This window comes from Streptomyces sp. NPDC018045, assembly GCF_044327445.1.
In the GTDB taxonomy this organism is placed as follows: domain Bacteria; phylum Actinomycetota; class Actinomycetes; order Streptomycetales; family Streptomycetaceae; genus Streptomyces.
In genome coordinates, this window is record NZ_JBIRFL010000024.1 from 1 (window position 1) to 106235 (window position 106235).

The 106235-nt window shown below is 73.4% G+C and carries 106 protein-coding genes and 1 riboswitch; of the genes, 55 read left to right on the forward strand and 51 right to left on the reverse strand.

Annotation, left to right across the window (positions count from 1 at the left end; genetic code table 11):
• Window positions 1-291, forward strand: a 291-nt coding sequence (locus ACH4EB_RS31765; RefSeq protein ID WP_398351577.1) for a hypothetical protein, incomplete at its 5' end; no start/stop codon positions are given.
• Window positions 292-545: 254 nt separating this feature from the next.
• Here the strand turns inward: ACH4EB_RS31765 and ACH4EB_RS31770 are convergent.
• Window positions 546-1199, reverse strand: a complete 654-nt coding sequence (locus ACH4EB_RS31770; protein ID WP_030021402.1) for a DNA-3-methyladenine glycosylase — start codon at window positions 1197-1199, stop codon at window positions 546-548.
• A 184-nt stretch (window positions 1200-1383) separates the two neighbouring features.
• Here ACH4EB_RS31770 and ACH4EB_RS31775 point away from each other — a divergent pair, with 184 nt between their 5' ends.
• From ACH4EB_RS31775 to ACH4EB_RS31785, 3 genes are all read left to right on the forward strand, one after another.
• On the forward strand, window positions 1384-2166 hold the full coding sequence (locus ACH4EB_RS31775) for a sporulation protein (RefSeq protein ID WP_398351578.1): 783 nt from the start codon (window positions 1384-1386) through the stop codon (window positions 2164-2166).
• 79 nt (window positions 2167-2245) lie between these two features.
• A complete protein-coding gene (locus tag ACH4EB_RS31780; RefSeq protein ID WP_398351579.1) occupies window positions 2246-2785 on the forward strand; it encodes a YbhB/YbcL family Raf kinase inhibitor-like protein in 540 nt (179 codons plus the stop codon).
• A 459-nt stretch (window positions 2786-3244) separates the two neighbouring features.
• Window positions 3245-3748 (forward strand): HNH endonuclease, encoded by a 504-nt coding sequence (locus ACH4EB_RS31785; RefSeq protein WP_398351580.1) that lies wholly within the window; start codon window positions 3245-3247, stop codon window positions 3746-3748.
• 12 nt (window positions 3749-3760) lie between these two features.
• Here ACH4EB_RS31785 and ACH4EB_RS31790 read toward each other — a convergent pair whose 3' ends face one another.
• From ACH4EB_RS31790 to ACH4EB_RS31805, 4 genes are all read right to left on the reverse strand, one after another.
• Window positions 3761-4528, reverse strand: coding sequence for a sulfite exporter TauE/SafE family protein (locus tag ACH4EB_RS31790; RefSeq protein ID WP_398351581.1), 768 nt, complete (start codon window positions 4526-4528; stop codon window positions 3761-3763).
• Window positions 4529-4641: 113 nt separating this feature from the next.
• The gene (locus ACH4EB_RS31795; protein WP_398351582.1) at window positions 4642-5592 is read right to left on the reverse strand and encodes an SPFH domain-containing protein; all 951 of its coding nucleotides are present in this window, start codon (window positions 5590-5592) and stop codon (window positions 4642-4644) included.
• Window positions 5593-5731: 139 nt separating this feature from the next.
• Window positions 5732-6142 (reverse strand): NfeD family protein, encoded by a 411-nt coding sequence (locus ACH4EB_RS31800; RefSeq protein ID WP_398351723.1) that lies wholly within the window; start codon window positions 6140-6142, stop codon window positions 5732-5734.
• A 79-nt stretch (window positions 6143-6221) separates the two neighbouring features.
• A complete protein-coding gene (locus ACH4EB_RS31805) occupies window positions 6222-7013 on the reverse strand; it encodes an ABC transporter ATP-binding protein (protein ID WP_398351583.1) in 792 nt (263 codons plus the stop codon).
• A 107-nt stretch (window positions 7014-7120) separates the two neighbouring features.
• Here ACH4EB_RS31805 and ACH4EB_RS31810 point away from each other — a divergent pair, with 107 nt between their 5' ends.
• Entirely contained in the window at window positions 7121-7942 is an 822-nt protein-coding gene (locus ACH4EB_RS31810; protein WP_398351584.1) for a hypothetical protein, read from the forward strand.
• Between the two features lie 119 nt (window positions 7943-8061).
• On the opposite strand, the gene ACH4EB_RS31815 is transcribed toward ACH4EB_RS31810, so the two are convergent.
• The 4 genes from ACH4EB_RS31815 to ACH4EB_RS31830 form a co-directional block, all read right to left on the reverse strand.
• The gene (locus tag ACH4EB_RS31815; RefSeq protein ID WP_398351585.1) at window positions 8062-8307 is read right to left on the reverse strand and encodes a chaplin family protein; all 246 of its coding nucleotides are present in this window, start codon (window positions 8305-8307) and stop codon (window positions 8062-8064) included.
• Window positions 8308-8419: 112 nt separating this feature from the next.
• A complete protein-coding gene (locus tag ACH4EB_RS31820) occupies window positions 8420-8659 on the reverse strand; it encodes a chaplin (protein WP_398351586.1) in 240 nt (79 codons plus the stop codon).
• A 220-nt stretch (window positions 8660-8879) separates the two neighbouring features.
• A complete protein-coding gene (locus ACH4EB_RS31825; protein ID WP_398351724.1) occupies window positions 8880-9503 on the reverse strand; it encodes a response regulator in 624 nt (207 codons plus the stop codon).
• Window positions 9504-9588: 85 nt separating this feature from the next.
• Window positions 9589-10764: a GAF domain-containing sensor histidine kinase gene (locus ACH4EB_RS31830; RefSeq protein WP_398351588.1), complete on the reverse strand. Its 1176-nt coding sequence runs from the start codon at window positions 10762-10764 to the stop codon at window positions 9589-9591.
• A 339-nt stretch (window positions 10765-11103) separates the two neighbouring features.
• On the opposite strand from ACH4EB_RS31830, the gene ACH4EB_RS31835 reads away from it, so the two are divergent.
• From ACH4EB_RS31835 to ACH4EB_RS31850, 4 genes are all read left to right on the forward strand, one after another.
• Complete coding sequence (locus tag ACH4EB_RS31835) at window positions 11104-11790, forward strand: SDR family NAD(P)-dependent oxidoreductase (protein ID WP_398351589.1); 687 nt, start codon at window positions 11104-11106, stop codon at window positions 11788-11790.
• Window positions 11787-12905, forward strand: a complete 1119-nt coding sequence (locus ACH4EB_RS31840; protein ID WP_398351590.1) for an S-adenosylmethionine:tRNA ribosyltransferase-isomerase — start codon at window positions 11787-11789, stop codon at window positions 12903-12905. Before ACH4EB_RS31835 ends, ACH4EB_RS31840 begins: the two co-directional genes overlap by 4 nt.
• Before the next feature lie 16 nt (window positions 12906-12921).
• Complete coding sequence (locus ACH4EB_RS31845) at window positions 12922-13623, forward strand: nitroreductase family protein (RefSeq protein WP_398351591.1); 702 nt, start codon at window positions 12922-12924, stop codon at window positions 13621-13623.
• A gap of 364 nt (window positions 13624-13987) precedes the next feature.
• The gene (locus ACH4EB_RS31850; protein WP_398351592.1) at window positions 13988-14725 is read left to right on the forward strand and encodes a transglycosylase SLT domain-containing protein; all 738 of its coding nucleotides are present in this window, start codon (window positions 13988-13990) and stop codon (window positions 14723-14725) included.
• A gap of 92 nt (window positions 14726-14817) precedes the next feature.
• Here ACH4EB_RS31850 and ACH4EB_RS31855 read toward each other — a convergent pair whose 3' ends face one another.
• Complete coding sequence (locus tag ACH4EB_RS31855) at window positions 14818-17466, reverse strand: FHA domain-containing protein (protein ID WP_398351594.1); 2649 nt, start codon at window positions 17464-17466, stop codon at window positions 14818-14820.
• 227 nt (window positions 17467-17693) lie between these two features.
• Between ACH4EB_RS31855 and ACH4EB_RS31860 the strand changes: the two genes are divergently transcribed.
• Together ACH4EB_RS31860 and serB are read left to right on the forward strand one after the other, a co-directional pair.
• Window positions 17694-19541, forward strand: a complete 1848-nt coding sequence (locus tag ACH4EB_RS31860) for a streptophobe family protein (RefSeq protein ID WP_398351596.1) — start codon at window positions 17694-17696, stop codon at window positions 19539-19541.
• 68 nt (window positions 19542-19609) lie between these two features.
• On the forward strand, window positions 19610-20857 hold the full coding sequence (gene serB, locus ACH4EB_RS31865) for a phosphoserine phosphatase SerB (protein WP_398351597.1): 1248 nt from the start codon (window positions 19610-19612) through the stop codon (window positions 20855-20857).
• Window positions 20858-20934: 77 nt separating this feature from the next.
• Here serB and ACH4EB_RS31870 read toward each other — a convergent pair whose 3' ends face one another.
• The 4 genes from ACH4EB_RS31870 to ACH4EB_RS31885 all read right to left on the reverse strand — a co-directional run bounded on the left by ACH4EB_RS31870 (window position 20935) and on the right by ACH4EB_RS31885 (window position 23410).
• Entirely contained in the window at window positions 20935-21453 is a 519-nt protein-coding gene (locus tag ACH4EB_RS31870) for a SixA phosphatase family protein (RefSeq protein ID WP_398351598.1), read from the reverse strand.
• A 97-nt stretch (window positions 21454-21550) separates the two neighbouring features.
• Complete coding sequence (locus ACH4EB_RS31875) at window positions 21551-21760, reverse strand: hypothetical protein (RefSeq protein ID WP_398351599.1); 210 nt, start codon at window positions 21758-21760, stop codon at window positions 21551-21553.
• Window positions 21761-21972: 212 nt separating this feature from the next.
• Complete coding sequence (locus ACH4EB_RS31880) at window positions 21973-22089, reverse strand: SGM_5486 family transporter-associated protein (RefSeq protein WP_275126387.1); 117 nt, start codon at window positions 22087-22089, stop codon at window positions 21973-21975.
• 4 nt (window positions 22090-22093) lie between these two features.
• Window positions 22094-23410, reverse strand: coding sequence for a CynX/NimT family MFS transporter (locus ACH4EB_RS31885; RefSeq protein WP_398351602.1), 1317 nt, complete (start codon window positions 23408-23410; stop codon window positions 22094-22096).
• Window positions 23411-23542: 132 nt separating this feature from the next.
• Here ACH4EB_RS31885 and ACH4EB_RS31890 point away from each other — a divergent pair, with 132 nt between their 5' ends.
• On the forward strand, window positions 23543-24226 hold the full coding sequence (locus tag ACH4EB_RS31890; RefSeq protein WP_398351604.1) for a FadR/GntR family transcriptional regulator: 684 nt from the start codon (window positions 23543-23545) through the stop codon (window positions 24224-24226).
• 98 nt (window positions 24227-24324) lie between these two features.
• Here ACH4EB_RS31890 and fabI read toward each other — a convergent pair whose 3' ends face one another.
• Window positions 24325-25101 (reverse strand): enoyl-ACP reductase FabI, encoded by a 777-nt coding sequence (gene fabI, locus ACH4EB_RS31895; protein ID WP_398351605.1) that lies wholly within the window; start codon window positions 25099-25101, stop codon window positions 24325-24327.
• Between the two features lie 5 nt (window positions 25102-25106).
• Entirely contained in the window at window positions 25107-25811 is a 705-nt protein-coding gene (fabG, locus tag ACH4EB_RS31900; protein WP_030021377.1) for a 3-oxoacyl-[acyl-carrier-protein] reductase, read from the reverse strand.
• Window positions 25812-26018: 207 nt separating this feature from the next.
• Between fabG and ACH4EB_RS31905 the strand changes: the two genes are divergently transcribed.
• From ACH4EB_RS31905 to tyrS, 3 genes are all read left to right on the forward strand, one after another.
• The gene (locus ACH4EB_RS31905) at window positions 26019-27599 is read left to right on the forward strand and encodes a TldD/PmbA family protein (protein WP_398351606.1); all 1581 of its coding nucleotides are present in this window, start codon (window positions 26019-26021) and stop codon (window positions 27597-27599) included.
• Complete coding sequence (locus ACH4EB_RS31910) at window positions 27596-28999, forward strand: metallopeptidase TldD-related protein (protein ID WP_398351608.1); 1404 nt, start codon at window positions 27596-27598, stop codon at window positions 28997-28999. Before ACH4EB_RS31905 ends, ACH4EB_RS31910 begins: the two co-directional genes overlap by 4 nt.
• 186 nt (window positions 29000-29185) lie before the next feature.
• Window positions 29186-30589 carry a tyrosine--tRNA ligase gene (gene tyrS / locus ACH4EB_RS31915; RefSeq protein WP_398351609.1) on the forward strand — a complete coding sequence of 468 codons (1404 nt, stop codon included), beginning with the start codon at window positions 29186-29188 and terminating at the stop codon, window positions 30587-30589.
• A 99-nt stretch (window positions 30590-30688) separates the two neighbouring features.
• Here the strand turns inward: tyrS and ACH4EB_RS31920 are convergent, their stop codons facing one another.
• A complete protein-coding gene (locus tag ACH4EB_RS31920) occupies window positions 30689-30967 on the reverse strand; it encodes a GlsB/YeaQ/YmgE family stress response membrane protein (protein WP_398351611.1) in 279 nt (92 codons plus the stop codon).
• Between the two features lie 218 nt (window positions 30968-31185).
• On the opposite strand from ACH4EB_RS31920, the gene ACH4EB_RS31925 reads away from it, so the two are divergent.
• Window positions 31186-31560: a DUF3099 domain-containing protein gene (locus tag ACH4EB_RS31925; RefSeq protein WP_398351612.1), complete on the forward strand. Its 375-nt coding sequence runs from the start codon at window positions 31186-31188 to the stop codon at window positions 31558-31560.
• 280 nt (window positions 31561-31840) lie between these two features.
• Window positions 31841-32104 carry a hypothetical protein gene (locus tag ACH4EB_RS31930; protein WP_398351725.1) on the forward strand — a complete coding sequence of 88 codons (264 nt, stop codon included), beginning with the start codon at window positions 31841-31843 and terminating at the stop codon, window positions 32102-32104.
• 139 nt (window positions 32105-32243) lie between these two features.
• Here the strand turns inward: ACH4EB_RS31930 and moaA are convergent, their stop codons facing one another.
• The 3 genes from moaA to ACH4EB_RS31945 form a co-directional block, all read right to left on the reverse strand.
• On the reverse strand, window positions 32244-33233 hold the full coding sequence (gene moaA / locus ACH4EB_RS31935; protein WP_398351613.1) for a GTP 3',8-cyclase MoaA: 990 nt from the start codon (window positions 33231-33233) through the stop codon (window positions 32244-32246).
• 160 nt (window positions 33234-33393) lie between these two features.
• Window positions 33394-35058: a cation acetate symporter gene (locus ACH4EB_RS31940; RefSeq protein ID WP_398351615.1), complete on the reverse strand. Its 1665-nt coding sequence runs from the start codon at window positions 35056-35058 to the stop codon at window positions 33394-33396.
• Window positions 35055-35402 (reverse strand): DUF485 domain-containing protein, encoded by a 348-nt coding sequence (locus ACH4EB_RS31945; protein WP_398351617.1) that lies wholly within the window; start codon window positions 35400-35402, stop codon window positions 35055-35057. The genes ACH4EB_RS31940 and ACH4EB_RS31945 overlap by 4 nt, the downstream gene beginning before the upstream one ends.
• A gap of 181 nt (window positions 35403-35583) precedes the next feature.
• Between ACH4EB_RS31945 and ACH4EB_RS31950 the strand changes: the two genes are divergently transcribed.
• Window positions 35584-35769: a hypothetical protein gene (locus ACH4EB_RS31950; protein ID WP_398351619.1), complete on the forward strand. Its 186-nt coding sequence runs from the start codon at window positions 35584-35586 to the stop codon at window positions 35767-35769.
• 280 nt (window positions 35770-36049) lie between these two features.
• Complete coding sequence (locus tag ACH4EB_RS31955) at window positions 36050-37573, forward strand: S8 family peptidase (protein ID WP_398351621.1); 1524 nt, start codon at window positions 36050-36052, stop codon at window positions 37571-37573.
• Window positions 37574-37642: 69 nt separating this feature from the next.
• On the opposite strand, the gene ACH4EB_RS31960 is transcribed toward ACH4EB_RS31955, so the two are convergent.
• From ACH4EB_RS31960 to ACH4EB_RS31975, 4 genes are all read right to left on the reverse strand, one after another.
• Complete coding sequence (locus ACH4EB_RS31960) at window positions 37643-39190, reverse strand: TIGR03086 family metal-binding protein (protein ID WP_398351622.1); 1548 nt, start codon at window positions 39188-39190, stop codon at window positions 37643-37645.
• 62 nt (window positions 39191-39252) lie between these two features.
• Window positions 39253-40299: a zinc-dependent alcohol dehydrogenase family protein gene (locus ACH4EB_RS31965; protein ID WP_398351623.1), complete on the reverse strand. Its 1047-nt coding sequence runs from the start codon at window positions 40297-40299 to the stop codon at window positions 39253-39255.
• An 18-nt stretch (window positions 40300-40317) separates the two neighbouring features.
• On the reverse strand, window positions 40318-41025 hold the full coding sequence (locus ACH4EB_RS31970; RefSeq protein ID WP_398351626.1) for a lysoplasmalogenase: 708 nt from the start codon (window positions 41023-41025) through the stop codon (window positions 40318-40320).
• Window positions 41022-42095: a sterol desaturase family protein gene (locus ACH4EB_RS31975; protein ID WP_398351627.1), complete on the reverse strand. Its 1074-nt coding sequence runs from the start codon at window positions 42093-42095 to the stop codon at window positions 41022-41024. Before ACH4EB_RS31975 ends, ACH4EB_RS31970 begins: the two co-directional genes overlap by 4 nt.
• A 345-nt stretch (window positions 42096-42440) precedes the next feature.
• Between ACH4EB_RS31975 and ACH4EB_RS31980 the strand changes: the two genes are divergently transcribed.
• The 5 genes from ACH4EB_RS31980 (at window position 42441) to ACH4EB_RS32000 (ending at window position 47278) form a co-directional block, all read left to right on the forward strand.
• Complete coding sequence (locus ACH4EB_RS31980) at window positions 42441-43472, forward strand: DEDDh family exonuclease (protein ID WP_398351628.1); 1032 nt, start codon at window positions 42441-42443, stop codon at window positions 43470-43472.
• Between the two features lie 63 nt (window positions 43473-43535).
• The gene (locus tag ACH4EB_RS31985) at window positions 43536-43769 is read left to right on the forward strand and encodes a hypothetical protein (protein ID WP_398351630.1); all 234 of its coding nucleotides are present in this window, start codon (window positions 43536-43538) and stop codon (window positions 43767-43769) included.
• Between the two features lie 49 nt (window positions 43770-43818).
• Window positions 43819-44703 (forward strand): SURF1 family protein, encoded by an 885-nt coding sequence (locus ACH4EB_RS31990; protein ID WP_398351631.1) that lies wholly within the window; start codon window positions 43819-43821, stop codon window positions 44701-44703.
• A 29-nt stretch (window positions 44704-44732) separates the two neighbouring features.
• The gene (locus ACH4EB_RS31995; RefSeq protein ID WP_398351633.1) at window positions 44733-46517 is read left to right on the forward strand and encodes a glycoside hydrolase family 15 protein; all 1785 of its coding nucleotides are present in this window, start codon (window positions 44733-44735) and stop codon (window positions 46515-46517) included.
• Window positions 46518-46522: 5 nt separating this feature from the next.
• On the forward strand, window positions 46523-47278 hold the full coding sequence (locus ACH4EB_RS32000; RefSeq protein WP_398351635.1) for an SDR family oxidoreductase: 756 nt from the start codon (window positions 46523-46525) through the stop codon (window positions 47276-47278).
• Between the two features lie 42 nt (window positions 47279-47320).
• On the opposite strand, the gene amaP is transcribed toward ACH4EB_RS32000, so the two are convergent.
• The 5 genes from amaP to ACH4EB_RS32025 form a co-directional block, all read right to left on the reverse strand.
• Entirely contained in the window at window positions 47321-47926 is a 606-nt protein-coding gene (gene amaP, locus ACH4EB_RS32005; RefSeq protein WP_398351637.1) for an alkaline shock response membrane anchor protein AmaP, read from the reverse strand.
• Between the two features lie 8 nt (window positions 47927-47934).
• Complete coding sequence (locus ACH4EB_RS32010) at window positions 47935-48729, reverse strand: DUF6286 domain-containing protein (protein WP_398351638.1); 795 nt, start codon at window positions 48727-48729, stop codon at window positions 47935-47937.
• Window positions 48726-49130 carry a hypothetical protein gene (locus ACH4EB_RS32015; RefSeq protein WP_398351640.1) on the reverse strand — a complete coding sequence of 135 codons (405 nt, stop codon included), beginning with the start codon at window positions 49128-49130 and terminating at the stop codon, window positions 48726-48728. Before ACH4EB_RS32015 ends, ACH4EB_RS32010 begins: the two co-directional genes overlap by 4 nt.
• A 6-nt stretch (window positions 49131-49136) precedes the next feature.
• Window positions 49137-49334, reverse strand: a complete 198-nt coding sequence (locus tag ACH4EB_RS32020; protein WP_398351641.1) for a hypothetical protein — start codon at window positions 49332-49334, stop codon at window positions 49137-49139.
• An 83-nt stretch (window positions 49335-49417) separates the two neighbouring features.
• On the reverse strand, window positions 49418-49900 hold the full coding sequence (locus ACH4EB_RS32025) for an Asp23/Gls24 family envelope stress response protein (protein WP_398351642.1): 483 nt from the start codon (window positions 49898-49900) through the stop codon (window positions 49418-49420).
• Window positions 49901-50094: 194 nt separating this feature from the next.
• On the opposite strand from ACH4EB_RS32025, the gene ACH4EB_RS32030 reads away from it, so the two are divergent.
• Window positions 50095-50859 (forward strand): hypothetical protein, encoded by a 765-nt coding sequence (locus ACH4EB_RS32030; RefSeq protein WP_398351644.1) that lies wholly within the window; start codon window positions 50095-50097, stop codon window positions 50857-50859.
• 14 nt (window positions 50860-50873) lie between these two features.
• On the opposite strand, the gene ACH4EB_RS32035 is transcribed toward ACH4EB_RS32030, so the two are convergent.
• The 3 genes from ACH4EB_RS32035 to ACH4EB_RS32045 all read right to left on the reverse strand — a co-directional run bounded on the left by ACH4EB_RS32035 (window position 50874) and on the right by ACH4EB_RS32045 (window position 54000).
• Window positions 50874-51653, reverse strand: coding sequence for an enoyl-CoA hydratase/isomerase family protein (locus tag ACH4EB_RS32035; protein WP_398351646.1), 780 nt, complete (start codon window positions 51651-51653; stop codon window positions 50874-50876).
• 117 nt (window positions 51654-51770) lie between these two features.
• The gene (locus tag ACH4EB_RS32040) at window positions 51771-51992 is read right to left on the reverse strand and encodes a helix-turn-helix domain-containing protein (RefSeq protein WP_030021347.1); all 222 of its coding nucleotides are present in this window, start codon (window positions 51990-51992) and stop codon (window positions 51771-51773) included.
• 409 nt (window positions 51993-52401) lie between these two features.
• Complete coding sequence (locus ACH4EB_RS32045; protein ID WP_398351649.1) at window positions 52402-54000, reverse strand: ABC-F family ATP-binding cassette domain-containing protein; 1599 nt, start codon at window positions 53998-54000, stop codon at window positions 52402-52404.
• 499 nt (window positions 54001-54499) lie between these two features.
• Here ACH4EB_RS32045 and ACH4EB_RS32050 point away from each other — a divergent pair, with 499 nt between their 5' ends.
• On the forward strand, window positions 54500-54925 hold the full coding sequence (locus ACH4EB_RS32050; protein WP_398351651.1) for a VOC family protein: 426 nt from the start codon (window positions 54500-54502) through the stop codon (window positions 54923-54925).
• Between the two features lie 42 nt (window positions 54926-54967).
• On the opposite strand, the gene ACH4EB_RS32055 is transcribed toward ACH4EB_RS32050, so the two are convergent.
• The 3 genes from ACH4EB_RS32055 to ACH4EB_RS32065 all read right to left on the reverse strand — a co-directional run bounded on the left by ACH4EB_RS32055 (window position 54968) and on the right by ACH4EB_RS32065 (window position 59380).
• On the reverse strand, window positions 54968-56572 hold the full coding sequence (locus tag ACH4EB_RS32055) for a hypothetical protein (protein ID WP_398351653.1): 1605 nt from the start codon (window positions 56570-56572) through the stop codon (window positions 54968-54970).
• A 316-nt stretch (window positions 56573-56888) separates the two neighbouring features.
• Window positions 56889-58013 carry an alpha/beta hydrolase gene (locus ACH4EB_RS32060; RefSeq protein WP_398351654.1) on the reverse strand — a complete coding sequence of 375 codons (1125 nt, stop codon included), beginning with the start codon at window positions 58011-58013 and terminating at the stop codon, window positions 56889-56891.
• 713 nt (window positions 58014-58726) lie between these two features.
• Window positions 58727-59380 (reverse strand): class II aldolase/adducin family protein, encoded by a 654-nt coding sequence (locus tag ACH4EB_RS32065; protein ID WP_398351655.1) that lies wholly within the window; start codon window positions 59378-59380, stop codon window positions 58727-58729.
• A gap of 456 nt (window positions 59381-59836) precedes the next feature.
• On the opposite strand from ACH4EB_RS32065, the gene ACH4EB_RS32070 reads away from it, so the two are divergent.
• The 9 genes from ACH4EB_RS32070 (at window position 59837) to ACH4EB_RS32110 (ending at window position 70293) form a co-directional block, all read left to right on the forward strand.
• A complete protein-coding gene (locus ACH4EB_RS32070) occupies window positions 59837-60490 on the forward strand; it encodes a GH25 family lysozyme (protein WP_398351657.1) in 654 nt (217 codons plus the stop codon).
• Between the two features lie 212 nt (window positions 60491-60702).
• On the forward strand, window positions 60703-62043 hold the full coding sequence (locus ACH4EB_RS32075) for an inorganic phosphate transporter (protein ID WP_398351659.1): 1341 nt from the start codon (window positions 60703-60705) through the stop codon (window positions 62041-62043).
• Between the two features lie 64 nt (window positions 62044-62107).
• A complete protein-coding gene (locus ACH4EB_RS32080; RefSeq protein ID WP_398351661.1) occupies window positions 62108-62353 on the forward strand; it encodes a hypothetical protein in 246 nt (81 codons plus the stop codon).
• A gap of 199 nt (window positions 62354-62552) precedes the next feature.
• Window positions 62553-62703, forward strand: a riboswitch (cobalamin riboswitch).
• A 130-nt stretch (window positions 62704-62833) separates the two neighbouring features.
• Window positions 62834-63814 (forward strand): cobalamin biosynthesis protein, encoded by a 981-nt coding sequence (locus tag ACH4EB_RS32085; RefSeq protein WP_398351662.1) that lies wholly within the window; start codon window positions 62834-62836, stop codon window positions 63812-63814.
• A gap of 29 nt (window positions 63815-63843) precedes the next feature.
• Window positions 63844-65466 (forward strand): cobyric acid synthase, encoded by a 1623-nt coding sequence (locus tag ACH4EB_RS32090; RefSeq protein ID WP_398351663.1) that lies wholly within the window; start codon window positions 63844-63846, stop codon window positions 65464-65466.
• Window positions 65466-67589, forward strand: coding sequence for a putative cobaltochelatase (locus ACH4EB_RS32095; RefSeq protein ID WP_398351665.1), 2124 nt, complete (start codon window positions 65466-65468; stop codon window positions 67587-67589). Before ACH4EB_RS32090 ends, ACH4EB_RS32095 begins: the two co-directional genes overlap by 1 nt.
• Window positions 67589-68188: a cob(I)yrinic acid a,c-diamide adenosyltransferase gene (gene cobO, locus ACH4EB_RS32100; protein ID WP_398351667.1), complete on the forward strand. Its 600-nt coding sequence runs from the start codon at window positions 67589-67591 to the stop codon at window positions 68186-68188. Before ACH4EB_RS32095 ends, cobO begins: the two co-directional genes overlap by 1 nt.
• Before the next feature lie 55 nt (window positions 68189-68243).
• A complete protein-coding gene (locus tag ACH4EB_RS32105; protein ID WP_398351670.1) occupies window positions 68244-69653 on the forward strand; it encodes a cobyrinate a,c-diamide synthase in 1410 nt (469 codons plus the stop codon).
• Window positions 69646-70293 carry a VOC family protein gene (locus ACH4EB_RS32110; protein ID WP_398351671.1) on the forward strand — a complete coding sequence of 216 codons (648 nt, stop codon included), beginning with the start codon at window positions 69646-69648 and terminating at the stop codon, window positions 70291-70293. Before ACH4EB_RS32105 ends, ACH4EB_RS32110 begins: the two co-directional genes overlap by 8 nt.
• Before the next feature lie 38 nt (window positions 70294-70331).
• Here ACH4EB_RS32110 and ACH4EB_RS32115 read toward each other — a convergent pair whose 3' ends face one another.
• Window positions 70332-71057 carry a ZIP family metal transporter gene (locus ACH4EB_RS32115; RefSeq protein ID WP_398351673.1) on the reverse strand — a complete coding sequence of 242 codons (726 nt, stop codon included), beginning with the start codon at window positions 71055-71057 and terminating at the stop codon, window positions 70332-70334.
• A gap of 92 nt (window positions 71058-71149) precedes the next feature.
• Here ACH4EB_RS32115 and ACH4EB_RS32120 point away from each other — a divergent pair, with 92 nt between their 5' ends.
• From ACH4EB_RS32120 to ACH4EB_RS32130, 3 genes are all read left to right on the forward strand, one after another.
• Window positions 71150-71641, forward strand: coding sequence for a cobalamin biosynthesis protein (locus tag ACH4EB_RS32120; RefSeq protein WP_398351675.1), 492 nt, complete (start codon window positions 71150-71152; stop codon window positions 71639-71641).
• Window positions 71638-72741, forward strand: coding sequence for an Rv2231c family pyridoxal phosphate-dependent protein CobC (cobC, locus tag ACH4EB_RS32125; protein WP_398351677.1), 1104 nt, complete (start codon window positions 71638-71640; stop codon window positions 72739-72741). Before ACH4EB_RS32120 ends, cobC begins: the two co-directional genes overlap by 4 nt.
• Before the next feature lie 104 nt (window positions 72742-72845).
• Entirely contained in the window at window positions 72846-73844 is a 999-nt protein-coding gene (locus ACH4EB_RS32130) for a bile acid:sodium symporter family protein (RefSeq protein WP_398351679.1), read from the forward strand.
• Window positions 73845-73931: 87 nt separating this feature from the next.
• Here ACH4EB_RS32130 and ACH4EB_RS32135 read toward each other — a convergent pair whose 3' ends face one another.
• On the reverse strand, window positions 73932-75023 hold the full coding sequence (locus tag ACH4EB_RS32135; protein ID WP_398351681.1) for an amidohydrolase family protein: 1092 nt from the start codon (window positions 75021-75023) through the stop codon (window positions 73932-73934).
• A gap of 525 nt (window positions 75024-75548) precedes the next feature.
• Between ACH4EB_RS32135 and ectA the strand changes: the two genes are divergently transcribed.
• From ectA to thpD, 4 genes are all read left to right on the forward strand, one after another.
• Window positions 75549-76064 (forward strand): diaminobutyrate acetyltransferase, encoded by a 516-nt coding sequence (ectA, locus tag ACH4EB_RS32140; protein ID WP_398351683.1) that lies wholly within the window; start codon window positions 75549-75551, stop codon window positions 76062-76064.
• Between the two features lie 61 nt (window positions 76065-76125).
• On the forward strand, window positions 76126-77394 hold the full coding sequence (gene ectB / locus ACH4EB_RS32145; RefSeq protein WP_398351684.1) for a diaminobutyrate--2-oxoglutarate transaminase: 1269 nt from the start codon (window positions 76126-76128) through the stop codon (window positions 77392-77394).
• A 57-nt stretch (window positions 77395-77451) separates the two neighbouring features.
• Window positions 77452-77874: an ectoine synthase gene (locus tag ACH4EB_RS32150; RefSeq protein WP_398351685.1), complete on the forward strand. Its 423-nt coding sequence runs from the start codon at window positions 77452-77454 to the stop codon at window positions 77872-77874.
• 85 nt (window positions 77875-77959) lie between these two features.
• Window positions 77960-78859 (forward strand): ectoine hydroxylase, encoded by a 900-nt coding sequence (gene thpD, locus ACH4EB_RS32155; RefSeq protein WP_398351687.1) that lies wholly within the window; start codon window positions 77960-77962, stop codon window positions 78857-78859.
• A gap of 42 nt (window positions 78860-78901) precedes the next feature.
• On the opposite strand, the gene ACH4EB_RS32160 is transcribed toward thpD, so the two are convergent.
• Both ACH4EB_RS32160 and ACH4EB_RS32165 read right to left on the reverse strand, forming a co-directional pair.
• Window positions 78902-80131 carry a hypothetical protein gene (locus tag ACH4EB_RS32160; RefSeq protein ID WP_398351688.1) on the reverse strand — a complete coding sequence of 410 codons (1230 nt, stop codon included), beginning with the start codon at window positions 80129-80131 and terminating at the stop codon, window positions 78902-78904.
• A 177-nt stretch (window positions 80132-80308) separates the two neighbouring features.
• Window positions 80309-80887 (reverse strand): RNA polymerase sigma factor, encoded by a 579-nt coding sequence (locus ACH4EB_RS32165; RefSeq protein ID WP_398351689.1) that lies wholly within the window; start codon window positions 80885-80887, stop codon window positions 80309-80311.
• 155 nt (window positions 80888-81042) lie between these two features.
• Between ACH4EB_RS32165 and ACH4EB_RS32170 the strand changes: the two genes are divergently transcribed.
• Entirely contained in the window at window positions 81043-82353 is a 1311-nt protein-coding gene (locus ACH4EB_RS32170) for an alpha/beta fold hydrolase (protein WP_398351691.1), read from the forward strand.
• A gap of 128 nt (window positions 82354-82481) precedes the next feature.
• Here ACH4EB_RS32170 and ACH4EB_RS32175 read toward each other — a convergent pair whose 3' ends face one another.
• The 4 genes from ACH4EB_RS32175 to ACH4EB_RS32190 form a co-directional block, all read right to left on the reverse strand.
• Complete coding sequence (locus ACH4EB_RS32175; protein ID WP_398351692.1) at window positions 82482-83540, reverse strand: aminotransferase class V-fold PLP-dependent enzyme; 1059 nt, start codon at window positions 83538-83540, stop codon at window positions 82482-82484.
• 116 nt (window positions 83541-83656) lie between these two features.
• Complete coding sequence (locus ACH4EB_RS32180) at window positions 83657-84376, reverse strand: DsbA family oxidoreductase (protein ID WP_398351693.1); 720 nt, start codon at window positions 84374-84376, stop codon at window positions 83657-83659.
• 222 nt (window positions 84377-84598) lie between these two features.
• A complete protein-coding gene (locus tag ACH4EB_RS32185; RefSeq protein ID WP_398351694.1) occupies window positions 84599-84805 on the reverse strand; it encodes a DUF397 domain-containing protein in 207 nt (68 codons plus the stop codon).
• A complete protein-coding gene (locus ACH4EB_RS32190) occupies window positions 84805-85635 on the reverse strand; it encodes a helix-turn-helix domain-containing protein (protein WP_398351695.1) in 831 nt (276 codons plus the stop codon). Before ACH4EB_RS32190 ends, ACH4EB_RS32185 begins: the two co-directional genes overlap by 1 nt.
• A gap of 171 nt (window positions 85636-85806) precedes the next feature.
• Between ACH4EB_RS32190 and ACH4EB_RS32195 the strand changes: the two genes are divergently transcribed.
• Entirely contained in the window at window positions 85807-86187 is a 381-nt protein-coding gene (locus ACH4EB_RS32195) for a hypothetical protein (protein WP_398351696.1), read from the forward strand.
• A 132-nt stretch (window positions 86188-86319) separates the two neighbouring features.
• Window positions 86320-86973 carry a class I SAM-dependent methyltransferase gene (locus ACH4EB_RS32200; RefSeq protein WP_398351697.1) on the forward strand — a complete coding sequence of 218 codons (654 nt, stop codon included), beginning with the start codon at window positions 86320-86322 and terminating at the stop codon, window positions 86971-86973.
• Here the strand turns inward: ACH4EB_RS32200 and ACH4EB_RS32205 are convergent.
• Together ACH4EB_RS32205 and ACH4EB_RS32210 are read right to left on the reverse strand one after the other, a co-directional pair.
• Window positions 86951-87553 carry a GNAT family N-acetyltransferase gene (locus ACH4EB_RS32205; RefSeq protein WP_398351699.1) on the reverse strand — a complete coding sequence of 201 codons (603 nt, stop codon included), beginning with the start codon at window positions 87551-87553 and terminating at the stop codon, window positions 86951-86953. The genes ACH4EB_RS32200 and ACH4EB_RS32205 overlap by 23 nt on opposite strands.
• Before the next feature lie 11 nt (window positions 87554-87564).
• The gene (locus ACH4EB_RS32210) at window positions 87565-89226 is read right to left on the reverse strand and encodes an aldehyde dehydrogenase (NADP(+)) (protein ID WP_398351701.1); all 1662 of its coding nucleotides are present in this window, start codon (window positions 89224-89226) and stop codon (window positions 87565-87567) included.
• A gap of 127 nt (window positions 89227-89353) precedes the next feature.
• Here ACH4EB_RS32210 and ACH4EB_RS32215 point away from each other — a divergent pair, with 127 nt between their 5' ends.
• From ACH4EB_RS32215 to ACH4EB_RS32235, 5 genes are all read left to right on the forward strand, one after another.
• Window positions 89354-90124, forward strand: a complete 771-nt coding sequence (locus tag ACH4EB_RS32215) for an IclR family transcriptional regulator (RefSeq protein WP_398351703.1) — start codon at window positions 89354-89356, stop codon at window positions 90122-90124.
• An 80-nt stretch (window positions 90125-90204) separates the two neighbouring features.
• The gene (locus tag ACH4EB_RS32220) at window positions 90205-91443 is read left to right on the forward strand and encodes a sensor histidine kinase (protein ID WP_398351727.1); all 1239 of its coding nucleotides are present in this window, start codon (window positions 90205-90207) and stop codon (window positions 91441-91443) included.
• Window positions 91440-92150, forward strand: coding sequence for a response regulator (locus ACH4EB_RS32225; protein WP_398351705.1), 711 nt, complete (start codon window positions 91440-91442; stop codon window positions 92148-92150). Before ACH4EB_RS32220 ends, ACH4EB_RS32225 begins: the two co-directional genes overlap by 4 nt.
• A 327-nt stretch (window positions 92151-92477) precedes the next feature.
• Entirely contained in the window at window positions 92478-92984 is a 507-nt protein-coding gene (locus ACH4EB_RS32230; RefSeq protein ID WP_398351707.1) for a hypothetical protein, read from the forward strand.
• Between the two features lie 178 nt (window positions 92985-93162).
• Window positions 93163-93855 carry a class F sortase gene (locus ACH4EB_RS32235; protein WP_398351709.1) on the forward strand — a complete coding sequence of 231 codons (693 nt, stop codon included), beginning with the start codon at window positions 93163-93165 and terminating at the stop codon, window positions 93853-93855.
• A 59-nt stretch (window positions 93856-93914) separates the two neighbouring features.
• Here ACH4EB_RS32235 and ACH4EB_RS32240 read toward each other — a convergent pair whose 3' ends face one another.
• The 3 genes from ACH4EB_RS32240 to ACH4EB_RS32250 all read right to left on the reverse strand — a co-directional run bounded on the left by ACH4EB_RS32240 (window position 93915) and on the right by ACH4EB_RS32250 (window position 97376).
• Entirely contained in the window at window positions 93915-94823 is a 909-nt protein-coding gene (locus ACH4EB_RS32240; RefSeq protein WP_398351710.1) for a hypothetical protein, read from the reverse strand.
• A gap of 343 nt (window positions 94824-95166) precedes the next feature.
• Window positions 95167-96429, reverse strand: coding sequence for a hypothetical protein (locus ACH4EB_RS32245; protein ID WP_398351711.1), 1263 nt, complete (start codon window positions 96427-96429; stop codon window positions 95167-95169).
• Window positions 96429-97376 carry a 5-dehydro-4-deoxyglucarate dehydratase gene (locus ACH4EB_RS32250; protein ID WP_398351712.1) on the reverse strand — a complete coding sequence of 316 codons (948 nt, stop codon included), beginning with the start codon at window positions 97374-97376 and terminating at the stop codon, window positions 96429-96431. The genes ACH4EB_RS32245 and ACH4EB_RS32250 overlap by 1 nt, the downstream gene beginning before the upstream one ends.
• 478 nt (window positions 97377-97854) lie before the next feature.
• Here ACH4EB_RS32250 and ACH4EB_RS32255 point away from each other — a divergent pair, with 478 nt between their 5' ends.
• The 3 genes from ACH4EB_RS32255 (at window position 97855) to ACH4EB_RS32265 (ending at window position 100570) form a co-directional block, all read left to right on the forward strand.
• Window positions 97855-98664 carry an NAD-dependent epimerase/dehydratase family protein gene (locus tag ACH4EB_RS32255; RefSeq protein ID WP_398351714.1) on the forward strand — a complete coding sequence of 270 codons (810 nt, stop codon included), beginning with the start codon at window positions 97855-97857 and terminating at the stop codon, window positions 98662-98664.
• A gap of 135 nt (window positions 98665-98799) precedes the next feature.
• Window positions 98800-99072 (forward strand): GlsB/YeaQ/YmgE family stress response membrane protein, encoded by a 273-nt coding sequence (locus tag ACH4EB_RS32260; RefSeq protein WP_398351715.1) that lies wholly within the window; start codon window positions 98800-98802, stop codon window positions 99070-99072.
• A gap of 256 nt (window positions 99073-99328) precedes the next feature.
• Complete coding sequence (locus ACH4EB_RS32265; RefSeq protein WP_398351728.1) at window positions 99329-100570, forward strand: TerD family protein; 1242 nt, start codon at window positions 99329-99331, stop codon at window positions 100568-100570.
• Between the two features lie 154 nt (window positions 100571-100724).
• Here ACH4EB_RS32265 and ACH4EB_RS32270 read toward each other — a convergent pair whose 3' ends face one another.
• From ACH4EB_RS32270 to ACH4EB_RS32280, 3 genes are all read right to left on the reverse strand, one after another.
• Window positions 100725-101276 (reverse strand): DUF6879 family protein, encoded by a 552-nt coding sequence (locus ACH4EB_RS32270; RefSeq protein WP_398351716.1) that lies wholly within the window; start codon window positions 101274-101276, stop codon window positions 100725-100727.
• A gap of 53 nt (window positions 101277-101329) precedes the next feature.
• Window positions 101330-102349 (reverse strand): LLM class flavin-dependent oxidoreductase, encoded by a 1020-nt coding sequence (locus tag ACH4EB_RS32275; RefSeq protein ID WP_398351729.1) that lies wholly within the window; start codon window positions 102347-102349, stop codon window positions 101330-101332.
• A 163-nt stretch (window positions 102350-102512) separates the two neighbouring features.
• Complete coding sequence (locus ACH4EB_RS32280; RefSeq protein WP_398351718.1) at window positions 102513-104000, reverse strand: alkaline phosphatase PhoX; 1488 nt, start codon at window positions 103998-104000, stop codon at window positions 102513-102515.
• Window positions 104001-104472: 472 nt separating this feature from the next.
• Here ACH4EB_RS32280 and ACH4EB_RS32285 point away from each other — a divergent pair, with 472 nt between their 5' ends.
• Window positions 104473-105633 (forward strand): hypothetical protein, encoded by a 1161-nt coding sequence (locus ACH4EB_RS32285; protein ID WP_398351720.1) that lies wholly within the window; start codon window positions 104473-104475, stop codon window positions 105631-105633.
• Between the two features lie 23 nt (window positions 105634-105656).
• Window positions 105657-106097, forward strand: a complete 441-nt coding sequence (locus ACH4EB_RS32290) for a hypothetical protein (RefSeq protein ID WP_398351721.1) — start codon at window positions 105657-105659, stop codon at window positions 106095-106097.
• The last annotated feature ends 138 nt before the right edge of the window (window positions 106098-106235 follow it).

Here is a 106235-nt window from a genome sequence, read left to right on the forward strand (position 1 = left end):
TCTGGCGTTGACTTTTGGCACGCTGTTGAGTTCTCAAGGAACGGACGCTTCCTTTGCGCCTGTCTCACCAGGCTCTCCGGGCGCTTCCCTTCGGTCTTGCGTTTCCGACTCTATCAGATCCTCGCGGTCCTGATTTCCGCCGGTGCGTTTCGGCCTTTCGGCTTCTTCGCGGTTCCAACCTTACCAGACCCGTTCGGCGTTTCCGCCTTTTCCGTATCCGGTCCCTGCTGGAGCGGGGCGGCCTTCCGGCTTTCGCTTTCCGGCGCTGCCGACATTATCAGATCCGATTAGCGGTCCGTTACCGGACCGATTTCGTTTCCGATGCCCCGTCGGCGGGGCGTCACGCCTTTCGGCATGACCACTCCTGCGAATGAATTCCGGCGCGGTGCATCAACACGTCGAGGTGTCGAATTTCGGCAAGCGAAACGTGACCCCGCCGGGGTGATCATTCGTAGGTAGTGGGTTCGCGTCGCTCGGCGGCCCGCGCAGACAGCGCTGCCCGTGTCAAGCGGCTCGGGCCACGTTAGGCGGTCCGGAGGGCAGAGTCAAGCAGCCCTGCTCCGGCGCTTGCGCGGCACGTGCGCCCGGTACGGGCTGACGGTGGGATCGCCGTCGATCCAGAAGCGCCACGGGTGCGCGGCACCCTCGCCGCTGATGCCCGTACGCGGTCCGTTGAGCACTTCGGCGGCGTCCGCCGGGTGGCCGTGCAGGACGGTGAGCGGCTGATCCGGATCGGTGGAGCAGATGTCCGTACCGTCCAGGGAGCGGTCGATGTCGAGGGCGGTGGCGAGCCGGGCCGGGCCCTTGGCCAGTTCACGGGCGTTGCGTGCCTTCGGGCGGCGTTCGGCCGCCTGCTGTGTTCCGGTGAGCACTTCGCCGGCCCGCAGCAGGACACCGCTGGCGGTGTCCTCCTTGTTGCAGACCAGGTTGAGGCTGAACCACATGCCGTAGATGAAATACACGTACGCGTGGCCGGGCGGTCCGAACATCGAGGCGTTGCGCGCGGTGCGTCCCCGGTAGGCGTGGGAGCCCGGGTCCGAGGAGCCGTTGTAGGCCTCGACCTCGGTGATGCGCAGTTCGATCGGCCCCTGCGGGGTGCGGCGTACGAGGGTGCGGCCGAGCAGCTCAGGCGCGACGTCCAGGACGGGACGGTCGAAGAAATCCCGCGTGAGCGGTCGGCGGTCCGGTGCGACGATCATGCGGATCAAGGGTAACGGAGAGCGATCCGAAGCATCGGGTGCGCGACTGGCTCCCGGGGCGTTCCGTTGGGAAGGTGTCGCTCACGGAACCGGCCGGCGCCGCCCGGCGTGGGTAGCTGACGGACCGGGCCGCGATCACGGCGCATCACACGAGGCACAGGCGTCTGCCTGGGGAGGAACGAGCATGGGGTTCAAGAAGCTGCTGGCCAGCTTGGGGGCCGGCGGCGCGTCGGTGGAGACGGTGCTCTTCGAGGAGAACGTCGTACCGGGCGGGGTCGTGCAGGGCGAGGTGCGCATCCAGGGCGGGTCGGTCGCCCAGCGGATCGAGGGGCTGTCGGTGGGCCTCCAGGCGCGGGTGGAGGTGGAGAGCGGCGAGGAGGAGTACAAGCGGGACGTCGAGTTCACCGAGCTGCGGCTCGGCGGGGCCTTCGAGGTGCAGGCCGGCGCGGTGCACACGGTGCCCTTCGGGCTGGAGATCCCGTGGGAGACGCCGGTGACGACGTTCCTCGGGCAGCAGCTCCACGGGATGCACGTCGGGGTGAGCACGGAGCTGGCGATCGCCCGTGCGGTGGACTCCGGCGACCTCGACCCGGTCAACGTCCATCCGCTGCCCGCGCAGCAGGCCCTGCTGGACGCCTTCGGCCGCCTCGGGTTCCGGTTCAAGGGCGCGGACCTGGAGCAGGGGCACATCCGTGGCACCCGGCAGCGGCTGCCGTTCTACCAGGAGATCGAGTTCCACGCGCCGCAGCAGTACCGCGGTCTGAACCAGGTCGAGCTGTCCTTCGTGGCGGACGACCGGGAGATGGACGTGGTGCTGGAGATGGACAAGAAGCCGGGGCTCTTCAGCGAGGGAAGCGACACGTACCGCTCGTTCGTCATGCCGCTGGACGGCTATCAGGCGACCGACTGGGCGGGTTACCTCAACCAGTGGCTGGCCGAGGTCGGCGGCAAGCGGAACTGGCTCTGAGAGCCGGTGTCCCGGCCCCGGTCGGACAGGCTCTAACCTGGCCGGACAGGTGTCCATTCGCGACTCAGGAGGTGCCCAGGTGTCCGAGCTCAAGCGCCGGCCGCTCCCGCACGATTTCCATCCGCCGGTGGCCGGGTTCACCGTGGTGAGCGACGAGGTGACCGACGGCGGGACGCTCCCGTCGGCGCAGGTGCAGGCGGAGGGCAACACCTCGCCGCACCTGCGGTGGGAGGGGGCGCCGGAGGGGACCCGCAGTTACGCGGTCACCTGCTTCGACCCGGACGCGCCGACCGGCAGCGGTTTCTGGCACTGGACGGTGTTCGACATCCCCGCGTCGGTCACCGAGCTGCCCGCCGGTGCCGGCAGCGGCGACATGAAGGGGCTGCCGGCGGGCGCCGTCCACGTACGCAACGACGCGGGGTCGCGGGACTTCACGGGTGCGGCGCCGCCGCCCGGTGACGGGCCGCACCGCTACGTCTTCACCGTGTACGCGGTGGACCAGGACAAGCTGGGCCCGGACGCGGACGCGACGCCGGCCGTGGTCGGCTTCAACCTGCGGTTCCACGCGATCGGGCGGGCGCAACTGATCGGTGAGTACGAGGTGCCGGCCGAGAGCTGAGCAGCGGGCCGGTGTTCCGGCCCTGGCCGTTCCCGGCCGGGGTACGGATACCGGCCTTAAATCCGTTGCGCCCCGGCGCTTCCGCTCGCACAGTGGTGCATGGTCGGCCAACGGCTCAGTACGGCCGTCGGGCAGCCGGTACCGCAGCGGCGGGGGTGGCGGGGCGCAGGTGTGTCGCCGGCCGCCTGCCGGAGTCCGCACTCGTGTCGGACGACCGCGTCGGCTGCCGTACCGCTCCGGGGCCCCGGTGTACGCACGGGGGCGGGGCCCCGGAGCGCGCCGGCCGTTCCGCGCCGTGGCGGGCTTCCTTCCGCCCCTTTCGCACACCCGTACCTTCACCTCCCCGTCATCTCCCATCTCCCTTGTGACGTGCGGAAATTGCGTTGTCCAGGGGATCACTGGAGCTGCACAGTGGAGCCACTTCGCAGAGCGGCGAACGGGGACCGGGAGGTGGACGGGATGCGCGAGACACTGGTGCTCAACGCGAGCTTCGAGCCGCTGGCGACGGTGTCGCTGCGGCGCGCGGTGGTACTGGTCATGCAGGACAAGGCCGTGGTCGAGCAGGCGCATCCGGGGCTGCGGATCCGGGCGGCGGCGGTGGACGTACCGGTGCCGCGGGTGATCCGGCTGAGCCGGTACGTACGGGTGCCGTTCCGAAGACGGGCGGCGTGGTCGCGGCGGGGTGTGCTGGTGCGTGACCAGCACCGGTGCGCGTACTGCGGACGGCGGGCGACGACCGTGGACCACGTCGTGCCGCGATCGCGCGGCGGCGGGGACACCTGGCTGAACACGGTCGCGTCCTGCGCCGAGGACAATCACCGTAAGGCGGACCGGACGCCGGAGCAGGCGGGGATGCGGCTGCTGACCCGGCCGTTCGAGCCGACGCCCGCCGACGCGCTGGTGGCGACGCTGGCCGGCGCCGTACGGGAGGAGCTGCCGCAGTGGCTGGGGCTGCCCGCGTAGCGCTGCCGGGGGTCAGTCCAGCAGCAGTTGGGTGATCGCCGCGATGCCGACGGCGACGATCACGCCGCGCAGGACGGCCGGTGGCAGCCGGCGGCCTATTCTGGCGCCGATCAGGCCGCCGAGGGCCGAGCCGGTGGCGATGAGGACGACGGCGAGCCAGTCGAAGCGCGCGGCGAAGAGGAAGAAGATCGCGGCGACGCCGTTGACGAACAGGGACAGGACGTTCTTGACGGCGTTGAGACGTTGCAGGTCCTCGCTGAGCAGCAGGCCCATCAGGGAAAGGTAGATGACTCCTTGGGCGGCGCCGAAGTAGCCGCCGTAGATGCTCGCGAGGAACAGGCCGGTCAGCAGCAGGGCACCACCGTCCGGGCGGGCGGTGGTGCCGTTGCGTTCGCGGCGGGCGCGCAGCGCGGCGGCGAGGCGGGGCTGGACGACGACGAGGACGAGGGCCACGGCGATCAGGACGGGCACGATCGCGTCGAAGGCGTCGGAGGGCAGGGCCAGGAGCAGGGCCGCGCCGATCAGGCCGCCGGTCAGGGCGGCGACGGCGAAGCGCAGGACGCGGCGCCCCTGGCCGGCCAGTTCGCGACGGTAGCCGATGGCGCCGCTGAGGGAACCGGGTACCAGGCCCAGGGAGTTGGAGACGTTGGCGGTGACCGGGGGCAGGCCGGTGGCCAGCAGGACCGGGAAGGTGATCAGGGTCCCGGAGCCGACGACGACGTTGATCGCGCCGGCGGCGCCGCCCGCCGCGAAGACGGCGAGTGCTTCCCAGACGGTCATACGGGCTCCCTGGTGCATGATCGGTACGGGCCGTCCCGATCATGCACCAGGGCCCGCCCCCGGGGACAGCGCTTCGTGTGCGCTGCCGGGGACGGGCCCTGGTGGAGGCCGGGTCAGTCGATGGTCGGCTGCTCGCGGTGCGGTCCGGCCTTGGTCATGCCGGGGCCGCCGGCCGGCGCGCCGCCGCCCGCGGGGTTGAAGCTGTTGATGGCGCCGCCCAGGCCCTTGAGGGCGTCGCCGATCTCGCTGGGCACGATCCAGAGCTTGTTGGCGTCGCCTTCGGCGATCTTCGGCAGCATCTGGAGGTACTGGTAGGACAGCAGCTTCTGGTCCGGGTCGCCGGCGTGGATGGACTCGAAGACCACCCGGATCGCCTGCGCCTCGCCCTCGGCGCGCAGTGCGGCGGCCTTGGCCTCACCTTCGGCGCGCAGGATTGAGGACTGCTTCTCACCTTCGGCGGTGAGGATCTGGGACTGCCGGACACCTTCGGCCTGGAGGATCGCGGCGCGCTTGTCACGGTCGGCGCGCATCTGCTTCTCCATCGAGTCCTGGATGGAGGTCGGCGGCTCGATCGCTTTCAGTTCGACGCGGTTGACGCGGATGCCCCACTTGCCGGTGGCCTCGTCCAGGACGCCGCGCAGTGCCGCGTTGATCTCCTCGCGGGAGGTCAGGGTCCGCTCCAGGTCCATGCCACCGATGATGTTGCGCAGGGTCGTGACGGTGAGCTGCTCGATCGCCTGGATGTAGCTGGCGACCTCGTACGTCGCGGCGCGCGCGTCGGTGACCTGGTAGTAGATGACGGTGTCGATGTTCACGACCAGGTTGTCCTGGGTGATCACCGGCTGCGGCGGGAACGGCACGACCTGTTCGCGCAGGTCGATGCGGTTGCGGATGGAGTCGATGAACGGGACGACGATGTTCAGGCCCGCGTTCAGGGTGCGGGTGTAGCGGCCGAAGCGCTCGACGATGGCGGCGCTGGCCTGGGGGATGACCTGGATCGTTTTGATGAGTGCGATGAAAACGAGCACCACCAGGATGATCAGGACGATGATGATCGGTTGCACTGCGGCTCCCCGGTACCCCTCGGTTACTGGTTGCGGCGGCCTGGGCCGACCCTGTCTTGATCGAGTCTTTCAGAGCGACGGGCCGGCGCGCTGGCGGTTCGCCTCATCCGTGCGCTCGTACGACGACTGGCTTGAACGCTCACATGACGACCGCGGTGGCACCCTCGATCTCCACCACGTCCACCTTCTGGCCCGGCTCGTAGATCTGATCCGCGTCCAGCGCGCGGGCGGACCAGATCTCGCCGCCCAGCTTGACCCGGCCGCCGGCCGCGTCGACCCGCTCCAGGACCGTGGCGGAGCGGCCCTTGAGGGCGTCGATCCCCGAGGCCAGTTGCGGGCGTTGGGTCCGGTGACGGTTGGCGATGGGGCGGACCACCGCGATGAGGGCCACCGAGACGGCGGCGAAGACGATGAACTGCATGACCGTGCCCCCGCCGAGGCCCGCGGTGACGGCGCCGGCGACGGCACCGACCGCGAGCATCCCGAACTCGGGCATCGCGGTCACGACGAGCGGAATGCCCAGACCTACGGCGGCGATGAGCCACCACACCCATGAATCCACGCCTTCATGGTAGATCCGCCGGACGGCCCGGGACAGGGGCCGTCCGGTCAGGAAGGCGGCGGCGGGGTCAGGAAAGCGGCAGGCCCTGGGCGGTCCAGCGGTCGCCGTTGCGCTCGACGACCAGCGGCAGGCCGAAGCAGCGGGAGAGGTTGCCGGAGGTCAGCTCCAGGTCGAGCGGTCCGGCGGACAGGATCTTGCCCTGGCGGATCATCAGGACATGGGTGAAGCCCGGCGGGATCTCCTCGACGTGGTGCGTGACCATGATCATGGAGGGGGCGTACGGGTCGCGGGCGAGCCGGCCGAGGCGGCGTACGAGGTCCTCGCGGCCGCCGAGGTCGAGGCCGGCCGCGGGCTCGTCGAGGAGGAGCAGTTCGGGGTCGGTCATCATCGCGCGGGCGATGAGGGTGCGCTTGCGCTCGCCCTCGGAGAGCGTGCCGAACTTCCGGTCGAGGTAGTCGTTCATGCCGAGGCGGTCGAGGAAGGCGCGGGCGCGCTGCTCGTCGATGTCCTCGTACTGCTCGCGCCAGCCGGCGGTCATGCCGTACGCGGCGGTGAGCACGGTCTGCAGGACGGTCTGGCTGCGCGGCAGCTTGTCGGCGAGGGCGATGCCGGCCACGCCGATGCGCGGGCGCAGGTCGAAGACGTCGACCTTGCCGAGGGTCTCGCCGAGGATCGAGGCGGTCCCGGTGCTCGGGAAGAGGTAGCTGGAAGCGACGTTGAGGAGGGTGGTCTTGCCGGCGCCGTTGGGGCCGAGGATGACCCAGCGCTCCCCCTCCTTGACCGACCAGGAGACCTGGTCCACCAGAGCCCGTCCTTCGCGGACCACGGATACGTCCACCAGCTCCAGCACATCGCTCATGAGCGCGTTGTCTCCCATTGCATATCGGTCGTCTCGTGCGCCTGTGGGCGCATCCCCCCTGCAAACCTACGCCACTCGATGTCAGTGCCTGTCCTTAGGCTGGGGACATGCTCGATGAACCTCGTTCGGGACGGCTGGCCGCATGGGGAAATGCCCTGTTGGCCGGGCTTGTCTCACCTGATGAAGCCGCGCAGCGGATCGCGGACGACGACGCGGTGCACCGCGTGCGGGACCTGCCCGGGGAGCCGGGCCCGGCGGGGCTGACGCTCGCGCTGGGGCGGCTGCGGGCGCTGGGGGCCACGGGCCTGCGGGTGGCGCTGCCGGTGCCGGGGCATCCGCTGGGGCTGAGCGGTCCCGCGGAGTTCAATGCGCGGGCGATGGAGGCCGAGGAGGCGGTGCTGGCGTCCGGGGCGGGGCTCGGGCTCGTCCCGGAGGTGTGGGAGTCGGGCCCCGAGGGCGCCGCGCTCGCCCGCGAGGACGTGCATGTCGAGGTGGTCTGGCACTGCCTGCCGGTTCGGGAGGCGCCCCCGGCGGACGTGCCCTCGCTCGGCGAGGCGGAGCGGGAGCTGGCGGAGGCGCTGCGGGAGGCGACCGAGGTGCTCTCCCGGCTGGACGTGGCGGGTTCCGGGCCGGTCGCGCAGGCGGCGCTGGAGGCGTACCGCGCGCGGGCCGAGGCGGGGCGGCAGGTGCTGGCGCCCGGTTATCCGCCGCGGGCGGTGCGGGTGCTGGAGCTGGCGCAGCGGGTCGGCGCGCTCATCGGCATCGCGCGGGGCGCCGGCGGGGACGGTCGGGAGCACGGCGGTGCGGTGAGCGCGTCCGAGATGGCGGCGCGGGCCGAGGCGCTGCGTCCGGTGGAGCGTACGGCCCGGCGGGCGCAGGTGGCGGCGTACAACGCGTATGTGGAGGAGGTCGAGCGGCGACGGAGGTGAGGGGCTCGTCCCGGTGCGGGCCGGGCCGCCCGCAGGGGAAGGCCCCGGCCGGCCATGGCGTGGACGGACGGGGCCTGTTGGGGAGACGCGTGTACTGACGCGGTCCGGGGTGCCGTGGGTCAGTGGTTCACGGCGGCGTTGTGGTGGGCCGGGTTGAGGACGCCCACGACGTCGATGGTGTTGCCCGAGACGTTGACGGGCACGTTCACGGGCACCTGCACGAGGTTGCCCGAGAGGACGCCGGGGGACTTGGTGACCGCGCCGTTGGCGTGCGCGTGCCCCGTGGCGGACGCGGTGCCGGCAGCGGCGCCGGCGGCCAGGCCGGCGGTGGCCAGAACGAGAGCGGCCTTCTTGGCGGTGTTCATGGAAGTGTTCCTCACGTAGCGGCGCGGGGCCGTGGGGTGGTGGTCATCGGGTGCGCGGCTCGGGCGGCCCGTCGGGGGTGGGTGGCCGGGCCGGCCCGTCGCACGGCGGCGGTCAGGAGTTGTGGCTCTGGTTCCCGGAGGCCGGGTTCAGGGCGCCGATGACCGTGACGGTGTTGCCGGTGACGTTGACCGGGACGTGCACCGGGACCTGGAGCAGGTTGCCGGAGGCGACACCGGGGGAGTTCACGGCGTGGCCCTGCGCGACGCCCTGGGCGGAGGCGATACCGGCACCGGCGACGGCGAGCCCGCCCGTCGCGATCGTGACGGCCACGGCCCTCTTGATGTTCTTCACTTCTCTGACCTCTCCTGACGACGGCCGCGGTCGACTTCCGCGGCACGTCATGGAGAACGGCCGGACACCGGACGGGTTGCGCCGGACGGGTGACGTACACCCGACGGTATGAATCTAGGATCGGATGACGGCGAACCGGTCCCTGCCCTGATACCCGTGTCCTGACAGTCGGATCACCGCCGGTGTCCGGGGCCGGGGCCCCCGCCCGGCCCCACAGGCCTCAGGCCCCGATGCCGTGCCTGACGGCCCAGAGGGCGGCCTGGGTGCGGTCGGCCAGGTCCAGCTTCATGAGGATGTTGGACACGTGGGTCTTGACCGTCTTTTCGGAGAGCACCAGGGCGCGGGCGATCTCGCGGTTGGAGCGGCCGTCCGCTATCAGGGCGAGCACCTCGCGCTCCCGGTCGGTCAGGGAAGTGCCGCGCCCCTGGCCGTTGTTGCCCTCCTCCTGGGAGAGGAGGGCGCCGGCGACCTCGGGCTGGAGCAGGACGTGCCCGGCGTGTACGGAACGGATGGCGCCGGCCAGCGCGTCCGGGTCGACGTCCTTGTAGACGTAGCCCGCGGCGCCCGCGCGGAGCGCCGGGACGACGGTGCGCTGCTCGGTGAAGCTGGTGACCACCAGCACGCGGGCCGGGTTGTCCAGTTCGCGCAGCTTGCGGAGGGCTTCGATGCCGTCCATGCCCGGCATCTTGACGTCCATCAGGACGACGTCGGGGCGCAGTTGCTCGGCGGCGGCGATGCCCTCGGCGCCGTCGGACGCCTCCCCCACCACCTCGATGTCGTCCTGGACCTCCAGGAACGTGCGCAGCCCACGGCGGACGACCTGGTGGTCGTCGACCAGCAGCACCCTGATGGCCCGTCCGTCGCCCGCCGTCTCCCTCCGTCCGGAGCTCTCCCGGACGTCGTCCGGGGGGACGCTGCCTCTCTTCGTGTCACCCACCGGGTACCTCCATCTCGACAGCGGTGCCCTTGCCGGGCTCCGATTCCACGGTGAGCCGGCCGCCGACGCCGCTCGCCCGGTCACGCATCGACACCAGGCCCAGGTGACGGCCGGCCCTGCGGACCGCGCCGGTGTCGAAGCCGCGGCCGTCGTCGGCGACGCGCAGCAGGGCGCCCTGGCCGTGCCGTACGAGGGTCACCTCGACGCGGTCGGCGCCGGCGTGCCGCAGGGCGTTGTGCAGGGCCTCCTGGGCGACGCGCAGCAGGGCTTCCTCCTGGGCGGCGGGCAGCGCCCGTACGCCCCGGGCCTGGAAGGTGACGTGTGCGTGGTGGGCGCGGTCCAGGACCTGGGTCTGGGAGCGCAGGGTGGCGACGAGGCCGTCCTCGTCCAGGGCGGCGGGCCGCAACTCTACGACGGCGGCGCGCAGTTCGTCGGCAGCCTCCGCGGCGAGGGCGGCGACCTGCTGCAACTCGTCCTTGGCGCGCGCCGGGTCGCGGTCCACCAGGGCGGTGGCGGCCTGTGCGGTGAGCCGCAGCGAGAAGAGTTTCTGGGCGACGGCGTCGTGCAGTTCGTGGGCGAGGCGGGCGCGCTCCCCCGCGATGGTCAGTTCGCGGCTGCGCTCGTAGAGGCGGGCGTTGGTCAGGGCGATGGCGGCGTGCTGGGCGAGTATGCCGAGCAGCCGTTCGTCCTCGGCGGTGAAGCCGCAGCCGCCCGCGGGCTTGGGGCACTTCTTGTTGGCGAGGAAGAGCGCGCCGAGGATCTCGTCGCCGTCGGCGACCGGCAGGCCGATGAAGTCGGACATGTCCGGGTGGGCGGCGGGCCAGCCGCCGAAGCGGGGGTCGGCGCGGACGTCGGCGAGCCGTTCCGGGGTGGCGTTGTGCAGCATGGCGGCGAGGATGCCGTGCTGACGCGGCAGCGGGCCGATGGCCTTCCACTGCTCCTCGCTGACGCCGTCGACCACGAACTGGGCGAAGCCGCCGTGATCGTCGGGCACGCCGAGGGCGGCGTACTCGGCGTCGAGCAGTTCGCGGGCGGAGGCGACGATCGTCTTGAGCACGTCGCGCACCTCCAGGTGCCGGCTCATGGCGAGGATCGCGCTGCTCACGGCGGGGATGCCGGCGCCAGGCCCGTCTCCCGGCCCGTGTCCGTCTCCCGGTCCGTTGGTCATGGCTTCACGGTACCGGCGGGCCGGGCCGCCCGGATCGGACCACCGGCGGCCCTCTCTTAGGTCGGCGGGCCTAGGGCGAAGTGCCCTGGGTCCGCCCGCCCGCTGCCCGAGGCGGCCGGGGCCGACCGGTTCCTAGCGTGAGCGGCAAGGACACGCATCGAGGCGGAGAGGCGGTGGGGGCCATGCCGGTGGCGGTCATCACGGGGGCGTCGAAGGGGCTGGGGCGGGCGCTGGGCACGGCGCTGGCCGGGCGGGGCTGGGATCTGGTGGTGGACGCCAGGTCGGCCGGGCCGCTGGAGGAGGCGGCGCGGGGGCTGCGCCGGGCGGGGGGCACGGGTGGTGGCGCTGCCCGGGGATGTGACGGATGCCGCACACCGGGCGGAGCTGGTGGCCGCGGCGCGGGGGCTGGGCGGGCTGGACCTGCTGGTGAACAACGCGAGTGCGCTGGGTGCCGAGCCGCTGGTGCGGCTGGAGGAGCAGCCGCTCGACGGGCTGCGGGCGGCGCTGGAGGTCAACGCGGTGGCGCCGCTGGGGCTCGTACAGGAGGCGCTGCCGCTGTTGCGGGCGTCGTCGCTTTTCGGGAGGGGTTCGGCCTCTTCTCGTACGGGGGACAGCGACGACTCATCCCCTTATATAGGGACAGAACGCTCTGAGTCCGCCAGGCCGGCGGCGGGTGCCGGTTCCGGCCTGGCGGAGGCGCGCCCCGGTGCCGGCGGTGGCGCCGTGCTCAACATCAGCTCCGACGCGGCGGCCGAGGCGTACGCGACCTGGGGCGGTTACGGGGCGGCGAAGGCGGCGCTCGACCAGCTCTCGGCGGTGCTGGCGGTCGAGGAGCCGGGGCTGCGGGTGTGGTGGGTGGACCCGGGTGACATGCGGACGGATCTGTACGCGGCGGCCGTGCCGACCGACGACGACTCCGCGCGCCCGCTGCCCGAGACGGTCGTACCGGCGCTGCTGCGGCTGCTGGACGCCGCGGCGCCCGGCGGGCGGTACGCGGCGCCGGACCTGCTGGACGGTGCCCGGTGACCGCCGAGGTGCTGCGGGTGCCGCCGGAGCTGTCGGCGCGGGAGCCGGTCGAGCAGCGGGCGCCCGGCGGGGGCCGGGACGCGGTGCGGCTCCTGGTCAGCCGGGGTACGGCGGAGCCGGCGCACCACGCCTTCCGGGAGCTGCCGGGGCTGCTGTCGGCCGGGGACGTGCTGGTGGTGAACACCTCGCGCACCCTGCCGGCGGCGCTGGACGGCCGGACCGGGGACGGGCGGGGCCGCGGCGAGCCGGTGGTGGTGCACTTCTCGACGCGGGCGGACCGGCGCCATCCGCGGCCGGAGGCGGGGGCCGGGGACTGGGCGGTGGAGCTGCGGACGCCGGACGGCCGGGGCAGCACCCGGCAGCGGGCGGGCGGTCCGGCGGGCACGGTGGTGCGGCTGCCGGGCGGCGCGCGGCTGGTGCTGCGGGCGCCGGTGGACCCCGGGAGCGTACGGCTGTGGTGGGCGCGGGCGACGGGGGCGCCGGTGCTGGACGTCATGCGCCGCCACGGGCGGCCGATCCGGTACGGCTACACGGACCGGGACCAGCCGCTGTCCGCGTACCAGACGGTGTTCGCGGTGGGCTCGCCGGACGGCGGCGGCAGCGCGGAGATGCCGAGTGCGGCGCGGCCGTTCACCGCGTCGTCGGTGGCGCGGCTGGTGAGCAGGGGCGTGCAGATCGCACCGGTGACGCTGCACACGGGGGTGGCGTCGGCGGAGGCGTACGAGCCGCCGTACCCGGAGCGTTTCGTGGTGCCTCCGTCGACGGTGTGGCAGATCAACGCGGCGCGGGCGGGCGGCGGGCGGGTGGTGGCGGTGGGGACGACGGCCGTGCGGGCGCTGGAGAGCGCCGCCGGTGCGGACGGGCGGCTCCGGGCGGCGTCCGGGTGGACCGATCTGGTCGTCACTCCGGAGCGCGGGGTGCGGGCGGTGGACGGGCTGCTGACCGGGCTGCACGAGCCGGAGGCGTCGCACCTGCTGATGCTGGAGGCGGTCGGGCGGGCGGCCGCGGGCGGCGCGGCCTTCGGTGACGCGCTGTGCCGGGCGTACGCGGAGGCCGTACGGCACCGCTATCTGTGGCACGAGTTCGGCGATCTCCATCTCGTGCTGCCGTCCTGAGCACCAGACTCGGAGCATGTCGACACCAACGAGGAACTGGACACCGACCCACGGCGACCCCTACCGGCCGGTGCCGTACCGCCCCGAGCGGATGCCGGCCGGCGAATCGCTGGCCCGCGCCGCCGAGCTGCGCGAGCGGATGGACCGGCGGCGGACCGTCCGGCAGTTCTCCGCCGATCCGGTGCCGGAGCAGGTGGTGCGGGACGCCATCGCCTGCGCGGCCACTGCGCCCTCCGGCGCGCATCAGCAGCCGTGGACGTTCGTCCTGGTCAAGGATCCGGAGATACGGCGGCGCATCCGGGAGGCCGCGGAGGCGGAGGAACGTACCTCCTACGCGGGGCGGCTCGGCGAGGAGTGGCTGGCGGCGCTGCGGCCGCTGGGCACGGACGAGATCAAACCGCATCTGACCGACGCGCCCCATCTGATCGTCGTCTTCCAGCAGCGGTACTGGCTGGGCCCGGACGGCACCAAGCACAAGCACTACTACGTGGACGAGTCGGTGGGCATCGCGGTGGGGATGCTGCTGTCCGCGCTGCACCTGTCGGGCCTGGCGGCGCTGGTGCACACACCGAGCCCGATGCGCTTCCTCCAGGAGGTGCTGGGGCGGCCGGCGAACGAGAAGGCATTCGCCGTCATTCCGGTCGGCTACCCGGCGCAGGACTGTCGCGTACCGGATCTGGTCCGAAAGTCCCTGGACCAGGTGCTGGTGGAGATCTAATTCACTGACACACTGTGCGGGTGCAATCACACCGGGCAAGTAAACCTCTTGCCCGGTGTGACGCCGCGCATAGGACCTACGTCACTTACGAACGCCATTAGTGGCTTTATGGCATGCGTACGACTTCTGGATGATGCGGGGTATACCTGGGGTGGACCCGGCCGCGAGGGCGACGGGACCCGGTGGTGACGCGATATCCGCGCCCCGGGTTCCACTAAGCGGGATCGTAAATCGGCTCTTTGCCCGGTGAATTTTCGGCCGCTAACAATGACTCCCGTCGCTCGGCGCCGTGGACAGAACTCGGCGTTCACCGCCTTTCCCGGCCACAGCGGCGCACCCCCGTTGGAAGAGGTCCGATCCCCCCATGCCCAAGCACGCCATTCCCGGCTACGCCCGCCTGAACCGGACGCACAAGCTTTCGGCCGCCGGCGTCGCCGCAGCCGGTGCCGCCGCCCTGGTCTTCGCCGTCGTTCCGGGCTCGGCCGACGCCAAGCAGGGCCACGACCAGGCTGCCGTCCAGAACGTCAAGCCGGTCGCCTTCAGCGCGGTCGACAACGCGGCCAAGACCCAGCAGGACACCATCGGCAAGCAGGCGGACGCCTCCGCCCAGCAGGCCGAGAAGGACGCCGCCGAGGCCAAGAAGAAGGCCGAGGACGAGGCGAAGGCGAAGGAAGAGGCCGACGCCAAGGCCAAGGCCGACCAGGAGCGCAAGGGCCAGGAGGCCGCGAGCCGGTCCGCCGACCGCGCCGCCGCGCCCGCCCCCGAGCCGGCCAAGACGTACAGCAACGACCTGGACGGCTGGATCCGGGAGTCGCTGGACATCATGCAGAAGCAGGGCATCCCCGGCTCGTACGACGGCATCTACCGCAACATCATGCGGGAGTCGACCGGCAACCCGCAGGCCGTCAACGGCTACGACTCCAACGCGCAGCAGGGCACCCCGTCCAAGGGCCTGCTCCAGGTCATCGACCCGACCTTCCAGGCGTACCACGTCGACGGCACGTCCTGGGACATCTTCGACCCGGTCGCCAACATCACCGCCGCGTGCAAGTACGCCGCCGCGACCTACGGCTCGATGGACAACGTCAACTCGGCGTACTGAGCCGGACCGGCGCGCCGCACAGGTTCGCAGACCGTCGAGGGGCGGCTCCCGCACCGGGAGCCGCCCCTCGACGGTCGTCGTCGTGCCGTGCGCTACTTGCGCATGACCTCCGGCTCGTGGCGGCGCAGCAGCCGGGCCACCACGAAGGCGAGGGCCACACCGAGCGCGAGCAGGATGATCATGTCCATCGCGTAGACGCTCGCCCCGTGCTTCCACAGCGGGTCGGGGTTGCCCGCCTCCCACGGCAGCAGCGTGTTCATGTCGGCGGTCGCGCCCATCGCGGCCACCGCCCAGCGGGACGGCATCAGCCACGCCACCTGGGCGACGCCGACCGTGTCGAAGAGCTGGAAGAGCACGCCGGTGAAGACCACCTGCACGATGGCGAACATCACCAGCAGCGGCATGGTCTTCTCGGCGGTCTTGACCAGCGCCGAGATGATCAGGCCGAACATCATCGAGGTGAAGCCGAGCGCGATGACGGCGAGCCCCATCTCGACGGCCGGCAGGTGCGTGAAGAGCACGCCCTCGGTGGGCATCTTGCGCGGGGTGAAGCCGATCGCCGCGATGATCACGCCCTGGACGGCGGTGACCACACCGAGCACGAGCACCTTGGACATCAGGTACGCGGAGCGCGACAGGCCGGTGGCCCGTTCGCGCTCGTAGATGACCCGCTCCTTGATCAGCTCACGGACCGAGTTGGCGGCGCCCGAGAAGCACATGCCGACCGCGAGGATCAGCATGATCGTGCTGGCGTCCCGGTTGGGCCCCTTGGGCCCGTACCCCAGGCCGTGCTGGCTGGGGATGAGGATGGAGACCACGCCGAGCACCGCCGGCAGGATCAGCATCAGGCCGAGGAAGCCGCGGTCGGAGGCGAGCACGGAGACGTAGCGGCGCATCAGGGTCCAGAGCTGCGCGCCCCAGCTCTGGGACTTCTGCATCCGGGCCGAAGGCGCCTGCACCGACACCGACTGCGGGGCGACGGCGTCGATGTCCGCGGCGTACATCTGGTAGTGCGGGGAGCCGCGCCAGCGGCCCATCCAGTCGTAGTCGCGGTAGTTCTCGAAGGCGGAGAAGACGTCCGCCCAGGAGTCGTACTGGAAGAAGTTCAGCGCCTCCTCCGGCGGGCCGAAGTAGGCCACGCCGCCGCCCGGCGCCATCACCAGCAGCTTGTCGCACAGCGCCAGCTCGGCCACGGAGTGGGTGACCACCAGGACCGTACGGCCGTCGTCGGCCAGGCCGCGCAGCAGTTGCATGACGTCGCGGTCCATGCCGGGGTCGAGGCCGGAGGTCGGCTCGTCCAGGAAGATCAGGGACGGCTTGGTCAGCAGCTCCAGGGCGACCGAGACGCGCTTGCGCTGGCCGCCGGAGAGGGAGGTGACCTTCTTGTCCTTGTGGACGTCCAGCTTCAGCTCGCGCAGCACCTCGTCGATCCGCGCCGTGCGCTCGGCCTCGGCGGTGTCGCCGGGGAAGCGCAGCTTGGCCGCGTACTTCAGGGCCTTCTGGACGGTCAGCTCCTTGTGGAGGATGTCGTCCTGCGGGACCAGGCCGATGCGCTGGCGCAGCTCGGCGAACTGCTTGTAGAGGTTGCGGTTGTCGTAGAGCACGTCGCCCTGGTCGGCGGGCCGGTAGCCGGTCAGCGCCTTGAGCAGGGTGGACTTGCCGGAACCGGACGGTCCGATCACCGCCACCAGGGACTTCTCCGGGACACCGAAGGAGACGTCCTTGAGGATCTGCTTGCCGCCGTCGACGGTGACGGTCAGGTGGCGGGCCGAGAAGGAGACCTCGCCGGTGTCGACGAACTCCTCCAGCCGGTCGCCGACCAGCCGGAAGGTGGAGTGGCCGACGCCGACGATGTCGTTCGGGCCGACCGGCGCCCGGCCGGACCTGGGAACCGGCTGGCCGTTGATGTACGTGCCGTTGTGGCTGCCGAGGTCGTGGATCTCGAAGCGGCCGTCGGGCGTGGCCCGGAACTCGGCGTGGTGCCGGGAGACCTGGAGGTCGGAGACGACCAGCTCGTTCTCCAGCGCGCGGCCGATGCGCATGACGCGGCCCAGGTCGAGGCGGTGGAACGTGGTCGGGCTGCGGTCGCCGTGGACCGGCGGGGCGGCGGCGCGGGACGGGTCGGCGGGGGGCTGCTGGGCCGCGGCGGGCCGCTGTCCCACGGCGGGCCCGCCGTGGGGCGGCGGCTGCTGGGCGTACGGGGCCTGCGGCCGCTGGTTCCAGCCCTGCTGCGGCACCTGGTGGGCCGGTGCCTGGTGGGCGGGGGCCTGGTACGGCGGCTGGTGGGCGGGGGCCTGATGAGCGGGCGCCTGCGGGGCGGGGGCCTGACGGACCGGCGGCTGCTGGGCCTGCGGCGGTGCGGCCCAGCCCGGGCCGCCCTGGACCTGCGGCTGCGCCATCGCGGCCGGCGCGCCGTGCGCACCGGCGGCCGGCACGGCGCTGCCCGACAGGGTCAGCCGCGGGCCGTCGGTCGCGTTGCCGAGATGCACCGCGGAGCCGGGGCCGATCTCCAACTGGTGGATCCGCCGCCCCTGGACGTACGTGCCGTTGGTACTGCCCTGGTCTTCGATGAGCCAACCGCGCCCGCCCCAGCGCACGGTGGCGTGCCGCCAGGAGACCCTGGCGTCGTCCAGCACCACGTCACCCTGCGGATCCCTGCCCAGGCTGTAGGACCGGGACGGGTCGAGCGTCCAGGTCCGTCCGTTCAATTCGAGTACGAGTTCAGGCACTCCATGCCCCATTACATAGTCCCCCGAGTGACGCCCTGTATGGGAAGTCTAGGGATGGCGAACATCGTGAGGAACTATTTCAGGCGCGGTGCCCGGAGCCAAAAAGGGGCCTGACAAGGTCATGAGCCGCCCGCGTTGACGACGGCGAAAGGCCCACGGAGAGTGGTGAGCGCCCACGGATGCGTACGGATCATGGCATCTCGCGCGTTCGGGACGACCCGGCTCGGAAGGGGCTGTCGATGACCGCCGCGAGGACCGTACGGAACCCCTGGGGCGATGTGGCGCTGTCCGCCGTCGCCGCGGTGAGCTGGGCCTTCCTGGCGATGGCCGGGGTGGCCGCGCTGGGGCTGCATCTGCTCGGGGCCGACTCGGCGGCGTCGCTCGGGCCGCTGACGGCCGCGGCGGTGGTGCTGGCGGTGGGCGGCTCGGTGACGCCGTCGGGTGAGGTGAGCGCCTTCGGGCTGGAGGGGCAGGCGGCCCGATCCGCCGTCGACATCGCCCCGTTGGGCGTGAGTCTGGTGGGCGCCCTGGTGCTGGGGTGGGTGTTCGCCCGCTCGCTGCGCCGGGCCGGCGCCACTCTCGGGTGGGGCGAACTGGCCGCCAGGGCCGGGGCGTCGGCGGGGCTGTTCGTCGCGTTGCTGGCCTTCCTGGCCTGGGCCGGGCACGGCTCCGTGACGATCGACGGCAAGGCGCCGGCCGGGCTGGGCGGGCTCGTCGGGGGCGGGGACTCGTCGGGCGGCAGCGGCGACGGCGGGCTGCTCGACCGGCTGCGGGACGGGCTGGGTGACCTCGGGATCGGTGACGGCGGCGGCAGCGGCGGGCTGCCGGAGCGGATCGCCGATCTCATCGGCGCCGAGGCGTCCGTCGGGTTCGCGGTGAACACCGGTGCCTCCCTCGTCGGCGGCGCCCTGTGGGTGCTGGGTGTGCTGGCCGTCGCGGTGCTGGCGGCCCGGCGGGCGCCGCTGCCCCGTGCGCTGGAGGCGGCCCACCGCGTCGTGCGGCCCGCGGCGTCGGCGCTGGTCACGGTGGCACTGGTGGCGGTGGCCGCGGGCCTGGCGGCAGCCGGGTACGCGGGCGTCGGCGACGCCCACCCGCGGCGGGTGCTGGGCGCGGCGCTGCTGGCCGCCCCGAACGGCGGGTGGCTCGGGATTCCGCTGGGCCTCTTCGTCCCCTGGCACGGCAGTGCCTCCGGTGTGCTCACCCGCTTCCTGCCCGACCCCGTGGACCGGCTGCTCGACGGCCGGAACGCGGCGCAGCTCACCGTCGGGCGACTCGCCGAGCTGGACGGGCGGGTCTGGCTGCTGCCGGTGGCCGCCGCGCTGTTGATGCTGCTCGCGGGCGTGCTCACGGCGGTCCGTACGCCGCGGGACGGCGCCCGGACGCTGCCGTTCGTGCTGCGGTGCGGGGCGGGGCTGGGCGCGCTGACGGCGCTGGCGCTGCCGCTGCTGGTGCGTCTGACCGGTGTCTCGGCGAACGCGAGCCTGTCCGTCTTCGGGTTCGACGCCTTCGGCGCGGGGCTGGAGCTGCGCGGGAGCATACCGGCGGCCTTCGCGCTGGGGGCCGCGTGGGGCGCGGCGGCGGGCCTGGTGGGCGGGCTGCTGGCGTGCGCCACCGGGGCCGCCGGGCGGCGGGCGGTACGGCTGCCCGGCCGCACGGAACCGCCGCCGGCGGCCGTACGGGAGTCCGGCGGGGCGTTGGACGCCCGTACGGCCCACTCGGCCCATCCGCAGGAGTACGGACGCCCCGGCTCCCGGGACTACCCCGACGCCGCCTACCGGCCCGGCCCGTACACCCCCTCCCCCGCCCACCGGCCGCCGCACGCCGGCACGAACCCGTACCTGCGCCCGCCGCAGGGGGCGGAGCCGCCCGGCCCCCCGGCGGGACGGCCGCCGCGTCCGCCGAACTGGCCGGCTCCTCCCCCGGGGCCGCCCCCGGAGACCCAGACCTGGCCGCCACCACCCGAACAGCCCCCGCGCGATCAGGACCGGCGCCCGCCCCCGGAGCGGCCTTCGCGTGACCAAGGCCGGCGCCGGCCCCCGGAGCACCCCCCGCCCGCCCAGGGCGGGCGGCCGGGAGAAGGGCGCTGAGCAGGGAACCGTCCGTACCACGGACACCTGTACGGGCGCCGGCGCGGGCCGGTTACCGTAAGAGCACCATGAGCGCATCGCAGACCCCGCCTGCCACCGCCGTACCGGGCGACGACGTACCGACCCTTCTCGTCAAGATCTTCGGCAAGGACCGGCCCGGCATCACCGCCGGGCTCTTCGACACCCTCGCCGCCTACTCCGTCGACGTCGTCGACATCGAGCAGGTGGTCACCCGGGGCCGCATCGTGCTGTGCGTCCTGGTCACCTCCCCCGTCCCGGCCGGCGGCTCGTCCGGTGCCACCGAGGGTGACCTGCGGGCCACCGTGCACAGTTGGGCGGAGTCACTGAACCTCCAGGCCGAGATCATCTCCGGCACCGGTGACAACCGGCCGCGCGGCGTCGGCCGCTCCCACGTGACCGTGCTCGGCCACCCGCTCACCGCGGAGTCCACCGCCGCCATCGCCGCCGCGATCACCGGCACCGGCGCCAACATCGACCGTATCTTCCGGCTCGCCAAGTACCCCGTCACCGCCGTGGAGTTCGCGGTCTCCGGCACCGCCACGGACACCCTGCGCACCACGCTGGCCATAGAGGCGGCAGCCCTCGGCGTGGACGTCGCGGTGGTCTCCTCCGGTCTCCAGCGCCGTGCGCAGCGGCTGGTCGTCATGGACGTCGACTCCACCCTCATCCAGGACGAGGTCATCGAGCTGTTCGCGGCGCACGCGGGCTGCGAGAAGGAGGTCGCCGCGGTCACCGCGGCGGCGATGCGCGGCGAGCTGGACTTCGAGGAGTCGCTGCACGCCCGCGTCGCGCTGCTGAAAGGGCTCGACGCGGGGGTGGTGGAGCTGGTGCGCAAGGAGGTGCGGCTCACGCCCGGCGCGCGGACGCTCGTCCGCACCCTCAAGCACCTCGGTTACCAAGTCGGGGTCGTCTCGGGCGGGTTCACCCAGGTCACCGACGCGCTCCAGGAGGAGCTGGGGCTGGACTTCGCGTCCGCCAACACGCTGGAGATCGTGGACGGCAAGCTCACCGGCAAGGTGACCGGCGAGATCGTGGACCGGGCGGGCAAGGCCCGGCTGCTGCGCCGCTTCGCGCACGAGGCCGGCGTACCGCTCGCGCAGACCGTAGCGATCGGTGACGGCGCCAACGACCTGGACATGCTGAACGCGGCGGGCCTGGGCGTCGCCTTCAACGCCAAGCCGCTGGTGCGCCAGGCCGCGCACACGGCCGTGAACGTGCCGTTCCTGGACACCGTGCTCTACCTGCTGGGCATCACCCGCGAAGAGGTCGAGGCGGCGGACACGCACGACGACTGAGCACCCGGGTACGCGGGAGGGCTCCGGCGCACACGGTGCCGGAGCCCTCGTTCGTACGGTGTGACCGGGTCACCGGATCATGCGTGCGGCGACCAGAAGGCGCTCAGGCGGCCGACGCCGTGCTCGACCGTCTTCCAGGAGCCGGTGAAGGTCAGCACGGCGATCGAGGAGGTCGGGAAGCCGCTGCGGTTCATCCGGGGGAGCAGGTCGCCCTCGGACTCGCCCGCCAGGGCGTCGGCGAGCGCGTGCATCCCGGGGTTGTGACCGACCAGCAGCAGGTCGCTGACGTCGTCCGAGGTCTCGTTCAGCAACGCGATCAGTTCGCCGAGGGAGGCTTCGTACAGCCGCTCCTCATAGACGGTCCGGGGCCGCTGCGGCAGCTCGCCCACGACGAGCTTCCAGGTCTCGCGCGTCCGCGCGGCGGTCGAGCACAGGGTCAGGTCGGGGGTGATCCCGGCTCCGGCCAGCCAGTGGCCGGCGACCGGGGCGTCCTTACGGCCTCGCTCCGCGAGGGGTCGCTCATGGTCGCTCTCCTCCGACCAGTCGGCCTTGGCATGGCGAAGCAGGACAATCCGGCGAGGTGTTTCGGCGCTCATGTGTCCAGCTTCGCACGAAACGCAGCGCGGGGCGCGAGGTGTTGAGGCGCTCCCTCCGCAGGGTGAACGCTCTTCCCGTACGCCGTCGTCACCGGCCTCAGCCCCCGAGGCCGACGAGGCGGGCGAGGAATTCGAGCACCGGCGCCAGGCCCTGGGACGCGCTCACCGCGTGCGCCGGGGACGGGGCCGTCATGACGGCGAGCAGCACGACGAAGGAGACGACGGCGAGGGTCACGGCCCACCACGGCGGGCCCGTGCGCACGCCCGGGCCGCGGGGGGCGGACGGCCTGCTGGAGACGGCGGACATCGGTGGCCTCCGGGACGACGGCGGGGACGACGCGGCCGCGTGGTGCGGCCGCGCCCACCGCAGCGGCACGGTGTCCCTCGAACCTACGGGCCCCCGGGGGCCGTTCCCATCCGGTATGCCACCCACTCGCCCCTGACCCTGGCCCCCTAGGGGACGGTGGGGCTGTCCCCACCCCCGCGCGGGGACGCCGTAGGGGCGGCGGCCGCGGCGCGTCAGGGGGAGGCGAGGCTCGCGATGACGGCGATGACGGCGGTCACGGCGAGCATCGCGCCCAGGACGATGAGCAGCTTCTTCTGTCCGCCCGGCGGATTCGGTTCGAGCACTGGCATGGCTTCAGTGTCGCACCTTGGCCTCGTCCTCCATCCGGCGGTCCCGGCCCGCCAGCATCCCGACCGCCATCTGGGGCACCATCAGCCCGGCCATCAGCGCGATGGGCAGCCCCCAGCCACCGCTGTGCTGGTAGAGCGTGGCCACCAGGAGCGGCCCGGGGATGGAGATGAGGTAGCCGACGCACTGGACGAAGGCGGACAGCCGTACGACCCCCTCGGCGCTGCGCGAGCGCATCCCGATCATCGTCAGGGCCAGCGGGAAGGAGCAGTTGGAGATGCCGAGGAGCAGCGCCCAGGCCCAGGCGCCGGAGGCCGGGGCCAGCCACAGCCCGGTGTAGCCGGCCAGTCCGCACACACCGAGCCCGACGGCCAGCGGCCCCTGGTTGCGCATCCGGGCGGCCACCCGGGGCAGCACGAAGGACAGCGGAACGCCCATCGCCATGGTGACGGCGAGCAGGACGCCGGCGGTGCCCGCCGGGACCCCGGCGTCGCGGAAGATCTGCGGCATCCAGCCCATGGTGATGTACGCGGCGGTGGCCTGGAGGCCGAAGAAGACGGCCAGCGCCCAGGCGGTCGGCGACGTGCCGACCCGCAGCGTGGCGGCCGGTGCGGCGGCCTGCCGGGCGGCGGCCCCGTCCGCGCCCCGGCGGCCGCGGACGACCGTCAGCCAGGGCACGACGGCGAGGACGGCGAGCACCGCCCACACCGCGAGGCCGGACTGCCAGCTCCCGCTGAGCGCGGCGGTGACGGGCACGGTCAGCGCGGCGGCGAGTGAGGTGCCCAGGGCGAGCGCCATCGAGTACAGGCCGGTCAGCGGGCCGACGCGGTCCGGGAACCAGGTCTTGATGACCACCGGCAGCAGGACGTTGCTGACCGCGATGCCCGCGAGGGCCAGCGCGGTGGCGGCGAGGAAGCCGGCGGTGCTGCCCGTGTAGGGCCGTACGGTGACACCGATGGCGATCGCGGCCATCCCGGCGCAGACGACCGCGCCGGGGCCCCAGCGACGGGCCAGCCGTGGGGCGGCGGTGCCGAAGACCGCGAAGCACAGGGCCGGTACGGAGGTGAGCAGCCCGGCGACGGCCGCGCTCATGCCCAGGCCGGACCGTACCTCTTCCATGAGCGGGCCGAGGCTGGTGATGGCCGGGCGGAGGTTGAGGGCGGCCAGGACGAGGCCGGCGACCATCAGGAGCGGCAGCGCCCGGCCGGCGGCCGGGGCACGGTCCGGTTCCGTGGCCGCGGCGGGTGCGGTCGGGTGCTGCTCCGGCGGTGCGCCGGGGGGCCCGGCGTCGGGGCCGAGTGTCGCGAGGGAGTCGTCTGGCATGGCACTCATCATAGAATCATGGGATGAATGTTTGTCCAGGTTCCCCGGCCGCTTCCCGGTCCCGGCGGGCTCGCTATTCTCACGCGGTGCCCACCGACGGGCTTCGGCCCCCCACCCCACTGGAGCGCTGACATGCCACTGACCTCGCCCCGTCGCTCCGCGCTGGCGGACCAGGTGATCGCCCAGCTACGGGCGCAGATCACCTCCGGTGAATGGCCGGTGGGCTCCCGCATCCCGACCGAGCCCGAACTGGTCGAACAGCTCGGGGTGGCCCGCAACACCGTCCGCGAGGCCGTACGGGCGCTGGCGCACAACGGCCTGCTGGACATCCGCCAGGGCTCGGGCACCTACGTGGCGGCGACCAGCGAACTGGCCGGGGTGATGAACCGCCGCTTCGCGGACGCCGACCCCGAACACGTGGCGGAACTGCGCAGCGCGCTGGAAGCGGCGGCGGCCCGGCTGGCCGCCCGGCGCCGCGGCGACCAGGACCTGCGGCAGCTCGACGCCGCGCTGGAACGGCGCGAACGGGCCTGGGAGTCCGGCGCCGCGACGGCGTTCGTGGAGGCCGACGCGACACTGCACATGGCGGTCGTCGCGGCGTCGCACAACGAGGTGCTGGCCGAACTGTACGCCGACCTCGGCGGCGTACTCCGGGAGTTCCTCCGCGCCGACGTGGGTGACGTCCTGCGGCCCGAGGCGCACGTGGACCACGCGCGGCTGGTGGCGGCGATCCGCGCGGGCGACGACGAACGCGCCGCGGCCGAGGCGAGCGCGCACCCCTTCGGCTGCCGGCTCGGCGCCCGGGCCCGCGGCTGACCCCGTACCCGTACCCGTACGGTACGACCCGCCCCGTACGACGCGCGCTGCCCGCCCCGGCGGACCGGGACGGGCAGCGGTGTCAGCGCTTACGGGCGTCAGGCACCCATCATGTGCACGCCGCCGTCGACGTGGACGATCTCGCCGGTGGTCTTGGGGAACCAGTCGGAGAGCAGGGCGACGACACCGCGGCCGGCCGGCTCCGGGTCGGTCAGGTCCCAGCCGATCGGGGCGCGGGTGGACCACACGTCCGTCAGCTCCTCGAAACCGGGGATGGAGCGGGCGGCCATCGACTTGATCGGACCCGCCGAGACCAGGTTGCAGCGGATGTTCTTCGAGCCCAGGTCGCGGGCGAGGTAGCGGGACGTGGCCTCCAGCGCCGCCTTGGACACGCCCATCCAGTCGTACTTCGGCCAGGCCATCTGCGCGTCGAAGTCCATGCCGACGACCGAGCCGCCGCGCTTCTCCAGCAGCGGGAGCAGCGCCATGGTCAGGGCCTTGAGGGAGAACGCCGACACCTCGACGGCCGTCGCGACCGACTCCCACTCGGTGTTCAGGAAGTTGCCGCCCAGGGCGTCCTGCGGAGCGAACCCGATGGAGTGCACCACACCGTCGAGCTGCTCGTCACCGAAGTGCTCGGTGACCTTGGCGGCCAGACCGGCCAGGTGCTCCTTGTTCTGCACGTCCAGCTCGATGACCGGAGCGGGCTTCGGCAGCCGCTTGGCGATGCGCTCGACGAGGGAGAGCCGGCCGAATCCGGTCAGCACGACCTCGGCACCCTCCTCCTGCGCCAGCCTGGCGACGTGGAAGGCGATCGAGGCGTCCGTGAGGACCCCGGTGACCAGAATGCGCTTGCCTGCGAGGATTCCACTCATGCTGATCAGTGACCCATGCCCAATCCGCCGTCGACGGGAATGACGGCTCCGGTGATGTACGCGGCCTCGTCGGAGGCCAGGAAGCGGACCGAGGCGGCGATCTCCTCGGGCTGCGCGTAACGCGCCAGCGGCACCTGCTTGACGATGCCCTCCCGCTGCTCGTCGCTGAGCGCGCGGGTCATGTCGGTGTCGACGAAACCGGGCGCGACCACGTTGACGGTGATGTTACGGCTGCCCAGCTCACGGGCGAGGGAGCGGGCGAAGCCCACCAGCCCGGCCTTGGAGGCGGCGTAGTTGGCCTGGCCCGCGGAGCCGAGCAGGCCCACCACGGACGAGATCAGCACGACGCGGCCCTTGCGCGCCCGCAGCATCCCGCGGTTGGCGCGCTTGACCACCCGGAAGGTGCCGGTGAGGTTGGTGTCGAGGACCGAGGTGAAGTCCTCCTCCGACATCCGCATGAGGAGCTGGTCGCGGGTGACGCCGGCGTTGGCCACCAGCACCTCGACCGCGCCGTGCTTCTCCTCGATCTCCTTGTAGGCCTGCTCGACCTGCTCGGCGTCCGTGATGTCGCACTTCACGGCCAAAAATCCCTCGGGAGGCTCCCCCGAGCGGTAGGTGATGGCGACCTTGTCGCCTGCCTCGGCGAAGGCCCGGGCGATGGCGAGGCCAATGCCGCGGTTGCCTCCGGTGACCAGAACCGAGCGGCTCAAGAGATCACCCTTTCCGTGTCCTGTCCGACCTGCGTTCGCTACGAAACTATCGGTCACCGGCCTCGTACGGAGAATCGAGCCCGGACAGGCGCGCACGCCGGTCACTGTCGGGTCCCTACAGAAGACGCCGCCGTACGGTTGCCCTGCGGGGTGGGCCGGGCCTCCGGGGCAGGGCATGATTCATGGCGCCGACCACGGGAGGACGCCTTGCCTGCCACACCTCGTTCCATCGACGAGACCTTCCTCGCGCTGCCGCTCCACGCGCTGGCCGACGCCGCGCTGGCACGGGCCCGCGCGCTGGGCGCCACTCATGCGGACTTCCGCCTGGAGCGGCTGCGCAGCGCGTCCTGGCGGCTGCGGGACGCCAGGCCGTCGGAAGCGTCCGACACCACGGACCTGGGCTACGCGGTGCGCGTGGTGCACGACGGGGCCTGGGGGTTCGCGTCCGGCGTGGACCTGACGATGGACGCCGCCGCGCGGGTGGCCGGGCAGGCGGTGGCGATGGCGAAGCTGTCCGCCAAGGTCATCGCGGCGGCCGCGCCGGACACGCCCGCGCGCGGCGCGTCCGGCGCACCGCCGTGGGGGGCGACGGGCGGGCGGGTGGAGCTGGCGGACGAGCCCGCGTACCCGGACCGCACCTGGATCTCCTCGTACGAGATCAACCCGTTCGACGTACCGGACGCGGACAAGACCGGGCTGCTGGCCGAGTGGAGCGCCCGGCTGCTGGCCGCGCCGGGCGTGGCGCACGCGGATGCCTCGCTGCTGACCGTCCAGGAGAACAAGTTCTACGCGGACACGGCGGGCACCGGCACCACCCAGCAGCGGGTCCGGCTGTTCCCGCAGCTCACAGCGGTTGCGGTGGAGCCGGCAAGCGGTGAGTTCGACTCGATGCGCACCCTGGCGCCGCCGGTGGGCCGCGGCTGGGAGTACCTGACCGACGGCCGCTACGACTGGGACGCCGAGCTGGACCGGATGCCGGAACACCTCGCCGAGAAACTGCGCGCACCGGGCGTCGAGCCCGGCCGCTACGACCTGGTCGTGGACCCGTCCAACCTGTGGCTGACCATCCACGAGTCGATCGGGCACGCCACCGAGCTGGACCGGGCCCTGGGCTACGAAGCGGCCTACGCGGGCACCTCCTTCGCCACCTTCGACCAGCTCGGGAAGCTGGCGTACGGCTCCGAGGCGATGAACGTGACCGGCGACCGCACCGCCGAGCACGGCCTGGCGACCATCGGTTACGACGACGAGGGCGTGGCGGCGCAGTCCTGGGACCTGATCAAGGACGGCACCCTGGTCGGCTACCAGCTCGACCGCCGCATCGCGAAACTCACCGGCTTCGCCCGCTCCAACGGCTGCGCGTACGCCGATTCCCCCGCCCACGTCCCCGTCCAGCGGATGGCGAACGTCTCCCTGCGACCCGCGCCGCACGGGCCGTCCACCGACGACCTGATCTCCGGCGTCGAACACGGCATCTACGTCGTCGGCGACCGCTCCTGGTCGATCGACATGCAGCGGTACAACTTCCAGTTCACCCAGCAGAGGGCCTACCTCATCCGGAACGGGCGGCTTCGCGGGCAGCTCCGGGATGTCGCCTATCAGGGAAGCACCACGGAGTTCTGGGGGTCGATGGAGGCCGTCGGAGGACCGGAAACGTACGTCCTCGGAGGGGCGTTCAACTGCGGGAAGGCGCAGCCGGGGCAGATCGCGGCGGTGTCGCACGGGTGTCCGTCGGCGATGTTCGCCGGCGTCAGTATCTTGAACACGGCACGGGAGGCGGGGCGATGAGCAGCCGTAGGCCGGGGAGCACCGCGCCCCACGAGATCGTCGAGCGGGTCCTGGAGCTGTCCCGGGCCGACGGCTGCGTGGTCATCGCCGAGGAGCGGTCCAGCGCCAATCTGCGCTGGGCGGGCAACGCGCTGACCACGAACGGGGTCACCCGCGGCCGGTCGCTGACGGTGGTCGCGACGGTGGACGGCGCGCAGGGCACGGCGTCGGGTGTGGTCACCCGGTCCGCGGTGACCGCCGCCGACCTGGAGCCGCTGGTGCGGGAGGCGGAGGCGGCCGCGCGGGCGGCCGGGCCCGCCGAGGATGCCGCGCCGCTGGTGTCCGGTGCCGGGCCGTCGCCGCACTTCACCGACGCCCCCGCCGAGACGTCCTCCGCGGTCTTCGACACCTTCGCACCGGCCCTGGGCGAATCGTTCAAACGGGCCGGGGACGGCGGCCGCGAGCTGTACGGCTTCGCGTACCACGAGGTCGTCTCGTCCTACCTCGGCTCCTCCACCGGGCTGCGGCTGCGGCACGACCAGCCCACCGGGACGCTGGAGCTGAACGCCAAGTCCCCGGACCGCGCCCGGTCCGCCTGGGCGGGCCTGTCCACCCGTGACTTCCGTGACGCGGACCCGCTGGCCATGGACGCGGAGCTGGCCACCCGGCTCGGCTGGGCCGAGCGGCGCGTCGGGCTGCCGGCCGGGCGGTACGAGACGCTGCTGCCGCCGACCGCCGTCGCCGACCTGCTCGTCTACCAGCAGTGGTCGGCGGCGGCCCGGGACGCCGTGGAGGGCCGTACGGTCTTCTCCCGGCCCGGCGGCAGCACCCTCGTCGGATCGCGGCTCGCGGAGCTGCCGCTGACGCTGCGCAGCGACCCGGGCGCCCCCGGCCTGGAGTGCGCGCCCTTCGTCCTGGCCCACTCCTCCGGCGACGACGCATCCGTCTTCGACAACGGGCTGCCGCTGGAGCCGACCGACTGGGTCCGCGACGGCGAGCTGCGGCGGCTGGTGACCACCCGGCACAGTGCCGGGCTGACCGGGCTGCCGGTGGCGCCGGGCGTGGACAACCTGATCCTGGAGGGCGGCGGCACCCGGTCCCTGGAGGAGATGGCGGCGGACACCGGGCGGGGGCTGCTGCTGACCTGCCTGTGGTACATCCGCGAGGTGGACCCGGCGACGCTGCTGCTCACCGGCCTGACCCGGGACGGCGTCTACCTGGTCGAGAACGGCGAGGTGGTCGGCGAGGTGAACAACTTCCGCTTCAACGAGTCGCCGGTGGACCTGCTGGCGCGGGCGGTGGAGACGGGCCGTACGGAGCGCACGCTGCCCCGGGAGTGGAGCGACTACTTCACCCGCGCGGCGATGCCGCCCCTGCGGGTCCCGGACTTCAACATGAGTTCGGTGAGCCCGGGGGTGTGAGGTGGGCGGGGGGGGGCCGACGCGAGGGCCGGTGATCGGGGGCCCGGGCGTGAGGCCGGTGATCGGGGCCCGGGCGTGAGGCCGGTGGGCCGGGTGCTGGTGGGCGCCCGCCGGGCTTCGGTCACCGGCTCTAATAGACTCTCCCCTCGTCCTCCCGTACGGGAACACCGACCGATCAGGAACGCCATGACACGCCTCGGCGAATCCGTCGCCCGCGCCAGCTCGCTGCTCTCCGCAGACCTCTCCGCCGACGCCACCGTCGCGGAGCTGCTCAAGGAGACGGGCGAGCGGCGCTATCTCGACCTGACGGACCTGCCCGCCAAGGAGCAGGCCGAGCTGATCGCCTCCCGTACCGTCGAGGTGCTGCCGGGCGTGGACCAGCTCGCCGAGCGGATCGAGGAGCGCCGCGCCGCGGGCCGGGGCCTGCACATCAAGCTGGGCATCGACCCGACGGCCACCGATGTCCACCTCGGGCACGCGGTGCCGCTGATCATCCTGAGCCGGTTCCAGCGGCTCGGGCACGACGTGACGCTGATCATCGGCGACTTCACCGCCAAGATCGGCGACCCGTCGGGCCGTACCGCCGAGCGCCCGCCGCTGACCGACGAGGACATCGCCGCCAACCTGACCAGCTACCGCGAGCAGGTCCGGCCGTTCTTCGACTTCGAGAAGGTCAGCTTCCGGCAGAACAGCGAGTGGCTGGCGCCGTACACCTTCCCCGAGCTGCTGGGCCTGCTGTCCCAGGTGCCGGTCTCGCAGCTTCTCCAGCGCGAGGACTTCAGGAACCGCCTCGCCGCGGGCTCCGGCCTGACCATGACCGAGCTGCTGTACCCCATCGCGCAGGGGCTGGACTCGGTGGCGCTGGAGTGCGACGTGGAGCTGGGCGGCGCCGACCAGCTCCTCAACCTCCAGATGGGCCGCAAGCTCATGGAGCTGCGCGGGCAGCGGCCGCAGTTGGTCGTCACGATGCCGCTGATCGAGGGCACCGACGGCACCGGCGCCAAGATGTCCAAGTCCAAGGGCAATTACGTCGGGCTGAGCGCGCCCGCCGACGATGTCTTCGGCAAGATCATGTCGGTGCCGGACCGGCTGATGGAGCCGTACCTGAAGGCGTGGACGGAGTGGACCGACGACGAGATCGCGGTCGCCCTGGCCCGCGTCGCGGACCGCAGCCTGCACCCGATGGACCTGAAGAAGGTCCTGGCGGGCGAGGTCGTGACGGCGCTGTACGGCCTGGAGGCGGCGATGGCCGCGCGCGCCGGGTTCGTGGCGCAGTTCTCCAAGAAGTCCTTCGCCGACGTCAGCACCCTGCCGGTGGTGGACGTCGCCGCGCACGGCGCGGAGACGGTCGCCACGGTCCTGACGCAGGTGCTGGAGTTCACGCCGAGCGCCTCGGCGGCCCGGCGGCTGGCCAAGCAGAACGCGCTGCGCCTGGTCGTGGAGGCCGAGGAGGGCCAGCGGACGCTGGTGCTCGCCGAGGGCGAGGCGATCCGGCCGCTGGGCGAGGTGCTGGCGGAGAAGCTGGCCGGTGCCTCAGGTACGGCCTACCTGAAGGCCGGCCGCAAGCTGGCGCAGCTCGACAACCGCTGAACGCGTCCGTGCGGGGGAGGGGCGGGCTCCCCGCCCCCCGCACGGCGACGGCCGGTGCGCATCCCGTGCGCACCGGCCGTTCCGCGTACCGGGGGCCCGTCAGGTCCGCTCCCTCCCGTGGCCGCGTACGGCCGCCCAGAGCCGGTCGCCGATGGCGACCACCACGACCGCGCCGACCAGTTGCAGCAGGTGCCGCGTCCAGTCGATGCCCTTGGTGTCGTTCACCCCGATGCCGGTGGCCAGCCAGTTGCCCAGGACGCTGCCGAGCATGCCGAAGACCACGGTCAGCCACAGGGGGATCTGCTGCTTGCCCGGGAGGATCGCCTTGGCGATCAGACCCAGCACAAGACCGACGATGATTGCCCACAACCAAGTCATGTCGCCTCCTAATGCGGCGCGCGCACATGAGCGTGCCCAGCCAGTTTCGCCCCGGACGGGCTACGCCGCACGCCGGAGCGGGCCGTACGCGGGGCGGCGGTGCGGACCCGGCCCCGGCGTATCGCGCCCCGGTCTCGAAGGCGGCGCAGGCGCGGCGTAACGTGGGATCGGTGCGGAACCGGGGAGTATCCGGCACGACAAGCAGGTGGTGGAACGTGATGCGGAAGCAGACCGGCGCCCAGGCCTTCCGGATCACGGGAGCGCGGCAGGGGCTGACCGAGGATGTGCGGGGCCGGCAGCGGCGCTATGTGATCTCGATGTCGGTGCGGACGGTGGCCGTCGTGCTCACCGCCGTGCTCTGGAACATCGAGCGTCACGTGGCCATCGCCACCCTGGCGCTGGGCATTCTCCTGCCGTACGTCGCGGTCGTCATCGCCAACGCGGGGCGGGAGAACGTACGTTCACTGCCGTCCACTTTCATACCGGCGCCCACCCGGCCGATGCTGGGCCCCGGGAGCACCGCGGGCCCGGCGGAACCGGTCCCGGAAGCGACCGGGCCGGAAGCGGACGAGCCGCGGCAGGAGCGGAGTTGAGCCGGCCGTGATACGCAAAGCTCAAGAAAAGCTCAGATCAATCATGCGGTTCCGGTGCACCCGGCCCACTCCCGCGTGACATACTGCGTACGCGCTCCGCATCCCCCGTCGGAGCGACGGACCGACGCCGGGCGGCTCCCCCCGTGGCTGCCCGGCGTCGCCATGTCCGCTCCGGCGGCGACGTAGGGTTGAGGCCGTGAACTCCCCTGACGCCCCGAATTCCGACTCCTCCGGCGACGCCGCACCCCCGCGCTTCCCGGGCCTGCCGGGCCTTCCCGGCCTGCGCGGCCCGGCCGGCGGGGCGCCGGAACCCGCGGCCGATACGCCGGTCTGCTCGGCCAAGGGCTGCCGCGCCGACGCGGTGTGGGTGCTGGCCTGGAACAACCCGAAGCTGCACACCCCGGAGCGCCGCAAGACCTGGCTCGCCTGCGAGGAGCACCGCGAACACCTGTCCAACTTCCTTGAGTTGCGCGGTTTCCTGAAGGACGTCGTCACGCTGGAGGCGTGGGAGCAGGCCGCCGCGGACCGCCCGGCCGACGGCTGACCGCCGCCATTGGTCCGGCCTCTGGCGGAAGGCACCGGCTGACGGCCGCCGGACGGCCGCGCCCCCACCTCGGACGGCCGCGGTCCCACCGCGGCCCACCGCCATCTCGGTCCGCCGCCACCCCGGCCCGCCGCCTCGGCTACCCGCCGATCGCCGACATCGGGCGCTCCGGCTGGAGGAAAGCCGGGTCGTCCAGGCCCGAGCCGGCCTTCTTGCCCCACATCGCCTGCTTCCATATGTGGGCGATCTCCGCATCCGGGGCGTCCGAGCGCAGGGCCGCCCGCAGGTCCGTCTCCTCGGTGGCGAACAGGCACGTACGGACCTGGCCGTCGGCGGTCAGGCGCGTACGGTCGCAGGCGCGGCAGAACGGGCGGGTGACGGAGGCGATGACGCCGACGCGGTGCGGGCCGCCGTCCACGGTCCAGCGCTCGGCGGGCGCCGAACCGCGCTCCTCCCGGCCCTCGGGGGTCAGCGTGAAGCGGGTGCGCAGCGAGGCGAGGATGTCGCCGGCGGTGATCATGCCCTCGCGCTTCCAGCCGTGCTGGGCGTCGAGCGGCATCTGCTCGATGAAGCGCAGCTCGTAGTCATGGGCGATGGCCCAGGCCAGCAGGTCGGGGGCCTCGTCGTCGTTGAGACCCGGCATCAGGACGCTGTTGACCTTGACCGGGGTGAGCCCGGCGGCGCGGGCCGCCTCCAGGCCGCGCAGCACGTCGTCGTGGCGCTTGCGGCGGGTCATGGTCCGGAAGACGTCCGGGCGCAGCGTGTCGAGCGAGACGTTGACGCGGTCCAGACCGGCGGCGCGCAGGGCGGCGGCCGTGCGCTCCAGACCGATGCCGTTGGTGGTCAGCGACATCCGCGGGCGGTTCTCCAGAGCGGCGACCCGCTCCACGATGCCGACGAGGCCGGGGCGCAGCAGCGGCTCACCGCCCGTGAAGCGGACCTCCTCGATGCCCAGACCGGTCACGGCGATGCGGATGAGGCGGACGATCTCGTCGTCGGTGAGCAGATCGGGCTTGGCGAGCCACTGCAGGCCCTCCTCCGGCATGCAGTAGGTGCAGCGCAGGTTGCACCGGTCGGTCAGCGAGACGCGCAGGTCGGTGGCCACGCGACCGTATGTGTCGATGAGCACTGGGGCCCCCTGCCCGAGTCCGATCATTTCGCTTTCGAGCCTACGCGATGGGTCTGACAACGAGCACGGGTGAGAAATCACGAGGCGGGCGGGGCGGCGTCGTAGGGATCTACGACGCCGCCCCGCCCGCCGTCGGCAGGGACGTCCGAAGCGTTCGCGGTCAGTGTGCCCCGGTGCCGGTCAGGGAGCGGACCTCCAGCTCGGCGTACTTCTTGACGTCCGGCTCCTCCTTGGACAGCAGCGAGCCCAGCCAGCCCAGCAGGAAGCCCAGCGGGATGGAGATCAGGCCCGGGTTCTCCAGCGGGAAGAAGTGGAAGTCCACGCCGGGGAACATCGAGGTCGGCTTGCCGGAGACGACCGGCGAGAAGAGCACCAGCAGCACCGAGGAGGCCAGGCCGCCGTAGATGGACCACAGCGCGCCCTGGGTGGTGAACCGCTTCCAGAACAGGCTGTAGAGGATCGTCGGGAGGTTGGCGGAGGCCGCGACGGCGAAGGCGAGGGCCACCAGGCCGGCGACGTTCAGGCCGCGTGCGAAGACGCCGAGGACGATGGCGACGGCGCCGATGCCCACGGTCGCCCAGCGGGCCGCGCCCACCTCCTCCTTCTCCGTCGCCTGCCCCCTGCGGATGACGTTGACGTACAGGTCGTGCGCGAAGGACGAGGACGAGGCGAGGGTCAGTCCGGCGACGACGGCGAGGATGGTCGCGAAGGCCACCGCGGAGATCACCGCGAGCAGGATCGCGCCGCCGGTGGAGTCGGCGCCGCCGCCGATCTCCTGGGCGAGCAGCGGGGCGGCCGTGTTGCCCGCCTTGTTGGACGCGATGATCGTGGCGGGCTTGATCAGGGCGGCGGCGCCGAAGCCCAGCGCGATGGTCATCAGGTAGAAGACGCCGATGATGCCGATCGCCCAGTTCACGGACTTCCGGGCGGCCTTGGCCGTGGGCACGGTGTAGAAGCGGATCAGGATGTGCGGCAGGCCCGCGGTGCCCAGGACCAGCGCGATGCCCAGCGAGATGAAGTCGATCTTCGAGGTGGCGGTGACGCCGTACTTCAGCCCCGGCTCCAGGAAGGCGGCGCCCTTGCCGCTCTCCTCGGCGGCCCGGCCCAGCAGCGTGGAGATGTTGAAGTTGAACTTGAGCATCACCAGGAACGTGATGAGCAGGGTGCCCGCGATCAGCAGGACGGCCTTGACCATCTGGACCCAGGTGGTCCCCTTCATGCCGCCGATGGACACGTACAGGATCATCACGATGCCGACCAGGACGACGACGAGGATCTTGCCGGCCTCGCTGGTGATACCGAGCAGCAGCGTCACCAGGGCGCCCGCGCCCGCCATCTGGGCGAGCAGGTAGAAGATCGAGACGATGATCGTCGAGGTGCCGGCGGCGGTGCGTACCGGGCGCTGGCGCATCCGGTACGCGAGCACGTCGCCCATGGTGAAACGGCCCGAGTTGCGCAGCGGTTCGGCCACCAGCAGCAGCGCCACGAGCCAGGCGACGAGGAAGCCGATGGAGTACAGGAAGCCGTCGTAGCCGAAGAGGGCGATGGCGCCGGCGATGCCGAGGAAGGACGCGGCGGACATGTAGTCGCCGGAGATCGCCAGGCCGTTCTGGAAGCCGCTGAACTGGCGGCCGCCCGCATAGAAGTCCTCGGCGCCCCTGGTCTGCCGGCCGGCCCAGACGGTGATGCCCAGCGTCGCGGCGACGAAGACCGCGAACAGGGTGATGATCAGCGCCCGGTGCTCGCCCGCGCCGCCCACGGCGAGCTGGGCCGCGCCGTCGGCGAGCCGCCCCGTGCCGGTGGTGATCCGCTCGGTCGGGCTCATGCGTCACGCTCCAGGCGGGACTTGATCGCCTCGGCCTTGGGATCCAGCTTCGCGGCGGCGTGGCGGGCGTACCACCAGGCGATGAGGAAGGTGGTCACGAACTGCGCGATGCCGAGCACGAAGGCGACGTTGACGTTGCCGAAGACCTTGGTGCCCATGAAGCCGCCCGCGTAACTGGAGAGCAGCACGTACAGCAGATACCAGAGGATGAAGGCGACGGTGAGCGGAAAGGCGAACGAGCGGTACGAGCGGCGCAGTTCGCCGAACTCAGGACCCGCCTGGACCTCGGTGAAGTCCGGCGGCCGGGGCGGCCCCGGGTCGGTGGGCGGTGGTGCGGTGCTCACGGAATCTCCTGGTGGCGTAGGGCGGACGACGGAGCCCGGCGATAAAGGGTGCGTAAGTGATACGGATCACGCATCGTAGAGGGGCGGCTTTCGAAGCGACAGAGGCTGGTTGGTTGAATTCGGCAGGAAGTACGGGTGCCGGCCGCCACCGCGGCCAAGCCCGTTCGTTGGGCGGAGTGTGATGTCCACACCGCACACCGAGCCCCCGGGGCCGGGCCGCCGCCCGTACGGAACCGTGCGGCTGGCCGCCCCCGTCACCGCGGCTGCGGCTCCGCGGCGGCCCGTGCGGACGGCGCCGGGGCGCTGGTACGGCCACCGGCCGGTGCTGCCGCCGCTGAGCCTGGCGGCGCTGCGACGCCAGGTCTGAGGCCGGGCCGCGGGCCCGGCGGCACCCCGGCCCGGCAGGGCGAGGGGCCCGCGGTCCGGCGGAACGGGGCCCCGCGGCCCGGCCGTGACGGCTGTGACTGACGGGGCATCAATCCGCGGCTTGTGACAGGTTTTCTCCCTGATCCATTGATGTTCCGTGGTCGACACGGATAACTTCACGGGGACTTGCCGCGCGTGGGGGCCATTCCCCCGGACGGCGGTATGCATCCGTCCGTGCGCAATCCGCGTACGGGCGGTCTCACGGATGATGTGGAGTACCCATGGCGCATCCCCGATCCAGACGGGTGCGGGCGCTTGCCGTACCGCTCGGTCTGGCTCTGACGGCCTCCCTCGGCTTCCTGCCGGCCGCGGCCACCGCCGCGTCCCAGGACGCGGCCCCGGCGGCCGCCGTCACCGCCGACGGGCCGGAGCTCTCGTACGTCGTGAACGCCACGCCGGGCCACGCATCGGTCGGCCGGGTCACGAAGGCCGTCAAGGCGGCCGGCGGCAAGGTGGTCGTCGCCCACGAGAAGATAGGCGTGATCGTCGTCCACTCGGCGAACCCGCTGTTCGCGGCGACCATACGCAAGGCGCCGGGCGTGCAGTCCGCCGGCGCCACCCGTACGACACCGCTGAAGGCGTCCGCCACCACGGACGTCGGCAAGCCCCAGAAGGTCGAGAAGCTCACCGCCGACAAGGCGGCCAAGGCGGCCCGGGTGGCCAACGCCACGGGCGACGACAAGGAGCCGCTGGAGCCCCTCCAGTGGGACCTCCCCGCCATCAAGGCGGACCAGGCCGCGAAGGTCGACGAGGGCAGCAAGAAGGTCACCGTCGCCGTCATCGACACCGGTGTGGACGACAACCACCCGGACCTGAAGGCCAACTTCGCCCCCAAGCAGTCCGCGAACTGCGTGGGCGGCGTGCCGGACACCTCGCCCGGCGCCTGGCGCCCGTACGACCCGGCCGAGGACTACCACGGCACGCACGTCGCGGGCACCATCGCCGCCGCGCGCAACGGTGTGGGCGTGGCCGGTGTGGCGCCGGGCGTGAAGCTCTCCGCCATCAAGGTCAGCGAGCCCCGGACGAGCCTGTTCTACGCCGAGAGCGTGGTGTGCGCCTTCGTCTTCGCGGCCGACCACGGCGCCAAGGTGACGAACAACAGCTACTACGTCGACCCGTGGATGTTCAACTGCAAGGACGACCTGGACCAGGGCGCCATCGTGGACGCCGTCGGCCGGGCCGCGAAGTACGCCGAGGGCAAGGGCGTGGTGAACGTCGCCGCGGCCGGCAACTCCAACCTGGACCTGGCGGCGGCGAAGCTGACCGACACCTCCAGCCCGAACGACTCGACGCCGGTCTCGCGCACCATCGACCCGAAGAAGTGCTGGGACGTGCCGACCCAGCTTCCGGGCACCGTCACGGTCGCCGCGACGGGCGTCAAGAGCCTGAAGTCGTACTACTCGAACTACGGCAACGGCGTGATCGACGTGGCGGCGCCGGGCGGCGACTCCCGCCAGGTCCCGGAGCTGCCCGCCAAGAACGGCGGCATCCTGTCCACCATGCCCGGCGGTGACTACGGCTACCTCCAGGGCACCTCGATGGCCAGCCCGCACGTCGCCGGTGTCGTGGCGCTGCTGAAGAGCACCCACCCGAAGTCCAGCCCGCAGGAGATCCAGTGGCTCCTGAAGATGCAGGCGGACAACCCGGGCTGCCCCGCCTCCGACAAGACGTGCACGGGTACGCAGCACGTCAACGGCCACTACGGCTACGGCATCGTGGACGCGCTGGACGCGGTCCAGGACTGACGCCGCCGACGGACCGGTGACGGTCCGCGGCCGGGGCCGGGCGGTGTGCCGCCCGGCCCCCACGCCGTTTCACCTGCCCAGGTAGGCGGCGAGCCGGTCGGCGCCGCTCGCCCCGGCCGGTGCGGGCCGCTCCGGGGCGAACGAACCGCCCCGCGTACGCGGCGCCGTCCCGTAGAGGCCGCGGGCCGCTTCCAGTACCTCCTCGGCGACCTCCGGAGCCAGGTCGCCCGGCGCGCCGAGCGCGCGGGCCAGGTCCCAGCCGTGCGCGAGGAGTTCGACCGCGGCCTGCTGCACGAAGAGCGCGCCGGGGGCCTCGTACGGACCGTACGTACGCTCCGGCATCCCGCTCTGCGTGAAGGCCGTCAGCGCCTCGCCCACCGACGCCCGGAAGGCGGCGGCGTGGTCGTCGCCCAGGTGGTCGGCGTCCTGGTCCGTACGGGGAGCGTCCCGGGCGATCGAGGCGATCATCAGGTTCTCCCACGTCATGTGGCCGATCAGCCGCCGTACGGTCCAGCCGTCGCACGGGGTGGGCCCGGCCAGCGCCTCCCCCGGTACGCCGTCGACCAGCGCGGTGACGTGCGCGGCCACCCGCTCGTACACATACAGCGCCCGTCGGGCGTCCGGCGCGGGCGGCAGGACGACTCCGCGACCGGGCTCGGGGTGGGCGCGCAGCGCGGCGGCGGTCCAGGCACCCGCCGCGCCCCAACGCGGGGGCCGTGGGCGGCCGGTGGCGGCGCACATCAACTGCCAGTACCGCTCGATGTGCGGTTCCGCGGCGGCATCGAGCTGTTCCAGCAGTCCGCGGCGCGCGCGGGCGCCGTCCCGCTCGGGCGGGTCGGGCGTACCGGCCTGGGTCGGCAGCCAGGCGGCGACCAGCTCGGCCACGACGGGCTCCGCCGCCGGCGAGTCGGCGGCGACACCGGCCGCGAGAGCCGCCGCGCCGCGCTCGCGCATCAGGTGGGCGACGCGTGCCGCGTCCTCGGCGGCCGTCGCGGACGGTACGGCGGGAGCGGTGCGGGCACTGTACTCTGCCAGCCGCCGCAGCGCGGCCCGCACTTCGGGGCGCTGGATGTGTCCGGCCAGGTCGAGCCAGGCGCCGAGCTGTCCGGGCGCCGGGTCCTCGGGCAGGTCGGGGGCCGCGGCCAGCAGACCGGCACGGTAGACGGGGGCGGCCACCCCTTCTAGGGCGTCGGTGACGAACTCCTCGATGATGCGGCGCCGTTCGGCGGCGGTCAGGCGGGCCAGTCGGTGCACGTCCGGTAGCTCCTCGGCTGCGGTCCCCCGCGCGGCCACTGCCCGCAGCACGGCCCGCCGCAGCCGCAGGGTGCGGATCTGCGTGTCCAGCGCGTCGGCCCAGTGCCCGGCCGTGTCGGCGACGGTGCGTTCACTGCACAGTACGGCGCGGATCTCCGCGGTCCCGATGCCGAGTTCGCGCAGGGTGCGCACGATCTCCAACCGGGCGGGGGCGTCGGGGCCGTACAGCCGGTAGCCCGCGGGGGTGCGGGCGGCGGGCGGCAGCAGGCCCTCGTCGGACCAGCGCCGGACCGTCTTCACCGTGACTCCGGTGAGCCGGGCCAGCGCGCCGATCGTCAGCAGGCCGCCGCCGTCCTCTTGCATGCCGTCCACTGTGGGGTCTCCCCCGGAGGGAGACTCAAGCCCGCGGCCGCCTTCCCTGGTTGTCAGGGCTTGACCAGCGCCTTCAGTGCGGTGCGCTGGTCCATCGCACGGTAGCCGTCCGGGACGCCGTCCAGGTCCACGGTCAGGTCGAAGACCGGCGACGGGTCGACGGTGCCGTCCAGGACGTCGGGCAGCAGCTCGGGGATGTAGGTGCGGACGGGGGCGACACCGCCGCGTACCGCGATGTTGTTCTGGAACAGCGCCCCCATGTCCAGGCCGTTGCCACTGCCGTGCGGGACGCCGACCCAGCCGACGGCGCCGCCGGGCCGGGTGATGCCGACGGCGGTGGCCATGGACTGCTCGGTGCCGACGGCCTCGATGACGGCGTGCGCGCCCCGGCCGCCGGTCAGCTCGCGCACCGCCGCCACGGCCGCGTCGCCGCGCTCGGCGACCACGTCGGTGGCGCCGAAGGTGCGGGCCAGGTCGGTACGGGCGGTGTGCCGGCCGAGCGCGATGATCCGCTCGGCGCCCAGCCGCCTGGCCGCGATCACACCGCACAGGCCGACCGCGCCGTCACCGACGACCGCGACCGTCGCGCCGGGCCGCACGCCCGCGCCGACCGCCGCGTGGTGGCCGGTGCCGAGCACGTCGGAAAGCGAGAGCAAAGCGGTCAGCAGCCGGTCGTCGCCGGCCGCGTCGGCGGGCAGCTTGACCAGGGTGCCGTCGGCGTACGGGACACGGACCGCCTCGGCCTGGCCGCCGTCGGAGCCGGGTGTGCCGCCCCAGAAACCGCCGTGCTCGCAGGAGGTCGTCAGGCCCTCGACGCAGAACTCGCACACGCCGTCGGACCAGGTGAAGGGCGCGACGACGAGGTCACCGGGCCGGACGCCGGCCACCGCGGGGCCGGTCTCCTCGACCGTGCCGAGGAACTCGTGGCCGATCCGCTGCCCGCACTCGCGGGGCGTCTCGCCGCGGTAGGCCCACAGGTCGCTGCCGCAGACGCAGGCCCGCAGCACCCGCACCACCGCGTCCCCCGGCTCCCTGATCGCGGCGTCCGGCACCTCCTCGACGCGGATGTCACGGGGTGCGTGGAGGGTGGTGGCGCGCATACGGTCGTTCCTTGTACTTCAGACGGCGGTACTACGCACCTCACCGTACGCCCGCGTGGTACCGGCGCCCCCGGTCCGTTCGCGCGCCGCGTACGTACGCCGTACGCCGTCGGCCAGCGCGTACTGGGCCGCCGTATAGGTCAGCATCACCCAGAACTGGGCGGCGGGCGGCTGCTGCCAATGGGCCAGACCGGTGGCGAGCAGCGCGTCGGAGAGCAGGAAGAGCAGCCCGCCGAGCGCGGCCCGCGGCCCGAACCGCAGGGCGGCGCAGGCCGTCGTGGCGAGCAGCAGGCTGTACGCGGCGACCGGCAGCCGCATGTCCGCCGCCAGGCCGGGCCACAGCAGGGCGACGAAGCCGAGCCAGGCGGCCGCGTAGCCGGCGGCGAGCGGTCCGGAGCGCCGGAGTCCGCCCGGGAAGGCGCCGCGCCGGGCGAAGAGCACCAGGTAGCACGCGTGTCCGGCGGCGAAGGAGCCCATGCCGACGAGGAACAGCCCGTCGTCTCCGGTCTGGAGGAGGGTGTCGCCGCCGCAGCCGAGGAGCAGTGCGACGGCGAGCAGCCGGGGCGCGCCGGCGGCCAGCACGTACCCGGCCAGTACCGGCATCAGGGCCGGTTTGGTCAGATGGACGACGGTGGTGGCTTCGGCGAGCAGCGCGCCGAGGTGGACGGCGGTCAGCACGGCGAAGGCGCCGAGCAAAGCGCGCGCGGTGCGCGCGGCGGTCGTCACGCGACGGGCTCCTTCGCGGCAGCGGCCTTGGCCGTCTTGGCTGCCTTGGCCGTCTTGGCTGCCTTGGTGGTCTTGGTCACCTTGGCCGCTTTGGAGACCTTGGATGTCTGGGACACCTCGGACGTCTTGGCCGCTGCGGGCGTCCCGCCGGGCGGGGGCGCCTCGGCGCTCCTGGACGCCCCGGCCGCCTCCCCGGGCCCGGCCGGGGCCGGCGTCGTACCCTCGCTCCCGTTCCCCGGCCCTGCCGGCTGCCATCCCGGCCCCCGGAACACCCGCCCCGCCCGCTCGCTCCAACTGCCCGCCGCCCGCACGTCCCGTGCGATGGCCGCGTACTCGTGGGTGGCGACCCGCAGCGGGTTGAAGGTGTGGATGTTCTTGGTGAGCCCGTACACCGGGCGCTCCGTCTCCGGTACGAACGAGCCGAACAGCCGGTCCCAAACGATCAGGATGCCGCCGAAGTTGCGGTCCAGGTAGCCGCCCTGCGAGGCGTGGTGCACCCGGTGGTGCGAGGGCGTGTTCAGGACGTATTCGAAGGGCCCGGGCAGTTGGCCGACGCGCTCGGTGTGCACCCAGAACTGGTAGACGAGGTTGGCCGACGAGCAGAACGCGACCGCGGCCGGGTGCACGCCGAGCGCGATCATCGGTACGTAGAACGGCCAGACGGTCCAGGTCGTCCAGGGCTGGCGCAGCGCGGTGGTGAAGTTGAACTTCTCGCTGGAGTGGTGCACGACGTGGCACGCCCACAGGATGCGGATGACGTGGTGTCCGCGGTGCGACCAGTAGTAGAAGAAGTCCTGTGCGAGCAGCATCAGCGGCAGCGTCCACCACAGGACGGGCACCCGCAGCGGGGTCAGGGTGTAGACGGCCGAGTAGACGGCGACGATCGGGATCTTCCACAGCGCGTCGAAGACCAGGCTGCCCAGCCCCATACCGACGCTGGTCGCCGCGTCCTTGGTCTCGTACCCGGCGGCGTCCTCGTCGGGACGGAGGCGGTAGCTCACCATCTCCACCACGGTGAGCACGACGAAAGCGGGCACGGACCACAGCACGACATCGGGCAGGTGCGGCATGTCGGCACCATAGAGGCGCCGACGGGGCCCTCGCTAGGGGTTGTTACCGAGAAGTATGTAAGAAGGAGTGTCAGCGACGGGCGCATTCCGGTCCGTCCACATCACCCGCACGAACCGGACCTTTGCGACGTAACACCACAGGAAGGGCCCGGCAGCGGAGCACCCCCGGAGAGGGTCACCCACCACCTCGTGACCGCTTCCCCCGTTCGGGGCCCAACGCACTGCCCCCGGCGTGCCGTTCGCGCACGTCCGCGCCCGCCCGTACGGTCACGGGCGGCGCCGGGACGCCGGAGGACACGGGGAGGGCGGTGGCACTGTCAGTGGGGGCCCGTATCCTCAGTGACCATGCTCGAAGACCGTATGGCAGCAGCCCGCCCGATCACCCCGGCGATCGGGCAGCAGCCGTCCCCTCCGGAGGCGGCCGCCTCCTGGCCGGCCGCATACCCCCAGGGATATGCGGTCGTCGACGTGGAGACCACCGGCCTGGCCCGCGACGACCGGATAGTCTCCGCCGCCGTGTACCGGCTCGACACCCACGGCGAGATCGAGGACCACTGGTACACCCTGGTCAACCCGGAGCGGGACCCGGGACCGGTGTGGATCCACGGTCTGACGAGCGACATGCTCTCCGCCGCGCCGCTCTTCCCGGAGATCGTTCCCGAGCTGTCGAAGCGGCTGGAAGGGCGCGTCCTGGTCGCCCACAACGCGATGTTCGACTGGTCGATGATCGCCCGCGAGTACGCCCGCGCCGAGGCCGAGGCGCCCGTACGGCAGCGGCTGTGCACCATCGCGCTCTCCAAGGAGCTGCGGCTGCCGCTGCCCAACCACAAGCTGGAGTCCCTCGCCGCGCACTACGGCGTCACCCAGCAGCGCGCCCACCACGCGCTCGACGACGCCCGGGTGCTGGCGGAGGCGTTCCGCCCCAGTCTGCGGCTGGCCGCCCAGGCCAATCTGCGCCTGCCGCTGCTGGCCTGCCAGCCGCTCACCGAGTGGGCGGACGGCCCGGCGGCGCCCCGGCAGCGGACGGCCGCGGCCGCCTACCGCCCGACGACCTGGCGCCCGTCGCGCAAGCGGCCCGCCTGCCCGTATCCGAACCCGGGGCGGTACGAGCCGGGCGGCCCGCTGGTGCAGGGGATGCGGGTGGCGTTCTCCGGCGACACCTCCGTCGACCGTGAGCTGCTGGAGGACCGCGCGGTCGAGGCCGGCCTGCATGTGGCCACGAGTGTGTCCCGGCTGACCAGCCTGCTGGTCACCAACGACCCCGACTCGCGGACGTCCAAGACCGCCAAGGCCGCCTCCTTCGGCACGCCGGTGATCGACGAGGCGGCCTTCATGCAGCTCCTCCAGGACGTGGCCCCGGCGCCTGCGTCCGGGTGAAGCCCCACAACACGCCTGGGGCAGGCTCGCCCCGCCGCCCGCCCCACCCGCACCCTGTGGCGCATGGCACGTTGTGAGGTCTGCGGAAACGACTACGGCATGACGTTCGAGGTGCACGCGCAGGGCGCGGTGCACGTCTTCGACTGCTTCTCCTGCGCCATCCACCGCATGGCGCCGATCTGCGAGCACTGCCGGTGCCAGATCATCGGCCAGGGCGTGGAGGCCGCCGGGCGCTGGTTCTGCGGCGCCCACTGCGCCCGCGCGGAGGGGCAGGCGGGCATCGTCGACCGGGTCTGAGCGGACCCCGCCGCCGGGGTGCCGGGTGCCTCGGTTGTACCTTCGTGGGGTGTACCGCTTCCTGTTGTCCCGGCAGTGGGTGATCCTCACCCTCGTGGGCCTCGTACTGATCCCAGTGATGATCAAGCTGGGCTTCTGGCAGTTCCACCGCCACGAACACCGGGTCGCGCAGAACCAGCTCATCTCGGACAACCTGGAGGCCCGTCCGGTCCCGGTCACCGACCTGACCGCACCCGGCCGGACCCTGCCCCGCGACGACATGTGGCGCCGGGTCACCGCCACCGGCACGTACGACACGCGGCACGAGGTGGTCGTCCGCCAGCGCACCGCTGCCGACGAGAAGACCATCGGCTACTACGTCCTGACCCCGCTGGTCCTGGACCAGGGGCCGCGCCGGGGCACCACCGTCCTGGTCAACCGCGGCTGGATCGCCGCCGGCAACGACCTCACCCGCTTCCCCGAGGTACCCCCCGCCCCCAAGGGCCAGGTCACCGTCACCGGCCGGCTGATGGCGGACGAGACCACCGAGGGCAGCGGCATCAAGGACAAGCGCGGCCTGCCCGAGCGCCAGGTCATGCTGATCAACAGCGCGCAGCAGGCCGAGGCCCTGCACCGGCCGGTCCTCGGCGGCTACATCGAGCAGACCGCGCCGGACCCGGCCGGCGGCAAGCCCGAGCTGGTCCCCCCGCCGGACCACGACAGCATCGGCCCGCACATGGCCTACGCGGTCCAGTGGTGGCTGTTCGCCGCGGCCGTGCCCGTCGGCTGGTTCGTCCTGGTGCGCCGGGAACGCAAGGACCGGCTGGCCGCCGCCGCGAACGGCGCCGAAGCCGCGGGCGACGGCGGCGGGACCGGCGATACCGGAACCGGCGCCGCCACCGCGGAATCCCCGCAGGCCGAGCCGTCGCGCCGTACAGTCGCCAGCACCGAGTAGCCGGCGGCCGCTGACGGAAGGGGCACCGCGTGCACGCACCCATCGAGGACTACGCGCTCATCGGTGACCTCCAGACCGCCGCCCTGGTCGGCCGGAACGGCTCGGTCGACTGGCTGTGCCTGCCCCACTTCGACTCCGCAGCCTGCTTCGCGGCGCTGCTCGGCGACGAGGAGAACGGGCACTGGCTGCTCGCCCCCGCCGACCCCGACGCCCGGCCGGAACGCTCCTACCGCGGCGACTCCCTCGTCCTGGACACCGTCTGGCACACCGCCACCGGCTCGGTGAAGGTCACCGACTTCATGCCGCAGCGCGACCGCGCGCCCGACGTCGTGCGCATCGTGGAGGGCCTGGAGGGCGACGTCCCCATGCAGGGGGTGCTGCGGCTGCGCTTCGACTACGGCCTGGTCGTGCCCTGGGTGCGGCACGTCGGCCGGTGCCGCGTCGCGGTGGCCGGACCGGACTCCGCCTGGCTGCGCACCGAGCCCGAGGTCAAGACGTACGGGCAGGGGCTCAGCACCCGCTCGGACTTCGGCGTCGCCGCCGGCGAGCGGGTCGCTCTCATCCTGACCTGGCACCCTTCGCACGAGCCGCGCCCCACCGAGATCGATCCGTACGAGGCGCTGGAGCACACCCTGGAGGACTGGCGGACGTGGTCGGCGCACTGCCGCTACGACGGCCCGTACCGCGCGCAGGTGCTGCGCTCGCTGATCACGCTCAAGGCCCTGACCTTCGCGCCCACCGGCGGCATCGTCGCCGCGCCCACCACCTCGCTGCCCGAGGAACTGGGCGGCGTACGCAACTGGGACTACCGCTTCTGCTGGCTGCGCGACGCCACCTTGACCCTCAACTCGCTGGTCACCGCCGGGTACACCGAAGAGGCCGCGGCCTGGCGGGACTGGCTGCTGCGCGCGGTGGCCGGCAACCCGGCCGATCTCCAGATCATGTACGGCCTGGGCGGCGAGCGGCGGCTGCCGGAGACCGAGCTGCCCTGGCTCGGCGGCTACGCCGGGTCCACGCCCGTACGCGTCGGCAACGCCGCCGTCGAACAGCGGCAGCTCGACGTGTACGGCGGGGTGCTGGACTCCTTCCACATCGCGCGCGTCGCGGGCCTGCCGTCCAAGCCGCACGCCTGGAACATCCAGCGCTCGCTGCTGGACTTCCTGGAGTCGCACTGGCGCGAGCCGGACGAAGGGCTGTGGGAGGTCCGCGGGCCCCGCCGGCACTTCGTGCACTCCAAGATCATGGCGTGGGTCGCCGCCGACCGCGCCGTCAAGGCGGTCGAGGCCCGCCCCGAGCTGGAGGGGGATGTGGCACGCTGGCGCACGATGCGCGACACGGTGCACCGCGAGGTGTGCGAGAAGGGCTACGACGCCGAGCGCAACACCTTCGTCCAGTCCTACGGCTCGGATCTGCTGGACGCGTCCACCCTGCTGATCCCGCGCCTCGGCTTCCTGCCCGCCGACGATCCGCGGGCCGTCGGCACGGTCGACGCGGTCCGCGCGGAGCTGGCGCACGGCGGCCTGATACGGCGTTACAGCACCGACGGCAGCACCGTGGACGGACTGCCGGGCGACGAGGGCACCTTCCTGGTGTGCTCGTTCTGGCTGGCCGAGGCCCTGCACCTGACCGGACGGCGGAAGGAGGCCGGGGAGCTGTTCGACCGGCTGCTGCGGCTGCCCAACGACCTGGGGCTGCTGGCCGAGGAGTACGACCCGGTAGCCGGCCGCCAGTTGGGCAATTTCCCCCAGGCGTTCAGCCACATCGGCCTCATCGGTACCGCCTTCACCATGTTCGGGTGCGACGGGGCAGACTGACCCCCATGGATCTAGGACTCACCGACCGGACCTACATCGTCACCGGCGCCACCCGCGGCCTCGGCTTCGCCACCGCCCGGGAACTGGTCGCCGACGGTGCGAACGTCGTCCTCAGCGGGCGTGCCGAGGAGAGCGCGCGGGCCGCGGCGGCCTCGCTCGGCGCCCGCGCGCACGGTGTCGCGGCGGACAACGCCGACCCCGACGCCGCCGCGCGCCTGGTCGACACGGCCCGCGAGCGCTTCGGCCGCCTCGACGGCATCCTCGTGAGCGTCGGCGGCCCGCCGCCGGGAGCCCCCACCGGCACCACCGACGACGCGTGGCGGACGGCCTTCGAGTCGGTCTTCCTGGGCGCGGTACGGCTCGCCCGCACGGCGTCCGCGGCGCTCGGCGACGGCGGCGCGATCGGCTTCGTCCTGTCCGGCTCGGTCCACGAGCCCATCGACGGGCTGGCCGTCTCCAACGGCCTGCGCCCGGGCCTCGCGGGCTACGCCAAGGCCCTCGCCGACGAGCTGGGCCCGCGCGGCATCCGCGTCTTCGGCGTCCTGCCGGGACGTATCGCCACGGACCGGATGACCCAGCTCGACGCGCTGTCCGGGGACCCCGAGGAGTCCCGCGCCCGCAACAGCGCGACCATCCCCTTGCGCCGCTACGGCGAACCGGCGGAGTTCGGCCGCACGGCGGCGTTCCTGCTGTCGCCCGCCGCGTCGTACGTGACGGGTGTGATGGTGCCGGTGGACGGCGGCAAGCGACGCGGGTTCTGAGCCGCGCCGAGAACGGCTGCGCCTACGGGCGCAGCCCCGTGGCTAACTCACCCGCTCGGCCCGGTGCTTGACCGCCCGCAACCGTACCTCGGTCGGCAGCCGCTCCAGACCGGCCGAGGTGCGCGCGTGGGCGATCGTCTGCGACGAGAGGCGGGCCACCACGGCGCAGGGCTCCGCGTGCGGGGCGAGCGCCAGTCCGGCCCGCAGCCGCGGTTCCGTGCGGCGCCCGGTCAGCCGCATCCGGGCCCGGTCGACCCCGTCCAGCGACTCGGCCTCGGCCGTCAGGACGCTCTCCAGCGCCCGGCCGCGCACCTGGGCGCCCTCGCCGTCGCCGCTGTCCACGAGGATCTCGCTCAGCCGGTGCCGCCGGAACTGGGACAGCAGCCACCACAGCGCCAGCAGGACGAGCACGGCCAGCGCCGCGATGACCACCGGCCACCACCAGCCGTGGCCCGTCCAGCGCGTGCGGTCCGTGTCCCGCAGCAGCACGTCGTCCGGCCGGGCCCAGCGCCACCCGGACGGCAGGCCGGAGCCCCACTTGCGCGGCAGGTCGAAGCCGCCGAACAGGACGGTGCCGCCGACGCCGATGAGCACCAGGCCGATCAGACCCAGCAGCACCCGGTTGACCGTTCGCAGGACCTTGTGCATCGCCGTGCTCACCTCTTCGCCGACCGGCGCACCCGTACGGACAGCGCGGGCCGCCGGGCGAGGCCCAACTGCCGCAGCCCGTCGCCGAGCGCCGTGTCCAGGTCGCTCCGTACCTCGTCCAGTTCGCGGAAGTGCGAGACCGCACGCGCCTTGGCCCGGCGGCGGCCGACGGCGACCCGTACGGACTGCACGCCCGGCACCTCCATGGCCCGGTCGCGCAGCACCAGCGCGGCCGCGGCGCGGTCCAGGCCGCCGCGTACGTCCGGTGTCGTACGCCGCATCGGCAGCACGCCGCGCAGGCCGGGCGTCAGCGCGAGGACCAGCAGCCACAGGCCGAGGACCACGGCCACCGCGGCGCCCACCAGGACCCAGACGTCGTCCAGGTGACGGGACGCCAACTCGGTGGCGAGGCGCTTGCGCCAGGCCATCGCGGGGCGGTCGGCGCGCACCGCGGCCACGTCGTACAGCAGCAGTCCGGCGGCGCCGAGCACGACGAGCGCGACCAGCGCGGACGGTACGCGCCGGGCCGACCGGAAGCGCCGGGCCCGGCCGCCGCCGTCGGTCTCCTCGCCCGGGGGCCGCCCGGTGTCCGCCGGGCCGGTGTGCCCGGGGCCGCCCGGAGGGCCGGAGCCGGCCTGGCCGCCCGGGCCGTCCGGGCCGTCGGGGCCGTCAGAAGTACCGGCATCGTCTGGGCCGGAAGGTGTGCCGGAGCCGCCCTGGCCGGACGGAACCGCCGTGGCGCCCGCCGACTTGTCGAGAGTGGGCAGCCGCTGGGTGTGCCGCAGATCGGGGTCGTCGTTCATCGCACCCTCCCCCGGCCGGAGCGCTCCGTCTGGGGCGCGTGCAGCCGCTCGACCTGGACGGCGACCTCGGGCACCGACATGCCGGCCAGTTCGCGGACCCGCTGGGTGACCCGTCGCCGGACGGCGCCGCACTGGGCGCCGATGTCGGAGGGGTAGCCCAGCTCGACGGCCAGCCGTACCCGGGCCTCGCCGAAGTCCCGCCGCCCGTCGCGGCGGCGCACCGTCACCGACGCGTGGGCGTCGGTGTGCGCGGTGGACGCGTCGCGCAGGGCCTCGCGCGCGGCCTGCGCGGCGATCTTGGCCACGACCCGGTCCGCGATCCGCGTGGCGCCCCGTTCACCGGCCGGTACGGCCGGCTGGGCGGCGCCGGGTGCCGCGGCCGCGGGGGACACGGTCGCCACCGGGCGTCACCTCCGCCGGTCGTCGCGGTCGCCCGTACGCGTCCGGAAGAACTCGCCGGGTTCCAGATCGCCGTCGACGAACCGTCCGACGATGAATCCGATGACGCCCAGCGCCGCCACCAGTACGAAGGCCCCGAAACCGCCGAAGTATCCGGCGAAGCCCAGCGCCATTCCGGCCAACAGGCCGACCACGGCCATGCTCATCTACGCGCTTCCCTTCGCTACCACCCCGGCCGGGTCCTGCGGAGCGAAGCCCCGGCGCGATGGACTGTCAGACCGGCCCCGCACTACTGGAGGCGCGGCTCCTCGTCGTCCTCGTCCTCCTCGTCGTCGGGCAGCTTCACATCGCTCACCGCAATGTTGACCTCGACGACCTCCAGGCCCGTCATCCGCTCCACGGCGGAGATGACGTTCTCCCGTACGGCCCTGGCGAGGTCCGCGATGGCGACGCCGTACTCGACGACGATCTCCAGGTCCAGCGCGGTCTGCACCTCGCCGACCTCGGCCTTGACGCCGCGGGTCACCGACTTGCTGCCGCCCGGCACCCGGTCGCGCACCGCGCCGAGCGTGCGGGCGAAGCCGCTGCCCATCGCGTGGACGCCCAGCACGTCGCGGGCGGCCATTCCGGCGATCTTCTCCACGACACCGTCGGCGATGGTGGTACGCCCGCGGGTCGCGGGGTCGCCGCCGCCCCGCTTGGCTCCCAGCGTCTTGCCCTGCGAGTCACCGGTCCGCGGCTCGGGCCGGTTACCTTGTGCGCTCTCGGTCATCGCCGATCGTCCCTTCCCGACGGGTCGGAGCCTGCAAGTCGCTCCGTTTCCCACCATAAGACGGCTTCCTCGGGCCCGCTGCGGGGATGCGGCAGAGGAGTGGATCGGGCGCCGCCATTCGGATACCTGGCCCTGCCGCCCGGCCGGGTGTGCGGCAAGGTGGAAATCACTGTTCGGGAAAGAGGTGACGGCCCGTGGCCGGTGACCAGTTGGTGACGGCGGTACGGCGGCAGCTCGGACTGGGCCGGCTGCTGCCGCTGGGCGGCCCGGCGGACGGGGCGTGGATCGCCGAACGGGCGGCCGCCGGCGTCCTGCGGGAGGCGGGCGACGCCCTGCCGGGCCTGCGTGTCGGCACGCTCCGGCTGTCCTTGGCGGACACGGTGGCCGCGCCGGACCCGGCGGTCCCGGCGCCGCCGAGCGCGCTGCCGCCGGGACCGCTGCTGATCGAGGCGGACTTCGCGGCCACGGCCGGGCGCCCCGTCCCGGCCTCCGCGGGCCTCCTGCGGGAAGCGCTGCTGACGTGTGCGGCGGAGCGGCTGGGCCTGGAGGTGTCCGCCGTCGATCTGCGGGCCACCGAGCTGCTCGATGAGCGGGACCTCGACGCGGGGGAAGCGGAAGAGGACGGTGGGGGCGGCCGGGACGCGTTCCCTGACGTGCCGGGCGCGGAGGGCGCGGAGGGCGCCACCGCCGACGATGCCGGTCCCCTGGAGACGGCCGTGCTGCGCGTCCCGGGGGTCGTCCGGCTCGTACCGGCCCTGGGGGCGCTGTCCCGGCCGGTGCGCGAGGAGGACGGGCACGTGCTGGTGCAACTGGCGGCCGCGCCGGACCGGCGGACGCTGGACGTGGCGCGGGCGGTCCGCGCCGCGGCCGAAGAGGCGGCGGGCGGGCAGGCGGCGAACGGGGAACGGCCCACCGTCGCGGTGCTCGTCGCCGCCCTCGAACCGGCCGCCGCCTCCTGAAGTGCGGCGCGCGGCTACTCGCCCAGGCCCGCCAGGTCCCGCAGCCTGCGTGCCTGCGCGGCGCGTTCGGCGGTCCGCTGCTCCTCGTACGTACGGGAAGCGGCGCCCATCAGCAGCGCCTTGGTCTCGATGACGGCGTCGCGCGGCGCGGCGACGAGGGCGCCCGCCAGGTCCGCGACGGCGCCGTCCAGGTCGGCCGCTGGCACGACGAGGTTGGCCAGGCCGATGCGTTCGGCCTCGTCGGCGTGGACGAAGCGGCCCGTGGCGCAGATCTCCAGCGCCCGGGCGTAACCGACCAGGGAGACCAGGGGGTGGGTGCCGGTCAGGTCCGGCACCAGCCCGAGGCTGGTCTCGCGCATGGCGAACTGCGCGTCGTGCGCGCACACCCGCAGGTCACAGGCGAGCGCGAGCTGGAAGCCGGCACCGATCGCATGGCCCTGGACAGCGGCGATCGACACCACGTCGTTCCGCCGCCACCAGGTGAACGCTTCCTGGTACTCGGCGATCGTGGCGTCCAGTTCGCTGTCCGGACCGCGTGCCATGTCGAGGAACGACGGCTCGCCGTCGAAGCCTTCGGGCGTGAACGCCTGCCGGTCCAGGCCGGCGGAGAAGGACTTGCCCTCGCCGCGCAGCACCACGATCCGGACGTCTCCCGGCAGCAGCGATCCGGCCTCGGCCAGCGCCCGCCACATGGCGGGCGACTGCGCGTTGCGTTTGGCCGGTCCGGCGAGGGTCACCGTGGCGATCACGTCGTCCACGGCGAGCCGCACACCGTCCTTGTCGAGCAGAGTCATGGGGCGCCTCCGAGTCAGCCGACCGCACTTGCGTGCTTAAGTGACTGAACAGTAACCACCCGGTCGCCTGCTCGACCGACCGGGTGGCACCGTAGCTCCCGGAGCGGAACGCCTCGGTCAGGCCGAGGCGGCCTTCTTGCCCCTGGTGGCTCCGCCACGACCACGCAGGGTCACACCGGATTCGCTGAGCATCCGGTGCACGAACCCGTAGGAGCGGCCGGTCTCTTCGGCCAGCGCCCGGATGCTCGCTCCGGAGTCGTACTTCTTCTTCAGGTCTGCCGCGAGCTTCTCGCGCGCGGCGCCGGTCACCCGGCTGCCCTTCTTCAGAGTCTCGGCCACCCGTGCCTCCTCGTGGGAAGTGCGCTCTGGACTCTCATGATCACCCCTCACGGCCTTCCTGGCCACCCATTCAGCAAGGTCCGTGGCACATCGTTTGGCGCTGAAGGCGCCGGATTGACTCTTGGAATTAGGGGTTCCGCCCGGGATTACACCGCTGCGACCGTGGATTTCTCGATGAACGAGCAGGTCACAGGGGGGTGGTACGAAATGATGACGGCCGGGCCCACGGGGCCCGGCCGTCACAGGGAGGCTCGCCGATGTACGAGCCGCTCTCACTCAGATGATGGATCACCCGTCGGCCGAATGATCCATACGTCCTTGATCCCTCCCGGCCCCGGAACGCGTCCGGGCATCCGGCGGGCGCCGAAAACGGGAGAACGGGCCGTACGGACCGGCCCGGCCGCGGGCCTCAGGCCAGCGCGACGAGGTCCGCGTAGTCCTGGCCCCACAGGTCCTCGACGCCGTCGGGCAGCAGGATGATGCGCTCCGGCTGGAGGGCGTCCACCGCGCCCTCGTCGTGGGAGACCAGCACCACGGCGCCGGTGAAGGTGTGCAGCGCGCCGAGGATCTCCTCGCGGCTGGCCGGGTCGAGGTTGTTCGTCGGCTCGTCCAGGAGCAGCACGTTGGCGGAGGAGACGACCAGGGTGGCCAGCGCCAGCCGGGTCTTCTCACCACCGGAGAGCACGCCCGCGGGCTTGTCGACGTCGTCACCGGAGAAGAGGAACGAGCCGAGCGTCTTGCGGATGTCGACCAGGTCCATGTCCGGCGCGGCCGAGCGCATGTTCTCCAGAACCGTGCGGTCCGGGTCCAGCGTCTCGTGCTCCTGGGCGTAGTAGCCGAGCTTCAGGCCGTGCCCGGGGCGCACCTCGCCGGTGTCCGGCGTCTCCACGCCCGCCAGCAGCCGCAGCAGCGTCGTCTTGCCCGCGCCGTTCAGGCCGAGGATGACGACCCGGGAGCCCTTGTCGATGGCCAGGTCGACGTCGGTGAAGATCTCCAGGGAGCCGTACGACTTCGACAGGCCCTCGGCGGTCAGCGGCGTCTTGCCGCAGGGCGCGGGGTCCGGGAAACGCAGCTTGGCGACCTTGTCGGAGGCGCGTACCTCGTCCAGGCCCGCGAGGAGCTTGTCGGCGCGCTTGGCCATGTTCTGCGCGGCGACGGTCTTGGTGGCCTTGGCGCGCATCTTGTCGGCCTGCGAGTGCAGCGCGGCGGCCTTCTTCTCGGCGTTGGCGCGCTCGCGCTTGCGGCGCTTCTCGTCGGCCTCGCGCTGCTGCTGGTACAGCTTCCAGCCCATGTTGTAGATGTCGATCTGGGACCGGTTGGCGTCCAGGTAGAACACCTTGTTGACCACGGTCTCGACCAGCTCGACGTCGTGGGAGATCACGATGAAGCCGCCGCGGTACGTCTTCAGGTAGTCGCGCAGCCAGACGATCGAGTCGGCGTCGAGGTGGTTGGTCGGCTCGTCCAGCAGCAGCGTGTCGGAGTCCGAGAAGAGGATCCGGGCCAGCTCGACACGGCGCCGCTGACCGCCGGAGAGGGTGTGCAGGGGCTGGCCGAGGATGCGGTCCGGCAGGCCCAGGCTGGCGGCGATGGTCGCGGCCTCCGCCTCGGCGGCGTACCCGCCCTTGGTGAGGAACTCCGTCTCCAGGCGCTCGTACTTCTTCATCGCCTTTTCGCGGGTGGCGCCCTTGCCGTTGGACATCCGGTCCTCGTTCTCGCGCATCTTGCGCAGGACCGCGTCCAGACCGCGGGCGGACAGGATGCGGTCGCGGGCGAGCACGTCCAGGTCGCCGGTGCGCGGGTCCTGCGGCAGGTAGCCGACCTCGCCGGAGCGGGTGACCGTGCCGGCGGCGGGGATGCCCTCGCCGGCCAGGACCTTGGTGAGGGTCGTCTTGCCCGCGCCGTTACGGCCGACCAGACCGATCCGGTCGCCCTTGGCGATGCGGAAGGAGGCGGACTCGATGAGGACGCGGGCGCCGGCGCGCAGCTCCAGGCCGGAGGCGGTGATCACGGGAAAGACTCCAGGGCAGACGAGGACAGCGGAAGGGACGGGGATGATCACAGCCGCGCGGCGCGCCCCGTACACGGCACGAACCGGTGCGGGCGGGCAGCCTGGGCGGCGTGCCTGCGCCGTCTAATGCACGAGGAGAATTGCCATACGGACCAGTCTAACGGTGACGTGCAACCAGTTTTCCCGGGCCGCCGCCCGCCCGTTGAGCCGCCGTCCGGACCCGCCGTGACCTGCTCCTCGACGGTTGCCGGGCGGCGACGGCTCCCCCATCGGCCCCGTCTCCCCGCGCTTCCCCCGATGGCGCCCATTGCGCTTCCCCCGCGCTCGCACCCGTCCGGCCTCCCGGGTTCGCGGTGGTACGGGCACCACGTGGGGAACTCGGCTTCCGGGCTGGTCAGCGGGTGTGCACGGGGCATTGTCAGACCCTGGTGCCACACTGTGATGTGGGTCTCGGAAGAGGCTCGGAAGGGTCGATCGCAGGCAAGGGAAGGTGAGCGTCATGTCCGACGTGACGGCAGGTTCGGCAGGGCCCCCCACGTTCTGCCCGACGTTGCATTACCGCGATGCGAAGGCGGCGATCAAACAGCTCACGGAAGGCCTCGGCTTCACACGGACCGCGCTGTACGAGAGCGAGGACGGCGCGGTGCTGCACGCCGAGCTGTCCTTCGGCAACGGCGTGGTGATGCTGGGCTCGAAGGGCGCCGGCGGCGCGTACGAGGAAGCGCTCGGAGCCGGCGGCCCGGTCGGGGTGTACGCGACCGTCCCCGACCCGGACGCACACCACCGGCGGGCCGAGCAGGCCGGGGTGGAGATAGTGACGCCGCCCACCGACCAGGACTACGGCTCCCGGGAGTACACGGCCCGCGATCTGGAGGGCAACCTCTGGACCTTCGGCACGTACGCACCGGCGGCACCGAAGGCCTGAGGGGCCCGCGGCGGCCTGAGGGGGCTTCACCTCCCGGAGCCGTCACGCGCCGCCGGTGTGGACCTGGAAGGCGGCGCGGCGGACGGCCTTCGCGAGGGCCGGGTCGGGGTGGGCGGCGGCCAGGGCGACCAGCACCTGCACGGTGCGCGGGTGGCCGACGGCCCGTACCTCCTCCAGCAGGCGCGGGACCGAGCCCTGGACGGCCGAATCGAGGTGACGGACCAGGAGCTGGCTCTCCCCGTGGTCGGCGACGGCCGCGGCGGTGTCCACCCACAGCCAGGTGGACTCCTCGCGGGTGAGCACGTCCGGCGCGGTCTCCGGGTCGCCGCCCTCGTGCTCGACCAGCCAGAGCAGGGCGTACGGGCGCAGGGCGGGCTCGGCGGAGGCGGCGCGTACGGCCGGCTCGGCGGGCGCGCCGACGGCACGCAGCGCCTCGAAGGCCAGGCCGCGCAGCAGGGCGTCCTCGCCGCGGGCGACGTCGAGGAGCTCCTCGACCGCGCTGCCCGCCGACCGGGCGGCGAGCCAGGCACGGTATTCGGCGCGCGCCGGGCCCGGGGTCAGGCGGGCGCAGCCGCGCAGCATCGCCTCGGCGGACTGCTCGATGTTGCCCGCCGGGCTCTGCGCGGCGACACAGATCTGTTCGAGCTTGACCCAGACCGACCAGTTCCCGAGGGGGGTGAGCAGGGCTTCGCGTTCGGCGGGCACACCGGTCTTCGCCCCGTCGCGCACGACGAGCGCTCCCACGGCGGCGAGGCCGTCCAGCGCCCAGTCCAGGAGCACCGCGAGTGACACCCCCGCGGTGTCACCCGCCGCTCCGGCCCGGTCCGGCCGCGTGTCCGGGGAGGCGTGCGGGTCTGTGTCCGGGGCCGCGGGCGGGTCCGTCTCCGAGGTGGCGCGCGGGTCCTGTCCTGGGCCCGCGTGCGGGTCCGTGTCCGAGGCGGCGCGCAGGTCCCGGCCCGGGTTCGTGTCCCCGTCCGGGTCCCGTCCCGGGTCCGTGTCCGGGTCCCGGTCCGGGCCGTAGGGCACCTCGCAGCGCTCGGTACGGAGTTCGGCGACGCGCTGTTCCAGCATGTCCAGCAGGACCGGGAGCAGGACCGGGCCGGCCGACAGGTGCAGCAGGGACAGCAACTGCGGCACGGCCTCGACGACCTCGGCGACGGCGGCCGGCCCGGCGCCGGGCGGCGCGGGACGCGCCAGCGACCAGGCGTCGAAGAGCGCGACCCAGCCGCGCAGCGCGGCGGTGTCGTCGCGCTCCCAGGCGCGCAGCCGCCAGCCGGGGCGGGCCACGCCACCGTGCAGTTCGACGAGCCCGGCCAGCCGGGCCAGGTCCCAGTCCGTGCGGACCTGGCCGGGTGTCAGCCGCAGATCGCGCGCCGCCTGTTCGGCGACGTCCGCCGGGAGGGCACCGTCCGTACCGGCCCGCAGCCCGGCGCCCGCGCCGTGCTCGCCGTCGGCCCAGCGGGCCAGCCGTACGGCACCGGCCAGGCCGGCGCGGGCCTGCCGCGCCAGTTCCGCGGGCGGCGGGGTGCCCTGGGGCGGCCTGGGCGCCGGCCGGGCGGCCCGGGTACTCACCGCTCGGCGGGCGGCGGCAATCGGTTGACGGGGGACGAGTCGGAGCCGGGAGTCGCGCGGAGTACGGGACGTCACAGGGTGCAGTCTTCCCGCTGACGGCCCGAAAGCCCAATCGGAACGGTCGGTACGTTCCGGCGGCCCGTCGCACGAGGGGCGCACGGGGCGGCCGGCACGGCGCGTACGGGCGGGTCACCGGAGGCGGTACGCGAGGTGGCCACGGGCCGTACGAAGGGGCCGTCCCGGGATGCGCGCGGGGTGGCTGCGGTCCGTACGGACGGGTCGCCACGGGCCCGGCGGGCGTCGTGGGCCGCGGGGACAGGTCGTCACAACACGGGCAAGTCGCCACGAGGCCGCACCGGGCACGACGGCCCGGAGCGGGGGCGGGGCCGGCTCACATGAGGGGGGTGAGGAAGCGGCGCAGCGTCTCCTCGTACGTGGCCGGGTCGGCGTTCCACATGGCGGCGTGCGGGGCGTGCGGCACCGGGTGAAGCGTGATCAGGTCGGGACGGCGGGCCGCCAGTTCGCGGGAGGCCGCCCAGGGGGCGAGGGTGTCGTGCGGCCCGTGGATCAGCAGGGTCGGCACGGTGAGCAGGTCCGGGGTCCAGGCTTCGGCCAGCCGGTCGGAGTGCAGCCCGGTGCTGCCCTCGGTGGCGCGGACGGCCAGCGGGAGCAGCGGGCGCGGGACGCGGCGGGCGGCGGCCAGGGCGCGGACGGTGGCCTGCCAGTCCAGGACCGGCGAGTCCAGGACGAGGCCGGCGATGCGGTCGCGCAGCCCGGAGTTGGCGGCGGCGTGCAGGGCCATGGAGGCGCCGGTGGACCAGCCATGCAGGACGACGCGCTCGGCGCCGTACTGGACGGCGTAGCGGATCGCGGCGTCCACGTCGCGCCATTCGGAGTCGCCGAGGTGGCTGATGCCGTCGGCGGTGTGCGGCGCGCCGATGTCGTTGCGGTAGGCGAGGTCCAGGACGGGGAGCCGCTGGTCGCTGAGGAACGGCATGACGACCATGGGGTGCTCCCGGGTGGTGCCCAGGCCGTGCACGGTGATGACCCAGGTCTCCCGGGCGCCCGGCACGAACCAGGCGGGCAGCGCGCCCAGTTCTCCGGGGATGTCGACGTCGGCGCAGTCGATGTCCAGCGCGTCGCGCGGGTTGCCGATGTGCACCTGAGGGGTCAGCCGCATCCGGGCGCCCGGCTGGAGGGTGCCGTGGGTGACCCGCTCCAGGCGGCGGACGACCGTGTCCGCCGGGTGCGGCACGTCGTCCAGAAGGGGGCCGACGATGGCGTGGCCGCCCGCGCCGGTGAGGCCGTAGGTGCCGGGGCGCAGCGAGGCGAGACTGCGGGTGAGGGTGATCCGCCCGGGGCCGGTGGCGTGCACCGTGAGCCGGGGGTCGCCCGGCAGCGGCCGGTCGGGCGCGGGCTTGAGGACCATGTCACTGGCGTACCGGCCGGCCGCCACCGCGGCCGCGCCGGTACCGATCACCGTGATGGCGGCCGCAGCCGCGGTACCCAGACGCATCTGCCCCAGTGTGGGCGGGCACCGCCACCGCGGCCAGTGGGCGGAAGCGGCCGGGTGACGGCGGGCGCGGCGGGGCGTGACCGGGCGGGGGCGGGGCGCGGTGGCACGCGGCGGGCAGGGCGCGACGCGGCGGCAAGCGGCCGGGCGGGGGCGCGGCAGCCAGGCGGGGTGCAGCGCGGCGGCAAGCGGCCGGGCGGGGCGGGGTGCGGCGACGCGAAGCCGGACGGCAGCGCGGCACGAAGCCGGACGGCAGCGTGGCGCGGCGACGCGAAGCCGGCGATCGCAAGCGTCCGGACGGCAGCGCGCACGACGGCACGCGCCCGGACGGGACGCGGCACGACGGCACGAAGCCGGACGGCGGCACGAAGCCGTACGAGGCCGGCGCGACAGCAAACGACCGGACAGCAGCGCGGCATGACGCCGCGAAGCCGGGCGGGGCGCAACGCGGTCGCAAGCGACCGGACGCGGCGCGGCGCGGCGGCGCGAAGCCGGACGGCAGCGCGGCGCGGCGACAAGTGACCGGACGGGGCGCAGCGCCGTGGCCACCGACCGGACGGCGGCGCGGCGGCTCACGGCCGGACGGAACCGGCACGACGGCGCCGCGGCCCAGCGGGCCGGCCGCACCCAACCAGACGGGACACGGCCCGGCAACGCGCCCCCACCGACCCACCAACCCCACCAACCCCACCAACCCCACCAACCCTCCCCCCCCATCACCCCGGCTGCCCATACCCCCGCAGCCGGTCCCCCGCCGCGGCGAGTTGTTCCGGGGTGAGGAGGGTGGGTTCGCGGCCGGGGACGGAGCTGGCGGTGAGCCAGACGCGGCACATCCATTCGAGCTGGGCGGTGCGGTCGTAGGCCTCGTCAAGGGTGTCGCCGTAGGCGATGGTGCCGTGGTTGCGCAGGAGGCAGGCGGTGCGGTCGCGCAGGGCGGCGAGCATGTTCCCGGCCAACTCCTCGGTGCCGTAGAGGGCGTACGGCGCGACGCGCACGGGGCCGCCGAGGGCCGCGGTCATGTAGTGCACCGGCGGCAGCTCGGTGACGAGGGTGGAGACGGCGGTGGCGTGGGCGGCGTGGGTGTGCACGACCGCGGTGGCGCCGGTGGCGCGGTAGACGGCCAGGTGCATGGGGAGTTCGCTGGTGGGCCGCAGCGTGCCGTGGGTCCGGCGGCCTTCGAGGTCCACCGCGGTGAGGTCGCCGGACCCGAGCCGGTCGTAGCGGACGCCGGTGGGGGTGACCAGTACCAGGTCGCCGACGCGGACGGAGACGTTGCCGGAGGTGCCGACGACGAGTCCGTCGGCGACCGTGCGGCGGGCGGTGGCGACCAGTTCGTCCCAGGCGCGGTCGATGGCTTCCCGGTCCGTCATGCGTGTGCCCTCCGGTGTGCTGTGCGGGCGTGGCCCGCCGGGGTGCGCGTGGGTGGTGCGCGCGTGGCTGCCGTCACCGTACGGGCCGGGCGCGGAGCCGTGGGGCGGACCCCCGCCCTCCGGTATCCGCCATGTCGGACTGCGGGCACGGCGGCAGGGATTGACCGGGCATCGACCGTCTTGTACGGATCTCCCGATACCCTTCCGTGGATCTCTCATGCACGCAGCCATCCGGGGGAATTCCTGGGGGAACCATGGCCCGTGACCACGATCGCCTGTCCGGCCCGCAGCGGCTGCCCTTCCCTCCGTCCGGCCCGCAGCAGCCGCCCCGCCATCCGCCCGGCCCGCAGCGGCCGCACCACCGACCGCGCGGCCGTCGGCGCACGCTGACCGCCACGGCCCTCGCGCTGGCCACGCTCACCGGCACCCACGCACGCCTCCACCGCCCTGCCCGCGGTGCCCGCCGCCGGGGCCGCCGCCAAGCCGGCCGGGCACGACGTCTCCTCGCACCAGGGGAACGTCGACTGGAAGGCCGTACGGGCCGAGGGCGGCCGCTTCGTGTACGTGAAGGCCACCGAGTCGACCTGGTACCGCAACCCGTACTTCCCGCGGCAGTACCGGGGCGCGCGCAAGGCGGGCCTGCTGCACGGCGCCTACCACTTCGGCGTGCCGAACGCGTCCTCCGGCCGCGCGCAGGCCCGGCGCTTCCTGCGGCACGGCGGCGGCTGGAAGGCGGACGACTGGACGCTGCCGCCGGCGCTCGACATCGAGCGCCATCCGTACGACCGGGAGCACCCCTGCCACGGGATGAGCGGCACCGCGCTGGTCCGGTGGATGCGCGGGTTCAGCGCCGAGGTGCTGCGCCGGACGGGGCGGCGGCCGGTGATCTACACGACGGCCCGGTGGTGGAACGGCTGCCCCGACGGCAGCCGGGCGTTCGCCGCCACCCATCCGCTGTGGCTGGCCCGCCGGCACGGCAATCCGGGCGAGCTGCCCGCCGGCTGGGCGTATCCGAGCATCTGGCAGCACGCCGGGGCCGGCGCGCTGCCCGGCGACCAGGACCGGTGGAACGGCACGGCCGCGGGGTTACGGCGCTTCGCGCGCGGCTGACGCGGCGGCGGCCCGGGGCGGCGCCGCGCTGGTGCCGAGGGGGCGGACGGGGTTCCCGCGCCGGTACGCGTGGGGCCCGGGTGGCGGCACGGGCGCCTCCGCGCCACCCCTGCGGGGGCGTCACTGCGGCGCCCGCCCCAGTTCACCTTCCGTTCACCCGTCGTCCGTACGGTCCCGAGCGTTACTGACCATCGAACTGATTGCCTGGGTGAATGGAACACATCACGCTTCTCATCGGGATCGTGATCGTCACGGCCTTGGTGTTCGACTTTACGAACGGCTTCCACGACACGGCCAACGCCATGGCCACCACCATTTCCACCGGGGCACTGGCGCCCAAGGCGGCGGTGGCGATGTCGGCGGTCCTCAACCTGCTCGGCGCGTTCTTGTCCGTGGAGGTCGCCAAGACCATCTCCGGCGGGATCATCGACGAGGCCGCCGGCATCAGACCAGAGGTGATCTTCGCCGGGCTGGTCGGCGCCATCATCTGGAACCTGGTCACCTGGCTGGCCGGACTCCCCTCCAGCTCCTCGCACGCCCTCTTCGGCGGTCTGATCGGCGCGACCCTGGTGTCCGTCGGCACGAGCGGCGTGCACGGCGGCGCCGTGGTCATGAAGGTCCTCGTCCCGGCGGTCGCCGCCCCGATCGTGGCCGGTCTGGCCTCGATGGCCGCGACCCGGCTGACCTACCGGCTGGCCCGCGGCCGCGCCGAGGAGGACACCGCCAAGGGCTACCGCGCCGGGCAGATCGCCTCGGCCGCGCTGGTCTCCCTCGCCCACGGCACCAACGACGCCCAGAAGACGATGGGCGTGATCACCCTCGCGCTGATCACCGGCGGCGTCGTCGCCCCGCACGCCGACCCGCCGCTGTGGGTCATCGCCTCGGCCGGCCTGGCCATCGCGCTCGGCACGTACCTGGGCGGCTGGCGGATCATCCGCACGATGGGCAAGGGCATCACCGACATCCAGCCGCCGCAGGGCTTCGCCGCCCAGACCGGTGCCGCGGCCACCATCCTGGCCTCCTCCCACCTCGGCTTCGCGCTCTCCACCACCCAGGTCTGCTCCGGCTCGGTCATGGGCTCGGGGCTGGGCCGCAAGGGCGGCGTGGTGCGCTGGTCCACGGCGGGCCGGATGGCCGCCGCCTGGGTCCTGACGCTGCCGGCCGCCGGGCTGGTCGCGGCGGGCGCCGCGCTCCTGGCGGACCAGGGCGACTGGGGCATCGCGACCGTCGCCGTCCTGGCGCTCGCCGTCTGCGGCGTGATCTGGGCGCTCTCCCGGCGCAAGCCGGTGGACCACAGCAACGTCAACGAGGGCCCGGCAGCGGAGCCCGCGGGCGTCGTCACCACCGCCCTGCAGGCCGTCTCGCCGCCGCCCGCCGGTCCGGTCGTGACCGGGCCCGCCACGGCCGTCACCACGATCCCGGCGCCCGCGATGGCCGAGGCGCCGCTCGCGGACCCGGTCGGCGCCGACCCGGTGATCGCCGATCCGGTCACCGTCCACCCGCACGAGACGCGTGCCCAGCGCCGCGCCAAGGCCGGCTCGGCCGCCGGCTGACCAGGCCGCCCGGCTCCCGCCGCTTCCACGGCCTCCCCCGCTTCCACGAAGGAACGAGAACGCAATGAACATCGACTGGGCAGCGCTCGGCCAGGTCTTCGGCGTCACGCTGTTCGTGACGGTCGGGATCGTGGGCCTGTTCACCCTCGGCATCGTCGGCACGTCGCGCAAACCGCGGCAGGAGGGCACGCCGGTGACCGCCGACGGGCCCGACGCCCCCGGCGGCGCGGCGCGGACCGGTGCGTACGTCTGCTTCGCGCTGTGCGCGGCGGCCGTGGCGTACGGGATCTACCTGATCGTCGCGACCTGAGAGCCGGCCACGGCACGGCCCCCGGGGCGTCCGGTGACCGCGGTACCCGCCGCGTCCACCGGGCGCCCCGTCGCCGTGTCCGGGCACCGCGCCGTCTGTGTCCTTGCCCACAGGCCCTGCCACGGCTCCGCCCCCAGGTCAAGCGTGAGTTGACGGGCTTCGCGGAGCGTGGTGGACTGCCGGAGCCATTCGGCGACAGATGAGGAAGTCCGGTGAGAATCCGGCGCGGTCCCGCCACTGTCACCGGGGAGCGCCCCTCCACCAAGGGCCACGGTCCGCGTCCCGCGACGCAGGTTCCCGTACGGACTGGAAGGCCGGGGGAAGTGCCGATCCGGGGAGCCAGGAGACTCTCGTCGCCGTACCCGTCGAACCAGGGCGCGGACCCTGAGTGAGGACCTACCGCCATGCCCGGCCGCAGTTCGAGAGCCCCTGGACGTACGCCCGTACTGCCCCTCCGAGGCGCGACGGCGGTCTGATCCGATGCGTGCCGAACACGCCGGCTACGCGTGCGGCGCGGCCCTCGGTTTCCTCGGCGACCTGGCCGTGGGCGACCCCCGGCGCGGCCACCCCGTGGCCGCCTTCGGGCGGGCCGCGGCCGCCGTGGAACGCCGTCTGTGGCGCGACCACCGCGGGCCCGGCGCCCTGCACACCGCGCTGCTCGCGGGCGGTACCGCCGCCGGTGCGGCGCTGCTGGAGCGCGCCGTGCGCCGCTCCCCCGCCGCCTTCCCGGCCTCCGTCGCGCTGACCGCCGCCGCCACCTGGGCGGTGCTGGGCGGCACCTCGCTGGGCCGCGAGGCGCGGGCCGTCGGCGGTGCGCTCGCGGCGGGCGACCTGGACGTGGCGCGCGAGCGGCTGCCGCACCTGTGCGGGCGCGACCCGCAGGCCCTGGACGGGCAGCAGATGGCGCGCGCGGTGGTCGAGTCCGTCGCCGAGAACACCTCGGACGCGGTGGTCGGCGCCCTGGTGTGGGGCGCGGCCGCCGGTGTGCCGGGGCTGCTGGCCTTCCGCGCGGTCAACACGCTGGACGCGATGGTGGGGCACAGGTCGCCGCGCTACCGCCGCTTCGGCTGGGCCGCGGCGCGGCTCGACGACGTGGCCGGCTTTCCCGGCTCCCGGCTGTCCGCCGCGCTGGCGGTGCTGGCGGGGCCGGACCGGCGGGGCGCGTGGCGCGCCTGGCGGCAGGACGGCCCGTCCCACCCGAGCCCCAACGCAGGCCCGGTGGAGGCGGCGTTCGCCGGGGCGCTGGGCGTACGGCTGGGCGGCACGCTGGCGTACGGCGGCCGGGTCGAGCACCGCCCGGTGCTCAACGGCGGCACCGGGCGCCCCGTCGCGGTCCCGGACATCGAACGGGCCGTGCGGCTGTCGCGCCGGGTCAGCGCGCTGGCGCTGACGGCCACGGTCGCGGGCCGGCTCGCGGCCGGGGCGGTACGGCGGGCCCGTACGGCCGGGAGGGCCAAGTGAGCAGCAGTGCGGACGGCGAGGAGTGCCACGTGAACGGACCGGGTCAAGCACCGCTCGGCGGGGGGCTGCTGGTGGCGGGCACCACGTCCGACGCGGGCAAGAGCGTGGTGACGGCGGGCATCTGCCGCTGGCTGGCCCGCAAGGGCGTGAAGGTGGCGCCCTTCAAGGCGCAGAACATGTCGCTGAACTCGTTCGTGACGCGCGAGGGCGCGGAGATCGGGCGGGCGCAGGCCATGCAGGCCGCCGCGGCGCGCGTCGAGCCGAGCGCCCTGATGAACCCGGTGCTGCTGAAGCCGGGCGGTGACCGCAGCAGCCAGGTCGTGCTGATGGGCAAGCCGGTGGGCGAGCTGAGCGCGCGCGGCTACCACGCGGGGCGTCAGGAACAGTTGCTCGGTACGGTCACGGACTGCCTCCAGGAACTGCGGCGTACGCATGACGCGGTGATCTGCGAGGGCGCGGGCAGCCCGGCGGAGATCAACCTGCGGCGCAGCGACATCGTGAACATGGGCATCGCTCGGGCCGCGCGGATACCGGCCGTGGTGGTCGGCGACATCGACCGGGGCGGGGTGTTCGCCTCGTTCTTCGGCACCACGGCGCTGCTGTCCCCGGAGGACCAGGCGCTGGTCGCGGGCTATCTCGTCAACAAGTTCCGGGGCGATGTGACGCTGCTGGAGCCGGGCCTGGACATGCTGAAGGAGCTGACCGGGCGGCCGACGCTCGGGGTGCTGCCGTTCGCGCACGGCCTGGGCATCGACGAGGAGGACGGCCTGAGGGTGTCGCTGCGCGGCGCGGTCCGCGAGAGCGTCGTCGCGCCGCCGCACGGCGCCGACGTGCTGCGGGTCGCGGTGGCCGCCGTACCGTTGATGTCGAACTTCACGGACGTGGACGCGCTCGCCGCCGAACCGGGTGTCGTGGTGCGCTTCGTGGACCGCGCCGAGGAACTGGCCGACGCCGACCTCGTCGTGCTGCCCGGCACCCGCGGCACCGTCCGGGCGATCCGGTGGCTGCGCGAGCGCGGCATCGCGGACGCGGTGCGGCGGCGCGCGGCGGAAGGCCGTCCGGTGCTCGGCATCTGCGGCGGCTTCCAGATGCTGGGCGAACGCATCGAGGACGAGGTCGAGTCGAAGGCCGGGACGGTGGACGGGCTGGGCCTGCTGCCCGTACGCGTGCGGTTCGCGGCCGACAAGACCCTGGCCCGGCCGTCCGGCGAGGCGCTGGGCGAGCCGGTCGAGGGATACGAGATCCACCACGGCGTGGCCGAGGTCTCCGGCGGCGAGCCCTTCCTGGACGGCTGCCGGTCCGGGGCGGTCTGGGGCACCCACTGGCACGGCTCCCTGGAGAGCGACGGCTTCCGGCGGGCGTTCCTGCGTCGGGTCGCCGCCGACGCGGGCCGGGCGTTCGTCCCCGCGCCGGACACCAGCTTCGCCGCGCTGCGCGAGGAGCAGCTCGACCGGCTCGGCGACCTGATCGAGGAGCACGCGGACATGGAGGCGCTGCTGCGGCTCATCGAGGACGGGGTGCCGACGGGGCTGCCGTTCGTGCCGCCGGGGGCGCCGCCGATACCGCAGCCGTCGTTCCGCGCTCCGGCGGCAGCCGACGCGGCCACCGCCCCACCCGCACACCGCACGTCCCTCGAAGGGGGTACTCCCTGATGGCATCGGTCCCTTATCCGTTCACCGCGGTCGTCGGCATGTCCGACATGCGGCTGAGCCTGCTGCTCAACGCCATCTCGCCGGCCATCGGCGGGGTGCTGGTCCGCGGCGAGAAGGGCACCGCGAAGTCGACGATCGTACGGGGCCTGACGGCGCTGATGCCGGACGTCCCCGTGGTCACCGGCTGCCGCTTCTCCTGCGACCCCGCCGCGCCGGACCCGGCGTGCCCGGACGGCCCGCACGAGGCGGTCGGCGCGGAGGAGCGCCCGGCCCGCATGGTCGAGCTCCCCGTCGGCGCCTCCGAGGACCGCCTCGTCGGGGCGCTGGACATCGAGCGGGCCCTGTCGGAGGGCGTGAAGGCGTTCGAGCCGGGCCTGCTGGCGGACGCGCACCGCGGCATCCTGTACGTCGACGAGGTCAACCTCCTCCACGACCACCTCGTCGACCTGCTGCTCGACGCCGCCGCCATGGGCGCCTCCTACGTGGAGCGCGAGGGCGTCTCCGTACGGCACGCGGCGCGCTTCCTGCTCGTCGGCACCATGAACCCCGAAGAGGGCGAGCTGCGGCCGCAGTTGCTGGACCGCTTCGGGCTGACCGTGGAGGTCGCCGCGTCCCGCGAGCCGGACCAGCGGGTGGAGGTCGTGCGGCGCCGGCTGGGGTATGACGCGGACCCGGCGGGTTTCGCGGCGCGCTGGGCCGCCGAGGAGAACGACCTGCGGGAGCGGATCGCCGCCGCGCGGGCGCTGCTGCCGGATGTGGTCCTCGGCGACGCGGTGCTGCGGCAGATCGCCGCCGTGTGCGCCGCGTTCGAGGTGGACGGCATGCGCGCGGACATCGTGATGGCGCGTACCGCCTGCGCGCTGGCCGCCTGGGCGGGCCGTACGGACGTCCGCGAGGAGGACGTACGGCAGGCCGCCCTGCTGGCCCTCCCCCACCGGCGCCGCCGCAATCCGTTCGACGCCCCCGGCCTGGACGAGGACAAACTCGACCAGGTGCTGGAGGAGTTCGGCGCGGACGAGGACGACGATCCGGAACCCGACCCGGACCCCGACGGCGGCCCGGAGGACGGCCCCGACGGGCCGGGTGGCGGGCAGCCGCCGCAGGACGGCGACGGCGGTACGGACGGGCCGCCGGGCGAGGACGCCCAGGCACCGCACGACCAGCCGCAACTGCCCGAGCAGGCGCCGGCTCCGGAGGCGGACCCGGCACCCGCCGACCCGAAGGCGCAGTCCCAGGGCGCGGCGGAGGAAGCCCCCGGTGGCGGCGGCGAGAAGGCCGCCGTCGGGGCGGGTGAGCCGTTCCGTACGCGGCGGCTGGACGTGCCGGGGCTCGGCGAGGGTGCGGACGGCCGGCGTTCACGGGCCCGTACGGCGCACGGCCGGACCACCGGCGCCCGGCGCCCGCAGGGCACCCTGACCAAGCTGCACCTGGCCGCGACCGTGCAGGCCGCGGCGCCGCACCAGGTGGCGCGCGGGCGCCGCGGCCGGGGGCTGGTCGTGCGCCGGGACGACCTGCGCGAGGCGGTGCGCGAGGGCCGGGAGGGCAATCTGGTGCTCTTCGTCGTGGACGCGTCCGGTTCGATGGCGGCGCGCAAGCGGATGAGCGCGGTCAAGGGCGCGGTGCTGTCGCTGCTGCTCGACGCGTACCAGCGGCGCGACAAGATCGGCATGATCACCTTCCGCGGGTCCCAGGCCGAGCTGGCGCTGCCGCCCACCTCGTCGGTGGAGGCGGGCGCGGCCCGGCTGGAGTCGCTGCCCACCGGCGGCCGGACGCCGCTGTCCGCGGGCCTGCTGAAGGCGCACGAAGTACTGCGCGTGGAACGGCTGCGGGACGCCTCGCGCCGGCCGCTGCTGGTGGTCGTGACCGACGGGCGGTCCACCGGCGGCCCCGAGCCGCTGGTGCGCACGTCGCGCGCGGCACGGCTGCTGGGCGCCGAGGGCGTCGCCTCGGTGGTCGTGGACTGCGAGGCGGGGCCGGTCCGGCTGGGGCTGGCCGGCGAGCTGGCCCGTGACCTCCAGGGCACCGCCGTCACCCTCGACGAACTGCGCGCGGACAGTGTCTCCGCGCTCGTCCGCGACGTCCGCGGACAGGGCAACCACCCCACCGACCGGAAGGCCGCGTAATGCCTCAGGGACAGCCGTCCGTCGTCCCGGACGACGGACTCACCACCCGCCAGCGCCGCAACCGCCCGCTGGTACTCGTCCACACCGGCCCCGGCAAGGGCAAGTCCACCGCCGCCTTCGGGCTGGCGCTGCGGGCCTGGAACCAGGGCTGGCCGGTCGGGGTGTTCCAGTTCGTGAAGTCGGCGAAGTGGAAGGTGGGTGAGGAGCGGGCGCTGCGGGTACTCGGCGACACCGGCGAGGGCGGCACGGTCGCCTGGCACAAGATGGGCGAGGGCTGGTCATGGGTCCAGCGCGACTCGCAGTTCAGCAACGAGGAGGCGGCCCGCGAGGGCTGGGAGCAGGTCAAGCGGGACCTGGCCGCCGAGACGTACAAGCTGTACGTGCTGGACGAGTTCGCGTACCCGATGCACTGGGGGTGGGTGGACCCCGCCGAGGTCGTCTCCGTCCTGCGCGACCGGCCGGGCACCCAGCACGTCGTCATCACCGGCCGCAACGCACCCCGGGAACTGTGCGACTTCGCGGACCTGGTGACCGAGATGACCAAGGTCAAGCACCCGATGGACGCGGGCCAGAAGGGCCAGCGGGGCATCGAGTGGTGACCGCGCGGCCGGGCACGACAGCGACGAGAGCAGCAGGACCAGGAGCAGCCAGACCGTGAGCACGATCCCCCGGCTCGTCATCGCCGCGCCCGCCTCGGGCAGCGGCAAGACGACCGTCGCCACCGGCCTGATGGCGGCCTTCACCGAGGCCGGGCTCACGGTCTCCGCCCACAAGGTGGGCCCGGACTACATCGACCCGGGCTACCACGCTCTGGCCACCGGCCGGCCGGGCCGCAACCTGGACGCGTACCTGTGCGGCCCCGGCCAGGTCGCGCCGCTGTTCCTGCACGGGTCGGCCGGTGCCGACCTGGCGGTGGTCGAGGGCGTGATGGGGCTGTACGACGGCGCCTCCGGGCTCGGCGAACTGGCCTCCACCGCGCAGGTCGCCAAGCTGCTGCGGGCGCCGGTGGTGCTGGTCGTGGACGCCTCGGCTCAGTCCCGGTCGGTGGCGGCGCTGGTGCACGGCTTCGCGTCCTGGGACCCGGAGGTGCGGCTGGCCGGGGTGATCCTGAACAAGGTCGGCTCGGACCGGCACGAGGAACTGCTGCGCGGGGCGCTGGACGAGGCGGGTGTGCCGGTGCTGGGCGCGCTGCGCCGGGCGCCGCAGGTACAGACGCCGTCGCGGCACCTGGGCCTGGTCCCGGTCGCCGAACGGCAGGCGGCGGCGGTCGGCTCCGTACGGGCACAGGCCGCCCAGATTCGGGAGGGCTGCGACCTCAAGGCGCTGCTGGCCCTGGCGCACAGCGCGCCGGAGCTGCCCGGCACGGCCTGGGACCCGGCACTCGCCGTCGCCCGGAGCGCCACGCGCGGCGCCGCGGACACGGAGCCCGTGGCGGGCCGGCCCGTGGTGGCCGTCGCGGGCGGCGCCGCGTTCACGTTCTCGTACGCGGAGCACGCCGAACTGCTGGCGGCGGCCGGGGCCGAGGTCGCCGTCTTCGACCCGCTGCGCGACGAGCGGCTGCCCGTCGGGACGCAGGCGCTGGTGATCGGCGGCGGCTTCCCCGAGATGTACGCGGCCGAACTGTCGGCCAACGAGCCGCTGCGCCGGGCCGTGGTGGACCTGGCGGCCTCCGGCGCGCCGGTCGTCGCCGAGTGCGCGGGGCTGCTGTACCTGTCCCGGACGCTCGACGGCAAGCCGATGTGCGGGGTGCTGCCCGCCGACGCGCGGATGTCGGAGCGGCTCACGCTGGGCTACCGGGAGGCGGTGGCGCTGGACGACAACGCGCTGGCGGTGGCGGGCACGCGGGTGCGCGGCCACGAGTTCCACCGTACGGTGCTGGAACCGGGCGCGGGCACGTCCCCCGCCTGGGGCATGACCCATCCCGTGCGCCGGGTGGAGGGCCACGTCCAGGACGGGGTGCACGCCTCGTATCTGCACGTCCACTGGGCGGCCGAGCCGTCCCTGGCCCGCCGCCTGGCCGCGGGCGCCGCTGTCCGCCCGCCGCTGGAGGCCCACCGTGGCTGACGCCGCCGTCTTGGACCACCTGGTCCTCGCCACGCCCGATCTGGAGGCCACCGCCGCCGAGGTCGCCGCGCTGACCGGCGTCCGGCCGGTGCCGGGCGGCGGCCACCCGGGCCGGGGCACCCGCAACGCCCTGCTGGGCCTGGGCGACGGCGCCTACCTGGAGATCATCGGTCCGGACCCCGCGCAGCCGGCCCCCGAGGCGCCGCGCTGGTTCGGCATCGACGCGCTGCACGGCCCGCGGCTGGCCCACTGGGCGGTCCGGGTGCGGGGCATCGCCGGGCACGTCGCGCGGGCCCGCGCGCTGGGCTACGACCCGGGCGAGCCGGTGGTGATGTCCCGCCGCACGCCGGACGGCGGGTCGCTCTCCTGGTCGCTGACGCCGCCGCGTACCGGCGGCGGGCTGGTGCCGTTCCTCCTGGACTGGGGCGACGCGCCGCACCCGGCGGCCGGGCCGGGGCTGCCGGTCGTACCGCTGCGCGCGTTCTCCGGGACGCACCCCGACCCGTCGACGATCCGCGCCGAGCTGGCCGCCCTGGGCGCCACGCTCACCGTCGAGACGGGTGACGAGCCGGGGCTGACGGCCGTGCTGGAGGGCCGTAACGGGCCGGTCTCCGTCGGTGTGGGAGCCGGCGCGCCGTGACCGCTCCTCCCGGTGCCGTGCCCGCCCGGCGCACCGGTTCAGCCCGCGAGGCCGACCACCAGCCAGATGAATCCGACACCCGCCACCGTGCACAGCAGAGTGGACAGTGCGGGGTGGTCGTGGTGGGCCTCCGGGAGGATGTCGGAGGTCGCCAGGTAGAGCAGGACGCCGCCGAAGAAGCCCAGGTACACCCCGAGCCATTGCTCCGGAAGGGTGAACAGCAGCGTGGCGGCGGCGCCGGCCAGCGGGGCGAGCGCGTCCGCGCCGAGCATGGTCAGCGCCCGGTTGCGGGCGTTCCCGTACAGGCTGGTGATCGTGTACGTGTTGAAGCCGTCCGCGAAGTCGTGGGCGATGACGGCGAGCGCCACGGCCACCGCCATCTCCCGGCCCACCTGGTAGGCCAGGCCGATCGCGAAGCCGTCCATGAAGCTGTGCACCACCATCGCGGCGGCGGCCGTCAGCCCGACCTGCGGGACCCGTTCGTCCGGGTCCATGCCGTGGGCCGCCTTGCGGACCGCCAGCAGGCGTTCCACCGCGTGCGCGGCGAGGAAGCCCAGGACGAAGCAGAGCAGCGCGGCCGGGACGCCGTGCACCTCCGTGCCGGCCGCCTCCAGCGCCTCCGGCAGCAGGTCGAGCCCGACCACGCCCAGCATCAGGCCGCCGGCCAGCCCCAGGACCAGGTGCCGGCGGTCGGTGACCCGATGGGCGACCCAGCCGCCGGCCAGGGTCATCAGGAACGCGCCCAGCGCGATGACCACCGGCACGGTCTCACCCCTTCCCCGGGGTTCCGGCACCCCTCACTCCTGCTTACTGACCGGCCGGGCATCCCGCATGTCCAGGGCACGGGACGGGCGTGGTGAGCGCGGCACCGGTCGTCGTCGGCGTCGGCGCCCGCCGGGGCGTCCCGGCCGCCGAGGTGCTGGCGCTCGTCCTGGACTGTCTCGCGGCCGCCGGCCTGCCGCCGGACGCGGTCATCGCGCTCGCGACCGTGGACACCAAGGCGGCCGAGCCGGGGCTGGCCGGCGCGGCGCAGCGGCTCGGCGTACCGCTGCTGGCGTATCCGGCCGCCGTGCTGGCCGCCGTGCCCGTACCGCATCCGTCCCCGGCGGCACTGGCCGCCACCGGCACACCGAGCGTCGCGGAGGCCGCCGCGCTGGCCGGCGCGGGAGGCCTCGGTGCGGACGGTGCCCCCGGCCCGGCCGACGCCTGCGGCCCGGACGACGGCACCGGAACCGGTGCGGCCCGGCTCGTCCTCGGCAAACGCGCGTCGGTGCCCGGGGCGCGGGCCACCTGCGCCGTGGCCCACGGACGCCCCCCTCACCCCCTCTGCACCAAGGAGACGTCGTGACCACCCCGCCGTCCGCCGCCCCCAGCGGCATACCCGGCCCCCACCCGTACGAACCGGATCTGCGCCACCACGGGGACGCCGAAGTACGCGGCGCGGACGCCGGGCTGACCGATCTCGCGGTCAATGTGCGCGCCGGTACGCCGCCGCCCTGGCTCAAGGCACGCATCGCCGCCTCGCTGGACGGCCTCGCCGCCTACCCGGACGGCGGCCCGGCGCGCCGGGCGGTGGCGGCGCGGCACGGCCTCCCGCCGGAGCGGGTGCTGCTGACGGCGGGCGCGGCGGAGGCGTTCGTCCTGATCGCCCGTGCCGTACGGGCCCGCCGGCCGCTCGTCGTGCACCCGCAGTTCACCGAGCCGGAAGCGGCGCTGCGCGACGCCGGGCACCCGGTGGAACGGCTGCTGCTCACCGAGCGGAACGGCTTCCGCCTGGCCGCGGAAGCCGTCCCCGACGAGGCCGACCTGGTCGTCGTCGGCAACCCGACCAACCCCACCTCCGTCCTGCACCCCGCCGAGGAGATCGCCCGGCTGGCGCGGCCCGGCCGCACCCTGGTCGTGGACGAGGCGTTCATGGACGCGGTCCCCGGCGAACGCGCGTCGCTGGCGTCCCGCACGGACGTGCCGGGGCTGGTGGTCCTGCGCAGCCTGACCAAGACGTGGGGCCTGGCGGGGCTGCGGATCGGCTACGTCCTGGCCGCCCCGGAGATCATCGCGGACCTGGCGCGGGCGCAGCCGCTGTGGCCGGTCTCGGCTCCCGCGCTCGCCGCGGCCGAGGCGTGCTGCGAGCCGGCGGCGCTGGCGGAGGCGGAGGAAGCGGCCCGGCGGATCGCGGCGGACCGGGACCATCTGCTGGCCCGGCTGGCGCAGGTACGCGGACCCGACGGCCAGCAGGCGCACGTGACGGCCCCGGCCGAGGGCCCCTTCGTCCTGGTCCGGCTGCCGGACGCGGCGGCCGTCCGCACCCGGCTGCGCACGCTCGGCTTCGCGGCGCGGCGCGGCGACACGTTTCCGGGGCTGGGCCCCGGGTGGCTGCGGCTGGCGGTACGCGACCGGGCGACGACGGACCGGTTCACGGAGGCCCTGGAAAAGGCCCTGACGGGCTGAGGCCCCGGTCCGGGACCGGTCCCCGTACGCCACCGCCCTTCCACGCCCGTCCACCATCCGGAATCCGTTGTCCCGTACATGCAGCCCGGCGCTAAGGTGCCGCCGTGCCGACCGAACAGCTCAGCCAGCGCCCCACGCCCGCCGGTGACCTGCCCGCCTCCGACCGGGCGGCGCGGCGGGCCGTCACCGTCTTCCCCCTGCTGGTGATCGTGGCCGGGGCGGTCGGGCTGCTGTGGCCCGCGCCGTTCACGGGCTGGGCGCCCGCGGTGCCGTGGCTGCTCGGCGTGGTGATGTTCTCGATGGGGCTGACGCTGACGCCGCCGGACTTCACGGCGGTCGCCAAACGCCCCTGGGCGGTGGGCCTGGGCCTGGTCGCCCACTACGTGATCATGCCGGGGCTGGGCTGGCTGATCGCGACCGTCCTGGACCTGCCGCCGCAGCTCGCGGCCGGCGTCATCCTCGTCGGCTGCGCGCCCAGCGGCACCGCCTCCAACGTCGTGACCTACCTCGCCCGCGGCGACGTCGCGCTGTCCGTCTCGGTCGCGACGGTCTCCACCGTCCTCGCGCCGCTGATCACACCGCCGCTGACGCTGCTGCTCGCCGGGCAGTTCCTGGACGTGGACGCCGGGGTGATGGTGACCGACATCCTCAAGACGGTGCTGCTGCCGGTGCTCGGCGGGCTGGTGATCCGGCTCGTCGCGGGCCGCTGGGTGGACCGGGCCCTGCGCGCGCTGCCGTGGCTGTCCGCCGTGACGATCGCGGCGATCGTGCTCGTCGTGGTGTCCGGCAGCGCCGCCCTCATCAAGGACGCGGCGGCGCTGGTCGTCGTCGCGGTCGTACTGCACAACGGACTGGGGCTCGCCCTGGGTTACGCGGCCGGGCGGCTGGCCCGGCTGGGCAAACCGGCCGGACGGGCGATGGCCTTCGAGGTCGGCATGCAGAACTCCGGCCTAGCCGCGTCCCTGGCCACCGCCCACTTCAGCCCGGCGGCGGCCCTCCCGGCGGCCGTCTTCTCCGTATGGCACAACGTCTCGGGCGCGCTGGTGGCCGCGTGGATGGCGCGAGACGCGCGTCGCGCGCGAGACGCACGCCACGAACGATAACCGCCGCCCCGCCCCACCCCCTCCCGCCGGAACAGCGACCAACGGCCGGCGGGGGCAGGCGTCCCCACCCCCGCCGCCGCAGACGGCTCAGCCGACGATCCGCCCCCGCAGCACCACCCGTCGCGGCGCCGCCAGCACCCGTACGTCGGTGCGTGGGTCGCCGTCGTAGACGACCAGGTCCGCCGGGGCTCCCTCCTCCAGGCCCGGGCGCCCCAGCCACTTCCGCGCGCCCCATGTCGTCGCCGCGAGCGCGTCCAGCGCGGGGATGCCCGCCTTGGTGAGTTCGGCGACCTCCTGCGCGATCAGGCCGTGCGCGAGTGAGCCGCCCGCGTCGGTGCCGGCGAAGATGGGCACGCCCGCGTCGTACGCCGCGCGTACGGTGTCGTAGCGGCGCTCGTGCAGGCTCCTCATGTGGCTCGCCCAGGCGGGGAACTTCTTCTCACCGCCGGCCGCCAGCGCCGGGAACGTGGCGATGTTCACGAGGGTGGGGACGATCGCGACGCCGCGCTCGGCGAACAGCGGGATGGTCTCCTCGGTGAGGCCGGTGGCGTGTTCGACGCAGTCGATGCCCGCCTCGACCAGCGGGGCGAGGGTCTCCTCGGCGAAGCAGTGGGCCGTCACCCGGGCCCCGAGGCGGTGTGCTTCGGCGATGGCCGCCTCGACGGCGCCGCGCGGCCAGCAGGCCCCCAGGTCGCCGGTCTCGCGGTCGATCCAGTCGCCGACCAGTTTGACCCAGCCGTCGCCGCGCCGCGCCTCCCGCGCGACGTACGCGACCAGGTCCTCGGGCTCGATCTCATGGGCGTAGTTGCGGATGTAGCGGCGGGTACGGGCGATGTGCCGGCCGGCCCTGATGATCCGCGGCAGGTCTTCGCGGTCGTCGATCCAGCGGGTGTCGGACGGCGAGCCGGCGTCCCTGAGCAGCAGGGTGCCCGCTTCCCGCTCGGTCAGCGCCTGCTTCTCGCTGGTCGCCTCGTCCACCGGCCCGTGGGCGTCGAGTCCGACGTGGCAGTGGGCGTCGACCAGGCCGGGCAGCGCCCATCCCTGAACGGTCGTCACCTCCCGGGCGCCCGTCGGCCGTTCGTAGGTGACCCGGCCGCCGACGACCCAGAGTCCGTCGCGTACGTCGTCCGGCCCGGCCAGGACCCTCCCCTTGATGTGCAGCACCGCGCTCTCACTCATGGCCGCACTGTATGACGCGCGGTACGCGGAGCGGCACGGGGACCGGTGACCGGCCCGGTATCGCTGCGGCGCGCTCCGGCAATGGCTCCGGGGTTGCCCTGAAGGCTCATACGGCGATCCGCTCCACAGAAACACCGTGGACACCCGGGCTTTTCTTGCGGTACACCTTTTACCGGCGAATTCCCAATTCGTCAGTGCGCAGCTTCCCGTATTCTTCTTCCCGCTTTTTCGCAGCTCAAACGCCAAGATTTCGCTAACGTCCGAGCAGGGAATTCCGGTGGGTCACCAGGACGTTACGGACCTGTGACCGACCACACAACACGTCCACTTCGCCCCCTATTTTCCGGGCAAACCCGTACATCGTGCAGTCGTTTCGCGCGCTCGTGCGCCCCCGCGCGATAACACAAGAGCCCCTGCTCACGTAACCCCTCCTCGCGATGCATTTTCCTTTTTCCCTGGGTAAATTGAATTCGCATGACCGCCGCACAAGCAGACCATGCAGGTGCCCGAAGCGATATCAGAGAAATGCCGGAGGGTTTCAAGCTCGACACACCGCGTGTGGAGGACGGAGCCGCGATCTGGCGCATCGCCCGCGACTCCCGGACGCTGGATCTGAACTCCTCCTACAGCTACCTGCTGTGGTGTCGCGACTTCGCCGCCACCTCCGCCGTCGCCCGCGACGGCGAGGGCGAGCCGGCCGCCTTCGTCACCGGCTACCTCCGCCCCGAGTCCCCGGACACGCTCTTCGTCTGGCAGATCGCCGTCGACGAGGCGTACCGCGGCCACGGACTGGCCGCCGCCCTCCTGGACGGCCTGGTCGCCCGAGCCGCGGCGGAACTGGGCGTGTGTCGCATCGAGACCACGATCACCCCGGACAACGCGGCGTCCAACCGGCTGTTCGCGTCGTTCGCCGAGCGCCACGGGGCGCCCCTGACACGCGAAGTACTTCTCGACGCCGGGCTCTTCCCCGAACAGGGGCACCACCCCGAGGTGCTCCATCGCATCGGCCCGCTCGGTCCCCCTGCCGGGCACCGGCCCTGATCACCCCGCAACCCCCGCAGACTTCTCCCCGCTCACGCCACTCATCTCCCAGGAGCATGTTGTGACCATCACCCAGCCCGACCTGAGCGTCTTCGAGACCGTGGAGTCCGAGGTGCGCAGCTACTGCCGCGGTTGGCCCACGGTCTTCGACCGCGCGCAGGGCAGCCACATGTACGACGAGGACGGCCACACCTACCTCGACTTCTTCGCCGGCGCCGGGTCGCTCAACTACGGGCACAACAACCCCGTACTCAAACGCGCCCTGCTCGACTACATCGAGCGGGACGGCGTCACCCACGGGCTGGACATGTCCACCACGGCCAAGCGCGCGTTCCTGGAGACCTTCCAGAACACCATCCTGCGCCCGCGCGACCTGCCGTACAAGGTCATGTTCCCCGGCCCGACGGGCGCCAACTCCGTGGAGGCCGCGCTCAAGCTGGCCCGCAAGGTCAAGGGGCGCGAGTCGATCGTCTCCTTCACCAACGCCTTCCACGGCATGTCGCTGGGCGCCCTCGCGGTGACCGGCAACGCCTTCAAGCGCGCCGGTGCCGGCATCCCGCTCGTGCACGGCACCCCCATGCCGTTCGACAACTACCTCGACGGCACCTACCCGGACTTCCTCTGGTTCGAGCGGCTGCTGGAGGACAGCGGCTCCGGCCTGAACACGCCGGCCGCCGTGATCGTCGAGACGGTGCAGGGCGAGGGCGGCATCAACGTGGCCCGCGCCGACTGGCTGCGCGCCCTGTCCGAGCTGTGCAAGCGCCGCGACATGCTGCTGATCGTCGACGACATCCAGATGGGCTGCGGCCGCACCGGCGCGTTCTTCTCCTTCGAGGAGGCGGGCATCGTGCCGGACATCGTCACCGTCTCGAAGTCCATCAGCGGCTACGGGCTGCCGCTCGCGCTCACCCTGTTCAAGCCGGAGCTGGACGTGTGGGAGCCGGGCGAGCACAACGGCACCTTCCGCGGCAACAACCCGGCCTTCGTCACCGCCGCCGCGGCCCTGGACACGTACTGGGCCGACGGCCAGATGGAGAAGCAGACGCTGGCCCGCGGCGAGATCATCGAGTCGCACCTGCGCGCCATCGTCGAGGAACACCCCGGCGCCATCGCCGAGTACCGCGGCCGCGGCATGGTCTGGGGCCTGGAGTGCTCCGACAAGCCGCTCGCCAACAAGATCGCCAAGCGCGCCTTCGAGCTGGGTCTGCTCATCGAGACCTCCGGCCCGGAGAGCGAGGTCGTCAAGCTGCTGCCGGCGCTGACGACCACCCCCGAGGAGCTGGACGAGGGTCTGCGCATCCTCGCCCGCGCGGTCCGCGACTGCGCCTGAGCGCACCACGGCACCGCACCACTCCTTGTCCGCACCACAGAAAGGTACGAGAACACCGTGATCGTCCGATCCTTCAAGGACATCGAAGGCACCGACCGCCACGTCAAGGCCAAGTCGGGCACCTGGGAGAGCAAGCGCATCATCCTCGCCAAGGAGCGCGTCGGCTTCTCGCTGCACGAGACCACCCTGTACGCGGGCACCGAGACGTCGATGTGGTACGCCAACCACATCGAGGCCGTGCTCTGCGTGGAGGGCGAGGCCGAGCTCACCAACGACGAGACCGGTGAGAAGCACACCATCACCCCGGGCACGATGTACCTGCTCGACGGGCACGAGAAGCACACCATGCGCATCAAGGAGGACTTCCGCTGCGTATGTGTCTTCAACCCGCCGGTGACGGGCCGCGAGGACCACGACGAGAACGGCGTGTACCCGCTGCTCACCGAGCCCGAGCCGGAGCCGTCGGCGCAGCAGGGCTGACACCCGGCGCGGCTCACTGCCCCGTCCGGCAGCCGGGAAAGGCGCGAGAAGGAAAGCACGCACGAGAGGAGAGGAAGGCAACACCATGACCACCGCACCCGAGCGCACCGCCGACCTGTACCCGACCCGGGGGACCACCGAGGTGATGACCCCGCGGCAGGACCCGGTGGTGTGGTCGCAGCCCGGCACGGAGGGGCCCTTCCAGCCGGCCGAGCTGAGCGACTTCGAACGCGACGGTTTCTTCGCCATCGGGGAGCTGCTGACGGCGGATGAAGTCGCGGTGTACCGCGCCGAACTGGACCGGCTGGTCAACGACCCGGCGATGCGGGCGGACGACCGCTCCATCGTCGAGCCGCGGTCCCAGGAGATCCGGTCCGTCTTCGAGGTGCACAAGATCAGCGAGGTGTTCGCCAAGCTGGTCGCCGACCCGCGCGTGGTGGGGCGCGCCCGGCAGATCCTCGGCTCGGACGTCTACGTCCACCAGTCCAGGATCAACGTCAAGCCGGGCTTCGGTGCCTCCGGGTTCTACTGGCACTCCGACTTCGAGACCTGGCACGCCGAGGACGGCCTGCCGAACATGCGGACCGTGTCGGTCTCGATCGCGCTGACGGAGAACTACGACACCAACGGCGGCCTGATGATCATGCCGGGTTCGCACCGGCACTTCCTCGGGTGCGCCGGCGAGACGCCGCGGGACAACTACAAGAAGTCGCTGCAGATGCAGGACGCGGGCACGCCCTCGGACGAGGCGCTGACCAAGCTGGCCGACGCGCACGGCATCAAGCTGTTCACCGGCAAGGCCGGTTCGGCGACCTGGTTCGACTGCAACTGCATGCACGGTTCCGGCGACAACATCACGCCGTACCCGCGCAGCAACGTCTTCATCGTGTTCAACAGCGTGGAGAACACCGCGGTGGAGCCCTTCGCGGCGCCGGTCCGGCGTCCGGAGTACATCGGCGCACGTGACTTCACCCCCGTGCAGTAACCGGCGCGCCGCACGGTGCCGACGGGGCACCGCGGCACGGCGTCACAGCCAGGCCAGCGACGTGGCCGTCTCCAGCAGCCGCTGTGAGGCGGCCGCGTCGCCTGCCTGGCCCCGCGCGATCTCGTCCGGGTCCTGCCGTCCGCCGACGAGCAGCAGGAAGTCGGTGGCCTCCAGGACCAGTTCGGCGGCGATCGGCTCGGCGTCCGAGCCGAGCACCCAGTCGCCGCCCGCCTCGCCCTCCACCGACAGCAGCACCGGCCGCGCGTCCGGGCCCAGCGCCAGGTCCAGGATGCGTACCGCCAGCCCCAGGAACCGCTGGAGGTGCGCCGGCAGCGGCGGCGGTACGGTGCGGCCCAGCGCCCGCCCGATGTCCCGGGTGTGCAGCCATGTCTCGAAAGCGCGGATCACGTAGTGGTCGGCGACCGGCAGCCGTCGGCCCATCAGCGTCGTGGCCATCGCGGCCAACTGCTCGTCGCCCGCCTCGGGCAGCGCGAGCAGCCCATGGGCCTGGGTCCGCCACGCCTCCCGTGTCTCGGCGGGCGGCCGGGTGTGCTCGTAGGCCACCACCTCGTGCGTACGGGCCGCCCAGCGCAGCTCCCAGGGGGCGCCCGCACCGGCCGTCCGGCCCGTGGACAGCGCGCCCGGCCCCGTACCGGCCTCCGGCCCGAAGCCCTCTTCCAGCCGGGTCCCGGGCACCGGCCCCAGCCCCGTGCCCGCCTCCGTCACCGGTGCCAGGCCCAGCCGCTCGGCCAGTACTTCGTCGGCCGCGACCAGGTGCGCGACGGTGCCCTGGACGTCCCAGTCGTGCACGACGGGGGTGCCCCAGCGGGCCGGCGCGTGGTCCAGCTCCCGCAGCAGGGCGTCCAGGCAGGCCACCGCCCCCGCGTACGGAGCGGCGTGCGCGGCCAGGGGCACCTGGCCGGGCCGCGCGGCGCGGGCCGCGGCCATCAGCCGCCCGCGTGCCATTCCGGCGTTCGCCTTGCGTCCGGCTCCGCGGCCGGTCCCGCCGGGCGCCGGCTCGTCCAGCAGCCGTACGGTCTCCCGCAGCCGCCGCGCCTCGGCCGCGCAGGGCGCGCAGTCGCGCAGGTGGCCGCGTACCCGCGCGTCGTCGCCCGGCATGCCGGCGCCGAGCGCCCAGGCCGCGAGCAGCGCGCTGACCTCCTCGTGCACGGCGGACGGGCCGTCCGCTCCGCCGGTCTCGCCGAAGCCGTCCGAGCCGTCCGGGCTCCCCGGGTCCCGCGGCCCGCCGCTCCCACCCGTACCGCCCGGCATGTCCGCATCATCCGGCCCATCCGTACCATCCGGCCCGCCCGTACCACCCCGGCCGTTCCTGCCTCCGGCATCCATCGCACGCCCCTTTCCGCTGTTCCGCCGCCCGGCCGGCCGGCGCGCGTCCCTGTCGTCTCCCTTGCTGCCCGTGGCCGCCGCCCGGCATTCGGGGCCGGCGTCTCAGCACTCGTCCCGTGCCTCGTCGGCCGGGCTGCCGGGGCCGGCCGACGGCCCGGCGAGCCGGTCGGCCAGGCCGCTCAGGGCATGCCGCAGCCGTGCGGTGGCCGCGGTCTCCGCGATGCCCAGCTCCACCGCGACCTGCCGGTACGTACGCCCGGCGAAGCAGGCCAGGTGCAGGGCCTCCCGTTCCGGCAGGGGCAGTTCGGTGAGCGCGGAGTGCAGCGCCATCCGGGCCTCTTCGCCGGGCCCGAGCCCCGCCCCCTCCGGCTCCCCGCACGCCGCGCGCTCCGCCTCCGCCGCCCGCACCCGGGCCACCGCGCCGTGGTGCCCGCGGATGCTCAGCCACGCGCGCAGCGAGCCGTGTCCGGGCTCGAAGGCGTACGGGCAGGTCCACAGGTCGATGAAGACGCGGTGCGTCACCTCGTCGGCGACCACCGCACTGCCGGTGACCCGCCGGGCCACCGCCCTGACCAGCGCGCCGTAGGCGTCGTACGCCTCGCCCAGCGCGGATTCGTCCCCGTACACCAGCCGCCGGTGCAGCTCCCGGTCGCGCGGCGGGTACCTGGTTGTCCCGTCCACCGGCACCACCTCGTGAGTGTGTGGTGACATTCCTAGCCTTTCGCCCTCCTTCGCGGTAGCCGTCCGTCCGGCCGAATTGTGCGGCGCCCGGCGGGTGCCGCACGATCCGCAGGGCGCCGGAGGGGCGCGTGGCCGAAGAAGACCGAGGAGCGTACATGAGTGCCGACCGGCTGCCCGGTGTCGTAGTGACCGACCACTTCCTGGAGGTGCCGCTGGACCACGCCGCACCGGACGGCGAACGGCTGACGGTGTACGGGCGCGAGGCGGTGGCACCCGGCCGGGAGCACGAGGCGCTGCCCTGGCTGGTGTACCTCCAGGGCGGCCCCGGCTGCGCGTCGCCGCGTCCGCTGGGCCGGGACTCCTGGCTGGTGCGCGCGCTGGACCACTACCGGGTGCTGCTGCTGGACCAGCGGGGCACCGGCCGCTCCGCCCCGGCCGGCCGGCAGACCCTCGCGCTGCGCGGCGGCCCGCGCGAACAGGCCGCGTATCTGGCGCATTTCCGCGCCGACGCGATCGTCCGGGACGCCGAATCGTTCCGTCGCGAGCTGGCCGGCCCCGGTGAGCGGTGGAGCGTCCTGGGACAGAGCTTCGGCGGCTTCTGCGCCACGACCTACCTGTCGTACGCGCCCGAGGGCCTGCGCGAGGTCATGATCACGGGCGGTTTGCCGGGGCTGCGGGCCGGCGCCGAGGACGTCTACCGGGCCGCGTACCCCCGGGTGGCGCGCAAGAACGCCGCGCACTACGCGCGCTACCCGCAGGACATCGAACGCGTCCGCCGCATCGCCGCGCACCTGCGCGAACACCCGGCCCGGCTGCCCGGCGGCGGGCGTCTGACGGCGGAGGCGTTCCAGGCGCTGGGCCGCCTGCTGGGCACCGGCACCGGTTCGTACGTCCTGCACTACCTGATCGAGGACGCGTGGGTGACCGGCCCCGCGGGACCCGAGCTGGCGGAAACCTTCCTCCAGGCCGTACAGAGCCACCTCTCCCACACCGCCACCCCGCTCTACGCCGTCCTCCACGAAGCGATCTACGCCCAGCGGTCGGTGGCGTCCAAGGGCACCGGCTGGGCCGCCCAGCACGTCCGCGCCGAGTTCCCCGAGTTCGACGTCGGCACCGCGCTGGAGGGCGGGCGGCCGGTCCACTTCACCGGGGAGATGGTCTACCCCTGGCTGTTCGACACCGACCCGGCGCTGCGTCCCCTCAAGGAGACGGCGCAGGCACTGGCCGAACGCGCCGACTGGCCCGATCTGTACGACGCCGACCGCCTCGCCGCCAACGAGGTCCCGGCCGCGGCCGCCGTCTACGCCGACGACATGTACGTCGACGCGGCCCACTCCCTGGAGACCGCGCGGGAGATCCGCGGGCTGCGGACCTGGGTGACCAACGAGTGGGAGCACGACGGCCTGCGGGTCAGCGACGGCGCGGTGCTGGACCGCCTGATCCGGATGGTCCGCGGCGAGGTCTGAGACCGGGGCGGCGTAGAGGGGGACGGGCCGGGGGCGGACCGGAGAGAGGCGGGCCGGGGCCCCGGAGCGCCACGCCCCCGGCGGGAGGGGGCTCTTCCGGGCAAGGGGGCCTCCGGGAACGGGTGCCCCTACCGCCGTCCCTCCCCCACCACCTCCAGCAGCCGGTCCACGTCGTCCGACGAGTTGTAGAGGTGGAAGGCGGCCCGGAGGCTGCCCGCGCGCACGGCGACCCGTACGCCCGCCGCCTCCAGCCGGTCCGCCGCGTCCGTGAGCCCCGGTACGGACACGATCGCCGACCCGGGCGCGGGCAGCGGGGTGTGGCCGAGCGCCGTGAGGCCTGCGCGGTACCGGTCGGCGAGCGCCGCGTTGTGCGCGTGGACGGTCTCGACGCCGATCTCGTTCAGCAGGGCGAGGGACTGCGCGGCGGCGACGTACGAGTAGTGGGCATGCGGCTCGTCGTAGCGGCGCGCGCCGGCCGCGAGGGCCCGGAGCGGCCCGTAGTTGGACTCCATCGGGTCCGCACCGGCCACCCACCCGGCGTGCAGCGCTTCCAGCCCGTCGTCCCCGCACACCAGGAAGGACGTGCCGCGCGGGCACAGCAGCCACTTGAACGCCCCGCACACCACGTAGTCGAAGTCGCCGCCCCGCAGCGGCAGCCAGCCGGCGGACTGCGTGGCGTCCACGAGGGTGCGTGCTCCGTGGGCGCCGGCGGCGGCCCGTACCGCCGCCAGGTCGGCGATCCGCCCGTCCTTGGCCTGGACGGCGCTGACGGCGACGAGCGCCGTGCCGGGCCGGACGGCGTCGGCCAGTCCGGCGAGCGGCGCGGTACGGAGCCTGATCCCGGGCCGGACGGCGAACGGGTTGACCAGCGAACTGAACTCCCCCTCGGGAACCAGCACTTCGGCCCCGTCCGGGAGCGACCCGGCGATCAGCGCGGCATGCACCGCGACCGCGCCACCGATCGCGACCCGCTCCGGCGGTACGTGCGTCAGCCGGGCGAAGGCCGCCCGGGAGGCGTCCGCCGGTCCGAAATAGTCCCGGCCCATGCTCCCGTAGGAGACGGACTCCTCGACGGCCGCACGCAGGGCGGCGGCCGAACGGGCGGGGATCAGGCCGCTGGACGCGGTGTTCAAGTACGTCGTCCGGGGCGCGAATTCGTCCCCGCCGAGTGGCTCAATGCGCTGCATCCCCCCACTGTGGCCGCCCGGCCACCCGCCGTCCATCACACATTGCGTTGGCCTGGCCCCAAGCGCCCCTTATCCCCGCAGCTCAGCGCCTTACGGCTGCCCCGGGCCCACCGGAGTCACCGCTCCGTGCCGGGCCGGCACACGTCCCCCTCGCACCCCGCCGCGGCCGCCCCGTCGCCACCTTCTGCCGGCGCGGGCGTCCGCTCCGCACCCCACGCCTGCTCCAGCGCCTGCCGGAACACCTCGGCGGGCTGCCCGCCGGATATCCCATACCGCCGGTCGATGACGAAGAACGGCACGCCCCGGGCCCCCAGCTCCGCCGCCTCCCGCTCGTCGGCCCGCACCGCCTCCGCGTAGGCGTCCCCGTCCGCCAGCACCCGGCGCACCTCCGTCTCGTCCAGCCCCGCGGCCACCGCGACCCCGGTCAGCACGTCCGCGTCCCCCAGCGGCCGCGCCTCCGCGAAATTGGCCCGGTACAGCGCGCCGAGCAGCGCGTCCTGTACGCCCCGCTCCTTGGCGAGGTGCAGCAGCCGGTGCAGGTCGAAGGTGTTCCCGTGGATCCGGTCGGAGCGGTAGCCGAGCCCCTCCCCCGCCGCCGCCTCGGCCACCCGCGCCTCCATGGCCTCGGCCTGCTCCCGCGACACCCCGTACTTGCTCGCGAGCATCTCCAGCACGGGCACGTCCCCCGCCGGCGCCGCCTCCGGATCCAGCTCGAAGGACCGGTGCACGACCTCCACCGCACCCCGCTGCGCGAACGCGGCGAGCCCCTTCTCGAACCGTGCCGTGCCGATGTAGCACCAGGGGCAGGCGATGTCCGCCCAGATTTCCACGCGCATGAAGCTGTTTCCTCTGAAGGGACCGCGGGGTCCGGCCGGCGGGGGCCGTGGCGCCGCGGTACGACTCATCCGGGGCCACAAGGCCCCGAAGCCCCCCGAACGGGGACAGCAACGGACAACCTTCCGGGGGCGGCGGCTATTCCCCGGGCGGCGGCCAGGTCGCGAAGGAGCCCCGCAGCCCCGTTGCGGGGACGGCGGGGCCCGTGGGCCGGTCGGCCGAGGTCAGACGGTGGCCTGCCGGGCGAACCGGACGAGTCCGGCGAAGGCGTCACCGGTGAGCGTCAGGTGGGGGCCGTCCGGGGTCTTGCTGTCCCGGACCAGGAACTCACCGGTGGCCACCGCGTGCCGTGGCGCCCATTCGATGCACTGGCCGCCGTCCCCGCTGCTGTAGGTGCTCTTCACCCAATGGACGGGCTTCCCTGGCTTCATCACACGTACTCCTTGATCGCTTCGCGCAGTGCGCGGAGTGATTTTTCTGGGGACAGCGCGTCCGCACGCAGCCGTTCGAATCTGCTCATGCCGGTGGCCACCACGGACGCCGAATCGATGACGCGCCCCAATCCCTGAGCTTCCGAGTAGAGCACCGGTGCCGAGCCGTCATCGAACGTCAGTAGCGTAAACGGCTCTGCCGCCGGAGGTGCGCCGGAGTCGAACGGCAGCACCTGGACAGTGACGTTGGGCATCTCCGACACCTGCGACAGGTGCTCCATCTGGCCACGCATGACGGTGCGGCCCCCGACCTCCCGACGCAAGCATGACTCATCCAGCACGACCCACAACAGTGGTGGGTCCGGGCGCTCCAAGATGTCCCGCCGCTGGAGTCGCCATGTGACCTTCTCTTTGATCACATCGTCCGAGTAGCGCGGGTTCGCGGCACGGTACAGCGCTTCGGCGTAGGCGAAGGTCTGCAGAACACCCATGACCAGGAACGGTGAGAAGTCGAGAACTTGCGCCGCCTTCTCCTCCATCAGCAGGTACGGCACGAACCACTCGGGGTGCCCATGCTGAGAGATCCGGGTACGCATACGAGCGAAGTACCCGGAGGTGTTGAAAAACCGATCGCACCCTTCGGCGAAATGCAGGCTGGCAAGAGCTTTCCCCTGCTTCACCTTCGTCACGTACGGCGCCTTGTAGCCTGTCGCGTCGGCCAGCTCCTGCTGCGTGGCACCGTGATGACGAAGGGCTTCCTCCAGCTCTCGCCCGAACCACTCAAGGCCGTTGCGCGGTTCGGGCCGTGACGCGGCGGGCTTTTCGCTCATGTGTGCAAATCCCTGTCTTTCCAAGCTCCTTGGAAACCCTCCGACCCTATTGAGCCTACGCCCAGCGAGGCACCCTGTAAGCAGACAGTCACGCACCGGCTGGCCGGCTCGCCGCATGCGACCGATCCGCCGCCGGTTCGGCACGATCACTTCCAGAAACGGTGACCACAAGTGACCAGCCCCGGCCGGGAACACTTCTCCCGCCTCATGCGCTCGCACGGACACGGCGGCGTGCTCCATATGCGTACCGGTGAAGGCAGCGGCGCTGCCTTCGACACCCCGCCGCGTGAAGGCAAGTCCATGACAAACCCCGTCCCCGCACCCACGCCCGTGGAAATCCAGATCACCGGCATCCGGAAGCACGTCGCCGTATGCGTCACCGAAACCGGTGGCGAGAAATGCGGTATCCGCTCCAACGTCTGGGACACCCCCACGCAGTTGAACAGTTGGATTCGCGCGCACACGGACGAGACCGGGCACACGCAGTACCAGAAGCACACGGAAGAGCCCGTCAACACCTTCTCGAAGCGCGCCGGAAATACCGAACGGTAAGAGCGGGCGACAACCAATCGCCTGTCACCGTACGTTGAGACCGCCCGCCGCCGATCACCCCGCCACCGGGCCCGTACGCGGCACATCGCCGAAATGAGCGCCCGCCCGCCGCTTCCGGGATACCGTCCGCTCATGGAGATGCGGCAGGAAGTGCCGGGGTTCTGGGAGCGTGCCGGGGCCGCCAAGACGTTCACCCATCCGCTGGATCCGGGGTTGCTGGACACGTATGTGCCACGTGATGTGCCGGTGCTGGACTACGGCTGCGGATACGGTCGGCTGACCGCCGAGCTGGTGGCGGCCGGGTACACGGACGTACGCGGGGTGGACGTCTCGCGGGCGCTGGTGGAGCGGGGCGGCCGGGAGCATCCGGGGATCCGGATCGAGCACTGCCCCGGGCTGCCGCTGCCGTTCGAGGACGGACACTTCGGGGCCGCGCTGCTGTTCGCCGTCCTGACGTGCGTGCCCGGTTCCGGGGCGCAGCGGGAGATCGTCGCGGAGCTGGGCCGGCTGGTGCGGCCGGGCGGGGTGCTGTACGTCAGCGACATGCCGTTGCAGCGCGACCCGCGGAACGTGGCGCGGTACGCGCGGTACGCGGACCGGCACGGGACGTACGGGGTGTTCGAGACGCCCGACGGCGGGGTGTTCCGGCACCACGAGCCGGACCGGCTGCGCGGGCTGGTCCGGGCGCACGGCTTCGCGGTGGAGGCCGAGCGCACGGACACGGTCGGCACGCTGGACGGGCACACCGCCGAGCGGCTTCAGATCATCGGGCGGCGGCAGGGCTGAGCGGCAGCACGAGGTCGAGGTGGCTGGCGTCCGGGGCGGGGCGGCGGGACGCGTCCGGCTGCCAGCCGTGCCGGGTGTAGAAGGCGCGGGCCCGCCGGTTGTGCCAGTAGACCTCCAGGTGGGCGGTGCTGGCGCCCGCCGCCCGCCAGCCGGCCACGCAGGCGCGGTGCAGGGCGGTGCCGATGCCGTCGCGCCAGCGCTCGGGGTCCACGTGGAGCTGGAAGAGCTTGACGGTGTCCGCGGGCGCCCCGTCCTCGCGGCGGTAGGAGGCCACGCCGACAACCGCGCCGTCCCGTTCCGCGCAGAGCACGGTGGCGTCCGCGCGGGCCAGCGCACGCCCCCAGCCCTCGCGCCAGCGCTCGCGCTCGGCCGGGTCGTCGAGCTGCGCGTCGGGGACGCGGCCGCGGTAGTACGTCGCGCGGGCGCGGGTGTGCAGGTCCGCCACGGCGTCGAGGTCGGCGGCCGTCGCGTCGCGGACGAGGGTGGCGGACGCGGTGGGGGCGGCGGACGCGTCGGAGGTGACGGGCGTGGCCGGTGGGTGCGGCGCGGTGGTCTCGGGTGTGTCCGGGGCCTGGGGCATGGGCGCGTGGGTCACCTTTCGGGGCGGCCGTCGATGCGGCGGGGCAGCTTGAGCGGGTTGTCCTCGCGCAGTTCCGGCGGGAGCAGGGCGGGCGGGGTGTCCTGGTAGGCGACCGGGCGCAGCCATCGTTCGATCGCCGTGCCGCCGACGGAGGTCGCGGTGGAGGTGGTGGCGGGGTAGGGGCCGCCGTGGTGCTGGGCGGGGGCCACGGCGACGCCGGTCGGCCAGCCGTTGACGAGTACCCGGCCGGCCAGCGGGGTGAGCGCGGCGAGCAGCCGCGCGCCGCGCCCCGTTCCGCGCCCCGCCCCGCCTCCGGCCGCCTCAGGCCCCGTACGGCCGGCCGCGTCGGGCCTCGTACCGTCCTCGCCTCCGGCCGCCCCGCGCGCCGTACCGTCCCCGCCCCCGGCCGGCGGTCCGTCCTCGCCCGCGCACTCCGCCACGCCGAGCTGGAGCGTCGCGGTGAGGTTGCCGGGCAGCCGGGCCAGTACGGCGCCGATCTCGGCGTCGTCGGTGTAGCGCGCGAGGACCGTGACCGGACCGAAGCACTCCTCCAGGAGCAGGTCGTGGGTGCCGCCGTCGTCCGCGAGCCGGGCCGCCGGCACGGTGAAGAAGCCCGCGCTGACGGTGTGTTCGCCGCCCGCGCCGGGCGTCACGGGCGCCTGCACGTCCGGCAGCGCGGCACGTTCCCGTACGCCGTCGAGGAAGGCGTCACGCATCCGGTCCTGCAGGAGCACCCCGGCCCCGGTGGCGCCGACGGCCTCCGCGAGGGAGCGCTCCAGGCGGTCGCCGGCCGGTCCGTACGGAGCCAGGACCAGTCCGGGCTTCACACAGAACTGGCCGGTGCCGAGGGTCATCGAGCCGGCCAGGCCGGTGCCGATCCGCTCGGCGCGCTCGGCCGCGGCGGCCTCGGTGACCACGACCGGGTTGAGGCTGCCGAGTTCGCCGTGGAAGGGGATCGGGTGGGGGCGGGCGGCGGCCGCGTCGTACAGGGCGCGTCCGCCGCGTACCGATCCGGTGAAGCCGGCGGCGGCGACGAGCGGGTGCCGGACCAGCTCGACGCCCGCGTCGAAGCCGTGCACCAGGCCGGCCACGCCGGCGGGCAGGCCGACTTCGAGCGCCGCGCGGCGCAGCAGGGCGGCGCACAGTTCGGAGGTGGCCGGGTGGCCGGGGTGGGCCTTGACGACGACCGGGCAGCCGGCGGCGAGCGCGCTGGCGGTGTCGCCGCCGGGCACGGAGAAGGCGAGCGGGAAGTTGCCGGCCGCGTAGACGGCGACGACGCCGAGCGGGATCTTGTAGCGGCGCAGGTCGGGGCGGGGCGGGGTGAGCGTGGGGTCGGCGTGGTCGATCAGTACGTCCAGGAAGGCGCCTTCCTCGACCACATCGGCGAACGCGCGCAACTGGTACGTCGTACGGCCGAGTTCGCCGGTGAGCCGACCGGGGCCGAGCGCGGTCTCCGCGTCGGCGGCCTCGACGATCCGCTCGCCGGCCCCGTCCAGCAGGTCGGCGGCGCGGCGCAGCAGGGCGGCCCGGGCGCCGCGGTCGGCGAGGGCGGGCCGGGCGTCGTGCGCGGCCCGTACGGCGGCGTCGACCGCGGCCGCCGTGGCCTCCACCGCGACCTGCTCGCGCCGCTTCCCGGTACGGGGGTCGGCACTCCAGACTGGTGCTGCTGCCACCGCGCATTCCTCCCAGCGAACTCTTGCCGCGCCCAGGACGCTGTTCGGTATGCTGAACGCTGTCCCAGGTGGTGAATGTGACGTCCGCTGGGACTCTATGGCTGTCCGAACTGAGGGGTCAAGGCCGATGTCCGCTGCCGAGACCACCGGAGCGCAGGTCAAGTCCGCTGTGCGCACGGTGGAGTTGCTGGAGTACTTCGCGGGCCGCCCCGGGATGCACAGCCTCGCCTCCGTCCAGGAGGCCGTCGGCTACCCGAAGTCCAGCCTCTACATGCTGCTGCGCACCCTCGTCGACCTGGGCTGGGTGGAGACCGACGGCACCGGCACCCGGTACGGCATCGGCGTCCGCGCCCTGCTGGTCGGCACGTCCTACATCGACGGCGACGAGGTGGTGGCCGCCGCCCGCCCCACGCTGGACCGGCTCGCCGACGACACCACCGAGACCATCCACCTGGCCCGGCTGGACGGCACCAACGTCGTCTATCTCGCCACCCGCCAGTCCCAGCACTACCTGCGCCCCTTCACCCGCGTCGGCCGCCGGCTGCCCGCCCACTCCACGTCCCTGGGCAAGGCGCTGCTCGCCACGTACACCGACGACCAGGTACGGGCGCTCCTCCCGGAGCGGCTCGACGCCCTCACCGAGCACACCCTCACCGACCGCGAGCAGCTCATCGGGGAACTGCGCCAGGTGCGCGAACAGGGGTACGCCGTCGACCGCGAGGAGAACACCCTCGGCCTGCGCTGCTTCGGCGTGGCGGTCCCGTACCGCACTCCGGCCCGGGACGCGGTCAGTTGCTCGGTGCCGGTGGCCCGGCTGACCCCGGGACACGAGCAGATGATCAAGGACGCGCTGTTCGACGCGCGCGACCGGCTGACCCTGGCGACGCGACGCCTTTGACACCCGGACCCCCCACCACGCGCGGACCGCGGCTGTTCCTCCGCCGCTGGGTGCATCTCGTCCTCGGCGGCGCCCTGCTGATGCCGTACTTCCTTCTGGCGACGGCCCTCGTGCCGCTGTTCGTCCACGACGCGAACCCGTTCAGCGATTTCCCGTGGCAGTTCCTCGCGTTCGGTGTCGCGCTGCCGCTCGCCGCCCTCAGCGCGCTGCTCTTCCCGCTGCTGCGCACGCTGGAGTCGGCCGCGACGCGGTCGCTGTGCGGCCTGCCCCCGGACGTGGCGGCCGAACTGGCCGAGGAACCCGCCGGCTCCTGGGCCGCCCGGCGGCGTACGGCCCTGTGGTTCGTGGCACACCTGGCCGCCGGCGGCGTCGTCAGCGGCATGACGCTCGCGGCGCCGCCCGCCGCCGTGGTGCTGATCCTCCTGCCGGTCGCGGATCCGCTGCGGCACGAGGAGCTGGGCTGGCCCCCGCTGGCGGGCGGCGCGCTCGGCCCCCTGGCCGGGCTCGCGCTGCTCGCCCTGGTGGCGGGCACCTCCTGGGCGGCCGGCGTGCTGCTGGCCCGCTGGGCACCCGTCCTGCTGGGCCGGACACCCGCCGACCGGCTGGCCGCCGCCGAACGGCGGGCCGCCGACCTCGCCTCCCGCAACCGGCTCGCCCGCGAACTGCACGACTCCGTGGGGCACGCGCTCAGCGCGGTCACCCTCCAGGCCGGCGCGGCCCGCCGGGTCCTGGACACCGACCCCGAGTTCGCGCGCCGGGCGCTCCTCGCCATCGAGGAGACCACCCGCGACGCGGTCGCCGAACTCGACACCGTACTCGGCCTGCTGCGGGAGGACGGAGACGGCCGGACCACCGCGCCCGCACCGGCACTGGACGGCCTGGCGGGGCTGCTGGACCGCACCCGCGCCGCCGGGCTGCGGATCGACGCGGAGATCGACGGCGGGTGCGAGCGGCTGCCGCCGGTGGTCTCGCGGGAGGCGTACCGGATCGTGCAGGAAGGTCTCAGCAACGCACTGCGGCACGCCGGTGCCGTACCGGTCCGGCTGCGGATCGCGCTGGGCGGAAACGAACTGGGGATCACGGTGGAGAATCCGGTGGGAACGGTGAGGGGCACGAAGGTGCGTACGCGAGAGGGCGTATCGGCGGTAATGGCGGAGGCGCGCAGCGACACGGCCGCGGACACGTCCCGGCCCGGCGGCGGTCGCGGCCTGCGCGGCATCGCCGAACGCGCCCGTCTGCTGGGCGGCGAGGCACGGGCCGCGGGCCAGGACGGCGTCTGGCGGCTGACCGTACGGCTGCCGCTGGGGACGTCCCGGTGAGCGGCCCGGACGAGGGGCGCGCGGACGCCCGTACCGGCACCACCACGCCCCCGCTGCGCATCGTCCTCGCCGACGACGAGCGGATGGTGCGCACGGCGCTGCGCGCGATCCTCTGCGCCGAGCCGGACCTGGAGGTCGTCGGTGAGGCCGCCGACGGCGCCGAGGCGGTGCCCATGATCCGCGAACTGCGCCCGGACATCGCGCTGATGGACGTCCGGATGCCGGAGATCGACGGCATCCGCGCGACCGAACAGGTGCTGGCGGGCATGGCGGAGCCGCCCCGCGTCATCGTGGTGACGACCTTCGAGAACGACGCGTACGTGTACGAGGCGCTGCGCGCCGGGGCCAGCGGTTTCCTGCTGAAGCGGGCCGGCGCGGAGGACCTGGTGCAGGCCGTACGGATGGTGGCGCGCAGCGACTCGCTGCTGTTCCCGGCGGCGGTACGGGAGCTGGCCGCCCGGTACGCGGGGGCGCGGGCCGCGCGCGAATCAGCGCGCGCCCTGCGGAAGCGCCTGTCCGACCGGGAGGCGGACGTGCTGCGGCTGATGACCAAGGGCATGACGAACGCCGAGATCGCGGACCGGCTGACGGTCGGCCCGGCGACGGTCAAGACACATGTCGCGGGGGTGCTGGCCAAGCTGGGGGTGCGGGACCGGACGCAGGCGGTGATCGCGGCGTACGAGAGCGGGTTCGTCCGGCCGGGGTGAGGCGCGGGGGTCACTCACCCCCCTCCTCGACACCCTCCGTCACACCCGATTACGCAGCGCCACTACCACATTCCGCGGGAAATATCCGTCACCCGTTCATCCCAATCCGCGAGGTCACCGAACGTCACGGCCACCCTGCCTCTGACCTGCCGAAACGTTCCCGATCATGCGCGACACGCCGACGGGTCGCGGGGGTTCTGACAACACGTCAACAGGCTCCCGGCGCGCCCGGCCGCTTACCTCGATTGCAGGAGGCGCGGAATTCCCCCCAACTTCCTTTGCGGCGCAGTGGTGTGCCGCGGTCCGTGCCTCGTGGAGGTTCGTCCCATGCGATCCACTCGCGTTCTCACCGGTGCCGCACTGTCCGTCGCCGCCCTCGGCCTGTCCACCTCCGCGGCCTTCGCCGCCACCGGCAGCATCGAGGTGACGCCCAACCCGGTCCAGGCCGGCAAGACGGTCAACCTCAACAGCAGTGCCTGCGGCAAGAACGGCTCGGCCACCGTCGACGCCAGCACCCTGGGCGCCGGAAAGGTCACGCTGTCCTCGAAGGGTCAGACGCACACCGAAAACGTGCAGGGCTCCCTGCGGGTGCCGGCCGGCACCAAGCCGGGCAACTACGGCATAGGCGGCAAGTGCTCCAACGGCACCGAGATCTCCGCCACGGTGCGGGTCACCTCCGGCACCACCCCGCGCGGCAAGACCAAGACCGGCCTGGGTACCACCAGTGAGAGCTCCAACACCACGGAGATCGTCGCCGGTGCGGGCGTACTGCTGGCGGCTGCCGCCGGTGGCGTGTGGATGGTGCGCCGCCGTCGGGCGGACGACTCGGCCTGATCCGGCACGCCCGGAAGCGCCGCCCGGCACCCGCCCGGTCCGCCGGACCGCGTCCCCGCCTCCCGGACACGCCTGCCGTATCCGGGAGGCCGGGGGCCGCGCCCCGGGCCACCGCCGTAACCAGCAGCCCGCGGACCGCGGTTCGGCGGCCCGCAGAAGACCCGGAGACACGACAGCCATGGGACACACCACCCGCCGCCACGGCGACCAAGGCCTCATAGCCCTGCTCACCGCCGGCGCGATGTGCACCGGTATCTGGCTGATCGGCCACGGCGCGCAGGCCCAGGCGCCGCCGCCGCAGCCCTCCGCCGACCAGGGGTTCGCCGCCGGCTCGCAGCACTCCCGGCCGTCCGCGACCCCGGCCCCGCCGCCCCCGCCGATGCCGGCCTCCCGGCCCCTGCGGGTGCGCATCCCGTCGATCAGCGTGGACGCGCCGCTGACGCGCCTCGGCCTCGACGACAACGGCAGCCTGGCGACCCCGCCGCAGGAGGACAAGAACCTCGCCGGCTGGTACGAGGGCGGCAACACGCCCGGTACCACCGGCACTTCACTGATCGCCGGCCACGTCGACAACCGCGCCGGGCCCGCGGCCTTCTACAACCTCGGCTCCCTGAAGAAGAACCACAAGGTGGAGATCGTCCGCGCGGACGGCCGGACCGCGGTCTTCTCCGTCGACGCCGTCGAGGTCTACGACGGCGACAACTTCCCGGACAAGAAGGTCTACGACCCGGCCGACCGCCCCGAACTACGGCTGATCACCTGCGGCGGCGGCTTCAACAAGGCCCGGCAGGAGTACCTGGGCAACGTGGTGGTCTTCGCCCATCTGACCGGCACCAAGCGGGAGCCGGCCCCGCGCGGCGGCGAGGACTGAGATCCTTCCGGCAGACGGCCATGCCGGCCGGGCCCGCCGCGCCGCGACTCCCCGTACCGTCAGCCCGGGATGCGGTTGCCGCGCCCGTTGAGCGCCATCCGGTTCCAGGTGTGCCGCCGGCCGCGGACCGCCACGGAGTAGGCGTAGAGCAGTTCCGGATCGCACATGCCCGGCAGGAAGGCGTCCCCGAAGTGGTGCGCGTCCACGCCGATCTCCTTGGCGGTCAGGGCCAGTCGGGGAACGATGTCGGCGTGCGCGCCCTCCTGGCTCGTACCGATCGCGCCCATCACCACCGCCCCCGCGTCCTGGACGGCGGCGACCGCCTCGGCGGCCCGCTCCTTGGTGAGGCCGGGCATGGTGCCGGGCAGCGGCAGGACGATCCCGTCGGCACCCGCGTCGACCAGCGCGGTCAGCCGGTCGGCGGTGATCCGCTCGGGATGTCCCGCGTGGTGCATCTTGCCGGACCACAGCGCCACGTCGTCACCGAGGCCCCGGCGCAGCTCGTCGGTGACGCGTGCCAGGCCGTCGAAGCTGCCGCCGGTGCCGGGGTTGGCGGTCAGACAGAGCAGGGCGGCGCCCATGTCGACCAGGCGGCGGGCCTGGTCCGGCCCGGCCCGGCGGATCTCCGGCACGTCGCCCGGTTCGAGGTTGACGCCGATCGGGCGCCCCACGTACGAGGCGAGGTCGGCGAAACTGGTGAACGTGCCCAGGCCGGGCAGCCGTAGACACTCCCCGTCCCAGGCCCGCTCGATGAGGTTGAGGACGACGATGTCCGCGCCGAAGGCGGAGACCAGCTCGATGTTGTGCACACCCGCGTGCCCGTCGGGGTGCGGGGAGAGCGCCGCGCGCTCGGCGAAGACCTCGGCGATCATCGTACGGCCCTCGGCGGCGGCGACCGCCTCGGTCAGCTCCCGGCCCCGCAGAGAAGCCAGTTCCTCCCGGTCGAGGTCGAGAATGCGCTGTGTCATGACGTTCCTTCCAGGGTCTTCTCGTGGTGGTGCCCGCGGCGCGCACAAGGGTGCGAACGGCGGCGGGCACGTTGACGTCTCCGGTGCGCGGCCCTGGCTTTACGGCGAGCACCACGGCCGCGAATCGGAACGCGTTGTAGTAGATCACCGCGCGGTACGGACCGATCGGAAGCGTTGCGCGGCGGCCGGGGCAGGCGTTTCCCATCGGTCCGAGGTCGCGCTGCCGCCACTGTCGACGCCGGAGCCGCTGTCCGACGGTCCGGGGATGTCGGTCGCTGCCGGGCACCGAAGGGCGGTGTCCGGCGGTCTTGGGCGCGGATTTCGGACCGCTGCGTCCCGGCGCTTACCGTACGGCCGCCATCCCGCGCCGTACGGCCGCCAGGTCGCCGTCGCCCGCCAGGCCCGCGTGGTAGAGCCGCAGTTCGTCGGCGCCGAGGGACGCGGCGTGTGCGGCGTCGGCGGCGAGCGTGCCGGGGCTGCCGCCCATGGCCGTGACGACGGTGAGGTTGGCGGCGACGACGGGGGCGGGCGACGCGTCATCGGCGGCCGGGCGCGCCCCGGCTCCCGCGCCTGCCTCCGCCGCGGCGCGTACCGCCCCGAACGGCGCCAGCGCGTCCGTGCGGGCCGCGTCGTCACCCGTACACGGCACCACCACCCCGTCGGTGTGCGCAAGGACGTCCGCCGGGTCGACCCCCACGTTCGCGCCACAGCGGTGCGCGGCCGGATCGGCGTGCAACAGCACCCGGAACCCGTCGGCCGCGGCGGCCCGTACCGCCGCGACGACCTCCCGCTGAAGCGTGCGCGCTGCGCCGTCGCGCCAGCTCCGTACGAGCCCGGCGGGCTCATTGCCGAGCAGCTTCACGACACCCCGCCACTCCCCCGCACGGCCCCCGCCCGCCGGCCCCTCCCCGGCGTCCGCGCCCGCCCAGACCGGCTCCAGCGCCCGTACGACCGCACCCCGCACCTCCCGTGCCGGCACGCCCAGCCCCGTGTAGCCCGCCTCGCAGACCTCGCAGAAGCACAGCGACATCAGGTACCGGGCGGCGCCGGAGAGCGGCACGCCGCCGGTCTTGTCGTGCGCGTGCGGATGCGCCAGTCCGTACCAGCCGCAGGACTCCAGCTCGGTGCCGCGCACCCCGGGCCGCGCCGCCGCCTCCGCGGCCAGGTCCCGCAGGTAGGCGCGGACCTCGGGCCGGGCGACGCAGGGCGCCCACGGGTAACGGTCGCCGTAGGCGTTGCGTACGGCGATGGCGGGGTGCTCGGTGCCCAGGCGCGTGTTGTGGGCCAGCACCACCCAGCTATGCGTCTCCAGGCCCGCGTCCGCGAGCGTCCGCACCGCCGCGCCGAAGGGGTCCGGGGCCGCCATCCAGTCCTGCGGGTACGGGCGCAGGGCGCGGCCCGACCAGCGTTCGGCGTCCTGCGGGTAGAAGACGGCCGCGTGCGGGGCGGTGACGACGCGGTGGCGGGGGTGACGCGGGGTCAGCGCCCGGGTGGAGTGGTAGGCGGCGGCCAGGGTGACCTGCCGGACGCCGAGTTCCGCGACGCGGCGGGCGGCGTCCGGGTCACCGATCACGTCCCACGGGTACAGGAACGCGGCGGCGCGCATCACCGTCCGCCCGTCGGCGCGCCGACCAGGGCCAGGCCCTGGTCGATCAGCGCGGCCAGCGCCTCGACGTGCTCGGGGGCCGGGTCGACGAGCGGCGGCCGTACCGGCCCGACGTCCGGCCCGCGCAGCCGTACCCCGGCCTTGACCAGGGAGACGGCGTAGCCGCGGCGCCGGCTGCGCAGGTCGGCCAGCGGCCGGTAGAAGCCGTCCAGCAGCCGGTTGACCACCGCGTCGTCGCCGCCGGTGAAGGCGCGGTGGAAGGCGGTGGCGATCTCCGGGGCGAAGGCGAAGACGGCCGACGAGTACCGGCGGATGCCGAGGCCGCGGTAGGCGAGGGCGGTGAGTTCGGCGGTCGGCAGCCCGTTGAAGTACCGGAACCCCCGCTCCGGCGCCTCGGTCCGTACCGCGCTGATGACCCGCTGAAGCAGGTCCAGGTCGCCGAGGCCGTCCTTGAGGCCGATGATGCCGGGAGTGCGGGCGAGGGCGACGACGGTCTCCGGGGTGAAGACGGCGTTGTCGCGCTGGTAGACGATGACCGGCAGCGCGGTGGCGGCGGCGACGTCGGTGTAGTGCCGCAGCAGGCCAGCCTGGTCGGCGACGACGAGGTACGGCGGCATGGCCAGCAGCCCGTCGGCGCCCGCCTCCTCGGCGAGCCGGGCGTAACGCGCGGCGAGCGCGGTGCCGTATCCGGCGCCGGCCAGCACCGGGACCCGCCCGGCCGCTTCCCGGACGGCGGCGGCCACGCAGTCCTGGAACTCCTCCGGGGTCAGCGCGTGGAACTCGCCCGTACCGCAGCAGGCGAAGACGGCGGCCGCGCCCGCGTCGACACCCCCGCGTACGTGGGCACGGAAGGCGGCCAGGTCCAGGGCGCCGTCGGGGCCGTACGCGGTCACGGGGAAGAACAGCAGTCCGTCGAGGCGCTCGGCGAGCGGCGGGGCTGGGGTCACGGGCTCTCCCTGACATGGCCGGGCAGGACGCACGGCGCACGCACGTCGCTGTGACGCCACCCCGCGTGCACGTCCCTGACTGATGTCCATATTCCTGAACACGTTCACGCTAGGGTAGCGCTCCCGGGCCGGTCAAGGGCGCGAAACTCCCGTCACACAAGCGGATTTACCGGGTCCGTCGGGCATCTTGACCCCGTCGCCCGGCCTTCCTACGGTGGCTGCGATCGTCCACACATCTGAACGCCATCCGCGGATGAGGGCGTACGTGATCGGGGGCCTTCGGGAGTGACCGGAATCCTTCGGGCGGCCGCCCCGAAGCCCGCTCGCCACCAGGCCGGCCATACGGGCCGTACGGGCATTACCAGCCGACGGCACCTGTGCGCTCCGTACGAGCCGTATGGCTCGCGCGAACCGTACGCCCCGTACGGCCCGTACGGCCCGCCGCACCGCCGATGGCCCGGCCGGAGGAGTCCGCCCCATGCCCGCACCCCGCACCGTCCTGCTCACCGGCGCCGCCGGCGGCCTCGGCACCCTGATGCGCGAGCTGCTGCCCCCGTACGGCTACCGGCTCCGGCTCCTCGACCAGCGGACCATCGACGACGCGCCGGACGCCATCACCGCCGACCTGGCCGACAAGGAAGCCCTGCGCGGGGCGGTACGCGGCGTCGACGCGATCGTCCATCTCGCCGGGATCTCCCTCGAAGCGCCCTTCGAGAAGATCCTCCGCGCCAACATCGAAGGCACCTACAACCTGTACGAGGCGGCGCGCGAGGAAGGCGTCCGCCGCGTCGTCTTCGCCTCCTCCAACCACGCCGTCGGCTTCACCCCGCGCCCCGCCGACGGCTCCGGCGCGATCCCGGTGGACACCCCGCGCCGCCCCGACACGTACTACGGCCTCTCCAAGGGCTTCGGCGAGGACCTCGCCTCCCTCTACTGGGACCTGCACGGCATCGAGACGGTCTCCGTCCGCATCGGCTCCTGCTTCCCGCGGCCCACCACCGTCCGGATGCTCTCGATCTGGCTGAGCCCGGCCGACTGCGCGCGCCTGCTGCACGCGGCGCTCACCGCCGAAGGCGTCGGCCACACCGTGGTCTACGGCTCCTCCGCCAACACCCGCCTGTGGTGGGACCTGACCACGGCCCGCTCACTCGGCTACGCACCGCGGGACGACTCCGAGCCGTACGCCGCCGAACTCATCGCCGCGCACGGCGCACTCGACCCCGCCAACCCCGAACACGCCCACCTGGGCGGCTCCTTCTGTGTGGACCCGCCCCGCTGGCCGTACTGAGAGGCCGTCACCTTCCCGCCGTCCTGACGTGGCAAAAGCCACGTCAGGACGGATCGCGCAACCCCTGCCATCCTCCCGGCGTCCTTGTGTACGTACCAATCATCCGCGCACCCGCGCAGGAACGAGGAACGCACCATGGGTATCGTCAGTTGGCTCGTACTGGGACTGATCGCAGGCGTCGTCGCCAAGGTCCTGCTGCCCGGACGGGACCCGGGCGGCCTCGTCGGCACCACCCTCATCGGCATCATCGGCTCCTTCGTCGGCGGCTGGCTCTCCACGAAGATCCTGGACAAGCCGATCCCGAAGGACTTCTACGACCCGTCGATGTGGATCGCCGCCATCGCCGGGTCCCTGGTCCTCCTCATCGCCTACCGCCTGCTGTTCGGCAACAGCCGCGAACGCCACTGAGCGCCGGCGGGCAGCGGCCCCGCCCGGCCCTCGACGGCAGGGCGGCACGCCCGCCCGGCGACGGGGCGACACCCCTGTCCTGCCCCGGCCACGGGACAGCGCCCCCGTCCGGCCTCGGCCACGAAGCGGCAACCCCGCCCGAACCCGGCCACGGGCCAGCCCCCCCAACCGGCCCCGCCCACGGACCGGCAGCCCCGTCCGGCCCCGGTAATGGAACCGCAAAGGAAGGCCACTCGTTATCCCCGGCATGACCGCTATGACTCCTGGCTCGAACCTCCCGCTCACCGCCTCGCGGGTGGCGGTGGACGTCACCGCCCCCGTGCGGCTCGATGTGTCGGGCCTGCTGCTCACCGCCGACGGCAAGGTGCGTTCCGACGACGACTTCGTGTTCTACAACCAGCCGGCCGGCCCGGGCGTGACCCACACGTCCGGCGCGGGCGGCGCGGGCGACACGATCACGGTGGACACCGCCGCGGTGCCCGCCGGCATCGAGAAGATCGTCGTGACCGCCAGCCTGGACGCGCCCGGCGCCACCTTCGCCGGCACCGAACCGACCGGCACGGTCCGCGACGCCGCCGACGGCAGCGTCATCGCTTCCTTCACCCCGCCCCAGCTCGGCGCCGAGACCGCCCTCGTGGTCGTCGAGATCTACCGGCGCAACGGCGCCTGGAAGGTCCGCGCGGTCGGCCAGGGCTACGCCAACGGCCTGGCCGGCATCGCCACGGACTTCGGCGTCTCCGTCGAAGAACCCGCCACCCCGGCCCCGGCCCCTGCTCCGCAGGCGCCCCCGGCCGCTCCCGCCGCGGCCCCGCAAGCACCCCCCGCTCCGCCCGCCGCGGCCCCCGCCGCCCAGTGGGGCCCGCCCGCCGGCGCCCCGGCGCCCATGGCCCCGCCGCCCGCGGCAGCCGCGCCCGGCGCCGGGAAGATCAACCTCGACAAGGGCCGGGTCAGCCTCCAGAAGAACCAGACCGTCTCCCTGGTCAAGGGCGGCAAGCCGTTCCTGTCCTCCGTCCGCATGGGCCTCGGCTGGGAGCCCGCCTACCGCGGCAAGGACATCGACCTGGACGCGTCCGTGATCGCCTACGGCCCGGACCGCAAGAAGGTCGACAACTGCTTCTTCGGCAAGCTCCAGATCCTGGGCGGGGCCATCCAGCACTCCGGCGACAACCTCACCGGCGAGGGCGCGGGCGACGACGAGGCCATCACCGTCCACCTCGGCGGCATCCCCCCGCAGGTCACCGGCCTGGTCTTCACGGTGAACAGCTTCTCCGGACAGAAGTTCTCGGACGTCGCCAAGGCCTACTGCCGTCTGCTCGACGCCCAGACCGGCGAAGAACTGGTCCGCTTCGACCTCACCCACTCCGAGCCCCGCACGGGCGTCATGATGGCCAAACTCATCCGCCAGTTCTCCGGCGAATGGGAAATGACCGCCCTCGGCGACTTCGTCGACTCCCGCACCGTCCGCGGCATGGTCAAACCGGGCGGCGCGGCGCTCTGACCTCGCCAGGGGCGGCACCCCACCAACGGTTGCCGCCCCTGCACCGCCGCTCTCGGCATACCGGGATTCACCGTCCCCTCGTTTCCGGACCACCAAGGCGGACGTACCTCGGTAGGGCGCGCTTCACCGACGCCTCCGGGTCCGGTGCGGATGGCTACGGATTTCCACACGCGTCCAGAAGGCTGTGCACATCCCGGCAGTCACGCAGGGCCAGGCTTCCCTGAGTGGTTTCGATGGTGGCCAGTGCCCTGTCACAGACGGTGAAGGTATTCAGCGGAACCTTAGGGTGCATGAGCACCATCTCGGAGCGATCGACCATCCAGAAGTCCTGCACCCCGGCCAGCGGGTTCTGCCGGTCGGTCGCATCGAGAATCCGGGCATTCTCGCCGGCTGCCACATGCGGCGCGTAATACCGGGAGAACTCTAAACGCAGGTACTCGGAGAGCGGTCTCGTGATGACGTGAACCCTCCCCTTGCGTTTACCCACTCTTCGCAGCCGCCGCAGATCGTCGGTGTACGGAGACGCGCAGACGTGCGGGGCGATTCGGGCAGTCGTCCTCTCCGCACTCGCCGTTGCCGTTGCCGTTGCCGTTGCCGGTGAGCCGAACCAATGCCTCACGTGCCACGCGAAAACCCCTGGTCCGCGGTCCCCGATGGGGCCGTCGAGCACGACCGTACGAGGGGCCGCCGGGGCACGTCCACGCATGGCCACGACTATGCGCGTACTCGCACAAAGAGGGGCCGTGGGTGGCCCGTGACCTACCTGCCCGGAACCCTCTCACCACGCCCCCTCACCCCCACAACCCCCGCCAGCCTCTCGTAGGACTCCAGGAGGGCCTCGCGGTCGTAGGTGCTGGTGGTTACCAGGAATTCGTCGGGGGTGGTCTGGGTGAGGAGGGTGTCCAGTTGGGCGGCCACCTCGGATTCGGTGCCGTGGATGTGGCCGGTCAGGGCGGCTTCGTAGGAGGCGCGTTGTTTCGGGGGGAGGGCGGGGGCGCGGGCGGTGATGGATTCGGCGGGTTCCAGGGGCGGGAAGACGCCGTGGGTGCGGGAGTGGGCCAGGGACCAGGCTTCGGGGAGCAGGAGGCGGCGGGCGGCTTCGGAGGTTTCGGCCACGGCGACGGTGCCGGAGACGATGACGTACGGGTGGGGCCAGAGCGGCGAGGGCTCGAAGGTGGCGCGGTAGCGCTCGATGGCGTCCCGCATCGCGTCGCGGCCGCGCAGGTCGGCGATGACCAGGGCCAGTCCGGCGCGGGCGGCGATGTCCGCGCCCGCGCCGGTGGCCAGGACGAACGCGGGGACGCGCAGGCCCTCCGCCGGGCGGGCGTGCACCTGGGGGTGGGAGCGCGGACCGCCGGTGAAGTAGGCGGTGAGTTCGGCGAGTTGGGAGGCGAAGGAATCGGCGGCGGCCTTGTCGGTGCCGAGCGCGCGGCGGATGCCGTCGGTGAAGCCGACGGACCGGCCGAGGCCCATGTCGATGCGGCCGGGGAAGAGGGCTTCGAGGACGCCGAACTGTTCGGCGACGACCAGCGGGCGGTGGTTGGGCAGCATGACGCCGCCCGTGCCGACCCGGATGCGGGAGGTCGCGGAGGCCACCGCGGCGGCCAGTACGGTCGGTGCCGAGCCGGCGACGCCCGGCACGCTGTGGTGCTCGGAGACCCAGAAGCGGTGGTAGCCGAGCGCTTCGGCATGCCGGGCGAGGCCGACCGTGTCGCGCAGTGCCTCGGCCTCCGGGTGTCCCTGGCGGGTCCGGGAGCGGTCGAGGACGGAGAAGGGGATGCGGAGGCGGGGGGACGGGGCGGCGGTCGTGTCCGCTGCCGGTTGCCCGGGCGCCTGGGTCGTCGTACTCGTCGTACCGCTCCGCGTGCTCACGTCCGGTGCAACGTCGGCGGGGCGGGCCCGGATTCCCGTCGGGAGCGGGCCGGGCACGCCCGCACCCGCCTCATCCCTGCCGTCGCCACGGCCCCCTGATCGCCAGCATGATCCCGGGCTCCTGGATGTTGGCGAACAGCGTGCGGCCGTCGGGGGCGAAGACCGGGCCGGTGAACTCGCTGTATTCGGGGGCCTCGGCGGTGCCGATGTTCAGGTCGTTGCGGGCGATCGGGTACGTACGGCCGTCGTCCGTGGCGCCGAAGAGGTGCTGGACGCCTTCGCCGTCCTCGGCGATGATCAGGCCGCCGTACGGGGAGACGGTGATGTTGTCGGGGCCGTCGAAAGCGCCGTCCGCGCCGGGCTGCGGGTTGACGCCGAGCAGGACCTTCAGGGTCAGGGTGCGGCGGCGCGGGTCGTAGAACCAGACCTGGCCGTCGTGGCGGACGGGGCTCTCCGCGCGGGCGTACGAGGAGACGAGGTACGCGCCGCCGTCGGCCCACCACATGCCTTCCAGTTTGCGCGCACGGGTGACCGCGCCGTCGTGGAACTGCTTGCGGACCGGGGTGGTGCGGGCGTCGCGGTCCGGGACCTCGACCCAGTCGACGCCGTAGACCGTACCGGTCCTCGTCGCGCGGGAGAGGTCGTCGACGAACCGGCCGCCGGAGTCGTAGCACCGGGGCGCGGCCAGTACGCCCGCGTCGTCGGCCAGCGTGCGCAGCCGCCCGCGCCCGTGCCGGAAGCCGTGCGGCGGGGTCCAGCGGTAGAAGAGGCCGTTGGGGCGGTCGGCGTCCTCGGTGAGGTAGAGGTGGCCGCGTCGGGGATCGACGACGACCGCTTCGTGGGCGTAGCGGCCCAGGGCCTTGACGGGGCGGGGGGCACGGGCGGCGCGGGGACCGTGGGAATCGTGGGGCCCGTGGGGGTCGTAGGGGGCCTGGGGGTCGACTTCGAAGACGTAGCCGTGGTCCTTGGTCATGCCGTTCTGGCCGGCCTTGTCCTCGGTCTCCTCGCAGGTCAGCCAGGTTCCCCAGGGGGTGCGGCCGCCGGCGCAGTTGATGGAGGTGCCCGCGATGCCGACCCACTCGGCGACGTGCCCGCCGTCCCGGGAGACCTCGACGACGGTGCAGCCGCCGGCCGCCGCCGGGTCGTAGACCAGGCCGTCGGCGAGCGGCACCGGGTGCGGCCACTTCGAGCGTGGCCCCTTCAGCTCGTGGTTGTTGACGAGCAGAGTGGTGCCGCGCGGGCCCTCGAAGGTGGCGGTGCCGTCGTGGTGGGAGGGGGTGGACTCGCCGCTCTCCAGCTTGGTGACGCCGGTCCGGGTGATGATCCGGTACGAGAATCCGGCGGGCAGCGCCAGGATGCCCGCCGGGTCGTCGATCAGCGGCCCGTACCCCGGTGCGCGCCCTCGTGCGCCGGAGCCCGGGGCGGGCGCGTCCGTTTCCGGAACCTCCTGCCCGATGGCGCCGGGCGCGGTGGCCAGGACGCCCACGCTGCCGGTCAGTGCGACGCCGGCACCGGCGACGGCGAAGCGCGTGGCGAAGTCCCTGCGGGTGAGCGGCATGTCATCTCCTGGACGGCCGGTGGGTGGGTCCTGTGCCCTGCGCGGCACACCCTGGCGCGCCCCGGCGAATTGCGGTTGAACCCGGTACGACGCCGCGATGTCCGGGAAGCGAGCCCCTCCAGCCCGGAAAACCATGGCAAACAAGGTCATCAGCGGCATCTGCGCAGCAAGCGCAAGATTTATCGCGTACCTCCTTGACCGCCGACCGGCCCGGCAATAGACAGTCCCTACCTGCATCACCCGTAGGGAGAGCGGCGGACCCGCGGCTGCACGGAGCTGCCCGGGGAGCGGTCCGTGCCGGGTTCCCGTCCTCCTCTGAGAGCCCGCCGCCGTACGCGGCCCCGGGCTCGTGAAGCGAACGCGGTCCCGCCCGCAGCCGTAGCCGCCCGTACGCAGGAGCACTCCCGCTCGTACGCCCGGACGCACGGCCGAGAGCCGCGCGGGACGCCCACCGGGGAAGAGGTGGTCTGGTGTGAACCAGCCCGAGATGATGCGCGGACCCACCGGCGGCCAGGTCAGCGACACCTCCCGCCAACAGGCACTTTCCGACTTCATGCACCCGCAGAACCCGACCGCGAACGTCGTCGGCTTCGGCCACGGCGTGAAGTGGACCAACGGCGAGCCGACGGGCGAGGAAGCCGTCCTGGTCTTCGTCACACAGAAGGTCCCGGAGTCGATGCTCCCCGAACGGGACGTCATCCCGCGGGAGATGGACGACGGCACCCCGACCGACGTCCTGGCCGTCGGCCACATCTCCGCACAGGCCCAGCAGCGCGCACCCGGCGGGCAGAGCAGCCGCTCGATGGCGCAGGAGCAGGGCCTCGGGAGCAACGGCGGCCGGATGGGCGCGCTCACCCAGCCGCTGCTCGAAGAGCTGAGCCAGCTCGGCAGGGCTTTGGAGCCGCAGCTCCTCAAGCGCCGGATGCGCCCCTGCCCGGCCGGCTTCTCCGTCGGCAACGCGCAGGTCACCGCGGGCACGCTGGGCAGCGTGGTGTACGACTTCCTGCCCGGCGCCCAGACCAACCCGCCGGCGCCCGGCCTCGGCGTACCGGGCACGTTCTACATCCTGAGCAACAACCACGTCCTGGCGGACTCCAACCGGGCGCCGCTGGGCAGCTCCGTACTCCAGCCGGGCACCTTCGACGGCGGTACGGACCCCGCGGACCGGATCGGCACGCTGGACCGCTTCATCTCGATCCAGTTCGCCCCGCAGATCCCGCTGACGCAGCACAACAACGTGGTGGACGCGGCCCTCGCGAAGATCGAGTTCGAGGACGCCACCCGGCAGCAGTACTTCAGCGGCGCGCCGCGCGCATGGCGCCGCAAGTCGTCGGTCGCGGTGGGCGACCTGGTCAAGAAGACCGGCCGGACCACCAACATCAGCTTCGGGCGGATCGTCTCCACCGACGCCACGGTCGACGTCAACTACGGCACGGCCGGCACGGCGCGCTTCAAGGACCAGATCATGACCACGAACATCTCGGCGGGCGGCGACTCCGGTTCGCTGGTCACCTCGCTCGACGACGTCGCGCTCGGTCTGCTCTTCGCGGGCTCGTCGACGGTCACCGTCGTCAACCACATCGAGACCGTCCGCACGCTGCTGCGCGTCGAGGTCGCCGAGCAGCTCGCCTGACCCACCGAGCCCGAGGGAGAGCCATGTCCAGCGCAGCGCAGAAGAGGAAGGGTCCGGGCCGCGAGCACCAGTTCGTCAACGCCCAGGGGTCCGAGGTCAAGACCCGTGACGAGGCGTTCGCCGTACAGCGCGACGTCTCCCCCGAAGCCCTCCAGGTCATTCAGAAGATGGCGCTGCACAACCAGGCGCTCACCTTCGACATGGAGGTCACCTACAACCCGAACACCAACGCCGTCACGGGCGGCCGGATCACCACCGGCATCTGCGGCGCCCCCTGGGACATCACCGGTGGCTCGATCGGCAGCTCGCTGCGGATCGACGCCAAGCGTCCCGGCACCGGCGGCAACTGTGCCGCGACGATCACCATCATCGGCCAGTTCCAGGTGCCGCTGTCCTACCGCGGTACCTACGGCTTCAACGGCCAGTCCACCTCGTTCAACCACACGACCCAGCTCGTGTGCTGACGGCGCGCCCGCGCCGGTAGACGCCGGCGGGGGGGGGGGGGCGCCGGCGGGGGCGCGCCCCCCCCCCCCCCCCCCCCCCCCCCCCCCCCCCCCCCCCCCCCCCACACAAACCCCCCCCCCGGGACGCGAAGAACCCCA

What these genes read in the sequence shown, in the direction of transcription:
- ACH4EB_RS32220 (WP_398351727.1), top strand. Translation starts at nt 90,205, where the DNA reads ATGCCGTACTTCCTTCTGGCGACGGCCCTCGTGCCGCTGTTCGTCCAC.
- ACH4EB_RS31855 (WP_398351594.1), bottom strand. Translation starts at nt 17,466, where the DNA reads ATGGGGCATGGAGTGCCTGAACTCGTACTCGAATTGAACGGACGGACC.
- ACH4EB_RS32160 (WP_398351688.1), bottom strand. Translation starts at nt 80,131, where the DNA reads ATGCCGGGCGGTACGGGTGGGAGCGGCGGGCCGCGGGACCCGGGGAGC.
- ACH4EB_RS32215 (WP_398351703.1), top strand. Translation starts at nt 89,354, where the DNA reads ATGTCCGCTGCCGAGACCACCGGAGCGCAGGTCAAGTCCGCTGTGCGC.
- ACH4EB_RS31850 (WP_398351592.1), top strand. Translation starts at nt 13,988, where the DNA reads ATGCCCAAGCACGCCATTCCCGGCTACGCCCGCCTGAACCGGACGCAC.
- ACH4EB_RS32135 (WP_398351681.1), bottom strand. Translation starts at nt 75,023, where the DNA reads ATGAGTGAGAGCGCGGTGCTGCACATCAAGGGGAGGGTCCTGGCCGGG.
- ACH4EB_RS31975 (WP_398351627.1), bottom strand. Translation starts at nt 42,095, where the DNA reads ATGCCGCACCTGCCCGATGTCGTGCTGTGGTCCGTGCCCGCTTTCGTC.
- serB (WP_398351597.1), top strand. Translation starts at nt 19,610, where the DNA reads ATGAGCGCATCGCAGACCCCGCCTGCCACCGCCGTACCGGGCGACGAC.
- ACH4EB_RS32020 (WP_398351641.1), bottom strand. Translation starts at nt 49,334, where the DNA reads ATGAGCATGGCCGTGGTCGGCCTGTTGGCCGGAATGGCGCTGGGCTTC.
- ACH4EB_RS32260 (WP_398351715.1), top strand. Translation starts at nt 98,800, where the DNA reads ATGGGTATCGTCAGTTGGCTCGTACTGGGACTGATCGCAGGCGTCGTC.
- ACH4EB_RS31980 (WP_398351628.1), top strand. Translation starts at nt 42,441, where the DNA reads ATGCTCGAAGACCGTATGGCAGCAGCCCGCCCGATCACCCCGGCGATC.
- ACH4EB_RS31785 (WP_398351580.1), top strand. Translation starts at nt 3,245, where the DNA reads ATGCGCGAGACACTGGTGCTCAACGCGAGCTTCGAGCCGCTGGCGACG.
- ACH4EB_RS32180 (WP_398351693.1), bottom strand. Translation starts at nt 84,376, where the DNA reads ATGCGCGTGGAAATCTGGGCGGACATCGCCTGCCCCTGGTGCTACATC.
- ACH4EB_RS31845 (WP_398351591.1), top strand. Translation starts at nt 12,922, where the DNA reads ATGTCGACACCAACGAGGAACTGGACACCGACCCACGGCGACCCCTAC.
- ACH4EB_RS32200 (WP_398351697.1), top strand. Translation starts at nt 86,320, where the DNA reads ATGGAGATGCGGCAGGAAGTGCCGGGGTTCTGGGAGCGTGCCGGGGCC.
- ACH4EB_RS31775 (WP_398351578.1), top strand. Translation starts at nt 1,384, where the DNA reads ATGGGGTTCAAGAAGCTGCTGGCCAGCTTGGGGGCCGGCGGCGCGTCG.
- ACH4EB_RS32080 (WP_398351661.1), top strand. Translation starts at nt 62,108, where the DNA reads ATGAACATCGACTGGGCAGCGCTCGGCCAGGTCTTCGGCGTCACGCTG.
- ACH4EB_RS31790 (WP_398351581.1), bottom strand. Translation starts at nt 4,528, where the DNA reads ATGACCGTCTGGGAAGCACTCGCCGTCTTCGCGGCGGGCGGCGCCGCC.
- ACH4EB_RS32245 (WP_398351711.1), bottom strand. Translation starts at nt 96,429, where the DNA reads ATGCGCGCCGCCGCGTTCCTGTACCCGTGGGACGTGATCGGTGACCCG.
- ACH4EB_RS31950 (WP_398351619.1), top strand. Translation starts at nt 35,584, where the DNA reads ATGTCCACACCGCACACCGAGCCCCCGGGGCCGGGCCGCCGCCCGTAC.
- ACH4EB_RS32065 (WP_398351655.1), bottom strand. Translation starts at nt 59,380, where the DNA reads ATGACGGACCGGGAAGCCATCGACCGCGCCTGGGACGAACTGGTCGCC.
- ACH4EB_RS31770 (WP_030021402.1), bottom strand. Translation starts at nt 1,199, where the DNA reads ATGATCGTCGCACCGGACCGCCGACCGCTCACGCGGGATTTCTTCGAC.
- ACH4EB_RS32050 (WP_398351651.1), top strand. Translation starts at nt 54,500, where the DNA reads ATGTCCGACGTGACGGCAGGTTCGGCAGGGCCCCCCACGTTCTGCCCG.
- ACH4EB_RS31910 (WP_398351608.1), top strand. Translation starts at nt 27,596, where the DNA reads ATGAGCAGCCGTAGGCCGGGGAGCACCGCGCCCCACGAGATCGTCGAG.
- ACH4EB_RS32270 (WP_398351716.1), bottom strand. Translation starts at nt 101,276, where the DNA reads ATGCGTGGACGTGCCCCGGCGGCCCCTCGTACGGTCGTGCTCGACGGC.
- ACH4EB_RS31985 (WP_398351630.1), top strand. Translation starts at nt 43,536, where the DNA reads ATGGCACGTTGTGAGGTCTGCGGAAACGACTACGGCATGACGTTCGAG.
- ACH4EB_RS31890 (WP_398351604.1), top strand. Translation starts at nt 23,543, where the DNA reads ATGCCACTGACCTCGCCCCGTCGCTCCGCGCTGGCGGACCAGGTGATC.
- ACH4EB_RS32235 (WP_398351709.1), top strand. Translation starts at nt 93,163, where the DNA reads ATGGGACACACCACCCGCCGCCACGGCGACCAAGGCCTCATAGCCCTG.
- ACH4EB_RS31920 (WP_398351611.1), bottom strand. Translation starts at nt 30,967, where the DNA reads ATGACTTGGTTGTGGGCAATCATCGTCGGTCTTGTGCTGGGTCTGATC.
- ACH4EB_RS32085 (WP_398351662.1), top strand. Translation starts at nt 62,834, where the DNA reads ATGCGTGCCGAACACGCCGGCTACGCGTGCGGCGCGGCCCTCGGTTTC.
- ACH4EB_RS31830 (WP_398351588.1), bottom strand. Translation starts at nt 10,764, where the DNA reads ATGACCAACGGACCGGGAGACGGACACGGGCCGGGAGACGGGCCTGGC.
- thpD (WP_398351687.1), top strand. Translation starts at nt 77,960, where the DNA reads ATGACCACCGCACCCGAGCGCACCGCCGACCTGTACCCGACCCGGGGG.
- ACH4EB_RS31940 (WP_398351615.1), bottom strand. Translation starts at nt 35,058, where the DNA reads ATGAGCCCGACCGAGCGGATCACCACCGGCACGGGGCGGCTCGCCGAC.
- ACH4EB_RS32095 (WP_398351665.1), top strand. Translation starts at nt 65,466, where the DNA reads ATGGCATCGGTCCCTTATCCGTTCACCGCGGTCGTCGGCATGTCCGAC.
- ACH4EB_RS32060 (WP_398351654.1), bottom strand. Translation starts at nt 58,013, where the DNA reads ATGCGTCTGGGTACCGCGGCTGCGGCCGCCATCACGGTGATCGGTACC.
- ACH4EB_RS31870 (WP_398351598.1), bottom strand. Translation starts at nt 21,453, where the DNA reads ATGAGCGCCGAAACACCTCGCCGGATTGTCCTGCTTCGCCATGCCAAG.
- ACH4EB_RS32010 (WP_398351638.1), bottom strand. Translation starts at nt 48,729, where the DNA reads ATGAACGACGACCCCGATCTGCGGCACACCCAGCGGCTGCCCACTCTC.
- ACH4EB_RS32280 (WP_398351718.1), bottom strand. Translation starts at nt 104,000, where the DNA reads ATGCCGCTCACCCGCAGGGACTTCGCCACGCGCTTCGCCGTCGCCGGT.
- ACH4EB_RS31810 (WP_398351584.1), top strand. Translation starts at nt 7,121, where the DNA reads ATGCTCGATGAACCTCGTTCGGGACGGCTGGCCGCATGGGGAAATGCC.
- ACH4EB_RS31880 (WP_275126387.1), bottom strand. Translation starts at nt 22,089, where the DNA reads ATGCCAGTGCTCGAACCGAATCCGCCGGGCGGACAGAAGAAGCTGCTC.
- ACH4EB_RS31860 (WP_398351596.1), top strand. Translation starts at nt 17,694, where the DNA reads ATGACCGCCGCGAGGACCGTACGGAACCCCTGGGGCGATGTGGCGCTG.
- cobO (WP_398351667.1), top strand. Translation starts at nt 67,589, where the DNA reads ATGCCTCAGGGACAGCCGTCCGTCGTCCCGGACGACGGACTCACCACC.
- ACH4EB_RS32075 (WP_398351659.1), top strand. Translation starts at nt 60,703, where the DNA reads ATGGAACACATCACGCTTCTCATCGGGATCGTGATCGTCACGGCCTTG.
- ACH4EB_RS32175 (WP_398351692.1), bottom strand. Translation starts at nt 83,540, where the DNA reads ATGCAGCGCATTGAGCCACTCGGCGGGGACGAATTCGCGCCCCGGACG.
- ACH4EB_RS32205 (WP_398351699.1), bottom strand. Translation starts at nt 87,553, where the DNA reads ATGCCCCAGGCCCCGGACACACCCGAGACCACCGCGCCGCACCCACCG.
- tyrS (WP_398351609.1), top strand. Translation starts at nt 29,186, where the DNA reads ATGACACGCCTCGGCGAATCCGTCGCCCGCGCCAGCTCGCTGCTCTCC.
- ACH4EB_RS31965 (WP_398351623.1), bottom strand. Translation starts at nt 40,299, where the DNA reads ATGCGCGCCACCACCCTCCACGCACCCCGTGACATCCGCGTCGAGGAG.
- ACH4EB_RS32025 (WP_398351642.1), bottom strand. Translation starts at nt 49,900, where the DNA reads ATGACCGAGAGCGCACAAGGTAACCGGCCCGAGCCGCGGACCGGTGAC.
- ACH4EB_RS32265 (WP_398351728.1), top strand. Translation starts at nt 99,329, where the DNA reads ATGACTCCTGGCTCGAACCTCCCGCTCACCGCCTCGCGGGTGGCGGTG.
- ACH4EB_RS32185 (WP_398351694.1), bottom strand. Translation starts at nt 84,805, where the DNA reads ATGAAGCCAGGGAAGCCCGTCCATTGGGTGAAGAGCACCTACAGCAGC.
- ACH4EB_RS31805 (WP_398351583.1), bottom strand. Translation starts at nt 7,013, where the DNA reads ATGAGCGATGTGCTGGAGCTGGTGGACGTATCCGTGGTCCGCGAAGGA.
- ACH4EB_RS31960 (WP_398351622.1), bottom strand. Translation starts at nt 39,190, where the DNA reads ATGCAAGAGGACGGCGGCGGCCTGCTGACGATCGGCGCGCTGGCCCGG.
- fabI (WP_398351605.1), bottom strand. Translation starts at nt 25,101, where the DNA reads ATGAGTGGAATCCTCGCAGGCAAGCGCATTCTGGTCACCGGGGTCCTC.
- ACH4EB_RS31885 (WP_398351602.1), bottom strand. Translation starts at nt 23,410, where the DNA reads ATGCCAGACGACTCCCTCGCGACACTCGGCCCCGACGCCGGGCCCCCC.
- ectA (WP_398351683.1), top strand. Translation starts at nt 75,549, where the DNA reads ATGCCGGAGGGTTTCAAGCTCGACACACCGCGTGTGGAGGACGGAGCC.
- ACH4EB_RS31815 (WP_398351585.1), bottom strand. Translation starts at nt 8,307, where the DNA reads ATGAACACCGCCAAGAAGGCCGCTCTCGTTCTGGCCACCGCCGGCCTG.
- ACH4EB_RS32170 (WP_398351691.1), top strand. Translation starts at nt 81,043, where the DNA reads ATGAGTGCCGACCGGCTGCCCGGTGTCGTAGTGACCGACCACTTCCTG.
- ACH4EB_RS32230 (WP_398351707.1), top strand. Translation starts at nt 92,478, where the DNA reads ATGCGATCCACTCGCGTTCTCACCGGTGCCGCACTGTCCGTCGCCGCC.
- ACH4EB_RS32190 (WP_398351695.1), bottom strand. Translation starts at nt 85,635, where the DNA reads ATGAGCGAAAAGCCCGCCGCGTCACGGCCCGAACCGCGCAACGGCCTT.
- ACH4EB_RS32240 (WP_398351710.1), bottom strand. Translation starts at nt 94,823, where the DNA reads ATGACACAGCGCATTCTCGACCTCGACCGGGAGGAACTGGCTTCTCTG.
- ACH4EB_RS32290 (WP_398351721.1), top strand. Translation starts at nt 105,657, where the DNA reads ATGTCCAGCGCAGCGCAGAAGAGGAAGGGTCCGGGCCGCGAGCACCAG.
- amaP (WP_398351637.1), bottom strand. Translation starts at nt 47,926, where the DNA reads ATGCACAAGGTCCTGCGAACGGTCAACCGGGTGCTGCTGGGTCTGATC.
- ACH4EB_RS32000 (WP_398351635.1), top strand. Translation starts at nt 46,523, where the DNA reads ATGGATCTAGGACTCACCGACCGGACCTACATCGTCACCGGCGCCACC.
- ACH4EB_RS32255 (WP_398351714.1), top strand. Translation starts at nt 97,855, where the DNA reads ATGCCCGCACCCCGCACCGTCCTGCTCACCGGCGCCGCCGGCGGCCTC.
- ACH4EB_RS31955 (WP_398351621.1), top strand. Translation starts at nt 36,050, where the DNA reads ATGGCGCATCCCCGATCCAGACGGGTGCGGGCGCTTGCCGTACCGCTC.
- ACH4EB_RS31875 (WP_398351599.1), bottom strand. Translation starts at nt 21,760, where the DNA reads ATGTCCGCCGTCTCCAGCAGGCCGTCCGCCCCCCGCGGCCCGGGCGTG.
- ACH4EB_RS31925 (WP_398351612.1), top strand. Translation starts at nt 31,186, where the DNA reads ATGCGGAAGCAGACCGGCGCCCAGGCCTTCCGGATCACGGGAGCGCGG.
- ACH4EB_RS32035 (WP_398351646.1), bottom strand. Translation starts at nt 51,653, where the DNA reads ATGACTCTGCTCGACAAGGACGGTGTGCGGCTCGCCGTGGACGACGTG.